At 45.7% G+C, this 115,343-nt stretch carries 109 protein-coding genes and 1 pseudogene (2 of these 110 cut by a window edge); 92 read left to right on the top strand and 18 right to left on the bottom strand.

All coding sequences use genetic code 11. From position 1 onward, the window contains the following. The 11 genes from ABIN22_RS14110 to ABIN22_RS14060 form a co-directional block, all read left to right on the top strand. Positions 1-266, top strand: partial view of an ABC transporter ATP-binding protein gene (locus ABIN22_RS14110; protein ID WP_109730921.1) — the final stretch only. Its footprint begins 688 nt before the window's first position; the window shows 266 of its 954 coding nt (coding positions 689-954); its start codon lies off the left edge, out of view; it ends in the stop codon at positions 264-266. Positions 267-303: 37 nt separating this feature from the next. Further along, positions 304-1,659 carry a hypothetical protein gene (locus ABIN22_RS14105; RefSeq protein WP_346909428.1) on the top strand — a complete coding sequence of 452 codons (1,356 nt, stop codon included), beginning with the start codon at positions 304-306 and terminating at the stop codon, positions 1,657-1,659. Beyond that, positions 1,646-2,527 carry an alpha/beta hydrolase fold domain-containing protein gene (locus ABIN22_RS14100; protein WP_346909426.1) on the top strand — a complete coding sequence of 294 codons (882 nt, stop codon included), beginning with the start codon at positions 1,646-1,648 and terminating at the stop codon, positions 2,525-2,527. Before ABIN22_RS14105 ends, ABIN22_RS14100 begins: the two co-directional genes overlap by 14 nt. Positions 2,528-2,559: 32 nt before the next feature. Further along, entirely contained in the window at positions 2,560-3,774 is a 1,215-nt protein-coding gene (locus tag ABIN22_RS14095) for a lactonase family protein (RefSeq protein ID WP_118620018.1), read from the top strand. Between the two features lie 45 nt (positions 3,775-3,819). Continuing rightward, positions 3,820-4,659 (top strand): DAPG hydrolase family protein, encoded by an 840-nt coding sequence (locus tag ABIN22_RS14090; protein ID WP_346909424.1) that lies wholly within the window; start codon positions 3,820-3,822, stop codon positions 4,657-4,659. 69 nt (positions 4,660-4,728) lie between these two features. Continuing rightward, positions 4,729-6,060 carry an MATE family efflux transporter gene (locus tag ABIN22_RS14085; RefSeq protein WP_109731113.1) on the top strand — a complete coding sequence of 444 codons (1,332 nt, stop codon included), beginning with the start codon at positions 4,729-4,731 and terminating at the stop codon, positions 6,058-6,060. Between the two features lie 12 nt (positions 6,061-6,072). Then, a complete protein-coding gene (locus ABIN22_RS14080) occupies positions 6,073-6,609 on the top strand; it encodes an FUSC family protein (protein ID WP_109730926.1) in 537 nt (178 codons plus the stop codon). Between the two features lie 66 nt (positions 6,610-6,675). Then, positions 6,676-7,170 carry a hypothetical protein gene (locus tag ABIN22_RS14075; protein ID WP_346909422.1) on the top strand — a complete coding sequence of 165 codons (495 nt, stop codon included), beginning with the start codon at positions 6,676-6,678 and terminating at the stop codon, positions 7,168-7,170. Positions 7,171-7,734: 564 nt separating this feature from the next. Further along, positions 7,735-8,610, top strand: a complete 876-nt coding sequence (locus tag ABIN22_RS14070) for a hypothetical protein (RefSeq protein WP_346909420.1) — start codon at positions 7,735-7,737, stop codon at positions 8,608-8,610. Positions 8,611-8,669: 59 nt separating this feature from the next. Next, positions 8,670-9,149: an MGMT family protein gene (locus ABIN22_RS14065; protein ID WP_118620027.1), complete on the top strand. Its 480-nt coding sequence runs from the start codon at positions 8,670-8,672 to the stop codon at positions 9,147-9,149. A 63-nt stretch (positions 9,150-9,212) separates the two neighbouring features. Continuing rightward, complete coding sequence (locus ABIN22_RS14060) at positions 9,213-9,410, top strand: hypothetical protein (protein WP_346909418.1); 198 nt, start codon at positions 9,213-9,215, stop codon at positions 9,408-9,410. Between the two features lie 53 nt (positions 9,411-9,463). Here the strand turns inward: ABIN22_RS14060 and ABIN22_RS14055 are convergent, their stop codons facing one another. Next, entirely contained in the window at positions 9,464-9,679 is a 216-nt protein-coding gene (locus ABIN22_RS14055) for a helix-turn-helix domain-containing protein (protein ID WP_181368645.1), read from the bottom strand. Positions 9,680-9,944: 265 nt separating this feature from the next. Here ABIN22_RS14055 and ABIN22_RS14050 point away from each other — a divergent pair, with 265 nt between their 5' ends. The 12 genes from ABIN22_RS14050 to ABIN22_RS13995 all read left to right on the top strand — a co-directional run bounded on the left by ABIN22_RS14050 (position 9,945) and on the right by ABIN22_RS13995 (position 22,043). Next, positions 9,945-10,445, top strand: a complete 501-nt coding sequence (locus ABIN22_RS14050; protein ID WP_109730937.1) for an O-acetyl-ADP-ribose deacetylase — start codon at positions 9,945-9,947, stop codon at positions 10,443-10,445. A 19-nt stretch (positions 10,446-10,464) separates the two neighbouring features. Beyond that, positions 10,465-11,100, top strand: a complete 636-nt coding sequence (locus tag ABIN22_RS14045; protein ID WP_346909415.1) for a DUF1847 domain-containing protein — start codon at positions 10,465-10,467, stop codon at positions 11,098-11,100. A gap of 49 nt (positions 11,101-11,149) precedes the next feature. Beyond that, positions 11,150-11,587 (top strand): hypothetical protein, encoded by a 438-nt coding sequence (locus tag ABIN22_RS14040; RefSeq protein WP_346909413.1) that lies wholly within the window; start codon positions 11,150-11,152, stop codon positions 11,585-11,587. 102 nt (positions 11,588-11,689) lie between these two features. After that, complete coding sequence (locus ABIN22_RS14035) at positions 11,690-12,316, top strand: HAD family hydrolase (protein ID WP_346909411.1); 627 nt, start codon at positions 11,690-11,692, stop codon at positions 12,314-12,316. Positions 12,317-12,352: 36 nt separating this feature from the next. Next, on the top strand, positions 12,353-14,440 hold the full coding sequence (locus tag ABIN22_RS14030) for a BglG family transcription antiterminator (RefSeq protein ID WP_346909409.1): 2,088 nt from the start codon (positions 12,353-12,355) through the stop codon (positions 14,438-14,440). Between the two features lie 212 nt (positions 14,441-14,652). Next, positions 14,653-15,120, top strand: a complete 468-nt coding sequence (locus tag ABIN22_RS14025; RefSeq protein ID WP_346909407.1) for a PTS sugar transporter subunit IIA — start codon at positions 14,653-14,655, stop codon at positions 15,118-15,120. After that, positions 15,117-15,398: a PTS galactitol transporter subunit IIB gene (gene gatB / locus ABIN22_RS14020; protein ID WP_109730943.1), complete on the top strand. Its 282-nt coding sequence runs from the start codon at positions 15,117-15,119 to the stop codon at positions 15,396-15,398. The genes ABIN22_RS14025 and gatB (ABIN22_RS14020) overlap by 4 nt, the downstream gene beginning before the upstream one ends. Before the next feature lie 33 nt (positions 15,399-15,431). Beyond that, positions 15,432-16,790 (top strand): PTS galactitol transporter subunit IIC, encoded by a 1,359-nt coding sequence (locus ABIN22_RS14015; protein ID WP_346909405.1) that lies wholly within the window; start codon positions 15,432-15,434, stop codon positions 16,788-16,790. A gap of 16 nt (positions 16,791-16,806) precedes the next feature. Beyond that, positions 16,807-17,856, top strand: a complete 1,050-nt coding sequence (locus ABIN22_RS14010) for a galactitol-1-phosphate 5-dehydrogenase (RefSeq protein WP_346909403.1) — start codon at positions 16,807-16,809, stop codon at positions 17,854-17,856. Positions 17,857-17,861: 5 nt separating this feature from the next. After that, positions 17,862-18,809: a 1-phosphofructokinase gene (gene pfkB, locus ABIN22_RS14005; RefSeq protein WP_346909401.1), complete on the top strand. Its 948-nt coding sequence runs from the start codon at positions 17,862-17,864 to the stop codon at positions 18,807-18,809. Between the two features lie 20 nt (positions 18,810-18,829). Continuing rightward, the gene (locus tag ABIN22_RS14000; RefSeq protein WP_109730947.1) at positions 18,830-19,681 is read left to right on the top strand and encodes a class II fructose-bisphosphate aldolase; all 852 of its coding nucleotides are present in this window, start codon (positions 18,830-18,832) and stop codon (positions 19,679-19,681) included. A gap of 121 nt (positions 19,682-19,802) precedes the next feature. Continuing rightward, positions 19,803-22,043, top strand: a complete 2,241-nt coding sequence (locus ABIN22_RS13995; protein WP_346909399.1) for a bifunctional diguanylate cyclase/phosphodiesterase — start codon at positions 19,803-19,805, stop codon at positions 22,041-22,043. A 31-nt stretch (positions 22,044-22,074) separates the two neighbouring features. Here the strand turns inward: ABIN22_RS13995 and ABIN22_RS13990 are convergent, their stop codons facing one another. From ABIN22_RS13990 to ABIN22_RS13980, 3 genes are all read right to left on the bottom strand, one after another. Then, positions 22,075-22,824: an ABC transporter ATP-binding protein gene (locus ABIN22_RS13990; RefSeq protein ID WP_346909397.1), complete on the bottom strand. Its 750-nt coding sequence runs from the start codon at positions 22,822-22,824 to the stop codon at positions 22,075-22,077. Between the two features lie 192 nt (positions 22,825-23,016). After that, positions 23,017-23,205 (bottom strand): ferredoxin, encoded by a 189-nt coding sequence (locus tag ABIN22_RS13985; protein WP_109730950.1) that lies wholly within the window; start codon positions 23,203-23,205, stop codon positions 23,017-23,019. 257 nt (positions 23,206-23,462) lie between these two features. Then, positions 23,463-23,639 carry a hypothetical protein gene (locus ABIN22_RS13980; RefSeq protein ID WP_181368646.1) on the bottom strand — a complete coding sequence of 59 codons (177 nt, stop codon included), beginning with the start codon at positions 23,637-23,639 and terminating at the stop codon, positions 23,463-23,465. Between the two features lie 192 nt (positions 23,640-23,831). Between ABIN22_RS13980 and ABIN22_RS13975 the strand changes: the two genes are divergently transcribed. Further along, a complete protein-coding gene (locus ABIN22_RS13975; RefSeq protein ID WP_109730951.1) occupies positions 23,832-24,623 on the top strand; it encodes a nitroreductase family protein in 792 nt (263 codons plus the stop codon). A gap of 103 nt (positions 24,624-24,726) precedes the next feature. Here ABIN22_RS13975 and ABIN22_RS13970 read toward each other — a convergent pair whose 3' ends face one another. Continuing rightward, positions 24,727-24,903, bottom strand: coding sequence for a hypothetical protein (locus ABIN22_RS13970; protein WP_181368647.1), 177 nt, complete (start codon positions 24,901-24,903; stop codon positions 24,727-24,729). Between the two features lie 172 nt (positions 24,904-25,075). Between ABIN22_RS13970 and ABIN22_RS13965 the strand changes: the two genes are divergently transcribed. Next, entirely contained in the window at positions 25,076-25,900 is an 825-nt protein-coding gene (locus ABIN22_RS13965; RefSeq protein WP_346909393.1) for an AraC family transcriptional regulator, read from the top strand. Positions 25,901-25,926: 26 nt separating this feature from the next. Here ABIN22_RS13965 and ABIN22_RS13960 read toward each other — a convergent pair whose 3' ends face one another. Next, positions 25,927-26,256, bottom strand: a complete 330-nt coding sequence (locus tag ABIN22_RS13960) for a winged helix-turn-helix transcriptional regulator (RefSeq protein WP_118620042.1) — start codon at positions 26,254-26,256, stop codon at positions 25,927-25,929. A gap of 221 nt (positions 26,257-26,477) precedes the next feature. Between ABIN22_RS13960 and ABIN22_RS13955 the strand changes: the two genes are divergently transcribed. The 5 genes and pseudogenes from ABIN22_RS13955 (at position 26,478) to ABIN22_RS13940 (ending at position 30,321) form a co-directional block, all read left to right on the top strand. Then, positions 26,478-27,083 (top strand): 4Fe-4S binding protein, encoded by a 606-nt coding sequence (locus tag ABIN22_RS13955; RefSeq protein ID WP_346909391.1) that lies wholly within the window; start codon positions 26,478-26,480, stop codon positions 27,081-27,083. Between the two features lie 248 nt (positions 27,084-27,331). Further along, positions 27,332-27,946, top strand: a pseudogene (locus tag ABIN22_RS23390) (ABC transporter permease); the annotation flags it as partial. Positions 27,947-27,997: 51 nt separating this feature from the next. Beyond that, the gene (locus tag ABIN22_RS23385) at positions 27,998-28,924 is read left to right on the top strand and encodes a glycine betaine ABC transporter substrate-binding protein (protein ID WP_207666087.1); all 927 of its coding nucleotides are present in this window, start codon (positions 27,998-28,000) and stop codon (positions 28,922-28,924) included. 12 nt (positions 28,925-28,936) lie between these two features. After that, positions 28,937-29,707, top strand: a complete 771-nt coding sequence (locus ABIN22_RS13945; protein ID WP_109730954.1) for an ABC transporter ATP-binding protein — start codon at positions 28,937-28,939, stop codon at positions 29,705-29,707. Further along, on the top strand, positions 29,704-30,321 hold the full coding sequence (locus tag ABIN22_RS13940) for an ABC transporter permease (RefSeq protein ID WP_330582236.1): 618 nt from the start codon (positions 29,704-29,706) through the stop codon (positions 30,319-30,321). The genes ABIN22_RS13945 and ABIN22_RS13940 overlap by 4 nt, the downstream gene beginning before the upstream one ends. A gap of 11 nt (positions 30,322-30,332) precedes the next feature. Here the strand turns inward: ABIN22_RS13940 and ABIN22_RS13935 are convergent, their stop codons facing one another. The 3 genes from ABIN22_RS13935 to ABIN22_RS13925 all read right to left on the bottom strand — a co-directional run bounded on the left by ABIN22_RS13935 (position 30,333) and on the right by ABIN22_RS13925 (position 32,623). Next, complete coding sequence (locus tag ABIN22_RS13935; protein WP_243099282.1) at positions 30,333-31,328, bottom strand: D-isomer specific 2-hydroxyacid dehydrogenase family protein; 996 nt, start codon at positions 31,326-31,328, stop codon at positions 30,333-30,335. A gap of 171 nt (positions 31,329-31,499) precedes the next feature. Further along, positions 31,500-32,066: a chromate transporter gene (locus ABIN22_RS13930; RefSeq protein ID WP_109730955.1), complete on the bottom strand. Its 567-nt coding sequence runs from the start codon at positions 32,064-32,066 to the stop codon at positions 31,500-31,502. Beyond that, on the bottom strand, positions 32,063-32,623 hold the full coding sequence (locus tag ABIN22_RS13925; RefSeq protein WP_346909388.1) for a chromate transporter: 561 nt from the start codon (positions 32,621-32,623) through the stop codon (positions 32,063-32,065). Before ABIN22_RS13925 ends, ABIN22_RS13930 begins: the two co-directional genes overlap by 4 nt. Before the next feature lie 124 nt (positions 32,624-32,747). Between ABIN22_RS13925 and ABIN22_RS13920 the strand changes: the two genes are divergently transcribed. The 25 genes from ABIN22_RS13920 to ABIN22_RS13800 all read left to right on the top strand — a co-directional run bounded on the left by ABIN22_RS13920 (position 32,748) and on the right by ABIN22_RS13800 (position 60,383). Further along, complete coding sequence (locus ABIN22_RS13920) at positions 32,748-33,635, top strand: LysR family transcriptional regulator (protein WP_109730957.1); 888 nt, start codon at positions 32,748-32,750, stop codon at positions 33,633-33,635. A gap of 262 nt (positions 33,636-33,897) precedes the next feature. Next, positions 33,898-35,340 (top strand): MATE family efflux transporter, encoded by a 1,443-nt coding sequence (locus ABIN22_RS13915; RefSeq protein ID WP_346909386.1) that lies wholly within the window; start codon positions 33,898-33,900, stop codon positions 35,338-35,340. A gap of 93 nt (positions 35,341-35,433) precedes the next feature. Then, positions 35,434-35,874 carry a MarR family winged helix-turn-helix transcriptional regulator gene (locus tag ABIN22_RS13910; protein WP_181368648.1) on the top strand — a complete coding sequence of 147 codons (441 nt, stop codon included), beginning with the start codon at positions 35,434-35,436 and terminating at the stop codon, positions 35,872-35,874. Positions 35,875-35,945: 71 nt separating this feature from the next. Next, positions 35,946-37,697 carry an ABC transporter ATP-binding protein gene (locus ABIN22_RS13905; protein WP_109730960.1) on the top strand — a complete coding sequence of 584 codons (1,752 nt, stop codon included), beginning with the start codon at positions 35,946-35,948 and terminating at the stop codon, positions 37,695-37,697. Beyond that, positions 37,690-39,588 (top strand): ABC transporter ATP-binding protein, encoded by a 1,899-nt coding sequence (locus ABIN22_RS13900; protein WP_346909383.1) that lies wholly within the window; start codon positions 37,690-37,692, stop codon positions 39,586-39,588. The genes ABIN22_RS13905 and ABIN22_RS13900 overlap by 8 nt, the downstream gene beginning before the upstream one ends. A gap of 175 nt (positions 39,589-39,763) precedes the next feature. Next, positions 39,764-40,711 carry an alpha/beta hydrolase gene (locus ABIN22_RS13895; protein ID WP_109730962.1) on the top strand — a complete coding sequence of 316 codons (948 nt, stop codon included), beginning with the start codon at positions 39,764-39,766 and terminating at the stop codon, positions 40,709-40,711. Between the two features lie 3 nt (positions 40,712-40,714). Continuing rightward, entirely contained in the window at positions 40,715-42,529 is a 1,815-nt protein-coding gene (locus ABIN22_RS13890; protein WP_346909381.1) for a DUF6320 domain-containing protein, read from the top strand. A gap of 209 nt (positions 42,530-42,738) precedes the next feature. Beyond that, positions 42,739-44,016, top strand: coding sequence for a dihydroorotase (locus ABIN22_RS13885; RefSeq protein WP_346909379.1), 1,278 nt, complete (start codon positions 42,739-42,741; stop codon positions 44,014-44,016). A gap of 75 nt (positions 44,017-44,091) precedes the next feature. Beyond that, complete coding sequence (gene pyrF, locus ABIN22_RS13880) at positions 44,092-45,018, top strand: orotidine-5'-phosphate decarboxylase (RefSeq protein ID WP_109730965.1); 927 nt, start codon at positions 44,092-44,094, stop codon at positions 45,016-45,018. 23 nt (positions 45,019-45,041) lie between these two features. Further along, a complete protein-coding gene (locus ABIN22_RS13875) occupies positions 45,042-45,824 on the top strand; it encodes a dihydroorotate dehydrogenase electron transfer subunit (RefSeq protein WP_346909377.1) in 783 nt (260 codons plus the stop codon). Beyond that, positions 45,824-46,726 (top strand): dihydroorotate dehydrogenase, encoded by a 903-nt coding sequence (locus tag ABIN22_RS13870; protein ID WP_109730967.1) that lies wholly within the window; start codon positions 45,824-45,826, stop codon positions 46,724-46,726. Before ABIN22_RS13875 ends, ABIN22_RS13870 begins: the two co-directional genes overlap by 1 nt. Positions 46,727-46,753: 27 nt before the next feature. Further along, positions 46,754-47,428, top strand: coding sequence for an orotate phosphoribosyltransferase (pyrE, locus tag ABIN22_RS13865; RefSeq protein WP_109730968.1), 675 nt, complete (start codon positions 46,754-46,756; stop codon positions 47,426-47,428). A 44-nt stretch (positions 47,429-47,472) separates the two neighbouring features. After that, positions 47,473-47,622 carry a hypothetical protein gene (locus ABIN22_RS13860; RefSeq protein WP_181368649.1) on the top strand — a complete coding sequence of 50 codons (150 nt, stop codon included), beginning with the start codon at positions 47,473-47,475 and terminating at the stop codon, positions 47,620-47,622. Positions 47,623-47,726: 104 nt separating this feature from the next. Next, positions 47,727-48,170, top strand: a complete 444-nt coding sequence (locus ABIN22_RS13855) for a VanZ family protein (protein ID WP_416388172.1) — start codon at positions 47,727-47,729, stop codon at positions 48,168-48,170. Beyond that, the gene (locus ABIN22_RS13850; RefSeq protein ID WP_118620064.1) at positions 48,145-48,522 is read left to right on the top strand and encodes a DUF6142 family protein; all 378 of its coding nucleotides are present in this window, start codon (positions 48,145-48,147) and stop codon (positions 48,520-48,522) included. The genes ABIN22_RS13855 and ABIN22_RS13850 overlap by 26 nt, the downstream gene beginning before the upstream one ends. Beyond that, entirely contained in the window at positions 48,523-50,598 is a 2,076-nt protein-coding gene (locus ABIN22_RS13845; RefSeq protein ID WP_346909373.1) for an aminopeptidase, read from the top strand. Between the two features lie 32 nt (positions 50,599-50,630). Then, complete coding sequence (purE, locus tag ABIN22_RS13840; protein WP_109730972.1) at positions 50,631-51,143, top strand: 5-(carboxyamino)imidazole ribonucleotide mutase; 513 nt, start codon at positions 50,631-50,633, stop codon at positions 51,141-51,143. 72 nt (positions 51,144-51,215) lie between these two features. After that, positions 51,216-52,241: a phosphoribosylformylglycinamidine cyclo-ligase gene (gene purM / locus ABIN22_RS13835; protein WP_118620066.1), complete on the top strand. Its 1,026-nt coding sequence runs from the start codon at positions 51,216-51,218 to the stop codon at positions 52,239-52,241. Then, on the top strand, positions 52,235-52,861 hold the full coding sequence (purN, locus tag ABIN22_RS13830) for a phosphoribosylglycinamide formyltransferase (protein ID WP_118620067.1): 627 nt from the start codon (positions 52,235-52,237) through the stop codon (positions 52,859-52,861). The genes purM and purN overlap by 7 nt, the downstream gene beginning before the upstream one ends. Before the next feature lie 54 nt (positions 52,862-52,915). Then, on the top strand, positions 52,916-54,187 hold the full coding sequence (gene purD, locus ABIN22_RS13825; RefSeq protein WP_118620068.1) for a phosphoribosylamine--glycine ligase: 1,272 nt from the start codon (positions 52,916-52,918) through the stop codon (positions 54,185-54,187). 315 nt (positions 54,188-54,502) lie between these two features. After that, positions 54,503-56,560 carry a penicillin-binding transpeptidase domain-containing protein gene (locus ABIN22_RS13820; RefSeq protein WP_346909370.1) on the top strand — a complete coding sequence of 686 codons (2,058 nt, stop codon included), beginning with the start codon at positions 54,503-54,505 and terminating at the stop codon, positions 56,558-56,560. A gap of 28 nt (positions 56,561-56,588) precedes the next feature. Next, positions 56,589-57,245 carry a Crp/Fnr family transcriptional regulator gene (locus ABIN22_RS13815; protein ID WP_346909368.1) on the top strand — a complete coding sequence of 219 codons (657 nt, stop codon included), beginning with the start codon at positions 56,589-56,591 and terminating at the stop codon, positions 57,243-57,245. Positions 57,246-57,481: 236 nt separating this feature from the next. Beyond that, positions 57,482-57,790, top strand: coding sequence for a thioredoxin (gene trxA / locus ABIN22_RS13810; RefSeq protein ID WP_109730977.1), 309 nt, complete (start codon positions 57,482-57,484; stop codon positions 57,788-57,790). Positions 57,791-58,602: 812 nt separating this feature from the next. Next, positions 58,603-59,004 carry a hypothetical protein gene (locus ABIN22_RS13805; RefSeq protein WP_346909366.1) on the top strand — a complete coding sequence of 134 codons (402 nt, stop codon included), beginning with the start codon at positions 58,603-58,605 and terminating at the stop codon, positions 59,002-59,004. 38 nt (positions 59,005-59,042) lie between these two features. Then, positions 59,043-60,383: a hypothetical protein gene (locus tag ABIN22_RS13800; RefSeq protein ID WP_346909364.1), complete on the top strand. Its 1,341-nt coding sequence runs from the start codon at positions 59,043-59,045 to the stop codon at positions 60,381-60,383. Positions 60,384-60,723: 340 nt separating this feature from the next. Here ABIN22_RS13800 and abc-f read toward each other — a convergent pair whose 3' ends face one another. Continuing rightward, positions 60,724-62,229, bottom strand: coding sequence for a ribosomal protection-like ABC-F family protein (gene abc-f / locus ABIN22_RS13795; protein ID WP_346909362.1), 1,506 nt, complete (start codon positions 62,227-62,229; stop codon positions 60,724-60,726). Between the two features lie 518 nt (positions 62,230-62,747). Here abc-f and addB point away from each other — a divergent pair. Genes addB through ABIN22_RS13780 form a run of 3 tightly spaced genes read left to right on the top strand, consistent with a single transcriptional unit; the run spans position 62,748 to position 70,166 of the window. Continuing rightward, entirely contained in the window at positions 62,748-66,131 is a 3,384-nt protein-coding gene (gene addB / locus ABIN22_RS13790; RefSeq protein WP_346909360.1) for a helicase-exonuclease AddAB subunit AddB, read from the top strand. Then, the gene (gene addA / locus ABIN22_RS13785; RefSeq protein ID WP_346909358.1) at positions 66,121-69,810 is read left to right on the top strand and encodes a helicase-exonuclease AddAB subunit AddA; all 3,690 of its coding nucleotides are present in this window, start codon (positions 66,121-66,123) and stop codon (positions 69,808-69,810) included. The genes addB and addA overlap by 11 nt, the downstream gene beginning before the upstream one ends. Positions 69,811-69,857: 47 nt before the next feature. Continuing rightward, the gene (locus ABIN22_RS13780; protein WP_118620074.1) at positions 69,858-70,166 is read left to right on the top strand and encodes a DUF1294 domain-containing protein; all 309 of its coding nucleotides are present in this window, start codon (positions 69,858-69,860) and stop codon (positions 70,164-70,166) included. A gap of 88 nt (positions 70,167-70,254) precedes the next feature. Here the strand turns inward: ABIN22_RS13780 and ABIN22_RS13775 are convergent, their stop codons facing one another. Both ABIN22_RS13775 and ABIN22_RS13770 read right to left on the bottom strand, forming a co-directional pair. After that, the gene (locus tag ABIN22_RS13775) at positions 70,255-70,473 is read right to left on the bottom strand and encodes a type II toxin-antitoxin system HicA family toxin (RefSeq protein ID WP_118620075.1); all 219 of its coding nucleotides are present in this window, start codon (positions 70,471-70,473) and stop codon (positions 70,255-70,257) included. After that, positions 70,452-70,877, bottom strand: a complete 426-nt coding sequence (locus ABIN22_RS13770) for a RelB antitoxin-like protein (protein WP_182440660.1) — start codon at positions 70,875-70,877, stop codon at positions 70,452-70,454. The genes ABIN22_RS13775 and ABIN22_RS13770 overlap by 22 nt, the downstream gene beginning before the upstream one ends. Positions 70,878-71,156: 279 nt before the next feature. Between ABIN22_RS13770 and ABIN22_RS13765 the strand changes: the two genes are divergently transcribed. From ABIN22_RS13765 to gatB (ABIN22_RS13690), 16 genes are all read left to right on the top strand, one after another. Further along, the gene (locus tag ABIN22_RS13765; protein WP_109730985.1) at positions 71,157-71,480 is read left to right on the top strand and encodes a PadR family transcriptional regulator; all 324 of its coding nucleotides are present in this window, start codon (positions 71,157-71,159) and stop codon (positions 71,478-71,480) included. Beyond that, the gene (locus ABIN22_RS13760) at positions 71,477-72,256 is read left to right on the top strand and encodes a DUF1700 domain-containing protein (RefSeq protein WP_118620077.1); all 780 of its coding nucleotides are present in this window, start codon (positions 71,477-71,479) and stop codon (positions 72,254-72,256) included. Before ABIN22_RS13765 ends, ABIN22_RS13760 begins: the two co-directional genes overlap by 4 nt. Before the next feature lie 3 nt (positions 72,257-72,259). Continuing rightward, entirely contained in the window at positions 72,260-73,213 is a 954-nt protein-coding gene (locus ABIN22_RS13755; RefSeq protein WP_118620078.1) for a DUF4097 family beta strand repeat-containing protein, read from the top strand. A 69-nt stretch (positions 73,214-73,282) separates the two neighbouring features. Beyond that, positions 73,283-73,471 carry a PspC domain-containing protein gene (locus tag ABIN22_RS13750; protein WP_109730988.1) on the top strand — a complete coding sequence of 63 codons (189 nt, stop codon included), beginning with the start codon at positions 73,283-73,285 and terminating at the stop codon, positions 73,469-73,471. Positions 73,472-73,683: 212 nt separating this feature from the next. Beyond that, complete coding sequence (locus ABIN22_RS13745; protein WP_109730989.1) at positions 73,684-73,869, top strand: alpha/beta-type small acid-soluble spore protein; 186 nt, start codon at positions 73,684-73,686, stop codon at positions 73,867-73,869. Positions 73,870-73,929: 60 nt separating this feature from the next. Continuing rightward, a complete protein-coding gene (locus ABIN22_RS13740) occupies positions 73,930-74,601 on the top strand; it encodes a WecB/TagA/CpsF family glycosyltransferase (protein WP_109730990.1) in 672 nt (223 codons plus the stop codon). 272 nt (positions 74,602-74,873) lie between these two features. Then, a complete protein-coding gene (locus ABIN22_RS13735; protein ID WP_109730991.1) occupies positions 74,874-75,965 on the top strand; it encodes a PucR family transcriptional regulator in 1,092 nt (363 codons plus the stop codon). A gap of 81 nt (positions 75,966-76,046) precedes the next feature. Then, positions 76,047-76,733: a cell division ATP-binding protein FtsE gene (gene ftsE / locus ABIN22_RS13730; protein WP_109730992.1), complete on the top strand. Its 687-nt coding sequence runs from the start codon at positions 76,047-76,049 to the stop codon at positions 76,731-76,733. Next, positions 76,723-77,676 carry a permease-like cell division protein FtsX gene (gene ftsX, locus ABIN22_RS13725; RefSeq protein WP_118620079.1) on the top strand — a complete coding sequence of 318 codons (954 nt, stop codon included), beginning with the start codon at positions 76,723-76,725 and terminating at the stop codon, positions 77,674-77,676. Before ftsE ends, ftsX begins: the two co-directional genes overlap by 11 nt. Before the next feature lie 9 nt (positions 77,677-77,685). Next, complete coding sequence (locus ABIN22_RS13720; protein WP_118620080.1) at positions 77,686-78,822, top strand: murein hydrolase activator EnvC family protein; 1,137 nt, start codon at positions 77,686-77,688, stop codon at positions 78,820-78,822. Positions 78,823-78,899: 77 nt separating this feature from the next. Beyond that, positions 78,900-80,108, top strand: coding sequence for a S41 family peptidase (locus ABIN22_RS13715; RefSeq protein WP_109730995.1), 1,209 nt, complete (start codon positions 78,900-78,902; stop codon positions 80,106-80,108). A gap of 399 nt (positions 80,109-80,507) precedes the next feature. Next, the gene (gene aspS / locus ABIN22_RS13710) at positions 80,508-81,839 is read left to right on the top strand and encodes an aspartate--tRNA(Asn) ligase (protein WP_346909351.1); all 1,332 of its coding nucleotides are present in this window, start codon (positions 80,508-80,510) and stop codon (positions 81,837-81,839) included. A gap of 79 nt (positions 81,840-81,918) precedes the next feature. Further along, the gene (locus tag ABIN22_RS13705) at positions 81,919-83,016 is read left to right on the top strand and encodes a hypothetical protein (RefSeq protein ID WP_346909349.1); all 1,098 of its coding nucleotides are present in this window, start codon (positions 81,919-81,921) and stop codon (positions 83,014-83,016) included. Positions 83,017-83,067: 51 nt separating this feature from the next. Next, a complete protein-coding gene (gene gatC / locus ABIN22_RS13700; RefSeq protein WP_346909347.1) occupies positions 83,068-83,361 on the top strand; it encodes an Asp-tRNA(Asn)/Glu-tRNA(Gln) amidotransferase subunit GatC in 294 nt (97 codons plus the stop codon). Positions 83,362-83,376: 15 nt separating this feature from the next. Next, positions 83,377-84,852 (top strand): Asp-tRNA(Asn)/Glu-tRNA(Gln) amidotransferase subunit GatA, encoded by a 1,476-nt coding sequence (gene gatA, locus ABIN22_RS13695; protein WP_346909345.1) that lies wholly within the window; start codon positions 83,377-83,379, stop codon positions 84,850-84,852. A gap of 1 nt (position 84,853) precedes the next feature. Beyond that, positions 84,854-86,299, top strand: a complete 1,446-nt coding sequence (gatB, locus tag ABIN22_RS13690) for an Asp-tRNA(Asn)/Glu-tRNA(Gln) amidotransferase subunit GatB (RefSeq protein ID WP_346909343.1) — start codon at positions 84,854-84,856, stop codon at positions 86,297-86,299. Between the two features lie 25 nt (positions 86,300-86,324). On the opposite strand, the gene ABIN22_RS13685 is transcribed toward gatB (ABIN22_RS13690), so the two are convergent. After that, positions 86,325-87,518, bottom strand: coding sequence for a helix-turn-helix domain-containing protein (locus ABIN22_RS13685; protein WP_346909341.1), 1,194 nt, complete (start codon positions 87,516-87,518; stop codon positions 86,325-86,327). A 200-nt stretch (positions 87,519-87,718) separates the two neighbouring features. Here ABIN22_RS13685 and ABIN22_RS13680 point away from each other — a divergent pair, with 200 nt between their 5' ends. Both ABIN22_RS13680 and ABIN22_RS13675 read left to right on the top strand, forming a co-directional pair. Further along, positions 87,719-90,007, top strand: coding sequence for a glycoside hydrolase family 3 C-terminal domain-containing protein (locus tag ABIN22_RS13680; RefSeq protein ID WP_346909339.1), 2,289 nt, complete (start codon positions 87,719-87,721; stop codon positions 90,005-90,007). Between the two features lie 287 nt (positions 90,008-90,294). Then, positions 90,295-90,744, top strand: coding sequence for an Hsp20/alpha crystallin family protein (locus ABIN22_RS13675; protein WP_118620088.1), 450 nt, complete (start codon positions 90,295-90,297; stop codon positions 90,742-90,744). A 71-nt stretch (positions 90,745-90,815) separates the two neighbouring features. On the opposite strand, the gene ABIN22_RS13670 is transcribed toward ABIN22_RS13675, so the two are convergent. Beyond that, entirely contained in the window at positions 90,816-91,316 is a 501-nt protein-coding gene (locus ABIN22_RS13670; protein ID WP_346909337.1) for a GNAT family N-acetyltransferase, read from the bottom strand. 284 nt (positions 91,317-91,600) lie between these two features. On the opposite strand from ABIN22_RS13670, the gene htpG reads away from it, so the two are divergent. Beyond that, positions 91,601-93,667, top strand: coding sequence for a molecular chaperone HtpG (gene htpG, locus ABIN22_RS13665; RefSeq protein ID WP_346909335.1), 2,067 nt, complete (start codon positions 91,601-91,603; stop codon positions 93,665-93,667). A gap of 115 nt (positions 93,668-93,782) precedes the next feature. Here htpG and ABIN22_RS13660 read toward each other — a convergent pair whose 3' ends face one another. Next, positions 93,783-94,271: a DUF5721 family protein gene (locus ABIN22_RS13660; RefSeq protein WP_118620091.1), complete on the bottom strand. Its 489-nt coding sequence runs from the start codon at positions 94,269-94,271 to the stop codon at positions 93,783-93,785. A gap of 423 nt (positions 94,272-94,694) precedes the next feature. On the opposite strand from ABIN22_RS13660, the gene ABIN22_RS13655 reads away from it, so the two are divergent. The 8 genes from ABIN22_RS13655 to ABIN22_RS13620 all read left to right on the top strand — a co-directional run bounded on the left by ABIN22_RS13655 (position 94,695) and on the right by ABIN22_RS13620 (position 104,328). Continuing rightward, positions 94,695-95,471: a GDSL-type esterase/lipase family protein gene (locus tag ABIN22_RS13655; protein WP_330405324.1), complete on the top strand. Its 777-nt coding sequence runs from the start codon at positions 94,695-94,697 to the stop codon at positions 95,469-95,471. Continuing rightward, positions 95,468-95,971 carry a DUF4358 domain-containing protein gene (locus ABIN22_RS13650; RefSeq protein ID WP_242996031.1) on the top strand — a complete coding sequence of 168 codons (504 nt, stop codon included), beginning with the start codon at positions 95,468-95,470 and terminating at the stop codon, positions 95,969-95,971. The genes ABIN22_RS13655 and ABIN22_RS13650 overlap by 4 nt, the downstream gene beginning before the upstream one ends. A 23-nt stretch (positions 95,972-95,994) precedes the next feature. After that, complete coding sequence (locus ABIN22_RS13645; RefSeq protein ID WP_346909332.1) at positions 95,995-97,407, top strand: MBOAT family O-acyltransferase; 1,413 nt, start codon at positions 95,995-95,997, stop codon at positions 97,405-97,407. Positions 97,408-97,415: 8 nt separating this feature from the next. Beyond that, entirely contained in the window at positions 97,416-98,585 is a 1,170-nt protein-coding gene (locus ABIN22_RS13640; protein ID WP_109731006.1) for a DHHW family protein, read from the top strand. Further along, positions 98,569-99,339 (top strand): 23S rRNA pseudouridine(2604) synthase RluF, encoded by a 771-nt coding sequence (rluF, locus tag ABIN22_RS13635; RefSeq protein ID WP_109731007.1) that lies wholly within the window; start codon positions 98,569-98,571, stop codon positions 99,337-99,339. Before ABIN22_RS13640 ends, rluF begins: the two co-directional genes overlap by 17 nt. A gap of 20 nt (positions 99,340-99,359) precedes the next feature. Continuing rightward, positions 99,360-101,321 (top strand): NAD-dependent DNA ligase LigA, encoded by a 1,962-nt coding sequence (gene ligA, locus ABIN22_RS13630; RefSeq protein WP_346909329.1) that lies wholly within the window; start codon positions 99,360-99,362, stop codon positions 101,319-101,321. Between the two features lie 97 nt (positions 101,322-101,418). Continuing rightward, complete coding sequence (clpX, locus tag ABIN22_RS13625; protein ID WP_109731009.1) at positions 101,419-102,891, top strand: ATP-dependent Clp protease ATP-binding subunit ClpX; 1,473 nt, start codon at positions 101,419-101,421, stop codon at positions 102,889-102,891. A 165-nt stretch (positions 102,892-103,056) separates the two neighbouring features. Then, on the top strand, positions 103,057-104,328 hold the full coding sequence (locus ABIN22_RS13620; RefSeq protein WP_109731010.1) for a cation:proton antiporter: 1,272 nt from the start codon (positions 103,057-103,059) through the stop codon (positions 104,326-104,328). Between the two features lie 30 nt (positions 104,329-104,358). On the opposite strand, the gene ABIN22_RS13615 is transcribed toward ABIN22_RS13620, so the two are convergent. Then, a complete protein-coding gene (locus ABIN22_RS13615) occupies positions 104,359-106,062 on the bottom strand; it encodes a S8 family peptidase (RefSeq protein WP_109731011.1) in 1,704 nt (567 codons plus the stop codon). A gap of 218 nt (positions 106,063-106,280) precedes the next feature. Between ABIN22_RS13615 and ABIN22_RS13610 the strand changes: the two genes are divergently transcribed. Together ABIN22_RS13610 and ABIN22_RS13605 are read left to right on the top strand one after the other, a co-directional pair. Beyond that, a complete protein-coding gene (locus ABIN22_RS13610) occupies positions 106,281-107,033 on the top strand; it encodes a hypothetical protein (RefSeq protein WP_346909327.1) in 753 nt (250 codons plus the stop codon). A gap of 10 nt (positions 107,034-107,043) precedes the next feature. Continuing rightward, on the top strand, positions 107,044-107,523 hold the full coding sequence (locus ABIN22_RS13605; RefSeq protein WP_109731012.1) for a signal peptidase II: 480 nt from the start codon (positions 107,044-107,046) through the stop codon (positions 107,521-107,523). On the opposite strand, the gene ABIN22_RS13600 is transcribed toward ABIN22_RS13605, so the two are convergent. Further along, complete coding sequence (locus ABIN22_RS13600; protein ID WP_118620095.1) at positions 107,504-108,436, bottom strand: D-2-hydroxyacid dehydrogenase; 933 nt, start codon at positions 108,434-108,436, stop codon at positions 107,504-107,506. The genes ABIN22_RS13605 and ABIN22_RS13600 overlap by 20 nt on opposite strands. 180 nt (positions 108,437-108,616) lie before the next feature. On the opposite strand from ABIN22_RS13600, the gene nudC reads away from it, so the two are divergent. The 5 genes from nudC (at position 108,617) to ABIN22_RS13575 (ending at position 115,180) form a co-directional block, all read left to right on the top strand. Further along, complete coding sequence (gene nudC / locus ABIN22_RS13595) at positions 108,617-109,453, top strand: NAD(+) diphosphatase (RefSeq protein ID WP_346909325.1); 837 nt, start codon at positions 108,617-108,619, stop codon at positions 109,451-109,453. A gap of 12 nt (positions 109,454-109,465) precedes the next feature. Further along, positions 109,466-109,888 (top strand): bacteriohemerythrin, encoded by a 423-nt coding sequence (locus tag ABIN22_RS13590; protein WP_109731015.1) that lies wholly within the window; start codon positions 109,466-109,468, stop codon positions 109,886-109,888. A gap of 184 nt (positions 109,889-110,072) precedes the next feature. Next, entirely contained in the window at positions 110,073-110,927 is an 855-nt protein-coding gene (locus ABIN22_RS13585) for a YitT family protein (RefSeq protein WP_109731016.1), read from the top strand. A gap of 249 nt (positions 110,928-111,176) precedes the next feature. Next, entirely contained in the window at positions 111,177-113,237 is a 2,061-nt protein-coding gene (locus ABIN22_RS13580) for an efflux RND transporter permease subunit (protein ID WP_346909323.1), read from the top strand. Beyond that, on the top strand, positions 113,234-115,180 hold the full coding sequence (locus ABIN22_RS13575; RefSeq protein ID WP_346909321.1) for a hypothetical protein: 1,947 nt from the start codon (positions 113,234-113,236) through the stop codon (positions 115,178-115,180). The genes ABIN22_RS13580 and ABIN22_RS13575 overlap by 4 nt, the downstream gene beginning before the upstream one ends. Positions 115,181-115,287: 107 nt before the next feature. Here the strand turns inward: ABIN22_RS13575 and ABIN22_RS13570 are convergent, their stop codons facing one another. Beyond that, positions 115,288-115,343: the 3' end of an MFS transporter gene (locus ABIN22_RS13570; RefSeq protein WP_346909319.1), read on the bottom strand. The gene runs 1,282 nt beyond the window's last position; 56 of the gene's 1,338 nt are visible here — the last part of the coding sequence; its start codon lies off the right edge, out of view — the gene reads right to left on this strand; the stop codon is at positions 115,288-115,290.

The following is a 115,343-nucleotide window of genomic DNA, read 5'->3' as shown; positions in this document are numbered from 1 at the left end:
GTTCCTCACATGAATTATTTGAAAAACAGTTCCACCCATATACTAAGGCCCTGCTTTCTGCGATTCCTTCCGTGGACATCAGGCATAAGATGAACCGGATTGTACTGAAAGGTGAGATTACCTCTCCGATCGATCCGAAACCCGGATGCCGGTTTGCGGCAAGGTGCAGCTATGCTTGTGAAAAGTGCCATCAGCCGCAGAAGCTAGAAGAAATCAGCCCGAATCATTTTGTATCCTGCTGCAGGGCAAAGGAAATTAACGGGTAATAGGAAAGATAGAGAAACGTTTAAGGAGGGTGGATAGATGGATAATCAGTTTTACTGCGGTGCCGCACGTGAGAAGATAACGCCGCCGGGGAGCCTGCTTAAAAATCTGCGCGGACTGATGGACTCTCAGTTCGGGGGCATTGTGGATGATTTGTATGTGAGGGCGGTTGCACTGGAGAGTAAAGGGAAAAAGATGCTGCTGTTATCCTTTGATCTGGATAAGGTTCCTGATCCTGAGGAAAATCTGGCATTCCTTGAACAACATACCGGGGTGGAGCAGGAGTACATACTGCTTGCCAGTATTCACACACACTCGGCGCCGGTGACAGGTGACCGCCCGTACGAAGGCCCGAACTATATAGCACGGAAACCGGCTGAAGTTCAGGAGGCTACAAAAGAATATGAAAAATTGATTCGGGAAAAAATGCTGTCTGCGGCAAAGAAAGCTTTGGAAGGGCTGGTGCCGGCAGTCTGCGGATATGGTTACGGGAAAAGTTTCGTAAATGTAAACCGCGTTGGATTTTATGAAGTCACAGACCCGTCAGGGAAGACTGGGATTTACCTTGGAACCGGGACAAACTTTGAGCGGGAGGCAGACCACACGCTGTTTGTTATGAGATTTGAGACTCTTCAGGGGAAGCCGATCGCATTTTTTATCAATTATCCGGTCCATAATACGGTTATGATACTGAACGGGTGCGGGGAAGGCGGAAAAGTAGGCATTACCAGTGATCTGGGCGGAAATGTGAGTCAATATATGGAACAGGCATATGAAGGCTGCGTAGCCATATGGTCCAGCGGGGCGGCAGGCGACCTGAACCCGGTCATGTCGAACCAGGTTTACAGGGAAGACCCGGTAAGCGGCGCGCCTGTCGAATCCTATGAAAAGGAAGGCTGCATCGCCAAATCGATGTTACATACACTGTCGGCACATCATTTTGCGGATGTCCGAAAAACTGTGAGGCGGATTGAAAATACAAGGCAGGAGATCGAACTTTCTGCCGGCATAAAGTGGGCAGTTACACCGGGGGAAAAGGAAGACGAAAGCCCGGTTCCATATAAAGTACGCGTCCATAAGCTCCAGATAGGACCGGTAGTCCTGATGGGGTTCAGTGGGGAGATATATTCCGGGCTGGGTAAAGAATTACAGCGAAGGAGCGGGGAACAGAATCTGGTTCTTGTAAACCATGACGCAAGCCTTCTTTATAATGCGGGATATATCTACGGGGATGATATTTTTGCCCTGAAGGAACAGTATGCAGGGGAAATTGTAGGAATGAACCATACATGGCTTCAGCCGGGATACATTGAAGATGCCCTGGCGGAATGTATAGCCGGACTCTTGGAAAGCCGGCGGGAAAAAGGACGGGAGATAAAAGATGAACAATCATGAAATTTCTATAGAAGTGGCAGGGCACATCGAGAAAAAGCTGTTTGATATCCCATACTGCACACAGTCTCCGTCCCAGATATTGGATATCTGGTACCCCAATGAGGAAAGTACGGCACCGTATCCTGTTATCGTCCATTTTCACGGCGGAGGGTTCGTTGTGGGAGGTCACCGTGAAGACAGTCTGGAACCGATGCTCAGGGCGGCAGACAGGGGATATGCGGTAGTCAGCGTCGAGTACAGAAAGTGTAAGGAATCCCGTTTCCCGGCCATGCTGTATGATGCAAAAGCAGCAGTTCGCTTTTTGAAATGCCATGCAGCGAAGTACCATCTGGATCCGGATAAGATGGCACTGTGGGGACCGTCTGCGGGAGGATGGATTGTAGCAATGACAGCGCTAACCCACGGAAATCCGGCGTTTGAAGACCTGGAGATGGGGAATGCCGGATATGACAGCAGCGTTGCGGCAGTGGTTGACTGGTGCGGTCCCTGCGGTGGATTTCTGGAAATGGATGAGGCATTTAAGAAAAGCGGTACCGGAAAACCAAACCACAATCTTCCAGACTCAGGAGAGTCACAGCTTCTCGGGGCACCGCTTAAGGAAATACCGGAGCTGGTGCGGATGGCGGACCCGTGTGTTTATGTGAACAGAAGTATGCCGCCATTTCTTATCATGCATGGTGCCCGTGATGCGGTTGTACCTGTGGAACAGTCTGTCCGGTTTGCAGATACAATCCGGAAAACGGCAGGAGAAAAGAAGGTGGAATTATTTATAGCAGATGAGGCGCCGCACCACGGACGGATATGGTGGCATGATGACTGGGTTTCAGATATGGTTTTGGACTATCTGGACAAAGTACTTAAGCCGTAATGAATAGGATGACGCAAGGAGGATTTGGATTTATGTCCAAAAAAGTATATACAATCGTGGGAAACTGGGGCTTTGCTCCTGCACCGAAGGGGATTTCCACATTTCACTATGATATGGAGGACGGAACGCTCGAAGCAATTGAGACGATCCATCCGGATATTGCAGCCGGACAGCTCTGTCTGGATGCAGAGAGAATGGTTCTCTATGCAGTGAATGAATGTGGGGAACGCAGGGGCGAAATTGGAGGAGGGGGCTATGTGCTTTCTTTTTCCATTAACCCGGAAACCGGAAAACTGACGCTCATGAACGAGCAGGCTTCTCTTTCACCGGAGCCGTCGTATCTGTGCATGAGCCTGAATAAAAAATACCTGATTACATGCCATTGTGCGGACCCCTGGCATGTGACAAAAATCGTGCAGCATGAGGACGGAAGCTACAGCAACGAGGTCCTGTTTGACGATACTGCACTGGTCCTGTTTCCAATTCGGGAAGACGGGACGATCGGACCGCCATGTGATGTATTGATTACGGAAGGCACGGGGGGAAAAGGACCCAATTCACAGCGCAATGTGGACCCGGTGACAAACCATATCCAGATGGTGGAAGTGATCTCCAGACTACACGCTGTCATTGGGGCGCCGGGGAAGAATTTCTTCGTGGCATGTGACAAGGGAATGGATAAACTGATTACATTCAGGGTGGATGAGGAACAGGGGAAACTGGTGAAGCTGGATGAGTATACGGTAGAAGAAGTGGCAAGTTTCCCGCGCTATGGGGCTTTTCATCCGGAACTTCCGGTATTCTATTCCAACAATGAAAATCTGGCACTGCTCAATTGTTTCCGTTACGATGAAGGCGGCAGGCTGGAACTGTATGATAAGATTTCCCTGCTGTTTGAAGAAGTCGGCATGATAGACGGGAAACCGGTCGGAGCGCAGGATATACTCGTGCATCCAAACGGAAAAACCCTGTATGTCACCCTGTGCGGACTGAACGATATCGTTACGGTCTCACTGGATGAAGAGGGCAGGCCCAGACTGGTACAGCACATCAGCAGCGAGGGGGAGCTTCCGAGAGGAATCTGTCTGTCCCCGGATGAGCGGTTTTTACTATCAGGAAATATGGTGTCAGGAGATATTACGGTGTTCAGAGTCCTGAAGGATGGAACGCTTGAATATACAGGCAGGAAATATGAGGCAGTGTCACCGTCGGCAATCCGGATGCTGGCAGCAGGGAGTAAACAGTAGCAATTAAGAAACTAAAAATAGTGTAAAAGAAAGAAGGAATTGAACATGAGTTATTCAAAATTACCGGAATTGTTTCCGGAGGAAAAAGCAATGCCGTTGGCAAAATATTATTATGATTACCCGATGAAGGATTTGCCGGAGGATTTAAAGAAACAGATTTTCGGGCCTCCTATGGATGTGGAAGATGCGGTGAAGCCAGAGTGCTTTCTGGACTGGCTCAAGCCGTGCGGGGAGTATGAAAAGGTGGAAAACGGATACTGCATGCTGCCGGATGGGAGCGGGTATATCTGTACTTATATGAAGATACCGGAATCTGTTGAGATGAAAAAGATATTCTGGTACCTGAACTGGCTTAATATCCATTCTAAGAGCATGGTTTTAGGACATGGGAACCTGAGATATAAAATCTGGAATCCGGCAGACCACTGGGACCACTATTTTGTAAACTGGACAGACAAAACCGATGGCATTCATACGACAGAAAGCCTTGATCTCGGGGAAGGTGACAGGCAGTATGATACGATCAGGCATTCCTTTAACCTGAGGGAATTCGGGCTGACAGATGAGCGGATCGAAGAGATAAAGGCCTCCGGCTGCAATGTAAATGAAACCTCAGACTGGGAGTCCTTCGACGAGCCGGGAGCACATCTGACACTCGGACAGATTCGTCCGTGCCCGGAAGGGGGATTTGAGAGAAGGTCCGTAGAATGGATTGGATGGCGTCCTGCAAAGGGGGGAGAACTGATCCGTGAAACACGCACGAAATGTGATGAAGCATATCTGCGCAAGGTGGCATACCATACTCTGCTTGAATGGCATCATCTTCTGGACTTTATTAATGACTTATATGAGGAGTATCATGACCAGCCGGCTGATGCAGACTGATGTCTCCCCTGAACGGAGCGTGCAAATGTGAAAAAAGGCAGATTAGGCGTTTTGATTTACCCGGACAAGATGTTTTATAAAGAAGTGGCAGTCATTGCAATCCCGGTGGCTTTACAGGGGCTGATCACGATAGGCGTCAATATAGCCGACACTCTGATGATCGGGATGCTGGGGGAGCGGCAGCTGTCTGCATCTGCACTGGCTACACAATATTTGAATATGTTCCACAGCTTTTGCATGGGGCTGAGCATGGGGGCATCCGTGCTCGCCTCCCGGTATTGGGGCATGAAGGAATTTCGGTCCCTTAAGAAAACCATTGCGATAATGTTCAGGTGCTGTCTTTTGATGGTGTTATTTTTTACTGCAACGACACTGCTGATTCCGAACCAGATTATGCATATGTATACAGGGGAGGAAGATGTGATTGCATATGGAGTCCAGTATCTGAAATTCTGTACGTGGAGTTATCTCTTTTACGGCATGTCCTTAACGACGACCATTATTCTGCGCAGCATGAAGAAGGTGAAGATTCCCTTGATTGTCTCTGTCCTGTCGTTTTTAATCAACATAGCGGGAAACTATATCCTGATGTTCGGAAAACTGGGAATCCCTGCAATGGGAATCGGAGGGGCGGCATTGAGTACGCTCTTGGTAAGGATTTTTGAATTTGTAATGATTTGCGGCTATTTATTTGTGGTGGAGGATGTACTGAGATTCCGGGTCAGGGACTTGTTTATGAAGGCGGGGGACCTGTTTCCGGAATATATCAGGATCGGATTCCCGGTGCTGGTCAGTGATGTTGTACTGGCCCTTGGCAATAACGTAGTCATGATGATCATCGGGCGCATGGGCGCGGCATTTGTGGCTGCCAATGCAATCACCGCGGTAGTGGACCGTTTATGCAATATCTTCATACAGGGAGTATCCCAGGGGAGTGCAGTCGTCACCGGCAACACTCTGGGACGCGGCGAAGTGGAAAATGTAGAACGTCAGGGCTGGGCATTTTTAGGGATCGGAATTGTTCTTGGGCTGGCATCGGCAGTAATTCTGCTGATTATAAAGGAGCCGGTGATCCAGATATACCATTTAACAGAGGAGACTGCGGATATTACGAGGCAGTTGTTATGGGCAATGAGCCTTATGGTGATTTTTCTTTCTGCAAACCATATTCTGACGAAAGGTGCGCTGCGTGGAGGCGGTGACACAAAAGCACTGATGGTGGCAGATAATATTTTCTTATGGATTGTGTCCATACCGTTAGGGTTTATAGCGGGACTGGTACTCAATATGCCCCCGTTCTGGGTCTACGTATGTCTGAAGATGGAGAATCCCCTAAAAACGGTCTGGTGTATCTCACGTCTCAGGAGTAAGAAATGGATTAAGAAAATTAATGCAGTATAGAGGAGCAAGGATATGGATGGAAGTATAAAAGCCGCTGACAGGGAAAAATCAAAGATTAGAATTGGAAATCAGGAGATTCGGATAGGTGTGGGGATTATCATATGTCTTTTTATTTCCTGGTTTCTGCCGCAGATACAGCGTCTGGCGGCGTGTACCGCTGTTGTTATGTGTACCCAGGAAATCAATCAGGGAACCCTGAAGTCGGGGCTGACCCGTATGAAGGGAGTAATCTGCGGCGGGGCGGCAGGCATAGCCGTAGTCCTGATAGATAATGTCATACAGATAGAGTTTGTGTTTTTCCTGCTTTGCGGGCTCGGAATTGTGCTGAATCTGTTTATTTGCAGGATGATCCATATGCCTCCTGTAACTGACCGGGTCAGTGCGATTACATTCTGTCTGGTAGTACTGCTGGCGGAAGGGAACGGGCGCATATTCTATGCGGTAAACCGTTTCATCGGAACACTGGCGGGGGCATTGGTAGCACTCATTCTTACTGCTGTCTGGTGTTCGTTTCAAAAAACAGGGCGTAATAAAACAGCAGACAGTTGAAGCGTGGGTAAGAATGAAGTAAAATATATCATAAGGTAAAACATTTCGGAAAAGAGGTGTGGGAAAATGTTCGGAAGCTATAAGGAAACAGAAGACACAACAGAGGTTACCCGTTCCAATGCGGTTGTAAAAAAGGAGAATTCTATTATTAAGACCTATGAACAGCCGGTGCTTCCGGCATTGACCAGAATCATTTTCTGGCTTATGCTGATTTTAATGCTGGCAATGCTTCTGGTAGATATCAATGCATTTGTCCGTTATGATGCCCATCTTGGAGTTGCGCATCTGATTTATAATATATCCGTGACCGGATTCTGGGGATGGATGTTTTTTTCTATTATACTCGTGTCCTTAAGCGAACTGGGGATGAACCAGAACCGGAAAATGTTCTGGAAACGGAAGGGAGAGAGCGAAAAATTACCACAGGATGATAACACAAAGGCAAGGAATGAGCGGGCACTGAAGAGGCTGAACCGGGTGTATATGCGGTATATCAAGGTCAGCCTGACAGGGCTTGGCATCTGGGCCATTGTCTATATAGCGGGTATATTTTTACATTGAAAAAAGACAGATTTCAGCGGGAACTGGGTGCAATAGTACTGGTTATGATGGAAGAATTTGATTTTGTAGAGAAAATGATCTAAAGAAAAATATGTATAAAGAGAAGCTGTTGTAAAACGTGGACTATCTTAAAGAATTTTAGAGATGCGTTTTGTAACAGCTTTTTGTTATCAATCATTATCCACATGTTATCAACACATTTTCAACAAATTTCTTGGCTCAATATCAAGAAAGCATATTGTATTCTGACGGCAGGCATGCTATCCTAAATCTGCTCATGGAAATTCTATCCATGAAAACAGGGAATCAAAAAATTCAAATGGTCTGAAGTGACCATCTGGAAGGGGAAATCCCCCAAATTATCAGTTCATTATTAACAGATAGGTTCCGTTTATATAAAGAAGGGGCTTGATTATACCTGTTATATTACTTATACTCAAAGTATACCCAAAGGACATCCAGTACTTGCCCTGTGGGCGGATTGCAGCATAGCTGCAATATAAGAGATAAGCAATAGGTCCAAGCATCCCCCTTCAGCGGAACTACGCACAAAGGAGGGTGCCTATGACAGGAAAAGAAAACAGAGAATACAAAAATAGTATGTTCGTGGATTTATTCTTCGAAGATGCGCAGGCTGAAGAGAATGAGATTTCTCTTTACAATGCACTGCATGACGAGCCGCTTCCCCCGGGGACAAAGATTGAAAAAATACGTGTGGATAACATCCTTTATCTGAATTTCAAAAATGATGTTTCTTTTGGTGTTGGCGGAAAGGTCATGGTATTCGGGGAGCATCAGTCTACAGTCAATGAGAACATGCCGCTTCGGAGCCTGATGTATATAGGGCGCGCTTATGAGCAGATCGTTCCCGTCAGGGACAGGTATAAGAAAAAGCTAGTGGATCTGCCAAAGCCGGAGTTCTATACCTTCTATAACGGGGAGAAAGATTGGGCCAGTGAAAAAGTTTTAAAACTTTCGGATGCCTATAAGGTACAAGATGGCGACCCAATGCTGGAACTTAAAGTAAAAGTCATCAATATCAATCCGGCCAACCAGCATGGAGTATTGGAGAAGTGCAAAGTTTTGAAAGAATATGGACAGTTTGTGGATATCTTACGGGCTCATCAGACTAAGGGCGACAGCGATGCTTTCAAACATACTATCGAAGAGTGCATAGGCGCAGGTATTCTCGCAGACTATTTAAAGAAGAAGGGCAGTGAGGTGATTAATATGCTGGTAGCCGAATACGATTATGATATGGATATTGAGGTGCAGCGGGAAGAAGCATATATGGAAGGCCGGAATGATAAGTTAATTGAGTTGCTGAAAAAGAAGCTGTCTAAAGGAAAAAGCCCGGAAGAAATTGCGGACGAGCTGGAGGAATCTCTTGAGACGGTTCAAGAACTGATCGCAGCATTAAAGGAATCTGAAAATATTTAAAACCGTCTCATTGCATGTCTTTTATAAATGGTCTATCCTGTAATCAGGAGGTGATACATATGGCAAATGAAGATAAAAAGGATTTTAATGCAATGCTGATGAAGGACAATGGGATGCCTAAGATTCAGATTATCACAGATGAGGCTACGATTAAGAAATATGGCGGAGAAAAGATGTACTTTGCCCCGCCCCGCACGTATGATGAGATTATGAGGAGAGTACCATATGGGAAGATTATTACGGTGGGGGAAATCCGTTCTTACCTTGCTAAGAATCATGAGGCAGACTTTACCGATCCGATAACGGCAGGTATCTTTGTGTCAATTGCAGCGTGGGCGAGTTATCAGCGGACAGAAGATGAGACGCCATACTGGCGGACACTGAAGGCGAATGGGGAATTAAATTCCAAGTATCCGGGAGGTATAGAAGCCCAGAAGGAGAAGCTGGAGGCGGAAGGACATACGGTTATCCAGAGAGGGCGTAAGAATATTAAATATTACGTTCAGGATTACGAGGAGGCGATGTTTGAAATACTATGATAGATTTTGGGGGGGCAGTGACAGGAAAGTGGATTAGATTTTCGATCCGGAAAGGAGAATTATTTGCGTACAAAAACAGGAAAGATCGTATTGAGCATCTCGGCCCTTATATTCAGTGGACTGGCAGCAGTGATTGGTTGTGGATTACTGGGAGGTTCGGGATGGAGTTTTGGAATCAGATTTCTCTGCGGATTGTGTTTTTTATGGCCGCCGATTTTGGTGATTGCTTTGATCAGTACATTGTTCAGGAAAGAAAAGTAGAAAGCAACATATTGCATCATGAAAGGGGATTACAGAGCGGTCTGTGGTCCCCCTCAATTTTTTTCGTCAGAATGTCCGACCAGATAATCAACGGTAACGCCGAACAAATCGGAAAGCATAATCAGCGAGTCTATTCCGCATTCTCTTTTTCCATGCTCGTAGTTGGCGATAGCCTGTCTGCTGGCGCCCAGATAATTAGCAACCTGATCCTGGGTCATTCGGTGTGACATTCTCAAAATTTTTAATCGTGAAGCAAATTTGTTCTCCATAGTCATGACTCCTTGGTATGTTTGAAAGTACTCTCATTCTATCATAATCATTCGACAAATGCTACAATAAAGCGTGAACAGGAACATAATAACGTGAAAATGCAAAATTTTCCATTCTATGAGTATATTATAATTCGCTTTACCGGGCAGCCGCAAAGAGGTTATAATATTTTATAAGGTTGGAGTGCCCATAGACCAGAGGAAACGGGGCACTGTTGTCCGGATCAGGCAGTCCGGCAGTGGTGGATAAAAGGAGGAAAAACTTATGATTCGGTTGTTAAAAGGCGACATTACAAAGGTGAATACAGACGCGATTGTGAATGCGGCAAACAGGACTCTGCTTGGCGGAGGTGGTGTGGACGGCGCTATTCACCGTGCGGCAGGTCAGGAATTATTAGAGGAATGCAGGACTCTGAACGGATGTGAGACCGGAGAGGCTAAGATTACGAAAGCATATCAGCTTCCGTGTAAATATGTGATACATACAGTCGGTCCGGTATGGCACGGCGGTAAGAAGTCAGAAGAGGAATTGCTGGGAAAATGTTACTGGAATTCAATGGTCATTGCGAAGGAAAACGAAATTAAGTCGATTGCATTTCCTGCTATTTCGACAGGAGTATATGGATATCCGAAGAGGCCTGCGGCTAAGATCGCTGTAGATACGGTAAAGAAGTTTATGGAACAGTTTCCTGAGACGGTTGAGGATATATATTTTGTCGTATTTGATGAGGAGAGCTTAAAGATATATGAATCTATTTTAGTGTAAAGTGAGAGAGGAAAGATGTATGGAGAAGGAAATCAAAAGGAGCTGTATTGACTGCGGGGTTATAAATTGCAGTAAGCAAAACAAATCATATCCCGCATTTTGCCTGACAACGGAAAATCTGGATGAAGAAATTTTAGAGGAGTCTTTGAAACTATATGAAGATGAGGAAAATCACAGAGTTATGATTCAGGCAGCCAATGTGGAGGCCGAATATTACGGCATCATGACGAGAGTGGAAGAGACAGCCGAATTTGCTGCAAGAATGGGATTTCATAAGCTTGGTATCGCCACCTGTGTCGGTTTGATCAACGAATCCCGGATTCTGGCATCTATTTTACGCAGGAAGGGGTTCGAGGTATTCGGTGTTGCATGTAAGGCGGGCGCAGTGGATAAAACACGTGTAGGGATAGACGAGTTCTGTAAAAAGGCCGGGGCAAATATGTGTAACCCAATTCATCAGGCAAAGCGTTTGAATGCGGAAAAAACAGAACTGAACATTGTGATGGGTTTATGTGTGGGGCACGACAGTCTGTTTAACAAGTACTCCGAGGCGCTGGTAACGACACTTGTGGTGAAAGACAGGGTGCTGGGGCATAATCCGGCAGCCGCGCTTTATAATGCGAATTCATATTATCATCGTCTGTTGGAAGATTAAAGAAGAATGGATATGGATGAATACATTATCCGATGGTGTGAGGCAGAAAATGGAACGAAAAAAACGAATTGTCATAATTTTATTGGTATTTGCAGTTATTATAATCTGGACAGGCAGGGTCATGAAGATAAATATGCCGGAAAGTGAGCTGGATTTAACAAAGCTTAAAAGTGAGGACATTGAAAAAATCCACGGATATTTTTACTCAGATTCATATAATGGGGAGAATGATTCCAGTGTTGAATTGACGCGGGGACAGATTGAGAAATTTATAGAGATCATGAATCAGGTGAAACTGACAAAAAAGGTATCTGAGAAAAAGGCCCGGTCAAATGGGGCGTCGATTACATATACAGTTACTATGAAGGATGGCACACAATATGTATTGAGACCCGGACAAGATTTCAAGGTAAATGATACATATTATAAATTTCAGAATTACGATATGCTATGGGACAAAATCACTACATTTATGAGTACCTGGTAATTTATATTAGAATATTTCGTTTCCAGATATACTGCAGTAATTTGTGCTTTTTTATCTCTGCTGCCCCGTGGTATATTTAAAACAAAAAGACTGGAGGACCATATGAACAAATATGTAATTTTCGACATTGACGGTACACTCAACCAGACGGCGCTGTACGCTCTGGAGGCATATAAAAAGGCGCTGAAGAAGCGGGGGAGAGAGGTTAAGGACAGTGAGATTATTTCCTGCATAGGACTGAGTCCGGCGGGGATCATAGAGAAACTTTTCCATAGTCTGCCGGATGAGGAACTCAAAGAGTGGAGGAAGGATATCCGTGACTGTGAGTTTGAATTAATGGAGAAAAATGCCGCGGCGTTTCCGGGGGTCAGAGAGAGTCTGGAAAAACTTCAGGAGGCGGGATACGGACTGGCAATCTGTTCCAATGCCTTCCCTGAACATATTGAGCGTGTGTTGGAAATGATTGGGGTAAGGCAGTATTTTCCTGTCATCGGCTCCCTGCTGATGGGCGGCAGCAAGCCGGAGGTCCTGGGGGCACTGCTTAAAAAGCTCGGTTGTGAATCTGCATGTATGGTGGGGGACAGGAAATTTGACATAGAGGCGGCCAGAGAGAACCACATTCCTGTCATCGGCTGTGCGTATGGATATGCTCCGGATGAAATCAGTTCGGCTGACCGGGTTGTCAGGCACGCGGGAGAGATTGCAGGAGCTGTAATGGAGCTGATATAGAAGGCTGTGTACATATAATAAGAGAGGTTTCGTAAAATGAACAAAAGGACTGTGGCGATTATAAATGAATTGAATCAGCCAGACAGACAGGTACAGATGTGTGATCTGGCGGAGCAGTTTCAGGTATCGCAGCGGACGATACGAAATGACCTGAATGCGATTAATGAAATTCTGCAGGAAAATGATCTCATGCCGCTGGAACTCAAGGGCGGCGGCCTGATCCAAAGAGGTAACGATTTCGGACAGATATTGGAGCTGGTTTCTGAAAAAGACTATTATGTATACAGGCTTTCCAAAGAAGAGAGGAAGAAGATTGCGGCGGCCATGCTGATCAGTTCTTCAGAATACATCACATTGTCGACGATTGCGGACAATCTGTTTGTGAGCAGGGCTACTGTGATCAATGATCTCGACGACATTAAGAACTATATCCGGTCAGGAAATCTGGAAGTGCTGTCCCACCCGAATAAAGGGCTGCGCGTAGACGGCAAGGAGAGTGACAAGCGTCTGTTTCTTATGAATCTGGGAGATTCCGCGGATTCGCAGAACGCGGATGATGCGGCATCGAAATATATCAGCGTGCAGGCTGGAAATAAAATTACGATCCAGAAGATTGTCGGGGAGCAGGAGCATCTGCATAAAAGCTTCCTGACCGATGACTCCTTCCAGAAGCTTCTGCTGTATCTGGGAATCATGGTGAACCGGAATCTTCAGGGAGAGTACATGGAAGTCAGAAAGAAAAAGGATAACAGCAAGTACCGGATGGCACAGGACATTCTGAAGTATATTTCGCAGTACTGCCAGATCAACACAACGGAGGATGAGGTACAGTTCCTGAGCGAAATGCTGCTGATGGCTCGTTATATGAAACAGAAGTCAACGGAACGTGAGGCCGTAAAGATTCAGCTGATCACCCGGGCATTCATCGAATCAATATCCGAAGAACTGGAGATTAATCTAAACAGCGATTATGATTTCTTTGAGAATTTGTCGAACCATCTGGAGTCCGTATTTACGGCAGAACCAGCAGTCTATCCGGAGAACCCACTGATTAAAGAAGTGCTGGAGGATAACCAGGATGTACTCGAGGTGGTAAAAAACCAGCTCGGAAGTCTCAGCCAGCATGTAGGAAGAACCCTTACGGAGGATGAAACCGCATACATTACGATTCATGTATGCGCGGCGCTGGAGCGCAAGAAGAATAAAGAGATCGCGTTTCATGTGATCGTAGCCTGCCACGGAGGAATCGGGACTTCACAGCTTCTTATGGAGAAATTGAAGAAACACTTTAATTTCCAGATTGTTGATATTATTTCTTCTCACGAGGCAAAAAATATAACAGCGGATCAGGCAGACTTTATTATTTCAACGGTGCCCCTTCCGGATTGCCGTCTGGAATATGTGATTGTTTCTGCCATGCTCAATGATGAAGACTATATCCGTGTGGGAAATAAGATTGACGCCCTTCGCAACAGCCGTCATCTGCCGTCCCGTGTGGAAAGCAGGGAACTGACGGCCAAAGGGCTGCTGGAGCAGCTGGCCCCGGTTGTCTATCAGACTTCACCGGAGAATGCGCAGACGCTGATGAAAGAAATCCGCAGAGTAGTCAGGACTTATTTCAAACAGTCTGCCGAGGCGGATGCGGAGATATTTTCCCCGGACCTGCATCACCTTTTGATGGAAAGCCACATTCAGCTGGATATAGAATGCTCTGACTGGAAAGACGCTGTGCAGAAGTCGGCGAAGAAGCTTCTGGAAGAAGGCTATATAGAGGAGCGGTACATTGATGCAATGATTACTAATATAGAAGAAAACGGTCCCTATGTAGTCATCTCCAAAGGCTTTGCGGTTCCTCACGAGGGGCTGGAACAGGGCAGTGTCAAGGTGGGGATGAACCTGATCCGTCTGAAGACGCCAGTTCCATTTGACGATGAAGAAAACGATCCGGTGGAATTTGTATGCTGTCTGAGCGCAGTGGATCACAAGACACACCTGAAAGCGTTTTTCAATCTGGTCAATATGCTGCAGAACAGCGAATTTAAAGAAAAGCTCAAAAGCTGTTCGTCCCCTTCAGAAGCGGCACATATTATTGAGGATTATGAATACAGAACGGCCGAGTACTAAAGGTTTAGGAGGAATGGTCAAAATCTTTTCCAGAGTCTGTGAAAGGATTTTGACCGTTCTATTTTTTTGCAAAAAATGTGAAAGACCTTTGACTGTTTTTCTCATGGGCACCATGCTAGGATATATATAAAGAAAGAGACAGCCGGCAAGCAAAATTCTTTCATAAGTAAAAGAGGTTTGAAAAGACAAAACATAAGAATGGAGGAAGATATATGATTTGGGAAGAGTTGAAAGACTCCCTGATTTTCACAGAGCTTCAGGCAGAGACATCAGACGATGTTATGAGGCAGCTGGGAGCGGCTTTCATAAATGAGGGGTATTGTAAAGAAACATATGTGGAAGCATTGATTGCCCGGGAAAAAGAATTTCCAACAGGGCTGGATGTGGACGGGATCGGGGTGGCTATCCCGCATACGGATGTAAGCCATGTGAACGAACCGGGAATTGCAATCGCGGTACTTACAGATCCGGTGACATTTATACAGATGGGGACGGATGACGAGATAACACAAGTGAAGCTGGTATTCATGCTGGCTGTAAAGGACCCGAATGCACATCTGGAAAATCTCCAGCAGATTATAGCAATCATTCAGGATACAGAAGTATTGAAAAAATTATTAGAAGTAACTGAGAAAAAAGAAATCATCGAAATCATAAAAGAGAAGGAGAATTCATTATGAAAAAGAAAGTTATCGTAGCATGCGGAGGAGCAGTGGCAACTTCAACAATCGCAGCAAATAAGGTCGTAGAGTTATGTAAGAAAAACGGGATTGACGTAGAAATCTGCCAGATCCGTATTTCAGAGATAGAATCCAATCTTCCGGGCACGAGCCTGATCGTTACAACATCTAAAGTAAAAAGAGACTATGGTGTGCCGCTGATTACCGGAATGCCTTTCATCTCCGGTGTAGGAGTGGAGAAGACAGAGGCCGCAATACTGGATGTATTGAAAGCCTGAGCCAAAATAGAATAATCTGGAGGATGAAGAATCATGTTGGAAATGATAGGAAATGGGATTAATTACATTATAGATATGGGAGCATCGGTTATGCTTCCGATTGTAATTGCAATTATCAGTGTTTGTTTAGGAATTAAAGTGGGCAAGGCAATCCGTTCCGGGCTTATGATCGGCGTCGGATTCGTGGGACTCAGCCTGATCGTAGATATGATGAATGCCCAGTTAGGGCCTGCGGCACAGGCAATGTCCGAGAGATTCGGGCTGTCCTTAAGCGTCGTTGATATCGGCTGGCCGGGGGCGTCTCCGATTACGTGGTCCTCTAATATCGCAACGGTTGCCATACCGGTTGCTATTCTGGTAAATATTATTATGCTCGTGACAAAGCTTACAAGAACAGTAAATATTGATATCTGGAATATCTGGCACATGACGTTTACAGGGGCTATCGCATATGCGGTGACAGGAAATTTCTGGATTGGTATTCTCGGGGTTGCCGTACACGCAGCAATTGCTTATAAGCTGGGAGATATCTGGGCACCGCTCATGTCTGACTACTTCGAGCTGGACGGCCTGACGGTTCCCCACGGGACATCGGCTTACATGGCGCCGGTTGCCTGTGTGATTGACGCTGTGATTGACAAGATTCCCGGCGTGAAGAAGATTGACCTGACAGCCGATACTCTCCAGGAAAAAGTTGGTGTACTGGGCGAACCGATCGTAATCGGAGGGATACTCGGTACAGTTGTCGGATTTTTGGCAGGCTACGGGCCGCAGGCCGCACTTCCGCTGGGTGTAAAGATGTCAGCTGTCATGGTGCTGATGCCGAAGATCGTAAAATGTATTATGGAAGGCCTGATGCCAATTTCAGAGAGAGCCAAAGAATTGATGAATAAAAGATTTGGTAACTCACAGTATTATATCGGCCTCGATCCTGCAATCCTGCTCGGGGATGCACAGGTAGTCACAGCCGGACTGATCTTTATTCCGCTGACTCTGCTGATCGCGGTAATCGTACCGGGTAATAAGGTGCTTCCGTTTGGTGACCTTGCAACAATCGGTTTCTTCATTGCAATTGCTGTAGCGGTACATAAAGGAAATCTTTTCCGCACATTAATTTCAGGAAGTGCCATTATGTTTATCACCATCTGGATTACAAACCAGACAATACCGTGGCTGACGAAACTGGCCGTGACGACGGGATCCACAGATGGCAGCAGCCTGATGGCGGCGATGGATCAGGGCGGATGTCCGATTACATATATATTTACCCAGATCTTTGCAAGAGAGAATCTGGCAGGAATGGCAGTAATTCTGATCGGTTATATTTTCTGCATGGTCTTCGCAGTGCGCTGTTCCCGAAAAAGGGCAGCCGAATTGAATGAAGAAGCCTGAAAGGAGGTTTAAGCGGATGAAAGCAGGAGTTGTTCACGCAAAGAATGATATTCGTTATGAAGAGATTGAAAAACCTGTCCCGAAAGAGGGGCAGGTGCTGATTAAGGTAAAATATACAGGGATCTGTGGTTCCGATGTGCCGAGGGTGAATGGAAATGCATGCCACTTTTTCCCGAATGTTCTCGGACATGAATTTTCCGGTATTGTGGAGGCTATCGGAGAAGGTGTCACGAAAGTGGCTCCCGGCAGCAGGGTTGCAGGGGTCCCCCTTGTACCGTGCATGAAATGTGAGGACTGCCAGAAGGGAAATTACTCCCTGTGCAGAAATTACAGTTTCATCGGTTCCCGTGAATTTGGAAGTTTTGCGGAATATGTCGTGGTTCCGGAACAGAATGCGGTTCCTTTTGAAGACGCGGTATCCTTTGAACAGGGGGCGTTTTTTGAACCTGCGACGGTTGCACTGCATGGGTTAAAAAGGGTTCCCTATGAAGGCGGAAAGACGGTTGCCATTCTCGGCGGCGGGACTATCGGGATGTTTGTGATGCAGTGGGCGAAGATATTTGGCGCCAAAAAGACTGTTGTATTTGATATCGCTCAGGAACGGCTGGAACTGGGAAACAGGCTTGGTGCATCCGCAGGAGTGAATACGCTCGATGAGGATTTTATGGAAAAAGCGCTTGCCCTCACAGATGGAAAAGGATTTGACTATGTATATGAAACAGCCGGAAACACGGCTACTATGAAAATGGCGTTCGCACTGGCTGCAAATAAAGCTCATGTCTGTTTCGTAGGGACACCGACAAAAGAGCTGAGTTTTTCTGTCGCAGAGTGGGAGAATATGAACCGGAAAGAATTTACGCTGACTGGATCATGGATGTCCTACAGCGCCCCGTTTCCGGGTGAGGAATGGGAGCTTGCAGCACATTACTTCAAAAGCGGAGCGTTAAAATTTGACGATTCCTTTATTTTCAGGAAGATGCCGCTCAGTCAGATTGCAGAAGCGTTTGAACTGTTTAAGACGCCGGGAACCGTGAAAGGCAAGATACTAATTGACAGCGAGAGGTAACAGATATGATTACGACAGTAACATTGAATGCATCCATTGATAAAGCATATTTCATGGACAGCAGGATTGAAAACGGGACCGTAATGCGTGTGGCCTCCTGCCGCAATACCGCGGGAGGAAAAGGCTTAAACGTGGCGCGTATCATAAAGCTCTGCGGGGAAAACGTGCAGGCGGCCGGGCTGGCAGGGGGATTCAACGGCGCGTATCTGGAATCCATGCTGGAACGGGATGGGATTTCTAGACAGTTTGTACATATACAAGGTGAGACAAGAAGCTGCATCAATATTCTGGATGAAGGATATGGTTCTACGGAATATCTGGAACCGGGGTGCCCTGTCACGAAAGAAGAGGAAGAAGCGTTTTTAAAACGCTTTCCTGAAATTATTAAGGATAGCGAAGTTGTAACCATATCGGGTAGTGTGCCACAGGGAGTTTCGAAGGATATTTATGAAAAAATGATCCGTTGTACAAAAGAAGCGGGCCGAAAGGTAATTCTGGATACGAGCGGAGAGCTTCTTAAAAACGGGCTTAAGGCCTGCCCGGATATGGTGAAGCCAAACAAGGATGAGATTGAAGCATTGTTTGGCATTCAGGTAAACGGTTTTGAGGATGTCGTCAGTTATGCCGGGAAAATCTATGGGATGGGAATCCCCTATGTAGTAATTTCACTGGGAAAAGACGGTGCCCTTCTCGTCTGCAGTGAAGGCATCTTTCAGGGAAGGCCGCCGGAAGTAAAGGCAGTCAATACCGTGGGATGCGGGGATTCGATGGTAGGTGCCTTTGCAGTGGCTCTGGAAAGAAACTACGGTCCGCAGGAAGCACTGAAATTTGCAGTGGCAACTGCGACGGCGGCTGCGCTCTCCCCGGGGACCGGAAGCTTTGAGGAATCAGTGCAGCAGGAACTGGCTGGCCGGATACAGATAGAAACGATAGAAAGTAAGGTCAGGATATAAGAAAGAAATGAGGTAGAAAAATGCCATTAGTGACAACAAAGGAATTATTACTGGATGCGCAGGCAAATGGATATGCTGTCGGCGCATTCAATGTAGAGAATATGGAAATGGTGCAGGCGGTGGCAGCGGCGGCAGAGGAACTTAGATCTCCGGTCATCATGCAGACCACGCCTTCCACGGTCAGGTATGCCGGTCTGGATTATTTTTATGCAAATGTCAGGGCAGCGGCAGAGAAGGCAGGCGTCCCCATTGTCATGCATCTGGATCACGGCAGCAGCTATGAACTCGCCATGCAGGCATACCGAACCGGATATACTTCGATCATGATAGACGGGTCACACGGAAATTTTGAGGAAAATATAGAGGTCAGCAGGGCCGTGGCCAATGCCTGTCATCCGTCAGGAATCCCGGTGGAAGCGGAACTGGGAAAAGTCGGCGGAAAAGAAGATGATTTGGAAGCAGGGGAGGGGAATCCGTATACAGACCCAGATGAAGCGGCGCGTTTTGTAGAATTGACAAAAGTAGATTCACTGGCAGTTGCAATCGGGACGGCACACGGAGTTTACAAAGGAATTCCGAAGCTGGATGTGGAGCGGCTTTCCGAGATCAGACAGGCTGTTTCCATTCCATTGGTCCTCCACGGGACATCCGGGGTTCCGGATGAAACGGTGCAGGAGTGTATCAGAAGGGGAATCTGCAAAGTGAATTATGCCACGGATCTGCGGATTGCATTTACAAAGGGCGTACGGTCCGTGTTCGATACTGACCCGGATACGATTGATCCCAAAAAATATAATGCGGCAGGCAGGGAACAGGTTAAGCAGTATGTAATGGAGAAAATAAAAGTCTGCATGAGCCAAAACAGGGCGTAATGCCAGCAGCAGTAGGTTATCACTGGATAACTTTACTGCTGCTTTTTTCTTTCATCTTTTCTTTTTACATAAATAATGGTAAGATAATATTCACAGGCAATGGCATAGTGGGAGGGCAGGTATGGAAGGGAAAAATTCAAAATGGCTCATACCGGGGACTGCGTTTGTTATTATTATTTTAGTGATTATATGGCTGGGGCGTGACTTTGTCTCGGGCACCCAAAAGGATGTGGACGAACAGAACCGGCAGTATCTGACTGAACTGGCAATCCAGAGTGCCCAGGCAATTAAGAATACAGTCAGCATGCAGTTGGAAAATATCGAGTCCATTGCGAATATTATTGGCAATCAGGATGAATTCAGTATGGATTACACGATGAGTGTATTGGATGCAGAGTTCCACAGCAGCAACTTTAAGAGGCTTGCCTATATCCCGCCGGATGGATATGCTGTTTCGACAGACAGTGAAGTATTCAGCGTACAGGACAGGGAGTATTATCATAAAGCTTTGAATGGAGAAAGCAATGTTTCTGATGTGATCGTTGATAAGATCGGGGGAGGGTATATTAATGTCTATGCGGTGCCGCTCTATCATGCAGAGAAATTAACCGGGGTGATTATAGCAACAAACGAGACGGACTTATTCTCAGAGATTCTTAATTTCCGTACTTTTTACGGTGAGGGGTATTCCTATATCATACAGAAAGATGGGACACCAGTAGTATTCAGTGCAGGAAAAGCAAATTTCCGCCAATTTGATAATCTGTTTGCGGAGCTTGACAAAAGCGGGGTGGAAGAAGCTGAGATTGTCCAGATGAAACAGGATATGGAGCAGAACGATGACGGCATTATAGAGTATAGTATGGATGATGTTCCGACAGTAGGGGCCTACAGAAAGATAGGAATTAACGACTGGTATGTTGTAACTGTTGTTCCAAGGGCATCGGTCTATGAGAATACGGATCGTATCGTGGTACGAAACCGCCAGATGGCGATGATTACTACAGTGCTTCTCACGGCGCTGTGCGTGCTGATTGTATTGCAGAATTACAAAAGTGATAAGAAACTCTCTTATCTGGCATATGTGGATTCATTTACCGGGGGCAATAACCTGAACAGATTCAAGATGCTTGCAGCCAGAAGAATCGAAAAGGGAGTTGATTCCCTGTATATGGTCTGGGTGGACATCGATAATTTTAAATTAATTAATGATATGTATGGATATCAGGAAGGAGATGCCATCCTGCTCGATATGAACAGGATGATATCGGAGATCATATCAACGGATGATATATACGGGCGTATGAGTAATGACAATTTCCTGTGTCTGGTATACTGTAAGGATGATGAAGAGGTAAGGAACAGAGATGCATGTTTCCGGGTGCGTTTCCGGGAGCAGCAGAATAACCGTGGAAAACGGTATAATGTTATATTTACGACAGGTGTTTACAAGATTACGCCGGATGAGACTGATATCGGGAAAATCATCGACCGTACGACAATGGCCCACCGCAGGGCAAAGCAGATGAACAGCGAATGTAAGATCTGCTTCTACAATGATACTATGAGAGAAGAAGCTGTGCGTATCAAGGATATAGAGGACGTTATGCACGGAGCCCTCGGTAGAAAGGAATTTCAGGTTTACCTGCAGCCAAAGTGTAATATGAATACCGGAGCCATTGAAGGTGCAGAGGCGCTTGTGCGCTGGATGAGGGACGGCAGGGTGATGTACCCGTCGGATTTTATCCCGGTGTTTGAAAGAAACGGATTCATTGTGAATCTGGATCTGTATACACTGGAAGAGGTATGCCGAATGCAGAGATACTGGCTGGATATGGGATTCAATCCGCCTGCTGTTTCCGTGAACCAGTCAAAACCTCTGGTTTACGGGAAAGATTATGTACAGAAAGTACTTAATATTGTCCGCAGATACGACCTGCCGCCGAATCTGATTGAAATTGAACTGCTGGAAAGCCTGATACATGACAATATCGATGCATTGCAGAAGATAACAGAAGAACTCGGGCAGAACGGGATACTTGTTTGTATTGATGATTTTGGCAGTGGCTATTCATCGCTGAACCTGATCAAGGATATTTGTGCAGATGTGCTGAAGATAGACAGGGCATTTTTAAATAATGCAGAGACCAACCAGCGTGCATGGATCGTTCTAAAGAATGTGGTCGAGCTGGCGAAGGGGCTTGACATGTCAGTTGTAGTCGAAGGTGTGGAGACGGAAAATCAGGCAGCGCTTCTGAAAGAGGTAGGGTGTACCACGGCGCAGGGGTATCTGTATGCTAAACCGATGCCTGTTTCCGAATATGAGAAGCGGATAAAGAATAATAGAGAGCAAAACGAATAGATTGATAAAAAACGAACGGAGGAGCCCATCGTCATAGCTCCTCCATTTTTTTCATGATCATGTCATAAAATATCTGCTGAGTTTCAGTTTTTTCTCCCTGCGGGCGGATTAGTGTCTCCAGAATCAAACCGTCCTTCAGCAGAACGGTCTTGCTGCTGTAGCTTGCAAGCTTAGGATCGTGCGTCACCAGAATAATCGTCTTTCCCATATCCCCGTTAATCTCCTCCAGTGCGTGAATAACGATCTCCCCGGACTGGCTGTCGAGATTACCGGTAGGTTCATCAGCCAGAATGATATCCGGGTTATTAATCAGCGCGCGGCAGATTGCTGCCCGCTGCTTTTCCCCACCGGACAGCTCACCGGGATATTTCCCGGCCAGATGCAGGATATCGAAATGTTCTGCCAATTCTTCCATCCGTGCCTGCATGGTCTTTGCGTCCTTTTTGTCCAGAATCATAGGAAGCTTGATGTTCTGTGCAACGGTCAGACAATCCATCAGCCGGGCATCCTGATGCACATAACCGATCTGGCGGCGCCGGATATCAGCGAGCTGGGAATCCCATAAATCTTCCGAATCCTCACCCCGGAAATAAACCTTTCCATCCGTCGGCCTGTCTACCAGCCCCAGAACCTTCAGAAAAGTACTCTTTCCTCCGCCGGAACGCCCCATAATCGTAATAAACTCCCCTTCACCAGCAGAGAAACTGATTCCCTTTAAAACTTCTATCTTACCGTCATTGTAATCTCTTTCCAGATCCTTAACCTCAATAATAGTCTCCATACCTGCCTCCGGTCCGTTTCCTGAATTTAAACAGAAAACATATACTGAAATAACTATAACACGTTTACAGGTCAAACTTCAAGAAAATCGAAAACAAGAGAGCGCTTTGGGTTCGTGGGAGGATGTGGACGCCGATGGCAACGCAAGTCCAGAATCCGGCGGGGCAGTCTCTGTTGGCTTAAAGTCCATTAATTAGTCCTTAATTGCTATGACGCTTACGGGGCATCCGTCTGCTGCTTCTTTTGCCCCTTCTTCGGTATCTGAATTGACTTCACTGATTACCTCGGCGAGTCCGTCGTCTGCCATACTGAATACTTCCGGGCATGTTCCGGCGCAGAGTCCGCATCCGATACATCCATCTCTGTCAATGATTGCTTTCATGTAATAGTTCTCCCTTCAAAATGATACACGGCACTTCTGTATATAAAACGAAATAGTATACAGTTAAATGGCGTGTTCAGATATAGTATACCCAGTATATGGAAAGTTATAAAAAGGAATGAAAGGAGTATAAGCCTGTATATAGGAAAACGTTAACATTTTCAGGAAACCCGTAAGCAGTAACGCAAAAACAGCAGGTTCCTGATTCGGGGAATCCTGCTGTTTTATCCATTTAAATGTTTCTTATTCATTTTTTATTATCGTCTGGTACGGTCGGGAATGTAGATGTGTCCGTTTAATGCGGAAAGGCCTCCGAGGATGCACTCCTGATTGTCTAAGATATATTTGACAAAACGTTCTTTTAAAGAAGGTTTCTTTTTATAGTTTACGGAAGCATTTTCCCTAGTCATTGCTGCTGTACATGTATTGCTCATGATATAATCTCCTTTCGATCTTTTAGAATTCTTGATTACAGTAATTATATTATCACATGCATTTTTCGGTTATTAGATAAGTTTTTGACTTTTTATTAGGGCGGAATTGACATAGAAGTTACTGCTCTGGATTGAGAATGGCGGAAATAAGGATATGGTGGTATAATATGGAAAAAAAGAGGGGGTGCGGCTATGGTTAATATTGACCAGGAGTTATGTATAGGGTGCAGGGCCTGTGAGGAGGATTGTGTCGGCGATGTAATCATTGTGAAGGACGGGAAGGCAGAAGTTACGAAACGCTGTATTGAGTGCGGACACTGTGTGGCATTGTGTCCTGTCTGTGCGGTGTCAATTCCGGAATATGATATGGATGATGTGGAAGAATATCATCCCGGGACTTTTCATGTAAACCCGGAGAATATGCTCCATGCGGTAAAGTTCAGGAGAAGTATCCGCAGATATAAGCCCGCCAAAATAGAAAAAGATAAGGCGGGGCGTATTCTGGATGCCGGCAGGTATTCTGCCACGGCTAAAAACCAACAAGGGTGTACATTTACGTTTGTCCAGGATGGGATGGATGAATTCCGGAAACTGGTATGGGAAGTGATGCCGTCCATTGTGGAACGGTTAAAAAAAGAGGCGCCTCTGTATGGCAGGGTTTTTGGATTGTTTTATTCACAGTGGAAGGCAAATCCACAAAAGGATAAACTGTTATTCAATGCTCCGGCATTTCTCGTGATAACATCAGACAACCAGCTGGATGGAGGGATTGCTGCGGCGAATATAGAAAATGTAGCAGCAGCCGAGGGGGTCGGGGCCCTATATAACGGGTATATGATGCGAATTATCAGTAAAAGCCCGGAATTGAAGGAATGGCTCGGCATTGGTGATAAACCTGTGGCGTGCTGTATGCTTCTTGGCTATCCGGCAGTTACATATTTAAGGACGGCTCCGAGGAAGAAGGGCGACATTATCTGGAAATAAAACTGGTAAATGAAAAACAGCAGGTTCCCTGATTGAGGAGTACCTGCTGTTTATTCTTTCTTCTGTTTTTTGACTGCTTTTTCCCGATTCATATTCGTTCACACTATCTGTCGGAATATCTTGATGGGATATAAATACCGCCGTTCAATGATACGAGACCGGAACAGATCATTTCACTGTTTTCAGATAAGTATTTTTTAATACGTTCACGTAAAGTAGCCTTCTTCTCGTAGTTTACAGAAGTCCTTGTATTCATTGTTGCTGCACATGTGTTACTCATATTGCATTCTCCTTTCATTATTGACATTTCCTTTTGACAGTTATAATGATATCATGCGTGTTTAAAGGATGTTAGATAAGAATTTGACTTTTTATTATGTCAAAATTGACATTGCTTGAATAGTCTGATATGGTAGGAACATAAAAGTTTACCGGAAGGGAGGAATTAGGAAATGTTATATGAACCGTTATACAGGCTGGAGAAGACAGGGATTGACATTCAGTATCATACAAATAAGGGGAAATATGTTCCGGCCCACTGGCATGCAGCGGTGGAACTGATCTATATACTGAACGGTATTGGCAATGTAATCTTTGACGGGAAGGATCATCCTATGGTGGCCGGAGAGTTTATGCTTGTTGACTCTAACCAGATTCATGAGATGAAGTGTGCCAAGGCATCTATGATGGTGGTTATCCAGTATTCAAAAAACCGGATGAAAAACTATGTGGAGGATATTGATGAAATGCAGATCTCATGTACAAGGGAAAATCTGGAAAAGGAGAAGCTGGAGGCATACCTTGATATATGTAATCTATTAAAACGTCTTCCCCCGCTCTATGTTACACAGCCCCTGGGGTATTATCTCCAGAGTCAGGCAATTGCTATGGAGGTCCTGTTTGAGGTAATCAACCATTTTGCAGAACGCAGGCCGGATTCTGTAGTTACTGAGAAAGATTCTGGTCTGGACCGCCTTGCCGAGATTACAGATTATATAGAAGAACATTATAAAGAACAGATTCTGCTTGAAGACATTTCTTCTCATTTTTACCTGAGCCGCGAGTATTTCAGCAGATTTTTCAAAAAGAATATGGGGGTTACGTTCTCAAGATATGTGAACCAGGTCAGGCTGATGCATATTTATTATGATATCTGTAATACAGGTGATGGGATTATGGAACTGGCAGAAAAACATGGCTTCACGAATTATAAATTGTTTAACCGGATGTTCCATGAGATATACGGATGTTCTCCGAGAGAGGTGCGGCAGAAGTAGGCTTTTGTCTGACTCCTGCCGGTTATTTAAACTGCTATCTTCTTTTTGTATTCTATTCCCCACTCGATCATGGAGTCCAGAATCGGTTTCAGACTCAGCCCTGTCTCTGTCAGGGAATATTCTACCTTTGGGGGTACTTCCGGGTAAACCTTTCTGCTTATGAGGCCGGAAGCCTCCATAGAACGGAGATTGCTTGTAAGGACTTTCTGGCTGATGCCGCCTACAGAACGCTTCAGTTCATTAAACCGTTTTGTCCCGCCCAGAAGATCTCTGATAATCAGCACTTTCCACTTATCTCCGATTAACTGCAGCGTCGTTTCTACGGGACATTCCGGAATCTTGTTCACTTTTTCCATCTTAAATTACCTCCTTTAGGTTTCCCTCGTTATTTCATTTAGTAAATCATACCATGAACAATCGTAATAATACAATAGTATCTGATAGATACTAAGAAACTTTATTGTGCGTACTTTACGTTTGGAACCTGAAAAACTATCATATTAGTGTAACAATAACACAGCTTCATTTTACATAAACGAGAAATAAAATGTATTTCAGGGAAGGGAAGGTACTTTTTATGAATGAGAAAGCCAGAAAATATGTTGATATGTTCCGTCAGGTCAAGATTGCATCCGCAGCTACCGTGGATGAGGAGGGACATCCTCACAGCAGGATTATTAATATCATGATTGCATCAGATGAGGGAATGTACATTGTAACATCCGCAGGGAAACCTTTTTATGAGCAGCTTGTTCAATCAGGGGAGATTGCGTTGAGCGCTATGTGCCCTGACTGCCAGTCTTTGAAATTTGAAGGCAGGGTAAAAAAAGTGGGTAAGGAATGGCTTGAGAAAGTGTTTGTAGATAATCCGGGAATGAATGAGGTTTATCCGGGAGAAACGAGGCTGATTCTGGATGCATTTCTCATTTATGAAGGAAGCGGGGAATGGTTTGACCTGCTAAACCACCCGATCAACAGAGAAACATTTTCCTATGGAACAGAAGAAGTCAGGGCTGGTTTCCAAATAATGGACAACTGCATTGGCTGCGGGAGCTGTATAAATGATTGCCCGCAGGGATGCATTTCTGAAGGAATACCGTTTCATATTGAAGCGGAGCATTGTCTGCATTGCGGAGCATGCAGGGAAGTATGTCCGGCGGATGCGGTCAGAAAGCTACATTAAAGAGAATGTGGAAAAGAACATATATTCGAATATTTTCTTGCTTTCAGGAAGGAGATGTTTTATACTACACTTACAGTCTGTTGTCGATTTATAAGATATTTGGATGAACAGACACATCATAGCGGGATTTCTGCAGATAATATTCAGAAGTGCCGTGAAGTATTTTGACAGATAAGCCTGTCATCTTATTTCATACGAGGAAAGTACATCCTATATGAAGAATTACGAAAGACAGAGGAACTGGTTGAATGAATGAAGTTTTGACAAATATACAGTCATATTTTTCGAACCGTATGGATGAATACCTGACCTGTCTGTGGGAACATATCAGTATCAGCCTGATGGCTCTGGTTGTCGCTATGCTGATAGGAATTCCTCTGGGATACCTTTGCATCAGGTATGGGAAGTCCAGAAGATGGATCGTCGGTGTGTTTCAGGTTCTGCGCATTATTCCAAGTCTGGCCGTCCTGATCCTGCTGATCCCGGTTATGGGAACCGGTGTCAGGCCTGCAATGACAGCACTTGTGCTTCTGGCTGTGCCGTCTATACTGATGAACACGGCGGACGGGTTTGAGAATGTCCCGGAGTTTATGCTGGAGACTGCGGCCGGAATGGGAATGACAAAGAGACAGATATTCTGGAAGGTGAAAGTACCTCTTGCCATGCCGTCCATACTGACCGGGGCAAGAACGGCTATGGTAGAGATCATAGCCAGTGCCACGATTGCGGCCAAGATAGGGGCAGGCGGACTGGGCGGGATTATTTTGACGGGCCTGGGACTTTACAGGACGGACCTGCTGCTGATAGGCGGGATCTCGGTTGCGGTACTTTCTATTCTGACGGGAGTGTTCTTTAACCTGTTGGAAAAGCAGCTTATGAAATATAAATATACAGAAAAAGGAGAAAAAAAGAATATGAAATCAAGAATGAAAAGACTGACGGCAGCGTGTCTGTGCATAGTCATGCTGTTATCACTGACGGCCTGCGGGAACAAAAAGGATGCAAAAACAGGCGGAGATACATCAAATAAGAAAAGCACGGTAATCCGGGTGGGGTCAAAGGATTTTACCGAGGGTATGATCGTATCAGAAGTGTATGCGCTTGCGCTGGAGGACGCGGGATATGAAGTGGAGCGTGTGTTCGATATTGCAGGTTCGGTTATCCATACATCTATTGTAAATGATGAGATCGATATGTACCCGGAATACACGGGAACCGGGCTTCTTTCTGTTCTGGATATGGATTTGATTACGGATCCGCAGGAAGTATATGATACTGTGAAAGATGAGTATGAAAAGCAGTTCCAGCTGACGTGGCTGGATTATTCTAAGGCGAATGACGGGCAGGGGCTCGTAATACGGACGGAAGTGGCAGATAAACTGGGAATCAAGACAATCTCCGACCTACAGAAGCATGCCTCCGAGCTGCGTTTTGCCTCTCAGGGAGAATTTAATGAGAGAGAAGACGGAATTCCAGCGCTGGAAAAGGCTTATGGTAAATTTGACTGGAAGTCCTCTAAAGTATATGACGGCGGTCTGAAATACGAGGTGCTCTCAAAGGATGAAGCAGATGTGACCCCTGCTTACACAACGGAGGGCCAGCTTGCAAATAAAGACAAGTTTACACTGCTTGAGGATGACAAGATGGTATGGCCGCCTTATAATCTTGCCCCTGTTGTGCGGGACAATGTGCTTGAGGCGAACCCCGATATCGCAGATATTTTAAATGGAATCAGTGCGAAGATGGATACAGAATCCGTTACAGCCCTGAATGCAAAAGTTGATGTGGATAAAGAAGAGTATGAAGATGTTGCTCTGGACTATTACGAGTCGATAAAATAGGAGGACGCCCAGATGTCAGTACCGGCAATTGAATTCCGGGATGTTAGTAAAAAATTTAATGGATCAGGGTACTATGCGGTAGACCATGTATCATTTTCTGTAGAGGAAGGGGAATTCATTACTATATTGGGTTCATCCGGCTGCGGTAAGACGACACTGCTGAAGATGGTCAACCGCCTATATGAACCGGAAGCTGGAAAGATCTTCTTATTTGGAGAGGATACCTCTGGCCTTGATGTTGTAAAGCTGAGGAGGCGGATTGGATATGTGATCCAGCAGACCGGCCTGTTCCCCCATATGACGATTGAAGAAAATGTGGCAACAGTCCCGAAGCTTCTAAAGTGGGATAAGGAGAAGACAAAGGAAAGAGTGAGGGAACTCCTGAAAATGGTAGAGTTAGACCCGGAAGAATTCTGCGGCCGTTATCCGTCACAGCTTTCAGGAGGACAGCAGCAGAGAGTGGGACTTGCGAGGGCTCTTGCGGTGGAGCCGAAGATCATGCTTTTGGACGAACCTTTCGGCGCGGTAGATGCCATTACGAGAATCGGCCTGCAGGAGGAACTGCTCCGGCTTCACGGCGGACTGAAGAAGACGTTCCTTCTTGTAACGCATGATATACATGAGGCGTTTAAGCTGGGAACAAAGGTCATGATCATGAATGAAGGGAAGATATGCCAGTTCGATACCCCGCAGAATATTATCCGGAATCCGGCGGACGGGTTCACTGCCGCGCTGATCCGGTCTGCCAGAGAGCAGGAAAAGCTGTGGGAGGGATATGTATGAGCGGCATGATGAAGTACCTGTCAAGGCATTACGATGATCTTCTGGAAGCTCTTCTGGAGCATCTGGAGCTGGTAGTCGTAACCCTTGTCTTTTCTCTGCTGATCGCTGCGGTACTGACTGTTGCGGCGGTGTATTCGAGAAGGGCGGGAGAATATATGATTCAGGCATTTTCTGTACTTTATTCCGTACCGAGTCTGGCGCTGTTTGCCCTGCTGATTCCGGTTACCGGTTTGGGTAAGACAACGGCGGAGATTGTTTTGATTGCATATAATCAATACCTGCTCCTGAGAAATTTTATATCCGGGCTTTACCAGGTTGATCCTGCAGTTATCGAGGCAGCTGAAGGGATGGGGATGAGGCGCCTGCAGGTGCTCTGGAAGGTGCGCCTGCCGTTGTCTAAAAAAGCCTTTTTCACAGGGATACAGCTTGCGGTTGTATCAACGATCGGGATAGCCACTATTGCAGCCATGATCAATGCGGGAGGTCTCGGGACAATCCTGTTTGACGGTCTGCGTACACTGAATATCTATAAGATCATAGCAGGAAGTGTACTGTCGGCGGGACTCGCCCTAGTTATCAACGGGGTGTTCAAGGCGGTGGAGAAGCGGATGTGAAAAGACGGAGATTACAGCTCCTTTTTCCACGTCCCGTCTCTGTGCATGCTGACAATCCCACGGATGCCGCAGTCTACCATCTCTTCAATGGCGGATTCGGTATAGAAAGCCATATGCTGCGTCATGGCTACATTTGGAAACTGCCTTAAGTACGCCATATCCCGGTTGGCTATGATGTCGTTGATTCTGCTCTCGTGATAGATGGAACGCTCATCTTCAAACACATCCAGGCCGAGGGCACCGATTTTCTGGGATTCTATGCCGTGTATCAGTGTTTTCCGGTCCATGAGTTCTCCGCGGGAAGTGTTGATCAGGATTACACCGTCTTTCATATGAGAGAGAGTTTCCCTGTTGACCATATACTTTGTAGACTCCGTAAGGGGAAGATGAAACGTGATGATATCACTTCTGGTATACAATTCTTCAAGTGAGACAAATTCAGCATACTCCTCTAATTCCTGGCGGGGAGTGCGGTTATAGGCGAGAATCCTGCACCCGAAGCCGCTCAGTGAACGAATAACGGTCTGCCCGATCTGCCCGGTCCCGACCACGCCGACTGTCATGCTCTTCAAGGTCCTGCCGCGCAGGCCGTTCAGAGAATAGTCATTTACATTCTGGCGGTATACGGCCGGTTTATACTTGCGCAGGACAAGAAGCATCAGCATAATCGTAAAATCAGCAACACTCTCCGGTGCGTATTCCGCATTTGAGATGTGTATCCCTATCTTTTTAGCGTAATTAACATCTATGTGATTGTATCCAATCGTTCTTGTAGAAAGGTATTTTACCCCCAGTTCCTTTAAACGGTCCAGCACTTCCGGGCTGATCCTGCTCATTCCAAGCGTTGTTACACCGGCATATCCGGCACATTGGTCAACCGTATCCAGATTCAGTATGTCCGGAAGAAGCGTGACTTCGGCAGCCAGATCCCCGGCAGCCTTCTTAAAAATATCTTTTTCGTCATCCCTGACTTCAAAAGCCAGTATCCTGATCGTATTTTGTTCCATAAAGAGGGTCCTCCTGCAATGTGATAAATATTTGATTTCCCTATTTTAGAAAAATAAAGAGGGCTTGTCAAACACACGGGGGAACGCGTCAAAGTGGTAAATCATAACCAGCGAACGAGCTTTCGTATCGTGAGCGGATAACAGGATGCGGCCTGCTCGTTGTTTTCTGCATCACAGGTAAAGGACCAGTCCTGCCATTCCGCTGATGAGCATGACAAGCACGGGATTCAGTTTCCACTTGCGCAGAACGAGGAGCATGATGGAGAAGACCGCCAGTGCAGTCCAGTTCATCAGGGATATGACATTTTTGATTTCCAGTGCCTGTGTTCCCCAAAATGCAATCGAGATAATGGTCACGGCTGCCGAGATAATGAGGCCTAAAGATGCCGATTTTAGCCCCTTTAGTACTTCAAATACATAGGAAGATTCTTTGTGCTTTTGAAAAAAGCGATGCAGAAACAGACAGATAATCACGCCACAAAGCACACAGCCAAGCGTTGCTGCGACTGCCCCGACGATGCCTCCGATCTGGATTCCGACGAATGTGGCTGTGTTTACTGCCAGTGGCCCGGGTGTCATCTGGGAAATTGTGATGATATCCGTGAACATTTTAGGGCTGATGCTCCCGGAGCGTTTAACGACTTGCTCCTGGATCAGGGGAATGATTGCGTAACCGCCGCCGATACTGAGAAGTCCAATTTTTAGAAACATCCAGAACAGACGAAAAGCTGTATTCATTTTGTACCTCTCTTTCTACGGAAAACCTGCACAATGCAGAAAAAGCAGCAGACAATCAATATGAGGGCCACATTGATATGCAGGAAGAAATTTGCGAGAAAGGCGGCCGGGATCATCATGGTAAGGAAAAGGGAGCGCTCTTTTACGATCATGGCACACATATCGGCAACTAAATCAACCATGAGGGCGGCCACACCGGCCTCCATTCCTTTTAAAACGGCAGCAACGACCGTGTTGGAGATAAAAGCGGTGTAGAAGGCTGACACTATGCTGAGAATGAGCAGTGGCGGAAGAACCGCCGCTATGCAGCTGATCAGGACACCTGTCATCCCCGCAACGTGATAGCCTGCAAGGGCGGATAAATTGATAGCGATTGCGCCGGGGGCAGACTGGGCGACTGTAGCCATATCCATCAGTTCTTCTTCCGTAAAATATCGTTTTTTCCACACAAAAAAACGGCGCACCATAGGTACAACCACATAGCCGCCGCCAAATGTGAAGGTGCTGATAAATAGATTGACCGCTAACAGCCATAAATGAGTATTTCTGTTCTTCATGAATAAAGTATCCTTTCTATGCATTGATTTGCGTATTGCCATAAGTATAGCGCTTGTAGTGGAATCTGTAAAATGATATAATTTTACCGTTACCATCAATTTTACTCATGTTGTTGAGGCGTATATGAATATTAGATATTTAGAAATTATGGAAGCAATTGCAGAGACCGGTTCTTTTACAGGCGCCGCTAAAAAGCTGTTTATTACACAATCAGCGGTATCTCATGCCGTGGCAGAATTAGAGGCGAAAGCTGGAACGGCCCTTTTCGAGCGCCGGCCAAAGGGAGTGGCAGTCACGCCATGCGGCAGGTCTCTTCTGGAAGAATCACGGGGGATACTGATTGCCAGCAGAAATCTGGACAGGCGGATCTCTCATTTAGAGGAGAACACGCCAATCCATGTCGTTTCCAGCATTACGATTGCCTCATTTGTGCTGCCTCAAATACTGAATCAATTTCGTGCAGTATACCCTGAACAGCAGATTTTTGTCAGAGTTGCAAGTGCGAAGGCGGTCCTTGATATTTTACAGCGTGGGGATGCGGATGTTGCTTTTTGGGAAGGCGCTGCGCCGAAAGGTGATTTTGAAACAATTACACTGGGGTCTTACCTGCTGCGGGCAGCCTGCTCACCGGGGTTTTCTGTTTCCAGCCAGTCCGCTACCCTGCGGCAGCTATGCGGATATCCTTTGCTTCTGAGGGAACAGGGAAGCGCAGTCCGTGATACATTTGACCATATGCTTGTGGCGGCAAATCTGAAAGCAGAGCCGGTCTGGGAAAGCGTTAATTCACTTACACTGGCCAAAGCAGCAGAAGCTGGAATGGGAATTACGGTCCTGCCGGAAAAACTATTACTTGATTCCGTGGAGGCTGGGCGGCTGCGTTTCCTCCAAATAGAAGGTATTGAAATGGAAAATCAAATGCTGGTATTGCTTCATAGGAACAAATATGTTACAAAGCCACTCCAGCTTCTGTTAGAGAACATCAAAATTGGCAGCATAGCATCTGTACTGTAAATGTTCACATAAAATTTTAAATTTATAAAATTGACTTTTGGGATTCTAATTGATAAAATATGTATGTCGAGTGGCAAAAAGCGTAAATCCAGATTCGGGATTTACGCTTTTTTTGGTTGTGGCAGCTTTCCGAAAAAGACTCCGGGCGGCAACTGTTCATGGTTCTGAACAGTTGCTCCAAATTTATATTATCAGGAGGTTGTAATGGAAAAACGAGAAATTAAGAACAGGTTAAAAGCATTCCGAAAGAGAGGTGTGAGTAATGGAACAGAAATCTAACGCTTATCTGGAAACGGAAAAAATCGGAGTGTTAATGAGGAAATATGCGGTCCCTTGCGTGATCTCTCTCTTAGTAGCCGCCTTATACAACATTGTGGATCAAATCTTTATTGCTAATGCGGATTATCTTGGATCATACGGCAATGCGGCCAATACTGTTGTTTTCCCGCTGACTGTTGTTGCGCTGGCAGTTTCGGTTATGATCGGTGACGGGTGCTGTGCATTTGTAAGTATCAGTCTCGGTGCAGGCAGAAAAGACAATGCACATCGGAGTATCGGCAATGCAGTGCTGCTTTGTATAATCAGCAGTATGATACTGGCTGCCGTTTACTTTATTTTTCAGGACCAGATACTCATTCTATTTGGCGGACAGGTAAATGCGGAGACCTTTGCCTATTCGAAAGAATATTTTACCTATATTACGATCGGCGTGCCGTTCTACATGTTCGGGCAGGCATTGAATCCGGTTATCCGGTCCGACGGAAGCCCGAAGTTTGCCATGTTATCTACTCTGGCCGGGGCGGCAGTGAATATGATACTGGATCCTGTTTTCATCTTCGGATTTAAGTGGGGGATGATGGGGGCCGCGGCCGCTACCGTGGCGGGACAGGTACTGACAGCTGTTCTGGCAGTCTGGTATCTCTGCCACATGAAGGCTGTTAAGCTGGGCAGGGACAGCTTTAAAATCAGAGGGAGCCTGTTGAAACGGTTCCTGCCTCTGGGAGTATGCAGTTTTTTATCACAGATTTCGCTCGTGCTTTGTATGGCCGCAGTACAGAATATGATTCTTAAGTACGGTGCCGGAGATAAGATATTCGGCCAGACGCAGTATGCACAGATTCCGATGGCTGTAGTAGGGATTGTCATGAAATTCTTCCAGATTATTATTTCTGTATCTGTCGGCATGGCGGCAGGCTGTATCCCGGTTGTCGGATATAATGTGGGGGCGGGCCGCAGGGACCGGGCGGGAAATATCCTGACTTACCTGCTGGCTGCCGAAGCCGCAGTGGGGGCTATTGCCTTGCTGATTGTGGAAACATTTCCGCGCCAGCTGATTGCTGTTTTTGGTGCGGCAAATGAGAGTGTTTATTATACGGATTTTGCAGTGAAGAGTTTCCGGATATATCTCTGTATGATCGTATTTGCATGTGTGAATAAAGCAACTTTTATTTACCTTCAGTCACTGGGGAAGGCAATGCTTTCTACTATACTGTCCATGATAAGGGAGGTTATCTTTGGCATCGGTTTTGCGCTTATCCTGCCGGCTTTCTTTGGCCTGGACGGGGTATTGTATTCCATGCCGGTTTCGGATATCCTGACATTTTTAATATCTGCGGTGGTAATAAGGAACACCTACAAGGCGCTGGCGCCTGAAAACGAAGCGGTTATAGGGACGGGAAACGAAGTTATAAAAAGTCAGGTATAAAACGTTGACATTTAGGAATTCTCATGTTAAAATGTTAGATGTCAAACAGTTGAATGTATGACAGTTCGACTTCAAACTAACAGAGGGATGGAAATGAAAGAAAAAAAGTATATGGGAAGAGAGCTCCGGGTGCTGGATAATCTGATCAAGCGTTTTATTGATAATCAGATGAACAAGGTAAAGATTAACCGCATTACAGGCTCAAATGGATGGATTATCGGATATCTCAGGGATCATGAAGGAGAACCGGTATACCAGAAGGATCTGGAGTGTGAGTTCAATATCACGAGGTCTACTGCATCGAAGGTAGTAAATCTGATGGTTGAAAAGGGCCTGATCACACGTGAAAGCGTGCCGGGGGATGCAAGACTGAAGAGACTGCTCCTGACACCAAAGGCGATTGCACTTGGCGAAGAGATGGAACGGAACCGTGATCTTGTGGAGGCCCGGATCGTCAAAGGGTTCTCCGATGAAGAACTGGAACAGTTTTATTCCTATATTGATAGAATTATAAAGAATGTAAGCGAAGGATGAGCCGGCAGATGCCGGCTTCCTTTTTCCTGAAGAAGTTTGATGTCGTACAATTTAGATAAGGAGGTTGTGAAATGATTAAAACATTGGCAAAAAGTATCAGAGAATATAAAAAAGATTCCATTCTGACTCCCATACTGGTATCACTGGAAGTAGTAATGGAAGTAATCATTCCGCTGCTGATGGCGAACCTGATTGATTATGGTATCGATGAAGGTAATATGGGGTATATATGGAAAATGGGGATTACCCTTCTAATAGCAGCGTTTCTCTCCCTGTTTTTCGGAGCAGCGGCAGGAAAGACCGCGGCATATGCGTCTGCGGGGCTCGCAAAGAACCTGCGGAAGGATATGTACTATAATGTACAGAATTTCTCTTTTTCAAACATCGACAAGTTTTCTACGTCAAGTCTCGTTACCAGACTCACAACGGATGTTACAAATGTACAGAATGCATACCAGATGATGATACGTATGGCTATGAGGGCGCCGGTTATGCTGATATTCTCATTGGTCTGTGCCTTCCGCGTCAGCGCGAAGCTGTCTATGGTGTTTCTCATCTGTGTGCCGGTTCTTGGAATCGGCCTGTATGTGATCATGACAAGGGTACACCCGATTTTTAGGAGGGTGTTTAAGACCTATGATAAATTAAACAATGTCGTACAGGAAAATGTACGCGGGATCCGCGTCGTAAAATCATTTGTCAGGGAGGATTACGAGGATCAGAAGTTCGGGAATATTTCCGAGATGATCTACAAAGATTTTTCAAAGGCGGAGAAGACGATCGCATTTAACATGCCTCTCATGCAGTTCTGTATGTATGCCTGTATGCTTGTGTTTTCGTGGTTCGGGGCAAGGGCTATCATTGCAAGCGGCGGAAACCCGGCAGTTGGTCTGAGTACGGGCGGTCTTATGAGTCTGATCACGTATGCGATGCAGGTACTAATGGCCCTGATGATGCTGTCCATGGTATTCGTTATGATTACGATGTCAAAGGCATCTGTAGAGCGTATCTATGAAATTCTGACTGAGGAAAGCAGCCTGAAAAACGGGGAAAACCCGGTCATGGATGTGAAGGATGGTTCCATTGAGTTTGAAAATGTTTCGTTCAGCTATTCCAATAAGGCACATAAAAAATGTCTCGATAATATCAATCTGAGCATCCACTCCGGTGAGACAATCGGTATTATCGGGGGAACGGGTACGTCAAAATCGAGTCTGGTGCAGCTGATCCCAAGACTCTATGATGTTACCGAAGGCTCCCTGAAGGTGGGCGGTGTGGATGTCCGCGATTATGATATCGAAGCGCTCCGTAATCAGGTTGCTATGGTGCTTCAGAAGAACGAACTGTTCTCCGGAACGATCAAGGAGAATCTGCGCTGGGGAAATGAGCACGCATCGGACGAAGAACTGATCCATGCCTGCCAGCTGGCCCAGGCGGATGATTTTGTACGCCGGTTCCCGAATGGGTATGATACTTATATTGAGCAGGGTGGTTCCAATGTATCGGGCGGACAGAAGCAGCGCCTCTGTATCGCCCGTGCACTCCTGAAAAAACCGAAGATACTGATACTCGACGATTCTACGAGTGCAGTGGACACGAAGACGGATGCAATGATCAGAAGGGCATTCCGTGAGGAGATTCCGGATACAACCAAGATTATTATTGCACAGAGGATTTCCTCCGTGGAAGATGCGGACCAGATCATCGTCCTGGATGATGGAAAGATCGATGGTCTGGGAACGCATGAAGAACTGTTGAATAGCAATGCAATTTATAAAGAAGTTTTTGAATCCCAGCAGAAGGGAGGAAATGAAGATGAATGAGAAAAAGAAAGTTCAGAAACTGGATATGAGTACATTGAAGCGTATTCTGGATTATCTGAAGGAGTATAAGGGACGTTTTCTTTTCGTACTGATCTGTATTCTGGTAAGTGCGGGGGCAAGTGTCATGGCGTCCTTATTTTTACAGGTATTGATTGACGATTACATCACTCCGCTGCTTGTACAGGCGGTGCCGGATTTCAGCGGGTTGTTCAGGGCGATTATCCTGCTTGCCGGAGTCTACCTGATCGGGGTTCTTGCAACGCTGTTCTATAACCGAATCATGGCGGTTATTTCACAGGGGACTCTGAAGAAGATCAGGGATGAGATGTTTTCGCATATGCAGACTCTGCCGGTCAAATATTTTGATACACATTCCCACGGGGATATTATGAGTCACTATACGAATGACACAGACACACTTCGGCAGATGATCTCCCAGAGCGTTCCGCAGCTGTTTTCTTCAATCGTTACTATTGTGGCAGTATTCTTTGCCATGCTGTCCATTAGTGTCTGGCTGACCCTGTTCGTGCTCGTATTCATCGTGCTGATCCTGCAGGTTGTGAAAAAAGTAGCCGGCAACAGCGGAAAGTATTTTGTCAGGCAGCAGGCATCGATTGGTGATGTGAATGGTTATATAGAAGAAATGATTAACGGGCAGAAAGTGGTAAAAGTATTCTGTCATGAGGAAAAGGCAAAGGAAATATTCGATAAGAAGAATGAAAAGCTTTTTGGAGAGGCTGCACAGGCAAACACCTATGCAAACGTGCTGATGCCGATTATGAATAACTTTGGCTATGTCCTGTATGTGCTCGTTGCGATTGCAGGCGGTGCAATGGGGATCAGCAGAGTTACCAATATAAGCCTGACAGGGGTGGACGTGATCTCCCTCGGTATGATAGCATCCTTCCTGCAGTTATCAAGGAGCTTTATCCAGCCGCTCGGGCAGGTCTCCCAGCAGCTGAGTGCGATCATCATGGCTCTGGCAGGTGCGAAGCGTATCTTTGAACTGATTGATGAGGAGAGTGAAGTTGACGATGGTTATGTGACGCTTGTCAATGCCAGATATGTCGACGGGGAGCTTACAGAGACGCCAGAGCGTACCGGGCTGTGGGCATGGAAACACCCGCATGAGGATGGTACCCTGACTTATACGGAGTTAACGGGTGAAGTGCGCATGTTTGATGTAGATTTCGGCTATAATGAAGATAAAGTCGTGCTCCATAACATCACACTTTATGCCGAGCCGGGCCAGAAGGTGGCCTTCGTAGGGGCAACTGGGGCCGGTAAGACAACAATTACGAATCTGATCAACCGGTTCTACGATATCGCTGATGGAAAGATCCGGTACGACGGTATTAATATCAATAAGATAAAGAAGCCGGATTTGCGCCGGTCTCTCGGAATCGTACTCCAGGATGTCAACCTGTTTACGGGCACAGTCATGGAAAACCTGCGTTACGGGAAACTGGACGCCACGGATGAGGAATGTATCGCAGCGGCGAAACGCGCCAACGCGGATGGATTCATCCGGATGCTGCCGGACGGTTATGACACAGTTCTGTCGGGTGACGGAAGCGGATTGTCACAGGGGCAGCGCCAGTTGATTTCGATTGCCAGGGCTGCAGTTGCCGATCCGCCGGTTATGATACTGGACGAGGCGACGTCTTCGATTGACACAAGAACTGAGGCGATCGTGCAGCGGGGTATGGATGCCCTGATGAAGGGAAGAACGGTATTTGTAATTGCACACAGGCTTTCTACCGTACAGAATTCTGATGTGATCATGGTTCTGGAACAGGGCGAGATCATAGAGCGTGGAAGCCATGAGGAATTGATTGCGAAACACGGGAAATACTATCAGCTCTACACAGGGGCTTTTGAACTGTCTTAGATAAGGAGTATGAATATCTGGTTTGAAGAGGAAACGGAAGTGTTTTTTGAATACTTCCGTTTCCTCTTTTTACTTTAAATATGAATTTTCATATACGATCAGAGAATTCTGGTTTGTGTATTGCAGTATTTGATGTTAAAATGGTAAAGAAACAGGCGGAATGATAGGAGAATTTATGGCAATTAATAATACTACCAGAATGATTTTAAAGGCACTTTCTTTTGACGGGATCGAGGTCGAGGCGTCAAGGCATCTGGCGGATCTGAAACGGCTGGACCCTATGAAGATTTTTTATAAGACGATTGATTATAAGATATATAACGGTGAGCATGAGGTGCCGACGAGGATTTTTTTCCCGAATGAGAAGGCATTTCATAATATGGGGCCGAACCAGCACAGGGTCATGCTCTTTATACATGGGGGCGGATGGGTGACCGAGAGCGTGGATAATTACGAGCGGATCTGTGCCCGCATGGCAAATGCAACGGAGCATGTGGTCGTAGCCGTGGATTACAGGCTGGCACCGGAGAACAAGTTCCCGGACGGTCTGGAAGACTGTTATGCAGTAGCGAAGGCTATTTTCAGGAACCGTTTTATTCTGAATGTGGAACCGGATGATATTACCCTGATTGGAGACAGTGCAGGAGGGAACCTTGTGGCGGCACTGTCGCTTATGGCAAGGGATAAAGGAGAATTCCTTCCGAAGAGGCAGATTCTGATTTACCCGGCGGTCAGCAATGATTACTCTGAGGATTCTCCTTTCGAATCTGTGCGGGAAAATGGAACAGATTATCTTCTGACGGCGGGAAAGATGAGAGACTACCTTAATCTCTATGCAAGGAGTGAGGAAGATAAACAGAATCCGTATTTTGCACCGATTCTGGCCAAAGATCTTTCGAATCAGCCGGATACATTGATTCTGACTGCAGAATATGACCCACTTCGGGATGAAGGAGAGGCATACGGGGAACGCTTGAAAGAAGCGGGTAACCGGGTGGAGATCTGCAGGATTCAAGATGCCCTGCACGGTTATTTTGCATTGGGAATTAAGAACTTTTATGTGCAGGAGAGTTTTGACCATATTAATGAATTCCTGAAAAATGAGTTTGTCCGGGAGGTGTAAGGTGTGCAGCAGACTAGAGCATATTGGAGAAAACTGGATAATGCGGCGAAATTATTTTCGGCGACCAGCAGCAAGAAGGACACCAGAGTGTTCCGCTTCTATTGCGTTTTAAAAGAGGAAGTAGACCAGGAGAGACTGCAGGAAGCACTGGACAAGACCCTTGTGACTTATCCTGTATTTTTGTCGGTCATGCGCAAGGGGCTGTTCTGGCATTATCTAGAGAAGAGCGGGCTTAGGCCGGTTGTGCGTGAGGAATACAGGGAGCCGTGCAGTAATCTTTATGTCCGGGATAAGAAGGACTTGCTGTTTGAGGTGACCTATTATGGAAGGCGGATTAATTTCGAGGTGTTCCACGCCCTGACAGACGGGACGGGGGCGACGGAATTTCTGCGTGAACTTGTGAAGAATTACCTGTATCTTACGCACCGGGGAGACGGCCTTGCAGACCAGCCCCTTCTGGACGGAGATGTGACGATACAGGATCAGGAGAATGACAGTTTTTCAAAGTATTATTCGGAAGTTAAGAAGAAAAAGGAGAAGAAGCCAAGGGCCTACCAGCTGAAGAAGCCGCGCAAGGAGACTGGCAGGCTTCAGGTAAATGAAGCCGTTCTCTCGGTTAAGGATGTGCTTGCGCGCTCCAGGGAGCTGGGGGTGTCGATGACGGTCTTCCTGACAACGGTCTTTTTGATGGCGATTCACAAGGAGATGACGAAGCAGCAGGAGAAGCATCCGGTCGTACTGATGGTGCCTGTGAATCTGAGGAAGTTCTTCGCGTCTGATTCTATGCTGAATTTCTTCAACTGGATTGAGCCGGGATATCATTTCGGAGAAGGAGGCGGCAGTTTTGAAGAAGTACTGCAGCACGTGAAGGAATATTTTGAGAAAGAACTGACAACGGAGCGTGTGGCAAAGCATATGAACGAATTGATTACGCTGGAGATGCACCCGATTCTCCGTCTTGCACCACTGGAATTGAAAAATCTCGGAATCCGGGCAGGGGCAAGGCTTGCCGAACGTGATGTAACTGCCATATTTTCGAATATGAGTGCCGTGAAAATGCCAAAGGATTACGAAGTTTACATTGAGAGGTTCGGAGTCTATACGAGTACGCCGAAGATTGAACTGTGTATGTGTTCGTTTGGAGATAAGCTTTCCTTAGGTTTTACATCCAGATTCGACACCTTGAATATCCAGCGGAATTTTTACCGTATTCTGAAGGAGCAGGGGATTGAGGCAGAGAAGGTTGAACCGGAATTTCCGGAGCCGGATGTGCCGAGTGAACTTGAGATGAAAGTATTCCGGTTCTTTTCATTCTTCTGCCTGGTGGCTGCGGTTGTGTTTGTGGCACTGGACTTTAATTACCATCCATCGGTGCGCTGGACCCTGTTTACGGCGGCGGGAATCGGAAGTATGTGGCTGGCTCTTGCGATCGGATTTGTTAAGCGGTATAACCTTATGAAGAATGCTATGTGGCAATTGATTATTGTGACGGTGGGCTGTATCTTATGGGATGCCTTTACCGGCTGGCATGGGTGGTCTGTGGATTTTGTCCTTCCGATTGTGTGCATGGTCATCCTGTTTTCTATGTTTATTATTACAAAGGTGCAGAAAAACACGGCCCGTGAGTATATGATCTATTTTGTTATGGCGGGCGGCTACGGGGTGATTCTCCCCCTGATCCTGCTATTGACAAATGTGGTGAAGTTTAAGATTATATGTACAATCTGTGTCGGGGTATGTTTTCTGTTCCTTGCGGCTCTGGTGATTTTTAAGGGAAAAGAATTCAGGGAAGAGATGCATAAGAAGTTTCATGTGTGATGTGCCGGAAGGCAGTCATAAAAGCATAAGGAGCGGGCTTTAAAGGGCGGTTGGGACCAGATCGCCGGAAGGGGACTGCGTCTTATGCTTTTTTGACGGAAATATGCGGTTTTGGGACTTTGATTTTGGATTGTATTACTTGCGCTGTTTGTGGTATTATAAATCTATATATACAAATGTGTTATAGAAATGAGGAAGGACAAGACAATATGAAATTATTGATTCGAAACGGACACGTTTTAGATCCATTTACAGGGCTGGACGGCATCAGTGATGTGCTCGTGGAAGACAGCAGGATCGTGAAGGTTGCTGAGGGTATTCAGGAGACGGCAGACCAGACGATCGATGCATCCGGCTCTTATGTTATGCCCGGATTTATTGACCTGCATGTGCATTTACGAGACCCGGGCCTGACACATAAAGAAACACTGGAAACAGGCGGCAGGGCCGCGGCGCGCGGCGGGGTTACAACCATGTGCGCGATGCCGAATACGAAGCCCGTCACTGATATGAAAGAGATGGTAGCTGACCTGCACAGAAGGGCGGCAGAAGAATCTCCTGTCCATGTGATACAACTTGGAGCTGTCACGAAGGGGGAGATGGGAGAAGAACTTTCCGATATTAAGGGAATGGCGGAAGCCGGATGCCATGCCATCAGTGAAGATGGAAAGTCCGTCATGGATGCCTCCCTGTACAGAAAGGCCATGAGGATAGCGAAAGAGAATGGAATCTCTGTATTCGCCCACTGTGAGGACATTAATATGGTAGAAGGCGGCGTCATGAACGCCGGGGCAAAGGCAGAAGAACTGGGCGTGAAGGGGATCAGCAACGCGGTTGAGGATGTCATCGTTGCGAGAGACATCCTGCTGGCAAAAGAGACAGGCGTCCGCCTGCACCTGTGCCACTGCTCCACGGCAGACAGCGTGAAGATGATAGCCGCAGCAAAGAAAGAAGGACTTCCCGTAACCGGAGAAGTCTGCCCGCACCATTTTATCTTATCCACAGATGATATAAAGGAGAACAACGGCCAGTATAAGATGAACCCGCCGCTTCGTTCACCGGAAGATGTGGAAGCATTGCGGGAAGGCTTAAAGAACGGTATCATGGATGTGATCTCCACAGACCATGCGCCGCATGCAGAGGAAGAAAAGAACCTCCCGATGGAAAAAGCATTTTTCGGAATCGTCGGTCTTGAGACAAGCGCATGCCTGACCTATACAGAACTGGTAGAAAAGGGAGTACTCACACCCATGCAGATGGCAGAGAAGATGAGCTACAATCCCGCGCAGATACTCGGACTCCTGGACAAAGGGTCAATATCCGCAGGAAAGACGGCCGATATCGTAGTCTTCGATCCGGCCGCAGAATACAGAATCGATAAGAATACATTCCTGTCAAAAGGAAAGAACACACCGTTTGACGGATACCCGGTAAAGGGAGAAGTACTGTACACCATCGTAGATGGAGCAATTGTATATGCAAAATAAAAAATGGAATGCAAAGGGGTCTGACCCTTTTGCGGTCCGTTTTCAGAACATTCAGATAATTTAGGAGGATTTTTCATGATTAACAAGCTGGTTGAGAAGATTAAGAAGACGGGTGCCCCGATTGTGGTTGGTTTGGATCCTATGCTTTCGTATATTCCGGAGCATGTACAGAAGAAGGCGTTTGCTGAATACGGGGAGACGCTGGAAGGGGCTGCGGAGGCGATCTGGCAGTTTAATAAGGAGATTGTGGACAAGACGTATGACCTGATTCCTGCTGTGAAACCGCAGATTGCGATGTATGAGCAGTTTGGCGTGCCGGGGATCATGGCTTTTAAGAAGACGGTTGATTATTGTAAGGAAAAAGATCTTGTGGTTATCGGTGATATTAAGAGGGGCGATATCGGCTCGACTTCAGCGGCTTATGCAGTTGGTCACCTAGGAAGGGTAAAAGTGGGAAGCAAGGAATATGTCCCGTTTGATGAAGACTTTGCAACGGTGAACCCTTATCTGGGGTCAGACGGGCTGAATCCGTTTATTGATGTGTGCAAGTCTGAGAAGAAAGGGCTGTTTATTCTTGTGAAGACATCCAATCCTTCCAGCGGAGAGTTTCAGGACCAGTTAATCGACGGCAGGCCTCTCTATGAGCTGGTCGGCGAGAAGGTGGCAGAGTGGGGCGAGCAGTGCATGGGAGACGAGTACAGCTATATCGGTGCTGTTGTCGGCGCAACTTACCCGGAGATGGGGAAAGTACTCCGCAGGGTGATGCCGAAGTCTTATATTCTGGTGCCGGGTTATGGCGCGCAGGGCGGACAGGGCAAGGACCTTGTTCATTTCTTCAATGAGGATGGACTCGGGGCAATTGTTAATTCTTCCAGAGGTATTATTGCAGCCTATAAGCAGGAAGCCTATGCGAAGTTTGGACCGGCGAATTTCGGGGATGCATCCAGAGCTGCCGTAGAAGCGATGGTATCTGATATCAGCCAGGCACTGGCGGGAAGATAAAGACAGGTAAAAGGAGAACAACAATGTCTAATAAACGTAAAGAATCTGCCATGATCGTTTCTCAGGAATATATTGGGGCAGACATCTACAGTATGTGGATTCAGACAGAAGAGATTGCGTCTCTGGCAGTGCCGGGACAGTTCATCTCTATGTATACAAAAGACGGGAGCAAGTTGCTCCCACGCCCAATCAGCCTCTGTGAAATCGACAGGGACAGAAAGCTGATCCGCGTCGTATACCGGGTGACCGGGGAAGGGACGGGGACAGAACAATTCTCTGAACTTATCAAGGGAGACTGGATTGATATTCTGGGCCCTCTGGGAAATGGTTTCCCTCTGGATAAAGCGGAAGGGAAAAAGGCAATGCTTATCGGAGGCGGAATCGGGGTGCCGCCGATGCTCGAACTGGCAAAACAGCTGGATACAGAGAAAGTACTTGTTATGGGTTACCGTGATGAACAGTTCTTAGCAGATGAGTTCAGTATCTGCGGTAATTTCTATGTTGCAACAGAGGACGGCAGCGCGGGAACAAAAGGAAATGTTATGGATGCAATTGTTGCAAATGACCTGTCAGCGGATATTATTTATGCATGCGGACCGGCTCCCATGCTTCGTGCAATTAAACAGTATGCCGAAGAAAAAAACATTGTATGCTATGTATCTATGGAGGAACGGATGGCCTGCGGGATTGGTGCCTGTCTGGCCTGTGTGTGCAAATCTAAAGAGATTGACAGCCACAGCCATGTCCATAATAAGCGCGTCTGCAAAGACGGCCCGGTATTTTTGTCAACGGAGGTGGAAATCTAATGAATACAACAGTGAATCTTGCCGGTGTTGAGTTAAAGAACCCGGTTATGACGGCCTCAGGGACATTTGGTTCGGGGGAAGAATACAGTGAATTCGTAGATTTAAACCGTCTCGGTGCTGTCGTGACAAAGGGCGTGGCGAATGTGCCGTGGCCCGGGAACCCGACACCGAGGATCGCGGAGACTTACGGCGGCATGATGAATGCAATCGGCCTGCAGAACCCGGGAATCGATGTATTCTGTGAGAGGGACATCCCTTTCCTGAAAAAGTTTGATACGAAGATCATCGTTAACGTCTGCGGAAAGTCCACAGAAGAATATTGCGAAGTCGTCGAGCGTCTGGCAGATGAACCCGTGGATATGCTGGAGATCAATATTTCCTGTCCGAACGTAAAGGAAGGCGGGATCGCATTCGGCCAGAACCCGAAGGCAGTGGAAGATATTACAAGAGAAGTGAAAAAATATGCGAAACAGCCAGTCATTATGAAGCTGAGTCCGAATGTGACAGACATTACCGAGACTGCCAAAGCGGCCGAGGCCGGCGGGGCGGATGTGCTTTCCCTGATCAACACACTGACAGGGATGAAGATAGACATTCACAGACAAACCTTTGCAATCGCCAATAAGACTGGTGGATTGTCAGGCCCGGCAGTAAAACCTGTTGCCGTAAGAATGGTATATCAGGTGGCAAATGCCGTGAAGGTTCCGATCATCGGTATGGGCGGAATTTCCACATATGAGGATGCGGTGGAATTCATCCTTGCCGGTGCCAGCGCGGTTTCGGTCGGTACGGCAAACTTCTTTAATCCGGCGGCAACAATGGAAATCGTAGAAGGCATTGAAAAGTACATGGAACGATATCATTTTGAAAACATACAGGATATGACAGGGATTGTAAAATAGAAGTTATATAATAGAAGGAGAACCATCATGGAACAGTATAAACAGGAATTTATTGAATTTATGATTGACTGTGAAGTATTAAAATTTGGAGATTTTGTGACAAAGAGCGGAAGAAAAACCCCGTTTTTTGTAAACACAGGTTTTTACCGTACAGGGGCACAGTTACGCAGGCTGGGCGAGTACTATGCAAAGGCAATCAACGAGAAGTTTGGATTTGATTTCGACGTATTGTTCGGACCTGCATACAAGGGAATCCCACTGACCGTTGCAGCTACAATTGCAATCAGCGAAATTTATGGCAAAGATATTAAATACTGCTCTAACAGAAAAGAAGTCAAAGACCACGGCGATAAGGGAATCCTTCTGGGAAGCCCGATTCAGGATGGAGATAAGGTCGTAATTATCGAGGATGTTACAACTGCCGGGACATCCATTCAGGAGACGCTTCCGATCATTCAGGCACAGGGAAATGTATCCCCGATCGGACTGGTCGTATCTGTGGACAGGATGGAACGCGGGCAGGGGGACAAGAGCGCCCTGGCCGAAATTCAGGAGAAGTACGGACTTGAGACTACCGCGATCGTAACAATGGCGGAAGTGGTTGAACATCTGTACAACAGGCCGTACAAAGGCAAGGTGATTATCGATGATGCATTAAAGGCAGCGATCGATGCATATTATGAGGAATACGGCGTAAAATAGTGTAACTTCGGGACAGACAGCATAAATATTAGGAGGTAATCAAGATGGAAAAGGCTTATAAGACAATGTCAACTGCAGGAGCAGGGAGCATTGTACTGGGAATTATTATGATTGTGACAGGCGTTGCGGCAGGCATCATTACGATTATCAATGGGGCACGTCTGCTGAAGAACAAGAATGAAATTACATTCTAAGTTCAGAATGTATCGTGAATAAGGTTACTGTCCACATTTTTCAGGTGTGCACAGTATAAAGGGGTAGAAATTTGAGCCAGAAACAAGTTAAGAAGCTTCGTACAATGGGGAAGGTGATGTTTGTACTTTACATTTTCTTCCTCCTGTACTTTCTGATTTTTTCAGACTGGTACGGCCGTACCGGTGTCTATGTGGAATACCGGTATAATTTGATACTTTTTAAAGAGATAAAGCGATTCATTGAATACCGGGAAGAACTGGGAGCCTTCGCGGTATTCACTAATTTATTCGGGAATATACTGATATTTGTGCCATACGGATTTTTTATCTCAATGGCCAGCAGGGCCAGAGGTTTTTTCATGACACTATTTTACAGCTTCGGTCTAAGCCTTTGTGTGGAGATTTTCCAGCTGATCACAAAAGTAGGCAGTTTTGATGTGGATGATATCCTGCTGAATACAATCGGAGGCTTGCTGGGGTATATTTTTTTCATAATTTGCAATATGATAAGGAGACGGCATAATGGGCGCAGGAAAAAAAGACGCTAGGGACAGGCAGAAGGAACAGGAGAAAGGGCGTAAAAAAAGAGGATCGAGGAAATACGGACAGGCGAAAATGAAACATTCCCGTATGGGAATCTACTCCTGTGTGTATGCAGGCGCATCCTTTGCACTGATTCTGAGCTGTATCCTCGTTGCGTTCATCATGCGTGGAAAGACATGGGCATTTCTGGGAGGGTTCGGCCTTCTGTCGGCCGTGCTGGCAGTTCTGGGAATACGGGCATCCATTAAGGGAATGCGTGAAAGAGAAAAAAATTATATTACCTGTAAGGCGGGACTGGCGGGGAATATCGTCATCCTGCTGGGGCTGTTAACGATATTTATAGGAGGGCTAAAGTAAATGGTGTGGAAGGAATGGCAGGCAGAGAGAAATTTACAGTGTCAGGAGAGGCATGAGCTTTCGATAGAAAGGATGAAGCAGATTGCGGCGGAGGAGACTGCCGGGGTACAGTTCCGCCCGTATTTTCAGGCTGTGAGTGCATTTTTGCTGGAACTGGAAGCTGTGCGCAGGAAGATTGAGAGCGGGCAGTGGGAGGAAGCCAGTATTGAAACGATGCAGAACTTTAACCAGGCGCTCTATGCGGATATTCTGGAGGGGCGGTATGAAACAAGTTATGCAGACCCGGCATATGCGGTGCGGCTGCTTGGCGAAGAGTATGGACAGCTTCTGAGTATGCTGTATACAGAAATGCGCGGGGGAATTCCATATGTCTTTGAGAACCGGATGGATTACCTGACGATTTTGAACGAGCTGTTTATCGAAGTATACAACTGCTTCGAAACAGAAGAACTTCCGGAATATAAGACATTGAAGGAGATTATCTACTGGTATGCCAGTGATTACTGCGATGTATTTCTGGCGGACCGTATTGAAGAGCAGATCTGGCCGGATTATTCCTTTGCGGCAGACATTATCATGAATGCGGATCTGGATGATGAAAGATACCTGTACCGCTTCGGTGAATATATTACGGAAAATGAGCTTGGAACGGCCAGACATCTGCAAAGCCTCAGCGGGGATATACTTCAGAAGATGGCGGATGTCTACACGGAAGGCTATCGGGTTGGCTTTATCAATACCGGAAAAGACCTGTCCAAAAAGTCAGTTGTTAATATCCGTTACAGCCTTGGCTTTGAAAAAGTAGTCAGGCTGGCAATCCGTAATTTTGAAAAAATGGGATTGAAACCGGTGATTTACCGCGCTTCTTCCAGTGTGATTACGAAAAAAGAACAATTTAAGGTTGGCTACTACGGTGCAATCGCAAATAAACAATATGAATATGACCACCGCTCGGATCAGGCACTGTTTATGGATAAACGGTATATTGAGCGAAAGCTGGATGTCATCCGGAATGTTTATGAGAAAAACAAAGAGCAGGCAGCGCAGTTTGCGGGCCCTGCCGTAATGGAGATATTCGGGGAGAAGCCGTTTTCACCGGAAGCGAAACCGGAGGCCGTTGGTTACAGCGAGTCACAGCGTTCACTGTCTCTTCTCTATGACAGCAAGTCAGGGCAGCTGACGAACCAGTATATCAAGGGCGAAGAGCGCAGTTTCACAATCATCGCTTATCCGGTTCCGGAGATCGGGGACGAATATGCAGCCATCTTCGATGAGGTGATCCGTATCAACACTCTGGATGCCTCACTTTATGAGAAGGTCCAGCAGACACTGATTGATGCGCTGGATCAGGGAGAATACGTCCATATTCTCGGGAAAGGCGGAAACGAGACGGATCTGAAAGTCAGGCTGTTCCATCTGAATGACCCTGAAAAAGAGACGATATTCGAGAACTGCGTGGCGGATGTCAATATACCGGCAGGGGAAGTATTTACCTCGCCCGTTCTGGAAGGAACGGAAGGGACACTGCATGTAAGCCGCGTGTACCTTAATGAACTGCAGTACCGGAATCTGAAAATCGTCTTCAAAGACGGGATGATCGAAGATTATACATGTACGAATTTCGAGAAAGAAGAAGATAACAAAAAGTATATCTATGAAAATGTACTGCATAACCATAAGACACTCCCGCTTGGTGAGTTTGCAGTCGGAACAAATACGACTGCCTATGTGGCGGCTAAAAAGTTTGGTATAGAAGATAAGATGCCGATCCTGATCGCTGAGAAGATGGGACCACATTTTGCGGTGGGGGATACATGCTACAGCTGGAGCGAGGACGTGAAAGTCTATAATCCCAATGGAAAAGAAATTGTGGCAAAAGATAATTCAGTGTCCGTTCTGCGCAGGGAAGACCCGGCAAAAGCATACTTCCAGTGCCATACAGATATAACCATACCTTATGAAGAGTTAGAAGAAATAAGTGTAGTGACAAAAGAAGGAAAAAATATTATACTATTGAAAGACGGAAGGTTTGTACTGGAAGGAACAGAGGACCTGAATAAGCCTTTTAATGTATAAAAGAAATACCAAATGAGAAAGGTGGATAAAATATGCCAAGAGTAGGAATTGTAATGGGAAGCGACTCTGACCTGAAGGTCATGAGTAAAGCCGCAGGCATGCTGGAGAAGCTGGGGATTGATTATGAGATGACGATCATTTCCGCACACCGCGAGCCGGATGTATTCTTTGAGTGGGCCAAGGCAGCAGAAGGAAAAGGAATCAAAGTAATCATCGCAGGTGCCGGCATGGCAGCACATCTGCCGGGAATGTGCGCAGCACTGTTTCCGATGCCGGTTGTAGGTGTTCCGATGTCAGGAAAGAATCTGGCAGGAGAAGATGCACTGTTTTCAATCGTTCAGATGCCGCCGGGAATCCCTGTGGCAACAGTTGCTATTGACGGCGGAATGAATGCCGCAATTCTGGCAGCAAAGATTCTCGCAACATCAGACGCAGAGCTTCTGGAAAAACTGAAAGCATACTCTGTAGAGATGAAGGAGACGGTTCAGGGCAAAGCCGAAAAGCTGAATGAAATCGGCTACGAAGCTTATCTGGCGCAGAAATAAGAATAGATAAAATACCAAAAACCGTCGGACAGGCGGTTTTTGGCGTGTGAAAAAACAGATTGGAGAATAGGTATGGATTATAAGAACGCGGGCGTTGATATTGAAGCAGGTTACAAATCAGTAGAGCTTATGAAGAAGCATGTGCAGGAGACTATGAGGCCGGAAGTACTCACGAATCTGGGAGGATTTTCTGGGGCATTTTCTATGGAAAAGTTTAAGGATATGGAGAAACCGACCCTTGTTTCCGGTACGGATGGTGTAGGAACAAAGCTGAAACTGGCATTTATCCTGGATAAGCATGACACGATCGGGATCGACTGTGTTGCAATGTGTGTCAATGATATTGCGTGTGCAGGCGGGGAACCGCTGTTCTTCCTTGATTATATTGCATGCGGCAAGAATGAACCGGAGAAGATTGCGACAATCGTAAGCGGTGTGGCTGACGGGTGTAAACAGTCCAATGCTGCCCTGATCGGCGGAGAGACAGCAGAGATGCCCGGATTCTACCCTGTGGATGAATATGACCTTGCAGGATTTGCAGTAGGTGTAGTGGATGAAAAAGACCTGATTACAGGAAAAGACTTAAAGGCAGGGGACGTCCTGATCGGTATGGCTTCTTCCGGTGTACACAGCAATGGTTTTTCACTTGTAAGAAAAGTATTCAATATGAAGAGAGAAGCGCTTGATACATATTATGACAGTCTGGGATGCACGCTGGGCGAGGCACTTCTGGCTCCGACCAAGATTTATGTAAAGGCGCTTAGCAGCGTAAAAGCGGCAGGCGTTACGATTAAGGCATGCAGCCATATCACAGGCGGCGGATTCTATGAGAATGTGCCCCGTATGCTGAAAGATGATACACATGCTGTTATTAAGAAAGACAGTTACCCGATCCCGCCGATCTTTAAGATGTTATCCGTGGACGGGGATATCGAAGAACAGATGATGTACAACACCTTCAATATGGGACTCGGTATGATTCTTGCAGTGGATGCGGCTGACGTAGAGAAGACAATGGATGCCATCAAGGCAGCAGGGGAAGCTCCGTATGTAGTCGGACAGATCGAAGCAGGTGAAAAAGGAGTCAGCTTATGCTAAAGATAGTAGTTCTCGTTTCCGGGGGCGGCACGAATCTGCAGGCGGTCATCGACGGTGTTAAGGATGGTACAATCTCCAACACAGAGATCGCGGGGGTAATCAGCAACAATAAGAATGCTTATGCTCTGGAACGTGCGAAGGAAAACGGAATTCCGGAATTGTGTGTATCGCCGAAGGATTATGCCTCCAGAGAGCTTTTCAATGAGAAGTTTCTCGAGGCTGTAGATAGTTTTGAACCGGATCTGATCGTTTTGGCAGGTTTCCTTGTCGTGATTCCTGCTGCTATGATTGAAAAATACAGAAACCGTATGATCAATATTCACCCGTCCCTGATTCCGTCATTCTGCGGAAAGGGATATTACGGGCTGAAGGTTCACGAGGCGGCGCTTTCACGCGGTGTGAAGGTTGTCGGGGCGACGGTGCATTTTGTGGATGAGGGGACGGACACCGGACCGATTATCCTGCAGAAGGCAGTGGAAGTGGAAGCCGGGGATACCCCTGAGATCCTGCAGCGCCGGGTGATGGAACAGGCTGAGTGGAAGATCCTGCCGAGGGCAATCGACCTGATTGCAAACGGGAAAGTAACTGTCAGGGACAACAGGACGATTATCGCAGAGTAACTTATGATAACAGATGACAAGAAAAAGAAGATACAAAGTATAGAGGAGGCTGCCATGAAGGTATTGATTGTAGGAAGCGGTGGAAGAGAACATGCAATTGCAGAAAGTGCTGCAAAAAGCGACAAGGTTGAGAAGATGTATTGTGCACCGGGCAACGCAGGAATTGCAGAATATGCAGAGTGTGTGGATATCGGCGCGATGGAATTTGACAGACTGGTTGCTTTTGCAAAAGAGAAGGCGGTTGACCTCGTGATCGTCGGCATGGATGATCCGCTGGTCGGAGGGCTGGTCGATGAGATGGAGGCGGCAGGCATCCGGACATTCGGACCGCGTAAGAATGCGGCAATCCTGGAAGGGTCCAAGGCATTTTCAAAGGACCTGATGAAAAAATACAATATACCAACAGCAGCTTATGAAAACTTTACTGACCCGGACAAAGCACTTGCTTATCTGGAGAATGCAAAGTTCCCGATTGTCTTAAAGGCCGACGGGCTTGCACTCGGCAAAGGTGTGCTGATCTGCAATACGCTGGAAGAAGCAAAAGAAGGCGTGAAGACAATCATGCTGGATAAGAAGTTCGGTTCAGCGGGGAATGAAATGGTAATCGAAGAATTCATGACAGGCCGTGAAGTTTCCGTGCTTTCTTTCGTAGATGGCAAGACAATTAAGACCATGACCTCTGCGCAGGACCATAAACGTGCAGGAGACGGGGATACCGGGCTGAATACGGGAGGAATGGGAACATTTTCCCCTAGTCCGTTTTACACGAAGGAAGTGGAAGACTTCTGTAATAAATATGTATATCAGGCAACAGTCGATGCTATGGCAGCAGAGGGCAGGGAATTTAAGGGGATTATTTTCTTCGGCCTGATGCTGACAGAGGACGGGACAAAAGTGTTGGAATATAATGCACGTTTTGGGGATCCTGAGGCACAGGTTGTTCTTCCACGTATGAAAAACGACCTGATCGATGTGATTGAGGCGTGCATCGACGGGACACTGGATCAGATCGACCTGCAGTTTGAAGATAATGCCGCTGTATGCGTCGTTCTGGCTTCTGACGGTTACCCGGTTAAGTATGAAAAGGGGCTGCCGATCACGGGGCTGGATGAATTCAAGAAGCATGAAGGATATTACTGCTTCCATGCAGGAACGAAATTCGATGGAGACCAGATCGTGACAAACGGCGGACGCGTCCTCGGTGTGACCGCGAAAGGAAAAGACCTGAAAGAAGCACGCGCCAATGCATATGCTGCAACGGAGTGGGTACATTTTGATAATAAATACATGAGGCACGATATCGGAAAAGCGATCGACGAAGCGTAAGGGATTGCTAACGAAAAGCGCAGCGGCCGAAGGGGCAGCGGCGGAGTTTACTACATCATTTTGAGGATGGTGCGGTCCGCCCGGAAAGTTGTTTAAGTAACAGCGTTTCACTCTTCATCCGCTGCGATTTTTTCTTCTTTTCATAAATAATTTTGAGTATTCTGGCGCTTCTGATTGACAGACAAAGATTACAATTGTAATATTAGAAATATAGTTTGCATGGAGATGTGTTTCAAAGAAAGGCAGGGGAGCGTTTTGGCGAGCAGGAAAGATTATCTTAAAAAGAAGAACCATAAGGGGAGCAGCAGAGGAAATATGAATAGCAGGGGCCACAGGAAAAAGTGGATATTGCCGGTGGTTATCATCGTGATACTTGTGGTGGCGGCTGTGGCAGGTTTCTTTGTCTGGAAGATGTTCCAGATGAAGGCCACACCTGAGGAGACTGTGGCGGAATATTTTTCGTACCTGAATCAGGGAAAGTACGAAAAGATGTATGAGATGCTGAGTGAAGATTCGAAAAAGGAGATTTCCAAGGAAGACTTTGTGACGCGCAACCAGAATATTTATGATGGAATTGAAGCATCTGATATTCAGGTTAAAGTGAAAGGGGATGCTGAGTTAAAGGATGGGAAGAAACAGGCATATGTTTCCTATTCCACGGTCATGGAGACTTCGGCGGATGAGATTTCTTTTGACAATAAAATGAAGCTGGTCAAAGAGGATAAATATTATCGGATTGACTGGGATTCTACTTTGATCTTTCCGTCCCTTAAGAATGAGTACAAGGTACAGATTAATACAGAACCGGCGGTCCGGGGTTCCATTCTGGACAGGAACGGACAGATGCTTGCAGGGCAGGGAATTGTGTCAGAGGTCGGGATTGTGCCGGGCAAGCTGGGAGATAATAAGGATGAGTCCGTGAAAAAGATTGCAGACATTCTCGGAATAACTGCAGATGATATCAACCAGAAGCTGGGAGCTTCTTATGTGAAGGATGATTCATTCGTTCCTGTGAAGGAGATTCGGAAGGAAGACTCTGCCACGGAAGAGGCGCTTTTGAAGATTGCAGGCATCATGATTAATGATAAAGAAGAACGTGTGTATCCACTCGGGGATGCGGCTGGGCACCTGACGGGCTATGTTCAGGCCGTGACAGCAGAAGACCTGGAAGAGCTGAAAGGGAAAGGGTATCATGAGAACAGCGTGATTGGAAAAGCAGGTCTGGAGAGGGCGCTTGAGGATGACTTGAGGGCCGTTGACGGATGCACAATCGATATTGTGGATGCCGATGGTGTGAAAATAGAAACGCTGGCCCTGAAGCCTGCCGAGAACGGGAAGGATGTCAAGGTTACGATTGATTCACAGATGCAGAAGAATGCACACCAGCAGTTTGCTTCAGACCCGGGAACGGCGGTGGCCATGAATCCAAAAAACGGGGAGGTGCTCGCGCTGGTCAGCACGCCGGGATATGACCCGAATGAATTTATCATGGGCATGTCCGATAAGCGCTGGAAGGAACTTAACGATGACAAGAATAAACCTCTCACCAACCGATGGTATAATACATGGGTTCCGGGCTCAACTTTTAAGGCCGTGACTGCGGCGATCGGCGTGGACAGCGGGAAGCTTAAACCGGATGAAAATCTGGGGTATGTAGGCTTAAGCTGGCAGAAAGATGCGAGTTGGGGAGACTATTTTGTGACGACGCTGACAGATTACGGGCAGGAAGTAAATCTGGAAAATGCACTTGTTTACTCGGATAATATTTATTTTGCAAGGGCAGCTCTTATGATTGGTGAAGATACCCTGAAAGAGAAGTTCAAGGCAATGGGATTTGATGAGGATATCCCGTTTGAGATGGGGATTGTCAGTTCAAAGTATGACGATGATGACAAGATAGATTCCGAAATCCAGCTGGCTGACACAGGATACGGACAGGGGCAGCTTCTGGTAAATCCGATCCATATGGTGTCTATGTACACGATGTTTGTCAATGGCGGCAGTATGATTGAACCGACGATTTTATATGAAGATAATGCACAGCCCAAGATATGGAAGAAAAATGTTGTTTCAGCAGAGACGGCGGAACTTGTAAAAAATGACCTGATCCAGGTGATTGAGAATCCGTCAGGAACCGGTGCCAGCGCCAAGATAGACGGCGTGACGATGCTCGGAAAAACCGGGACTGCTGAGATCAAGGAAAGTCAGGATGATACCGACGGTGTGGAGCGTGGATGGTTTGTGTGTGAAACAACAGAGGATATCGCGAAACCGGTAGTCGTTGCAGGAATGGTAGAGGACGTCAAGGATAAGGGCGGAAGCGGCTATGTAACCGCTAAAGTGAGGGAGATTGTGGCAGCATATGAGCAGTAATAAAAGGATTGGTATAGGTGAGGTATAAATGAGAGAATTACTGGAACAGACTCTTCCTTTCTGGGAAGAACTTACAAAGAGTGAGCAGGACGCACTCGTTGAAAAGGTGACGGAAAGTTCTGTGAAAAAAGGGACCATGCTCCATTATGGCGGCAAGGAATGTGCCGGGGTGCAGATTATCAAAGAGGGGCAGGCGAGGGTCTTTGTTACATCTCCCGGTGGCGGTGAGATTACGCTGTTCCGCCTGCTCGATGGAGATGTCAGCATCTTAAGCGCGGCGTGCATGATGAAAGGTCTGGACATTGAACTGGATATGGAGCTGGAAGAGGATTCCGTAATCTGTACGATTCCCAAGTGCCTGTACAAGGAAATCAGCGACCAGAATGCAAAGGTTAAGGATTATACGCTGGAGATGATATCTGAAAAGTTTTCGGACATCATGTGGCTGTTTAACCAATATGTGTTTTCAAATGTCGCGTCGAGACTTGCGGATGCGATTCTGGAACACCGGGCGCTTGCCGGTTCAGATACACTGGCAATCACACATGATGCCCTTGCACGCGATCTCGGTACGGCAAGGGAGGTTGTAACAAGACTTCTGAAACAATTTCAGACGGACGGTCTCGTAAAACTGACCCGCGGGCATATTGAAGTATTGGATGCAGCAAAACTGGGCAAAGTATAAAAAGGGCTGCGGTGAGCATCCTTCGGGAGCCCGCAGTAACTAAAAGATCGTTTTGTGATTTTGTCACAGAAGAAACACGGGAATGTGATATACTATTTACACTTAGCGAGGTCTTATCGAGCTTAGTGAAAATGCATACCTGAACACTTGGTGAGGTTCTTTCGAACCTAGTGTTCATGGTATACTGTAACCATAGTCAACAAATCTTAATTCATATATCTAAGGAGGAAATAAAAATGTCAGTAGTGAAACTTACAACAGAAAATTTTGAACAGGAAGTTTTAAAGTCAGATAAGCCGGTGCTGGTTGATTTTTACGCAGACTGGTGCGGTCCATGCAAGATGATGGGACCGGTAGTCGAAGAGATTGCATCCGAAAAGTCAGATGTAAAGGTTGGCAAACTGAACATAGATGAAGAGATGGAGATCGCCCAGAAATATGGCGTTATGAGTATTCCGACCTTTATCGTGTTTAAAGACGGTAATGTATCTAAAAAGGATATGGGAGCAAAACCAAAGAGTGCGGTTCTCTCTTTATTTGAGTAAAAGTAGTAATTGTTTAGTCGGACTGTGCATATACTGCACAGTCCGTATGTGCCTGCTTATCGGTAGTGTAAATAAATTTATGTCTTTGGTAAAAAGTGGATCCTTCCCTGTAATTTCTCTGTCATCTTCCGCAGTCGAACAATTCCTCTTGTTGGCTCATCGCGTCCTTTTTCTTTTGCGTGTTTAACTTCTTTCATAATACCATTTTCCGACGTTTCATGCACGGAGGTATAAAAAACAACTGAAAATCATTGATTTTATCAGCATTGCAGCTAGTTTTATTAGCATTTTTACGTAACGAAATGTAGTTATCGCTGTTTGCTCAGTAGCAGACATTTTCAGTCGTTACATGGACGGGGGGGATGGGCTTTGTAGTTAGGAAGCATCTGTACCCATTCCTGTTCCGTTTTAGAAACAGAATTTGTTTGGTGAAATACGTCTAGTGAGGTTGCTTTTTGATCTATGGAATACATAAAATGGCTCCCTTAGCGACTTATGATAGTCTCGTTTTTGTTCGTATCCTCAGAATATACGTGAAGAAAGAGGGCTGCATATAAGGTGATAAAGTATAGATAAAAATATTATTTTGTCAAGGAAAGTTAAGAAAAGAATGTTAAAAAATAGACAGATATAGAGGACTGAATTTGTGAAAAATTAACATTGAATACATTTTTTTATGAGAGTATTATGTGGTTAATACATATGTGACAATATATGGTAACGTAATATTGTTAATTATAATGAAAAATTTGAAAATTAAAAATTGTAGAAAATCATTTTTCGAAAGAAATTGGTGAAATAAAACTGAATATTTGTCAGAACAAATTGGTATGAATTATAATCAAAATGAATATGGGAAAGCGCAATATCAATATTGGTGGTCAACATCACCAATATTGTTAGGATATTACGTAGATAGTGAGTTGAATACATACCGCTGCATAACGACAGTTGCTAATAGAAAATATAGTCTTGGAAAATTGGATGATACAACATATTCCTCATATTTGGAGAGAGATAATTTCTCCCAAAATGTCTTTTCGGATCCAAAATGCATTCATTTTGAAATCAGGGGATTCTGTGGAGGAGGATGTATTTTAGAAAAAGAATATCGTAAAAATGAGGCTTGTATTTATGAAAAAAACTCGTTTGATGATTTTATCAATCGGATTTTTAAACCTAAGTTTAAAAAATTATATGAAGGAATTATGTAGAAATGAGGAACTTTTTAAATAAACATAGTGGTACATTTTTGTTTTTTGTAGTATTAGAGCAGATAATAGTTGCTTTTTCAACTTTTTGTATGATTAAACTAGGAACAGGAATTATGGATGAACATGGTTTAATATGGTTTTGGGAGTTTGTAATATCTCTTGTTATTGTTTTTGTTCCAAGAATATTTAAGCAAAAATGTATGATAAAGGCAAAATATGCATCCTTTAAACGCTATGTTTCTTTATATGAAAAAAATTTGTATAATTACCCTTTTTTAAAGACAAATCATGAATTTTGTAAAAAGAGACAATCCTTTTTTCATAATCAAACATGGCAAGTCATTGAAGAAACATATGCTTTTGTGGGAGATTTCTCTGCTACAGTTCTAAATGTTTTATTTAATATCTTAGTAATAGGATTATCTTTAAATATCAGATTTTTTGTGGCATATATTTGTTCCGCATGTGTTATTGCGGTTGGTCTGTTTTCGACAAAAAAAATTATTGGAAAAAAAAGTAGTGTTGCACAAGTTACTCAGAGCAGTGTGCAGGGGGCAATGTTTGATGGATGGGATACTCTTTTAATCGGCAATCGTTATAACTGGTCTCAATGGATGCAGTCATTTAAAGCAAAAATGAAAGAAGCTGAACAAGCAGAAGTGAATTATAATATACTTAATAATTTTATATCCTTTCTCATTATGGCTGGAAGCATTATACCGATAATTTTTGTAACTGTAAAAATGATTTTGAATAATTTGAATAGTGTAGGGATGTTAACGGCCATACTTGTAACATTGCCAAGACAGGTTAGTAATATACAATATTTAAGCATTGTGATTGAATATCTTACAGAACTTGTTGGGATTAAGGAAAAGATAAATAATATCAATGATGCTTTGAAAAAAGTAGAGCATCCCGAAAAATATTATGGAACAATAGAATGGAATAATATTTCTTTTTCTATTTGTGGACGAGAGTATATATTTTGTAATTTGGAAGAATGCATGAACTTTTTAGTGGAATGTGTAAATAATGGTGAATCTGGAAGGGTGGTTATAAAAGGGAAAAATGGAAGTGGGAAAACTACATTACTAATGCTAATAAAAGAATATTTCGGTAATGATGCATATCTTTTTCCAAATCATACGCGACTTTACTTTGAAAAGAGCGATGTGAAAGAGTATTCTACTGGTCAGAGATTTAAAGCGAACATAGAAGAACTTATTAAGAATAATATTCAAAGTCAAGTGAAACTATTTCTTTTTGATGAATGGAACGCTAATCTGGATATACATAATCAAGCAGCAGTTTCAGAATACATAGATCAGTTAGCAGCTACATTAATGGTTGTTGAAGTGAGGAATAGAGAATTGTGATTTTAAAATGTAGCAGAAAAATTATTATACATTGCAGATTGGTGGATTATTGATATTCTTCATACTAACAATCCAACAGGGAGGCCAGACAAATGTCGACCCAGATTAAAAAGTGCGATTATCATGCCGATCGACATACGGCACGTCGGTACATGAATGAAATAGATATTTATCCAAGCTACCGAAAAAAATAACTATGACGATATTTCAAGAATTTCCTGTAATAAGGAAAGATCCATATCATAGCACCTCCCTATATAGTATAAAATACACTATTTTGGGAGATGCTGTGGGTGGCTTAAGATTATTTCACAATTTTAAAAATGATATATTCAGAATATCACATATTAGGCGTTTCATCTTTTTTAGAAGCATCAATAATTTGAGTTGCGATTTTTTGCTGGAAGGATTCATCGTGTTCCACGAACAGCATGGCAGGCTGGTATTCCGTCAAGAGCGCCTCTATCTGCATACGGGAAAAGATATCGATAAAATTCAATGGTTCATCCCATATAAACAGATGTGCAGGTTCGCACAGGCTCTTGGCCAGAAGGACTTTCTTTTTCTGGCCTTCGCTAAATTCCTCCATATTTTTTTCAAATTGAATCCTGTCAAAGTCAAGTTTTCTTAGGAGCGCTTTGAAAATAGTTTCATTCAGCCGAAATTCTTTTGCAAAATCAGTAAGTCCTCCTCTTAGCCAGGAGGTATCCTGAGAGATATAAGAGATCTTGATGCCGCTGCCGAGGCGGAAGGTGCCTGTATAGGGGATGGGATCTCCGAGTATCAGCCTGATCAGGCTTGTCTTGCCGCAGCCGTTTTTCCCACGCAGGCAGATCCGGTCCCCTTTTCTTATCGTAAGATTGATATTCAGGCAGACCGGCGTTTCACCATAGCAGATGCCAATATCTTCCATTGTAAGCAGTACATCGGTGTGGTACGAAAGCAGATTTAATTTCAAATCGTCTGTAGTTTCTATGTTTTTCAGCAGCCCTTGTTTTTCAGTGATTGCATTCTGCTGCCGCTTTTGTGTGGACTTTGAGCGCTTCATCATTTTTGCGGCCTGATGACCAATATGTCCCCTGTCCGGCCGCAGCCCGGCTACCCGCGTCCCAGTTTTGGTCTTTTCTATCTGATCGGACCATCGTTCTGTCCGGCGTGAGGCTTCCTCAAGATGGCGGATATCCTGTTTTAGCTGTGCATTTCTTTCTCTTTCCATTTGATCCGCCGCTTCTTTATTCGCATACCACGAGGAAAAATTCCCTTTCTGGATTTCAATATTCGTCTTATTGATAGAAAGAACATGGTCAATGCATTTGTCTAAAAAGGTCCGGTCGTGCGATACGAGTATAAAGCCTTTTTTGGTGTTCAGATATCCGGCCACTTTTTCTCTGGCTCTGATATCCAGATGGTTTGTCGGCTCGTCGATGAGCAGGAAAGCATTCTCCTTTAAAAAAAGTGCAGCGAGGAGCACCTTGGTCCTCTCGCCGTTGCTTAACGTCGAGAAGGGCCGGTAAAGAACTCCTGGATCAGCATCCATAAGATTCAGCTCTTTTATAATCTGCCAGCTCTCAGACGTGGGATTGATCGTCTCCACAATCTGCAGAGTCATATCGTCAGGATTTTTTACAGGATAAGGGAAATATTCAAAATCAACACTGGCGGAAATCCGTCCGCTGTAATCGTATTTTCCCAGAAGCAGATTCAGAAAAGTAGTCTTCCCGCGCCCGTTCCGGCCAATAAAGCCAAGTTTCCAGTCTGTGTCGACCTGGAAAGATACATGTTCGAAAATAGGATCATAACTGCTCTCATAAGCAAAGGTTAAATCAGATACTTGAATTCTGGACATAAACATACCTCCTTGTCGGTTCTTTGATGTGTTGCAGCAGGGACCGTCATGCCCTGCATGCATTATAAAAGCCGCAGAAAAGTCAATTCCTGCGGCTCCTGATAACACATAAAAAGAATCTGACCATGCCCGCTTCAAAAAAAGCGGTTCCCGGGCGTAATCAGTCTGGTATGCTATGAGAAGAAAAATGAATAGACTTTCCTGCGATTGCACAACAAAAAAACGGACAATGTCCTCTCGTCTGTCTGTTTTGTTATGCGTGTGTCATTAGCAAGAAAAAGTCTTCATTCTTTCATCTCCTGTCTTTATAATCTGAAAATATCGTATCAGAAAAAATCTGGGAAGTCAATACAAAATCATATACCAATGGCGGTCCAACAGGGGACGGAAGTTAAAAACAATTCATACATTTTAGAATATTCAGAAAACGGAGCGCAAAGGGGTCTGACCCCTTTGCGTGTTTGCGTTTATCTTCATACCTATGTTAGAATAATGTAGTTAGTGAAAAGGAGGATACTATGTCATTACAGTTTATTTTCGGGAATTCCGGTGCAGGGAAGTCCTATTATTTATATCAGACGGTTATTGAAGAATCTATGAAGAATCCAGACCTGAATTATCTTGTTCTTGTTCCGGAGCAGTTTACGATGCAGACGCAGAAGGATCTGTGTACGATGCATCCCCGGCATGGGATTATGAATATTGATATACTGAGCTTTGGAAGGCTGGCGCACCGTATCTTTGAGGAAACGGGAGGGGATACGAAGCGGGTGCTGGATGATGAGGGGAAGAATCTGATCCTGCGCAAGATTGCGGGGGATTATGAGGAGGACCTGAAGGTTTTGAAGGGGAATCTGAAGAAACAGGGGTATATCAGTGAGGTGAAGTCTGTTATTTCGGAGTTTACCCAGTATGGCATTGGGTTTGATGAGCTGGATGAGTTTATGGAGGAAATTGAGCCGGAGAGTTATCTTTACTATAAACTCCAGGATATCCGGAAGGTGTATGAAGGTTTTGAAGAGTATCTGGCGGATCAATATATTACAAAGGAGGAACTGCTGGATGTTTTGAGTGATGCGGTTCCGCAGTCTGCTCTTTTGAAGGATAGTGTGGTTGTGCTGGACGGGTTCACGGGATTTACCCCTGTGCAGAATAAGCTGCTCGGAGAACTGATGCGTGTCTGCAGGAAGGTTATGGTTACGGCGGTGCTGGATGGGCGGGAAGACCCATATGTGTACCAGCATCCTTACCAGCTTTTTGCGCTGAGCAAGCAGATGGTTACGAGTCTGGTGAAGATTGCCGGAGACTGCCATGTGGAGATTGAAGACGCGGTCTGTCTGTACAAGCGGCCCCTTTACCGCTTTAAAGACAACGAGGTGCTTGGATTTCTGGAGTCGGAAATCTTCCGGTATTCGAAGCGGCAGTATGAAAGGGAACAGGACGTGCTTACTGTGCATGCAGCCAGAAACCCGAAGAAAGAGGCGGAATATACGGCCTCCCGGATCCGGTATCTGGTCAGGGAGAAAGGAATGCGTTACCGGGATATCGCGGTAATCGCCAGTGACCTGAATGCCTATGCCGTTTGTCTGGAAAAGGCCTGTGACAGTTATGGGATACCTGTGTTTATGGACCACAAGAAAAGCATTCTCCTGAATGCTTTTGTAGAATATTTAAGAAGCCTGCTGGCTATGGCTGAACAGGGATTTTCTTATGAGAGTGTCTTCCGGTTTCTCCGGACACAGATGGCGGGATTTACCCACGAGGAAGTGGACCGGATGGAGAACTATGTGCTCGCTCTGGGCCTGAAAGGGTATAAGAAATGGCAGGGCGCATGGGTACGCCGGACGGCCGGGGTTGAGGAGGAAGAGCTTGCCACACTGAACCATCTGAGGGTCCGCTTTGTGGAAAATATAGATGCTTTGGTCTACGTACTAAAGCAGCGGCGAAAGACCGTGAAGGACATCACCGCCGCGATTTACACGTTTCTCGTAAAACAACAGTGCCAGATCCGGTTAAAGGAAATGGAAGACCGCTTTCAGGAGCAGGGGGAGCTTGCACTTGCCAAGGAGTATGCCCAGGTATACAGGATCGTCATCGAACTGTTCGATAAGTTTGTAGAACTTCTGGGGGATGAGCAGATTTCCTTAAAAGAGTACTGTGAACTTCTGGATGCAGGGCTGGAAGAAGCAAAAGTCGGAGTCATCCCGCCCAGTCTTGACCAGGTGGTGATCGGCGATGTGGAGAGAACACGTTTAAAGGATGTAAAAGCCTTATTTTTCGTGGGGGCCAATGACACACTCCTGCCGGGAAATCTGGGGCAGGGCGGGCTTTTGTCGGAGCGTGACAGGGAGCATTTTACGGAGAAAAAAATCGCACTCTCACCGGGATCAAAAGAAAAGACCTATATTCAAAAATTCTATTTATACATGAACCTGACCAAACCGACAGAATATCTGTCGCTCTCTTTCAGTAAAGTTTCGGCGGAAGGAAAAAGCCTCCGCCCAGCCTATCTGATTCAGGATATCAGGCGTCTGTACCCTGAACTGAAGATTGTGGATGAGGAGAAGATGGGACTTACGGATCAGGAGCTTACCCAAAAGACCGCAATGGAGTACCTGATCGATGGTCTTCGCAGCCGTGCTTTCGGACTGAGCGGGGAATGGAAGGAACTCTATTCATGGTATATTGCCAGCGAAACACAGAACCGTCTGAAAGACAGCGGCAAAGGTGCGGCAGAGATGATGCTGGAAGCCGCGTTTTTCAGGAAAGAGCCGGACAGACTGACGAAAAAAGCGGCGGAACTTCTGTACGGTGATGCATCCAGATTCAGTGTCACCAGGCTGGAGCGTTTTGCATCCTGCGCTTATGCACATTTTCTCACATACGGGCTGCGGCTTTCGGAGAGAGAACAGTACCAGTTTGAGGCAATGGATCTCGGAAACATCGCACATCAGTCGATGGAACGTTTTGCCAGGAAGGCAGATGCAGGCAGGGTCGCATGGCCGGATATGGATGAAAAGATGCGCACGCAGCTGATTGAAGAGAGTGTGGAGGAAAGTATTGTGGACTACGGAAATACGGTCCTTTTCAGCAGCGCGAGAAACGAGTATATGGTAACGAGGATTAAAAAACTGATCCACCGTTCCGTATGGGCACTGACAGAACAGCTTAAAAAAGGTGATTTTGTGCCGAGCGGTTATGAGATGAAATTTGGAAGCGGCAAGATCGACAGGATTGATACATGCGAGGACGAGAATAAAGTCTATGTGAAAGTCACGGACTACAAGACCGGCTCCAAAAGTTTTGACATCACATCCTTTTACCACGGCCTGCAGATGCAGCTCCCGGTGTACCTCAATGCGGCGATGGACATCGAGAAAAAGCGCCATCCCGGGCAGGAAATCCTGCCGGCCGGAGTTTTTTATTACCGCATGAAGGACCCCATAGTGGAGAAAGAGAAGAATGAGGTACTGTTGGAGGAAAAATTACTGAAGGAGCTGAAGCTGGACGGACTTGTCAATGCAGACGATGCCGTAATTGAACATTTGGAGAAGGGATTGAGCGGGACCTCGAATCTGATCCCAGTCGGAAAAAATAAAGACGGAAGCCTGAACCGTTATTCTAAGGTGCTTGCTCCGGCAGAGTTTTCCACGTTGTTAGAGTATACGAAACAGAAAGAGCAGGAACTAAGAACACGGATCATGAACGGAGAGGCAGGGGCACGGCCGTTTGAAATGGGAAACAGTACCGGGTGTGACTACTGCGCTTACCGCGACATCTGCGGATTTGAGCCCGGACTGGACGGATACGAGTATCAGCGGCTCGAAAAGCTGAGTAAGGAAGAGGTTGTGGAACAGATGAAACAGAAAACAGGAAAGGAGGGTCAGGAAAATGGGCGTTAAGTGGACAAGCGAACAGCAGCAGGTCATTGATTTAAGAGAACGGAATATACTTGTTTCGGCAGCAGCAGGTTCCGGAAAGACGGCCGTTCTGGTAGAAAGAATCATCCAGATGCTTACAGATGCAGAGTATCCGGTGGATGTGGACAGGCTCCTCATTGTGACCTTTACGGAGGCTGCGGCTGCTGAAATGAAGGAGAGAATCCGTGAGGCGATCGAAAAATCTCTGGAGGAACATCCTGAAAATGTACATCTCCAGCGTCAGGCAACTCTCATACACAGTGCCCAGATCACAACTATACACAGCTTCTGCCTGTCGGTAATCCGTGACCATTTCCATGTGCTGGACATTGACCCGGGATTCCGCATCGCGGAAGAAGGGGAGCTGAAGCTTCTCAAGCAGGATGTGCTGGATGAACTGCTGGAGGAGCGCTACGCAGAAGGTGAGATTCCCTTTCTGGAATTTGTCGAAAAGTTTGGGACGGGCAGGAATGACAGGAAGATTGAGGAAATTATCCTCAAACTATATGAATATTCCAGAAGTTATCCACAGCCAGACGCGTGGCTGGAAGGCTGTGCACAGGATTACAGGACCCACGGGGAAGACCTGGAAGAATCTGCGTGTATGAGGCGCGTAAAGGAACTTGTCCGCCAGAAGGCGGGGGACATGCTTTCTATATTAGAAGAAGGGCTTGTGGTGTGTGATATGCCGGATGGCCCGTATATGTACGGGGACATGCTCGAAGCTGACCGGAGTGTGATTGGCCGGATAGCAGAGGCCGGTTCCTTTGAGGAAATGTATCAGGCAGTGGGGCAGACCACCTGGAAACGGCTCTCTGTGAAGAAAGATGAGTCTGTTGATGTGGATAAAAGAGAAAAAGTCAAGGCCATGCGTGAAAAAGTCAAAAAAATGTGCAAAGACATGGCGGCTATGTACTTTTATGAAGAACCACAGGAAATCATGCAGGATATGCAGGAGGCGGCAGATTCAATGGCCGTTTTGTCAGGACTGGTACAGCAGTTCGGGGATCATTTTTCGGAGAAAAAACAGAGCAAAAATATGATCGACTTCAGTGATATGGAGCAGTTTGCACTGAGAATACTGACCATTACAAAGGACGGGGAGCTTGTCCCGTCCCCGGTAGCCCGTGAATATCAGGAACAGTTCACAGAGGTCATGATCGACGAGTATCAGGACAGCAACCTGATTCAGGAGGCAATCCTGACAAGTGTCTCTACCGTGAGCAGAGGGAAAAATAATGTGTTCATGGTCGGTGATGTGAAGCAGAGTATTTATCGGTTTCGTCTGTCAAGGCCGGAGCTGTTTATGGAGAAATACGACACCTACAGTCAAAAAGACAGCGACCGGCAGCGGATTGATCTGCACAAGAACTTCAGAAGCCGGGAGGAAGTCTTAAGCAGTGTCAACTTTATTTTTGAACATATCATGCGGAAAGAATTGGGCGGAATACTCTATGATGAGCAGGCGGCACTTTATCCGGGTGCTGCTTACGAACCCCAGACAGATGAACGGGGGAACACAATCAATCAGGCCGAACTTCTGCTGGTGGATACGTCTGCGGACCAGATACCGGATGAGGTACGTGAGAATGCAGACGACAGCATGGATATTATAGAAGGGACCGGAAAACAGATGGAGGCCCGGGCCGTGGCAAAGCGCATCAAGGAGCTGATGCAGTCCGGCCGTGTTCTCGATAAGGCAACGGGAAATTACCGCACTCCCATGTATAAAGACATCGTGATTTTGACCAGAAGCATCAAAGGCTGGGCGGATGTGTTTGCCGAAGTACTCGGGGAGGAGGGAATACCGGCCTATGCGGGGAGCAGGGAGGGGTATTTTGAAACTTATGAGGTCAGCATTCTGCTGGATTATCTCCAGATTCTGGATAACTTCCGTCAGGAACTTCCGCTGACGGCGGTGCTGACATCACCATTTGCAGGACTGGATGCACAACAGCTCGCAGATATCCGGAACACATTCCCGGAGGCCCCGTTTTATGATGCAGTCAACAGATATGCCTGTGAAGCATTGGAAAATGCAGGAGACGAAAGTGCTCACACAGAGGACGGACCAGAAATAAACTCTGAGATCAGAAAAAAACTTCAGCAGTTTTTAAAGGTGTACCGGCAGTTCCGAGATACCGTGCCATACACGGCAATCCATGAGCTTCTCTGGCATATTATTGAAGATACCGGCTATGGCATCTATATCGCGTCCATGCCAGGCGGTGCCCAGCGTATGGCAAATGTAGAGATGCTGGTAGAGAAAGCGTCGGCCTTCGAAGGTACCAGTTATAAGGGTCTTTTTAATTTTGTGCGCTATATTGAGCAGCTTCAGAAATACGACGTGGATTACGGGGAGGCGAATATAGCAGACGAGCAGTCCGACACGGTGCGAATCATGACGATCCACAAGAGTAAAGGACTGGAATTCCCGATCGTGTTCGTTGCGGGGATGGGAAAACAGTTTAACACACAGGATGTAAAAGGCAGTATTGTGATCCACCCTGAGTGGGGAGTGGGAATTGATTCCATCGATCTGGAAAAACGGACAAAGATTCCGACAATTCTGAAAAAAGTGATTCAGGAAGAGATCACAAGGGAGAATCTCGGTGAAGAACTCCGGGTGCTCTATGTTGCCCTGACAAGGGCAAAGGAAAAACTAATCATGACGGCGCAGCTTCCCCATGCCCGGGAAGTTCTGGAAAAATTAAGCGCAGACCCGCGGCAGGGAAAGCAGACGGAGGCCCTTCCGTACTACATGCTGGCCAGTGCCCGGTCTTATCTGGACTGGGTCCTTCCGCTGGTTCCATTGGTTACGGAGGAAATTCCTCTGGAAGTCCGTATAGAAGACTGCTGGAATCTGTCTGTGAATGAAACCGCGGACAGAAAAGCCGAAGAAATAGCAAAAGACGTGCTTCAGCACTGGGATACTGGGAAAGTTTATCATGAACAGCTGGGAAATCAATTGAAGGAACAATTGGGGTATATTTACCCGTATGAGCCGGAAGGAAAACTGAAGCTTAAGTTTACCGTATCTGAGTTAAAGAAACGTGCCTACCTCGAAGAAGAGCCGGCAGAGGAGTTATACAAAGAGGCTGAGGTCGTACCTCTTCTCCCTGGGTTTCTGAAAGAGGAAGCCGAACTCAGCGGTGCATCCCGGGGAAGCGCTTACCACAGGCTGCTCGAGCTTCTGGATTTCAGACAACAATATAATGAAGAAACACTGGGTCAGGAGATCGAAAGGCTGGCAAAAGAAGGCAGACTTTCCGAAGACATGGCGCAGTGTATACGCATAGCAGACATACTGGGCTTCCTGAACTGTGAAAGCGGGCAGAGAATGCATCAGGCCGCTGCCAGAAATCAGCTAAGAAAAGAGCAGCCGTTCGTGCTGGGTGTAAAAGCCGAAGAAATCTATCCCGAAGAACAAAGTGGCGAGACCATCCTTGTTCAGGGAATCATAGACGTATATTTTGAAGAAGATGGTGCCCTGACCGTGCTCGACTACAAGACCGACAAGGTGCGTACTGCGTTGGAGCTCAAAGAAAAATACCATGCCCAGCTCGACTACTACGCTCAGGCATTGGAGCAGCTTCTCGGAAAGAAAGTGAAAGAAAAAATTATCTATTCATTCACCCTGAAAAAAGAAATTCAGGTTTAAAACAGGCGGCTGAATCATTATTCTGCACACCCGCAGGGGGCACAGCAATGATTCAGCCGCCAAAAAAACTACAAGAGAGGAGAACGATAGTGCAGCATAAATACATCATCATATACCTGATACTAATAAACCTCATTACCTTTTTCACCTACGGTGCCGACAAACAAAAAGCCAGAAAAAACAAATGGCGCATTCCTGAAAATACCCTCATCCTACTTGCCCTCTCCGGCGGCTCCATAGGGGCATACCTCGCAATGCAGACCTTCCGTCACAAAACCCAAAAACCTAAATTCAAGATAGGAATTCCCATAATCATACTGCTTCATGCAGCCCTTCTGGTGCGATTAATCTGGTAAAGCAATACATAGGATTAAAAACAGGGGTAGTCAATATGGCTGCTCCTATTATTCTTGAAATATTAAAAAGTCGTAGTTACTTCTGATTCTAAATTTTACTATTAAAATATTCCTGAGTCACTTTTAACTGTTTCTTCATAATTTCTTTCCACATATGTGAGTGTATTTCTCCTGAACCCTTAGACACTTTTGTCATGCGTATATTTCCATCTTCATCAATTTTTCTGTAGAAGTAATGGTCAGTATCTTTATATAATTCCCACCCATCCCTATCACAGAATCTCTTTAGTTCTTTCCATCTTGGCACTGTATTATATCTCCTATCTTTTTAGGATCATCCATAATTAATGCTTTAAATATATACGGAATATGCTTTTCCCTATTCGGGGTATGAGAATATAACTGATAATTACTATAATACTCCAATGAATATTCTATTATTGCATTTCCGAGGTTAACTCTCGCTTCTGATTCATCCTTTCCATTTTCAATCAAATCGATTTCATTTAGGGATAATGTAATAGAGCCATCATTTTCTATAAATTTTTCCGCTGTAAAAGAATAAATATCTAAGATTACAGACATTGTATTCAAATCAGAAAACCACATTTTGTCGCGAGTACGTTTTATAAATTTAGGTTTCTCCCTAATAACACTGTCACAAACCGCACTCCATTCTTTTCTAACTGTTGATGCTTGTGTCATTAACATATCGATCATCTCCTTTACTATCTCCATTATATCATAATTGTACACTTTGTCAATAATGTACAAAACGTACACTTATATAATCGTATTGATTTTCATACTGTTTTATTCATAAAAATCTTCCAAAGATTCCTAAAGATATTCTAAAGGTTTATAATAATGATTGACAGATGATATTATACATAATATAATATAGAAAAATAAATAATATTAATGAGTTCGTAATATTAAGCACATGATAATATTAAAAGATTCATAATACTATGATAAGGGAGTGATTATATGGTATTTAACACCGGTGCAGCACTGTTGGATGCAATTGTCCTTGCGGTTGTCTCCAGAGAAAGTGAAGGTACTTACGGTTATAAAATTACCCAGGACGTACGCAGGGCGATTGATGTATCGGAATCAACGCTGTATCCCGTACTGAGGCGTCTTCAGAAGGACGAATGCCTGGAAGTTTATGACAGACAGTTTGACGGCCGCAACAGGAGATACTATAAAGTAACAGAAAAGGGAATGGCACAGCTGAATTTGTACAGAGTTGAATGGAAGACTTATTCGAACAAGATTAACGAGATATTTGAGGGAGGTGTAACGGCATGAGTCGAAAAGAATTTATGGATAGGCTTGAGGCATTGCTGGCAGTAATTCCGGCGGAGGAGAGAAGTGAGGCTCTTCAGTTTTATACAGATTACTTTGAAGATGCCGGGGAAGAGAATGAGGCACAGGTGATAAAAGAACTGGGAAGCCCGGAGCAGGTAGCTGCGATGATCAAAGCTGATTTAAAGGGTGATAACAGTGACAGCGGTGAATTTACGGAACATGGATACTCAGATTCCAGATTTGACCAGAAAAACAACCCGGTACCGAGGCCGAACCGTTATAAGAGGGCAGAGGGCGGCTATACCTACCACAGTACAGACGGCGGCCAGTCATATGGAAAGCAGGGTTACGGCAGTGATTCATATAAGAACGGGGAAGAATACAAAGAAGGGCCCAGAACAAGCAAGACGTTAAAAATTGTCCTGATTATCCTGATCGCTCTGGCGGTTATCCCTGTAGGATGGCCGATCCTGCTCGGTATCGTGGGAATCTGCATCGGACTTGTATGTGCCTCGTTTGGACTGTTCGCCGGATTAGTTATAGGTGCCCTGGTATTGATGGGAGCGGGACTTTTCATCTTTATTCTGGGCCTGACCAAGATAATTGCGGCACTTCCGGTTGCACTTTTGACAAGCGGATCAGGATTAATCATCTTTATTCTGGGCCTGATTGCCGTTGTAGCGTCGGTCAGACTCTGCATTATAGTATACCCGGCGATTTTCAGATGCATTGTGAATATCTGCAGATGGCCGTTCCACAGAAAGGCGGTGTCATAACCAATGAAAAAAGGATGGAAGATTTTCTGGATTGTATGTATATCTGTTTTAGGCGCAGGCATCGTATTATGTATTGCAGGCACTATTATGGGGGCTACGCTGTCGGAAGTCCGCAGTGCCTACGGAACAGAGGAATACTACAGACATGGGGTTTTATGGTACCATAATAATTGGGGCGATCGGGAAGATTACGACGATTATGAGGATGATTATGACGATTACGACTATTATGACCATTATGATCAGGAAGAACATGAGGACCATTACGATGGAGAAACGCATGTGTCAGCGTCTGGACAGGATGTGCATAACTTTCAGGGAATCAGAGAAATTGATCTGGAGCTCAGTTACATGCAGGTAGTTGTCAAGGAAGGCAGTGGTGATTCAGTCATAGTAGACACAAGTGATGTAAATGAAAAGCTGAAAGACCGCCTGATTCTGGAACAGGAAGACGGTGAATTGAAAATAGAAGATCAAACAACTCATAACCTATGGAAAAAAATCAGCATAAAAGATGCAGGGACAATGGTCATTCAGGTTCCGAAGGACAGGGCCCTGGAAGATGTATCGCTGGAAGTAGGCGCGGGCCAGCTTTCAATAGAAAGTATAAATGCCGGGTGCCTGGATCTCAATGTGTCGGCAGGCAGGGCAGTTGTGAAGCAGTTTGAAGTAAAGGATCTCAATGTTGACTGTGGTGCCGGTGAGGCAAAATTATCTGGGACCGTAACACGCAATTCAGAAATTGAGTGCGGGGTAGGCCGTATAGAACTCGCCCTGACAGACGGTCAAAACGATTATGATTATGAATTAGACTGTGGTATAGGCCAGTTGAAAGTGGGAAATGACAGCTACACCGGTCTGAGCAATAAGCGCCATATAGACAATGGCACCGGCAAAAAAATGGAGATAGACTGCGGTATAGGAGAAATAGAAGTATCCTTCGGAGCATCATTATAAAGTCCCCTGTCCTTTGCAGTTACGGGAGAACCAATCACATTTAGTATCAATAATAGAGGAGGAATCATTATGTCACAGAAAAAATTATACCGTTCAAGAAGCAACCGCATGATTTGTGGAGTATGTGGAGGAGTAGGGGAGTACTTTAATATTGACGCAACTCTGGTACGTCTGTTGTTAGTCCTGCTGGGCTGTACAGGGTCAGGGATTGTGGCGTATTTTATAGCCGCTATCATCATTCCGGATGAGCCGGTTTAATACAAAGCATCTTGAAAACAGGCGCTGTGTCAGATGGACTACGGTAAACGGCACAGTATAATATCAGGATATGAAACATAAAAATCCGCCGCGGGAAGCAAACGGTTCCGCGGCGGATTTTATGCATTCTATCATTTTTTCTGCCCCTTCTTTGAATGTCTTCCGGCATACAGGCAATACTCCTACCAAACAAGAAAGGTAGGTAAAAAAATATGTCAGCAAAAAAAGAAAAACCAATAGACTTGAAAAATCTGGAACCGGATGAAAAAGTAAAGTACGAAATAGCCGAAGAATTAGGGCTTCTTGATAAAGTGATGGCGGAAGGATGGCGTTCATTATCCTCAAAAGAAACAGGCAGGATCGGAGGCCTCATTACGAAAAGAAAACGAAAGAGTTGAAAAAACTATGATTTTTTGATACAATTGTACGACTGGGGAGAAGAAGCATAGGTGATGTGAATGGAAAAGAGGATTAATATCTTTGATGTGGAGATTGACGGCTTCACAGCAAAGGCTGCCATGAAGGCGGCCGTTGAGTACATGCAGAGTGAGTCCATCAATACGATAGAAATTGTTACATTGGATATGCTCATGCAGGGACAGGACAGCCCTGAATGGAAAGAAGAGACGAAAGAGATAGACCTCGTGCTCCCGGGTGAAAAAGAAATCCTGGAAGCCGCTGAGATACTGGATAAAAGTTTATTGAAAGATGTTACAAATAAAATGTTTTTAAAGATGTTCCTCCGTTATCTCCAGAGGAACAGGAAGCGGATATTTCTGGTTGCAGGTTCAGAACAGGAGCTTGAGAAACTCAGAGAGGCCCTTGAGAAGTATAATAAAGGAATCATAGTCGTTGGAACCGGCATCCTGGATGCTGAAGGAAAATCAAAGGAAGAAGTGATCAATGAAGTGAACGGCGCGGAGACGGACTGTATATTTTCCGTGCTGCCGTCACCGCTTCAGGAAGAGTTCATTGTAAATAACAGTGCTTTGCTCAATGCCAGAGTGTGGCTGGGGTGTGGTCAGACACTTGTCCGCAATTACGGCGAGAGACAGACGGGCAGGGTACGCCGGTTTTTTATCAAAAAGATATTCCGCTACAGGGTGGAAAAAGAAAAGAAAGAGAATTAAAAGTTACTGTTAAAAAGCAGCCCGGACTCTCCGGCGGCCCCGGAAAATTATGGAAGCATTTTTGAACGAAGAATAATTTTGTGAACTATGTATAGTTTCGAAAATATGAATTTTTTGTAAAATATATGAGGAAATGCATAAAAAAGGTGGATTTCCTCTTTATTTTTTTGACGTTATGCATTAATATATAATTTATATATGTGCGTTCTCAATCTTACGGGAACTAAAACTTTGTGAAAAATGCACATGAGAATGAGCGGAGGAGATAAAGTATGATTTCAAATCAAATACTTCAAAACACGATTGAAGGCCTTAAAGGGATTTCCAGAATTGATTTCTGTGTTCTGGATACGGAAGGGAAGGCGCTTGCCACTACATTTGATGATTCGAAGGAATATGAGAGTGCTGTCTTATCTTTTGTAGAATCTCCTGCTGACAGCCAGGTGATTCAGGGATGCCAGTTTTTTAAGATTTTTGACGAGCAGCAGTTAGAGTATGTACTGCTTGCCGGCGGTGAGAGCGAAGAAGTATACATGGTCGGCAAGATTGCAGCATTTCAGGTTCAGAGCCTGTTAGTTGCTTATAAGGAGAGGTTTGACAAAGATAACTTTATTAAAAATCTTCTTCTGGATAACCTTCTGTTGGTGGACATTTATAACAGGGCCAAAAAATTACATATTGACACAGAAGTAAAACGTGTTATCTTTATTATTGAGACATCTCATGAAAAAGACAGCGTGGCACTCGACAATGTAAGGAACCTTCTCGGAGGAAAGTCCAAGGACTTTATTACAGCTGTTGACGAGAAGAATATTATTGTCGTAAAGGAACTTTCTGACAAAGACGGCGGCAGGGAACTTGAGAAGATGGCAAAAGATATGCTTGATACACTGAGGGATGAGAGTGATGAAGAACATATCCATATTGCATATGGAACCATCGTCAGCGATATCAAGGAAGTTTCCAAGTCTTACAAAGAGGCAAAGCTTGCACTGGATGTAGGCAAGATCTTCTTCGATGAGAAAGACATAGTGGCATACAGCACGCTCGGTATCGGCAGACTGATCTACCAGCTTCCGATTCCGCTTTGCAAGATGTTTATCAAGGAGATATTCGAGGGGAAATCTCCGGACGATTTTGATGAGGAGACATTGACGACTATCAATAAGTTCTTTGAGAATAGCCTGAATGTATCAGAAACGTCAAGACAGCTGTATATTCACAGAAATACTCTGGTATACCGGCTTGATAAGCTGCAGAAGAGCACAGGCCTTGACCTTCGTGTCTTTGAGGATGCGATCACGTTCAAGATTGCCCTTATGGTAGTGAAGTACATGAAGTATATGGAATCATTGGAATACTAGAATCTATCAGATAAGAGGGGCGGGACGCATGGGGACTGCTTGGGATGATATACACGGAGTATGAATAATTAGGAGGAACATATGATTGAATTAAGAAATGTAACGAAGGAGTACTCTAAAGGCAATGCTGCGCTAAACGGCGTGTCTGTAAAAATTGAGCGTGGCGAATTCGTTTTCATTGTGGGAGACAGCGGTTCAGGTAAATCAACTCTGATTCGCCTGATCATGAAAGAACTGGATCCGACGGAAGGGACGATTATCGTTAACGGGCAGAACCTGAACCGGATGAGACATCGTCACATTGCAAAGTACAGAAGGGGGCTGGGAGTCGTTTTCCAGGACTTCCGTCTGTTGAAAGACCGTAATATTTATGAGAACATTGCATTTGCACTGCGTGTTACAGAGACACCTACGCGTGTGATCAAAAGGAAGGTGCCGGCGGCACTTTCACTTGTGGGACTGGCACAGAAGTATAAGTCATTCCCGAAGGAGCTGTCAGGGGGAGAGCAGCAGCGTGTAGCAATTGCAAGGGCAATTGTAAATGAACCTGCTATTTTGTTGGCCGACGAGCCGACTGGTAACCTGGATCCAACAAATTCATGGGAGATCATGAGTCTGTTGAAAGAGGCGAATGAGAGAGGGACAACTGTTTTGGTTGTTACTCACAACCAGGAAATCGTAAACGAGATGAACGAGCGCGTCATAACGATGAAACAGGGCGTTATCGTCAGTGATGAACAAAAAGGTGGGTATTTCGATGAGGATTAGTACTTTAGGATACGTAGGAAAACAAGGTGTTAAGAATATCGGCAGGAATAAGATGTTCTCGCTTGCATCTGTCGCAACGATGTCAGCCTGTATCTTCCTGTTTGGTCTGTTCTTCTCCATCCTGCTGAACTTCCAGCATATTATTAAGTCAGCAGAGGAAGGGGTGGCCATCACCGTATTTTTTGATGATGAGGCAACACAGGACCAGATCGACAACATCGGGGAGCAGTTAAGGAGCAGAGACGATGTTGCAGATGTGAAGTTTGTTTCAGCAGATGATGCATGGGACAAATTTAAGAATGATTATTTTGGTGATAATGCAGAACTGGCGGACGGTTTTAAGAATGATAACCCGCTGGCCGGATCTGATAACTATGAAGTATATATGAAGACAGGTGATAATGATGAAGAGAGCCTTTCGGTCAGGAGCAAGTCTCTTGCGGCGACACAGCAGGATCTTGTGAAGTTTGCAAAGAGTCTCGACGGGGTCAGAAAGGTCAACAAGTCTGATGTTGTGGCAAATACATTGTCCAGCGTGAATGTGCTCGTCGGCTATGTTTCCATTGCAATTATCATCATCCTGTTTGGTGTTTCCATCTTCCTGATCAGTAATACGGTTACGATGGGTATTACGGTCCGCAAGGAAGAGATTGCAATTATGAAATATATTGGTGCGAAGGACTTTGTTGTCCGCTCACCGTTCGTAATTGAAGGTCTGATCATGGGTCTGATTGGTGCGATTATACCGCTGGCATTACTGTACGGATTGTATGGCAAGGCGGTAGAGTATGTACTGACGAAGTTCCAGATACTGAATAACATTATCAATTTCCTGCCGGTAACGTATGTATATCGTTTCCTGCTTCCAATTGGTTTGTTATTAGGTGTTGGTATTGGTTTTATCGGAAGTTATTTCACAGTACGCAAGCACTTAAAAGTATAGGGGGAGCCTATGAACAGACGAAAGAGGAGTATAATAAGCGCGGTACTGGTGATTGTCCTTTGTTTTGGCATGGCTTTGAATGTGAATGCCGAGACAGTCGATGAGGCAAAGAAGAAGGCACAGGAACTGGAAGACAAGAAGAATGCGGCGGAAAAAGAAAAAGAAGCACTTGCCGCACAGCTGAATGCAGTCATCAGTGACATGGATAAGATGAGGGAAAAACTGGAAAAGAAGCAGGCTGAGATCGAGCAGGCAGAAGAAGAGCTTGTGCAGGCTAAGGTTGATGAGAACAACCAATATGAAAGCATGAAGAAGCGTATCAAGTTTATGTATGAGAACGGTAATTCCCAGTTGATTGAAATCTTGATAGAAAGTGATAATATTGGTGATTTTTTAAATAAGGCGGAGTATGTTTCTCAGATATCTGCATATGATAGAGAGATGCTCGTTGAGTTCCAGGATGTTGTAAAAGATGTAGAGGCTAAAGAAGAATCACTTCAGAGTGAATATACAGAGCTGAAGGGACTGCAGGATGACCTGATCGCGAAGCAGAATGAAGTTCAGACACTTTTGGAGGATAAGAAGGTTCAGATCTCCAGTCTGGATAAGCAGATCGGGGAGAACGCGGCGAAGCTTGATGAATTGATCAAGCAGGCCGAGGAGGAGCGCCAGAAGCAGATTCAGCAGCAGGAGGCGGCAAGGGCCGCGGCGAATAACAGCGGCGGGGGCGGAAGCTACGCACCACCTAGCAGTACGCCGGTAATCAGCGGAAGCGGACAGTTTACGAATCCCTGCCCCGGCTCATCGATATCCAGTACATTTGGATACAGAGATTTTGACGGAGCTTTCCATAAGGGGCTGGATTTGGCAGCCGGAGAAGGAACCCCTACATATGCAGCGGCGGACGGCTATGTTGTCATTGCAGGCTGGAGCGACAGCGCCGGGAACTGGGTTGTTATCAATCATGGAAACGGACTGGTAACAAAGTATATGCACCACTCAGCTCTTGCTGTTTCAGCAGGACAGACAGTATCCAAAGGACAGCAGATCGGATACGTAGGAAATACTGGAAATTCATTCGGGGCACATCTGCATTTTCAGGTGGAACTGAATGATGTGGCAGTTGATCCGCAGGGGTATCTGTAAGAGATTACGGGTATCCGCAGAGGAAGGAAAGCCAATGGGCTTTCGTATATGAAAATCTCGAAGATTGGACATAGAATATGGAGAATCGTAATAAAAGTTTTATAAAGGGGGCGCTGTATGGCGCCCTCATTATGCTATTAATCGTTACAATGGGCGGCTGTGCATGGAGGTTTGTGAGTGACAGGACCCAGTCCCCGGGTTCGGCAGCCGTAAAAGCGGAGTCAGACAGTGCAACAGATGAGAAATTAAAACAGCTGGGAGAGCTGATTGATAAAAACTATCTGTATTCCGATGATATTGATACAAAGGCTCTTCAGGACGGCATTTACAGCGGTTATGTAAGCGGCCTTGGCGACCCCTATACCGTGTATTACAACGAGGAACAGACAAAAGACCTGATGGAATCGACAACGGGTGAGTATTCAGGAGTGGGAGCCGTCCTGACAAAGGATCTTACTACTGGTCTGGTCACAATTGTAAATGTATACAAAGATTCGCCGGCGGAGAAGGCCGGACTGGAAGACGGTGACATTCTGTATCAGGTAGATGACCACGAGATTGCGGATGAGGACCTGACAGAAATTGTGTCGTGGATCAAGGGGGACGAAGGAACCGGTGTGACACTGCACGTTTACCGCGGGGATAAGCTGGAAAAGGTAGAATGCAAAGCGATACGCGGCGTAGTGGAGGCGCAGACTGTAGAGTATGAAATGAAGGACGGCGGTACCGGATATATCCGTGTGACCGAGTTTGATACGGTTACTTACGAGCAGTTTAAGAATGCTCTGGCTGATCTGGAGAATCAGGGCATGACCGGACTTGTGATTGACCTTCGTTCTAATCCCGGAGGGAATCTGGATACTGCCGTGGATATGTTGAAACTGATACTGCCAAAGGGAATGATTGTATCCACGAAAGATAAGTACGGTAATACAACCGAGTATTCAAACGAAGAAGACCACGAATTTAAGAAACCGCTTGCTGTTCTGGTAAACCAGTATAGTGCGAGTGCAGCCGAAATATTCGCCGGAGCCGTGCAGGATTACGGAACAGGGCAGATAGTAGGCGTCACCACTTATGGAAAAGGAATTGTGCAGCAGCTCTTTGACCTCGGGGACGGAACCTGCCTGAAGGTAACGATTTCAGAATACTTCACACCAAACGGCAGAAACATTCATAAAAAAGGGATTACACCCGATGTAGAAGTAAAATTTACGGCCGATGAAAACAATAAAGAAGCAGATAACCAGCTTGATAAGGCTCTGGAAGTTATTAAGGGGGAATAAATTTCCTCTTGCAATTTGGAAAGTTGTGTGCTATTATTGGTAAAAGTTTTAACAGATTAAAGTGTTAAACGAAAAAGGCTGTGAACAAGACTCTGATTTTCAGAAGCTGACAGGAAGCAGGCGTCACCGACTGAGAGCGCCGGACAGTGGAGAAGATTAAGGGAACACTTGGGAGCTGACCCGCTGAATGATTCAAAGTAGGCCGGTACGTTTTGCATACGTTACATGCACAAAAGTGGGATAGGTGTTATTTATTGCCTGTTCAATGCGGGTGGTACCGCGGATTATATGATAAGAATCCGTCCCGGGATGCAGATGCATCCCGGGACTTTTTGTGTTTACAGAAATACCATTTCAATCCGGGATGTATCAAAATATGAGACAGAAAGGAGAAAGAAAATGGAAATTGTAACTGGAAGAATGAAAAAAGACACACTGGAACTTCATGAACTGCTTAGAGAGGGAATTACTGGCAATCGTGTCAAAGTAAACGGTACAGTCCATACAATCCGGGACATGAAAACGGTAGCATTCATCATTTTGAGAAAACGTGAGGGACTGGTACAATGCATTTTTGAGGAGGGATTTTCAAAATTTGACTTGAAGGATCTGCGGGAAGCTGATACAGTCGAAGTAACAGGAATACCTGCACAGTCAGAAAAGGCTCCCGGGGGCATTGAGATCAGGATTGAAGATATAAGAGTATTGAGCAGTCCGGCAGAGACGATGCTGCTGCCAATCGCAAAATGGAAGATGAAGACTTCCCTTGAGGCAAAGCTGAATTACCGGCCGATTGCACTTCGCAATGTCAGGGAGCGGGCGAAGTTTAAGATACAGGAGGGCATTGTCAGGGGATTTCGGGACTTTTTGTATGAGGAAGGATTTACAGAGATCCACACACCGAAGATCGGGGCAAAGAGCGCAGAAGGAGGGGCGAACCTGTTTAAGCTCGATTACTTCCACAGACCGGCGATCCTCCAGCAGAGTCCGCAGTTCTATAAGCAGATGATGGTGGGCGTGTTTGACAGAGTGTTTGAGACGGCACCGGTATTCCGGGCCGAGAAGCATAACACGAAACGGCATCTGAACGAGTACACGAGCCTGGATTTCGAGATGGGATTTATCGATGGTTTTGAAGATATCATGGCGATGGAGACTGGATTTCTTCAATACACGATGAAGCTTCTCGAGAAGGACTATGCGGCAGAGCTTGCGCTTCTGGATGTCGAACTCCCGAAAGTGGATGAGATCCCGGCAGTCAGATTTGATGAGATTAAGAAGAAGGCAGCGGAAAAATACGGCCGGAAGATCAGGACTCCATACGATCTTGAGCCGGAGGAAGAACAATTAATAAGCCGATATGCAAAAGAGGAATGGGATGCAGATTTCGTATTTGTGACTCACTATCCATCCAGAAAACGTCCGTTCTACGCAATGGATGACCCGGAAGATGAGACCTGTACTTTAAGCTTTGATCTTTTATTCAGGGGAATGGAGATTACAACAGGCGGACAGCGTATCCATGATTACAAATCCCTAATGGCTAAGATGGAAGCCAGGGGGATGGAAGATGAAGGGATGGAGCAGTACCTGAGTGCATTCAAACATGGCATGCCGCCGCACGGAGGCCTTGGTATAGGGCTGGAGCGGCTGACCATGAAACTGGTTGGAGAAGAGAACGTACGAGAGGCAACATTGTTCCCAAGAGACTTAGGCAGGCTGGAACCATAAACAGTTTTCAGATACCGGGCTGAACGGCAGGGGGCAGACACCTTTGCAAAAGAGGCCGGATACGGAATGAGAGGGGCCTATGTTTGAAAAGAGATGTTATTTATGCGGAGGGAAACTTGCAGATGGAAAATGTATAGACTGCGGACTCGATAATACAAGAAATGAGAAGATGACATACCGCCTGAACCAGAGCAGCAGCTCAAGGATGGCGAAGGAGCGTTCCCACATTGAATCTACATGGGGGAAGCATGACAGGAGCGGGGAGGGCCAGAAAAGTGCAGACAATACAAATGCCCCGCGTGCTGCAAAGCATAAGAGCAGTACGGACAGAATCAATCCTCCTGTAAGTCTGGGGAAAAAGGCAGGGACGCAGCAGAATGGAAATGTGCTAAAAGCGGCTGGCATGATTCTTGTATTAGTAGTCATGGTATCAGGAATTGTTTTCAATATGAAAAAGCAATATGATGAGAGCCTTCCTGCTGATTATGGGAATGTAACTTTAGTAGAGGATGAAGATCCGTATCAGTTTGCCGAAAGGGAGTTGTTAGCTGAGGGAGAAGACTATCGTGTTACGCTGGATCCCGGGGAATACCGGGTCGGTGTACATCTCCCGGAAGGGAATTACCAGGTAATTCTGGATGATGGGAGCGGGACAGTATCTGTAGACGATTATGAGAATTCTATCTACCTGTGGCAGGGGATCGGACCGGACGAGGAATACGATGAGCTTAAGGAATGGATTGATGTGAGGCTGTATCAGGGCGCGATGGTGGAAATAAGTGGTAACCTGCGTGTAGAATTTATGACAGAAAATGGCCGGACCGACTGCATGGAAGAGCAGACAAAGAATCCGCTGACAGAACAGGTAGTACTGAAAAAGGGCACAGAGTTAACGGCAGGGAAAGACTTCCCGGCCGGAGTTTATGACATAGGGTCCGGCGGCGAGTGGACCAACATCAGGTACGAGGTTCCTTTATATACAGATTATGAGGATGAGGAGATGAATTTCTTAAGCCGCAGCAGATTTGTATCGGCCGACGAGATTGATTCCGTATACCGCAACACCGTTCTCCCCGGGGGGACGAAGATATGCTCATTGGATGCAGATGCACGCCTTATACCGAGTGAAGTGATAGAGACAGAAGATTATGATGCTTACTATGATGAGTACAGATAGTCAGAACATGTAAAGGGGTATGACCCTTAGAGTAAATGAAAGGTGGTTTTTATGTCCAACAAGATTTCAGACGAGACAATAGAATATGTGGGTATCCTCTCCAAGCTGGAGCTGTCCGGTGAGGAAAAGGCGGACGCAAAGGCAGACATGGAGAAGATGCTGGATTATATCGATATATTAAACGAACTGGACACGGACGGGATCGAACCGATGTCCCACGTATTCCCTGTAAATAATGTTTTCCGTGAGGATGTTGTTACCAATGGTGACAACAGGGAGAAAATATTGGAAAACGCACCTCTTAGAAAGGATGACAGCTTTGAAGTACCGAAAACGATTGGTTAGGAGGAGACAGGAAAGATGGGGATATTAAGTCTTACAGCTTTAGAACTTGCAAAAAAGATTCAGGATAGGGAGATTTCAGCAGTAGAGGCGGCAAAAGCCGCCATTGCACAGGCAAAGGCCGTGGAGCCGAAGATTCACAGCTATGTGACACTGGATGAGGATGGCGCCGTACAACGTGCAGAAGAGATTCAGAAGAAGATAGAAGAGGGTGTATTAACAGGACCGCTGGCAGGTGTGCCGGCAGCGGTAAAGGATAATCTGTGCATCGAGGGACAGCTTACCACGTGCAGTTCCAGAATCTTATCCAACTTCAGGCCTGTATTTACGGCACAGGCAGTCGTAAATATTCAGAAGTCAGGGGCGGTCATTTTAGGAAAGACAAATATGGATGAGTTCGCTATGGGCAGTACGACAGAAACGTCTTACTTTGGCCCTACAAGAAATCCACACAATCCAGAACATGTTCCGGGCGGTTCTTCCGGCGGCTCCTGTGCGGCCGTGGCAGCCCAGGAGTGCTGGTACGCGCTTGGTTCCGATACAGGCGGTTCCATACGCCAGCCGAGTGCTTTCTGCGGGGTGGTGGGCCTGAAACCGACATACGGGACGGTTTCCCGTTATGGGCTGATCGCTTATGGCTCTTCTCTGGACCAGGTCGGACCGGTTGCGAAAGATGTTGCAGACTGTGCGGCCATACTGGAGACGCTTGCTTCCCATGACGAGAAGGACAGTACTTCAGTGAAACGTGAGGACATACGTTTTACCGATGCCTTAAAGGCAGATGTAAAGGGGCTCCGTATCGGAATCCCGAAAGATTATATCGGGGAAGGGCTGGATCAGGAAGTCAGGCAGGCGCTTCTGGATGCGGCAAAACTTCTCGGGAAAAAAGGGGCGGTTGTCGAGGAGTTTGATTTAAGCCTTGTGAAATATGCGATCCCGGCTTACTATGTGATCGCATCTGCGGAGGCAAGCTCCAACCTTGAACGGTTTGACGGTGTGAAATATGGATATCGGGCGGGGGACTATGAAGGGCTCCATAATATGTACAAGAAGACCCGTTCAGAAGGCTTCGGACCGGAAGTGAAGCGGCGGATTATGCTGGGGTCTTATGTATTAAGCTCCGGTTACTATGATGCCTACTATCTGAAGGCGCTGCGGACAAAGGCGCTGATCAGGCAGGCTTTTGACCGGGCATTTGAAAAATACGATGTGATCCTTGGCCCGGCGGCTCCTTCTACGGCGCCAAAGCTCGGTGAATCACTGAAAGATCCTTTGAAAATGTATCTGGGGGATATCTATACGGTAGCGGTCAATCTGGCCGGACTTCCCGCGATGTCCGTTCCGGCCGGAAAAGACAGCAGGGGGCTTCCCATCGGGATGCAGCTAATAGGAAACAGTTTTCAGGAAAAAACGCTGATTCGCGCAGCCTACACTTTTGAATGTGAGACAGAGAAACAGTTTGTTACTCCGGCAGCAGGAAAGGGGCGTGAATAATATGGGAAAACAGTATGAGACCGTCATCGGATTAGAGGTCCATGTGGAACTGGCGGCAAAGACAAAAATATTCTGCGGGTGCAGCACTGCGTTCGGGGGCGCGCCCAATACCCATACATGCCCAGTGTGTACTGGACAGCCGGGGTCGCTTCCGGTTTTGAATAAACAGGTAGTAGAATACGCGATGGCAATTGGCCTGGCGACAAACTGTGAGATCACCAGGGTAAGCAAATTTGACAGGAAGAATTATTTCTATCCTGATAATCCGCAGAACTACCAGATTTCACAGCTTTATCTGCCGATTGCCAGAAACGGATATGTGGAAATAGAGAGCGGTGGTGTCACCAAAAAAGTGAGAATCCATGAGATGCACATGGAAGAGGATGCCGGAAAATTAATTCATGATGAGTGGGATGATACAACACTGGTGGACTATAACCGGAGCGGCATCCCTTTGGTGGAAATCGTCTCAGAACCGGATATGCGTTCGGCAGACGAGGTGATCAGCTATTTAGAGAAGCTGCGCACGATCATCCAGTATCTGGGGGCATCTGACTGTAAGCTTCAGGAAGGCTCTATGCGGGCGGATGTCAATCTTTCCGTGCGGGAGGCAGGAAGCACGCTGTTTGGTACAAGAACCGAGATGAAGAACCTGAACTCTTTCAAAGCGATTGCCAGAGCCATTGACGGTGAGCGCAAGCGGCAGATCGAACTGCTGGAGGCAGGAAAACCGGTAATTCAGGAGACAAGGCGCTGGGATGATAATAAAGAGCATTCTTATGCGATGCGTTCGAAAGAAGATGCACAGGATTACCGCTATTTTCCGGAGCCGGACCTTGTCCCGATTGTGATCAGCGAGGAATGGATCAAAGAAATAAAAGCGAAGCAGCCGGAACTGCGCTCTGAAAAATTGGAGCGGTATAAAAGAGAATACGATATCCCCCAATATGATGCGGAAATCATCACAGATTCCAGAATCATTGCGGATATCTTTGAATCGGCGGCAGCTTTATGTGGAAAACCGAAAAAAGTCTCCAACTGGCTGATGGTGGAAACACTGCGTCTCTTGAAGGAACATAATATGGAGCCGGAGGACATCCGTTTTTCACCGGATAATCTGGCAAAGCTTGTAGATCTTACAGAGGCGGGCACGATCAACAGCTCTGTGGCGAAGGAAGTATTTGAAAAAATATTCGCTGACAATACAGACCCGGAGCGGTATGTGGAAGAAAATGGCCTGAAAACGGTAAACGATGAGGGGGCCCTGAAATCAGTCATAGAAAAAATCATCGCAGATAACCCACAATCCGTGGCCGATTACAAGGGTGGAAAAGAGAAAGCAATCGGCTTCCTTGTAGGTCAGGCGATGAAGGCAATGAAAGGGAAGGTAAATCCCCAGATGGTCAGCCAGATGCTCAAACAGGCAGTCACAGAAAGTGATTCATAATTTGCAATCATTTCAAACAGAGACACTATATGGTCTGATTCCGATACTGCTTCGGTGTCAGGCCATATGTTTTCTTAAACACATTCTGGAAGTAGGCCTGACTGGAGAAACAGAGGTAATTACTGATTTCGCTCAGAGTCTTGTCGGAGTAGGAGAGTAAACTTTTCGCTTCCTCCAGTTTACAGCGCATAATGAAGCTGCTGATATCGAAGCCGAGTTCTTTCTTGAATTTCTGTGTGATGTAGGACCTGCTTTTTCCGGAAAATGCCGCAACATCATCGACTCGTATCAGTTCATTTGTATGCTGCGAGATGAATTGTACACAGTCAAAAATATCCCTCGACAGGCCCTGGGGAATCTTACTTTGGGCAACTCTCTCCGTAAAATCATAAATGACTGTGCGCTGGAGCCCAAGTACGGCCTCCACAGTCTGCATCTTTTCCCCCTCCTGGATATATATGTCACTGAGCTGGTAAGCCTGTTCGATATCCATGCCTCCTGCAATTGCTGCCCTGGTGGTAAGGGTTGTGCATGCAATCAGCAGATTTTTGGCATTTCTTAACGGGGTATCACCAATCAGGCCGGTAACCAGATTGTGCTTTGCCTCTTCTGTCATCTTCATTAAACGCCAGGTCTCACCCTCACGGACGCATTCCAGATACTGCTGTTCAAAGGAATATGTATTATGGTAGATATGCCCCTCTTTCGCCTCATACACATTAGCCGAATGCATGGCTGAGATATCCTTTGATGAAGGTATATCTGTCAGCCGGAAATGCTGTTCCGGGTCTGTTACCCGGTTGTTCAGGCAAAAGTCAAGATATGCCAGTATCTGCATAAACTGGTTGAAAGAAATCAGAGGAGTATTCGTCAGGAAGTTTGTGATAAAATCTTTGTACTGCATGGAAATTGTACACTCTTTCATAAACATCCGAACCGTGCTTTCAGTGACGGGCACACTGAAGACAGGGCCGATCACGATGAATTCGTCATGGCTTTCACGGGCCACATATCCAAAATAACTGAAGGACTGCATAATCACGTAGTCCGGGTTCTTTTCAAAATGAAGGAGTGACGGAAGCGATGAGTGCGTATCGCGCAGGCCCTCGAAAACTGTGGGATAAGAATAGAGTACATTTCCAGGGGCCCTGCACACACTAACAGGTATAAAAGTAGACGCATAAAACAGGCGGCAAAACTCTTTTAGATTCTCAATCATTTATGGATAAACTCCTTTCGGCATCTGATTAGCGTATGAATGCTGTGATGGCGATATTTTCCCTGATGAGATGATTTTATAATAAAATGATTATAATTACAATACTTCCGGGCGGCTATATGTTATTTTATATAAAGCAGCATTAGTTATGATGATAATTTTATAATCAGAAGATCATGTAAAAGAAGGGAGTCAGCAATATGGAACAACAGAAATTAAAAGAATTGATTGCACAGATGACGTTAGAGGAAAAGGCTGGGTTATGCTCCGGTGCGGATTTCTGGCATACGAAAGGAGTAGAACGCCTTGGTATTCCGTCAGCAATGGTAAGCGACGGACCTCACGGCTTGAGAAAACAGGATGATAAAGCGGACCATCTGGGAGTCAATGATAGTATTAAGGCGGTATGTTTCCCGGCAGGCTGTGCCACGGCATCCAGTTTCAACAGGGAATTGGTGGAGCAGATGGGAGAGACTCTTGGAGAAGAGTGCCAGGCAGAGGGAGTCAGTACATTACTCGGGCCGGCAATGAATATCAAGCGTTCTCCACTGTGCGGACGTAATTTTGAGTATTATTCAGAAGATCCGTTTTTATCCTCCGAGATAGCGGGGGCGTTTGTACATGGCGTGCAGAGTAAAAATGTAGGTACGAGCCCCAAGCATTTTATGGCAAATAACCAGGAGTACCACAGAATGACCAGTTCTTCCGAGATGGATGAGCGGACGATGAGAGAGATTTATCTGGCATCCTTCGAGGGGATGGTCCGCAAAGAAAAACCGTGGACCATCATGAATTCCTATAATCGTCTGAACGGGACCTACCTCTGTGAAAATAAAGAAATGCTTACAGACATTCTGAGGGAAGAGTGGGGATTTGACGGATACGTCATGACAGACTGGGGTGCTATGAATGACCGCGTAACCGCGTTAAAGGCAGGCTGTGACCTTGAGATGCCTGCTTCACACGGAATCACGGACGCACAGATCGTAGCGGCGGTACAGGACGGGACACTAGAAGGGGAAGTACTGGACCGGGCCTGTGAGAGAATCCTGAACATTGTATACAGATTTGAAGACAACAGGGATAAGGAAGCTGTTTTCCATCTGGAAGAGGACCATGAGAAAGCACGTACAGTTGAAGAAGAGTGCATCGTGCTTCTAAAGAATGAGGATTCGATCCTGCCTCTGAGTGGCAATATGAAAGCTGCATTTATCGGGAAGTATGCTGAGACACCGAGATATCAGGGCGGCGGAAGTTCCCATATTAACAGCTTTAAAGTAGAATCAGCTCTCGAGGCTGCCCGCGGACTGGAAGAGTCTGCCGGTATAGAAGTTTCCTATGCAAAGGGATTTGACGATATCAAGGATGAGACAGATGAGGCACTTTTAAAAGAAGCCGTGGAAAACGCGAAGAATGCAGATGCTGCCGTAATCTTTGCAGGACTTCCGGATAACTTTGAGTCCGAAGGATATGACAGAAAGCATATGAGGATGCCGGACTGCCAGAATCGTCTGATTGAAGCAGTTACAGAAGTTCAGCCTAATGTCATTGTTGTTCTGCACAATGGCACCCCTGTGGAAATGCCGTGGCTCAGTAAAGTGAAAGCGGTTGTAGAAGCTTATCTGGGCGGACAGGCAGTCGGAGGCGCGGTTGTCAACATCCTGTACGGCAGGACAAATCCGAGCGGCAGGCTGGCAGAGACCTTCCCGGTACGCCTGAATGATACACCGTGCTATCTGACATATGGCGGAGAGCATGATAAGTCTGCATATACGGAAGGTGTCTTTGTTGGATACCGTTATTATACATCAAAGGATATGCCGGTATTATTTCCATTCGGTTATGGGCTTTCCTATACAACATTTGAGTACAGCAATCTGGTACTTGACAAGAAAGAAATTAAGGAAAGTGAAAAGCTCTGTGTCTCTGTCGATGTGACCAATACCGGCAAGTGCGCCGGAAAAGAAGTGGTCCAGCTCTATGTATCGGCAAAAGACAGCAAGGTGATCCGCCCTGTAAGAGAACTGCGTGCATTTGATAAGATTGCACTTAACCCGGGAGAGACGAAGACAGTCCGTTTCGAACTTGATGCACGTGCTTACACATACTGGAATATGGATATCCATAACTGGCATGTGGAAAGCGGAAATTATGAAATACAGATTGGAAAGTCAGCCAGTGAGATCGTCCTGAAAGAGAATGTGAAGGTGGAATCCGGGACTGTGATACCAAAGGCGTATAACATGAACTCCACAATGGGTGAGATCCTTGCAGACCCGAAAGGTAAAGCAATTCTGGAACAGGCAATGGGGGCTTTGTCCGGCGGAATGGTGCCGGATACAATGGCTGAAGATGACGGCGGCGGAGCCATCGGCAAAGAAATGATGGAAGCCATGATGGACGGCATGCCGCTCAGACAGCTCTTGAGCTTTGTGCCGGGGATTCAGAAAGAAACATTGGAGCAGCTCATTGTGGCGCTGAATAGTTAGTTTACATATAGCCAGAACCAGCAAATTAACGGTTCTGGCTATTTATATTTTGTTAGAATTAGCACTCAGGGGTTGACAGTGCTAAAAATGCGTGTTATATTACAAGTAGAACAAAAAAGAGATAAATGTAATCTCCTTCTTGTTCTTTCTAAATAGATAACACCTCGGATTTCTCCGACAGTGCTATGTAACAAGATCAACTAATGTCATACCCAGAGATCTTTGTTTGAGACCCTGGGAAGATATGCGGCAGCATGAAAGGTTTAATAGGAAAGGAGATATGACTTATGATGATGCCTAGTATTTTTGGAGAAAATTTATTTGATGACCTGATGGATTTCCCGTTTGAGAAGGACTTCTTTGGCGGCAAGAACCCGCTGTATGGAAAGCATGCAAGGAACATGATGAAGACCGATATCCGTGAGACGGACAATGGATACGAAGTAGACATTGACCTTCCGGGATTCAAGAAAGAGGAGATTAATGCGAAACTGGAGAATGGATATCTTACCATATCCGCAGCAAAAGGACTTGACAAAGATGAGAAGGATGAGAATGGTAAATATATCCGCCGTGAACGCTACGCGGGCAGCATGAGCAGAAGCTTCTACGTTGGAGAAGAAGTAACGCAGGAGGATGTACATGCGAAGTATGAAGACGGTATTCTGCGTCTGCAGGTCCCGAAAAAGGATGCACCTGCTGTAGAGAAGAACGACTATATAGCAATTGAAGGATGATCGTAAAAGGAAATGGCGCACCGGCCCATGACAGGCCGGTGCGCCATTTTTGTAAACAAATTCTTTCCATATCAGATTACATATTCCATAATATAGTCATCCATGATATAGCCATTACCTATATTAGCCTGCTGTGTGTTGATTGTCTCGAAGCCTAAATGACGGTATACAGCCAGGCTTCCATCATTATGTTTGTTGCAGGTGAGCCATATGGAGGTTAGTCCTCTTTCCCTGCACAGTGCCTTTAAGAAGTCAAATGCCTTTGATGCCAGCCGGCGTCCGCGGCATTCTTTTTTTACATAGAGTTTGCTCAGGAACAGTTTCCCGTTCTCTGGGTGTATGCCGCAGTAACCACAGAATTCCCCGCCGTCAAAAAGCTGGTAATATTCATATCCGTCTCCCAGCTGGGATTTCAGGGCCGGTACAGACTGGAATTTGTCTACCATGTATTCTACCTGTCCGGTTCCGATGATCGGTGTAAAATGTTCATGCCAGATGATGTCTGCCAGTGCCGCTACTTCTTCAACCTGATTGTCGGTGTCTACTTTGATTGTCTGAAATGTGTCGGTCATAGTTGATACTCCTTTTATGTATAATAATTAAATAATAAGATGAAACATACTGTGTATGGATCAAATACATGCTAAAATAGCTGTAAATAAGTATAACACTTTTTACGGTGAAAGGTAAATGTCTGGGAAGTTTATAAATATTTTATATTTTTAATAATTTTATTAGCACTCACTTCAAAAGAGTGCTAATTTCTTATTGACTTTTAAAAACCAGTGTATTAGAATATCTACTAGATGACAAAGGGTCACATAAACTTGTACTATAATGAAAAGGAGTGTTATATATGGGAACAAAAAAAGGTAACTTATCCATTGACAGTGAGAATATATTTCCGATTATAAAGAAATGGGTATATTCTGACCATGATATTTTTATGCGTGAGCTTGTATCAAACGGCTGTGATGCCATCACAAAGCTGAAAAAGCTTGATATGATGGGAGAATATGAACTGCCGGATGATTACAAGGCTAAGATTCAGGTAATTGTCAATCCGGAAGAGAAGACTTTAAAGTTTATTGATAACGGTCTTGGAATGACGGCCGACGAGGTAGAAGAGTACATTACACAGATCGCGTTCTCAGGTGCAACACAGTTCTTAGAGAAATATAAAGACAAGACGACAGAAGATGATATGATCGGACACTTCGGTCTGGGATTCTATTCCTCATTCATGGTTGCTGACGAGGTTCACATCGATACTTTATCTTACCAGAAGGATGCCGCTCCGGTACACTGGGTAAGTGAAGGCGGTACCGAATATGAGATGCAGGAAGGGAATAAGACAGAAGTCGGAACTGAGATCACACTGTTCCTGAATGAGGACAGCCTCCAGTTTGCCAATGAATACAGGGCAAGAGAAGTGCTTGAGAAATACTGTTCCTTCATGCCAGTGGAGATTTTCCTGTCAAAGGCGAATGCAGAGCCTGAATATGAGACAATCGACGAAGAAGACATTCTCGATACAGATGAAGTTGTAGAACATATCACGGAGGAACCAAAAGAAGGAGAAGAGGGCGAGCCGAAGAAGAAAGCAAAGATCGTGAAACGTCCTGTTTCTTTAAGCGATATCCACCCATTGTGGGCGAAGAGTCCAAGTGAATGTACGAAAGAAGAATATATTGATTTCTACCGCAAGGTATTTATGGATTATAAAGAACCACTGTTCTGGATCCACCTGAATATGGACTATCCGTTTAACCTGAAAGGAATCCTCTATTTCCCGAAGATCAACACAGAATATGATTCCATCGAGGGAACAATCAAGCTGTACAATAACCAGGTCTTTATTGCGGACAATATCAAAGAAGTGATTCCGGAATTCCTGATGGTCTTAAAGGGCGTGATCGACTGTCCGGACCTGCCGCTGAATGTATCAAGAAGTGCGCTGCAGAATGACGGATTCGTAAATAAGGTTGCAGATTACATCTCCAAGAAGGTTGCAGACAAGCTGAACGGTATGTTCAAGACCGACAAAGAAAATTATGAAAAATACTGGGACGATATCAGTCCGTTTATCAAGTTCGGATGCCTGAAAGACGAGAAATTTGGTGAAAAGATCAAAGATTCCATCATCTTTAAGAATCTGGACCACAAGTACCTGACTCTGGAAGAGTGCATTAAGGCTAATGGCGGTCTGGAAGAGACTCCGGAAGAGGGAGAAGACACTGCAGCGGAGCCAGAGGCAGAAAATAAAGATTCCGATGCGGCAGAGAATGCTGACGAGAATGAAGCAGAAGAAAAGAAGACAAATATTTACTATGTAACAAATGAACAGCAGCAGAGCCAGTATATCAAGATGTTCAAGGAACAGGGACAGGATGCGATCCTGCTGACGCATAATATCGATTCCGCATTTATCACTTATCTGGAGCAGCGCAATCAGAATGTAAGCTTCCAGAGAATTGATGCAGAGGTGCATGATTCACTGAAAGATGAAGTGACAGAGGAAGAGAAGGAAGTATTCCAGAAAACAACAGACAGTCTGGTAGAAATTTTCCGTAAGGAATTGAACAATGATAAACTGGACGTAAAAGTTGAAAAGCTCAAAGATGATAATGTTGCGTCTATGGCAGTGCTGCCGGAACAGTCCAGACGTATGGAAGAGATGATGAAGATGTACGGCATGGGCGGAATGGATGCAGGTATGTTCGGAAGCCAGGCAACACTGATCCTGAATGCGAACCATCCGCTGGTACAGTTTGTTGTGGAGCATAAACGCAGTAAGAGTGTACCGGTAATCTGCAAACAGCTCTATGATCTGGCGATGCTGGCACATAAGCCGCTGAGTCCGGAAGAGATGACCGCATTCGTACAGCGCAGTAATGAGATTATGCTGCTGCTTACGAAGTAAAAGACTATTTATATAAAAGAAAAGCCCTGACGGGCCCGTCTGTAGACTGAAATTACGGATGGGGCCCGTCAGGGCTTTTCTTCATTTTATATAGTTCATCGTAATCATAACTGCATCAGGATAAACTTTCGAAAGGAATCTGTTTCTGTGCAAGGTATCTTTGCACCATATTGTCCCATGCGTGCTCCAGAGACTTGTCCATCGAGAAGCTTTTCAGGGAAGTTCCGGTAATACACTGGAGCATGGTTCCGTCATAGCGTATATTCATGTAAAGCCCCTGTACCTGGCCAGGTTGGAAATCTAAATTATTTTGCTCGATGAGCCTGGCTATATTTTTAGGGGACAGGCTGAATATGAATTTGAAACTTAGTGGAGTCTTTTTGCCTTTGATAAGGGAAAAACAATAGTCCCGCAGAGATTTCCAGCTGGAGTATTCAGGCAGGTCCTCTTCTTCGGGGAAGAAGGGCTTCTGGATGAAGCCGTCTATTGTAAAGGTGTTGAAGGTTACGATTTCCCCTTCTATAAATAGGAAACTGTCGAATGTTTCGGATAACAGTAAGTGGGACATAAAATCTTTTACGCTGGTAAGGTGCAGGGATATCATATATGTTAACCTCCGTAGTGTGTTCTTGAATTAAGCTCGATAAAACCTCGCTAAGTGTAAATAGTATACCGTGAACACTAGATTCGAAAGTACCTCATCAAGTGTTCAGGTATGCATTTCCACTAAGCTCGAAAATACCTCGCTAAGTGTAAATAGTATACCATGAACACTAGATTCGAAATGACCTTATCAAGTGTTCAGGCATGCATTTCCACTAAGCTCGAAAATACCTCGCTAAGTGTAAATAGTATACCATAAATACGAAACTCGTGAAATACCTCGTTAAGTTTTTATGATTTTCTTAAAATTCGGTTCCCACGGGACAGAAACGTTGACTTTTGCAAGCAAAAAAAGTATGATAAAATGTATATTTACTATGTTATAAATAATGAAGGTATTTTGCAGGAGAGGTCTTAAATACGGATGATGAAGAAAAAGAAACATAAAGTGGCTAAATACTGCTGTATAGCTGTAGGCGTTCTGATCCTTGGAATTTTGATTGCGGAAGGAATCAGCAGCCTGTCCCGCGGGAAGGTTGATACTTCGGAGGGACTCAAGATTATAAAGCAGGCTAAGAAAGCAGATGTGACTGCGATAGAGAATAAGATTGAGAAGCTGGAGGAGAAGGATAAGGCGGACAACAAGGAGAAAGACAAGGAAGATGAGGATACAGACAGAAACTATAAAGCGATATTCGCAAACGCCGTGATTATGGGAGACTCTATCTCAGAGGCATTTACAGAGTATGATATTCTGAACGCCTCAAGTGTGATTGCGAAGATCGGTGTGGAATTGGATGAGTTGGATGACCAGGTGGCTAAGGTGGAGAAGCTGAATCCGCAGGTGATTTTCCTGTCATACGGTATGAATGATATTATCGCGACAAACGGGAATACAGATGAGTTCGTGAAGCAGTATGACGCCCTGTTGAAGGAGCTGCAAAAGAAGCTCCCGGACACGAAGCTGTTTGTGAATTCGATTTTCCCGGTTCAGGATCAGGAGATAGAGAGGCAGCCGGTTTATGAAAAGCTGGCCGATTATAATGAAGTATTGCGTGAACTCTGTGACAAGAGACAAATCGCCTATATCGACAATACAGATCTGGCTTCAGATAGTGATTATGAAGAGGATGGTGTGCATTTTAAGGCAGAATTCTATCCTTACTGGCTGAACCGGATGGCGGAGGTGGCCGCATTATGATGCAGGAGAAAAATATACAGAGGCGTGGACCCGGAAAGAATATGATACTGAAATACTTCGTATTGGTGATGATCATTGCTTATATCGTCGTCCTTATGATTTATACGAGTGGCAGCACCAAGTCGTTCGATAAGATTGAACAGGCTGTTGAGTCGTCCCTTGATACGGAAAATCTCACGAAAGTGGATGTTCAGGGCCTTAAGCGTTACTACGGGCTTAACAGCGCGGACTATGACGGCGTTATGCTTTACAGTTCACAGAAAAGTATGTCGACAGAGGAAGTCCTTCTGATTAAGGTAAAGAATGACGGGCAGATGCAGCACGTAAGAGATGCGGTCCAGAAGAGAATTGAGAACAGGAAGAATGATTTTGAGGGGTATGCGCCTGAGCAGGTAAAGCTGCTTGAGCAGGCGCAGCTGTCTGTGCGGGGAAAATACCTTTTCCTGGCCATTGCTCCTAAGGCAGAAGCCTACAAGGATGCCTTTGCAAAGAGTCTTTAAATACGGGGAGAGGAAGCTAAAAGATGTTATTTAGCAGTGTTACTTTTTTATTTGTGTTTCTGCCGGTTACAATGGCATTGTATTATATCGTCCCTCAAAAGTTCAGAAACGTAATCATGCTGATTGCCAGCCTGATTTTCTACGCATGGGGCGAGCCGATCTATATTGTTTTGATGGTTCTGTCTATACTGCTGAATTATATCTGTGGTCTGGACATTGAAGATAAGCGGGATGATCCCCGGAAGATGCGCAGAAGCCTGATATTTGCGGTAGTGGTGAATCTGCTTTTGCTGGGATTTTTCAAATATTACGGATTCCTGCTGGACAGTCTGAATGCGGTGCTGCCTGTTGATATTCCTTACAGGGACCTGCCGCTGCCGATAGGGATTTCGTTCTATACATTTCAGGCAATGTCATACATCATAGATGTTTACAGGGGAGAGGCGAAAAGCCAGAAAAATATTCTGTATTTTGCTCTGTATATCAGTATGTTTCCACAGCTGATAGCAGGTCCGATTGTACGTTACGTCGATATCGAAGCGCAGCTTAAGAACAGGGTGCTTTCCATGAGGAAGTTTGGCCTTGGTGCTGAATATTTTATTATCGGTCTGGCGAAGAAAGTGATTCTGGCCAACTCTATCGGCCAGATTTATGAGCAGATCGCTAGTCTGCAGATGGGAAGCTTTTCCGTTTTAACTGCATGGGTCGGCTGTATCTCCTATGCATTCCAGATCTATTTTGACTTCAGTGGATACTCGGATATGGCTATCGGGCTCGGGAAAATGTTTGGTTTCGAATTTCGGAAAAACTTTGATTATCCGTACATTTCTACCAGTATCACCGAATTCTGGAGAAGGTGGCATATATCCTTAAGCACATGGTTTCGGGAATATGTGTACATACCACTGGGAGGCAACAGATGCACACAGTCCAGACAGATCATGAATCTGCTTGTTGTATGGATGCTGACAGGGTTATGGCACGGGGCGGCATGGAACTTCCTTTTCTGGGGACTTTACTACGGTATACTGCTTGTGCTGGAGAAGTTTGTGTGGGGCGGGAAGCTGGAGCGGCTCCCTTCAGCTGCAAAGCATATTTATTCGATGGTATTCGTTCTCATCGGGTGGGTGTTCTTCTTTAGTCCGAGCCTTGGGTATGCATTCAATTATATCGGAGTGATGTTCGGCGCCGGGGCGAGTGCGTTTGCCGACAAACAGGCACTGTTCTACGTGTTTACACACTGGCTGCTTTACCTGATTGCAATTCTCGGGTCTTCTGCCCTTGGATTAAACCTCTTAAAGCAGATTATTGGTGGGTTTAACAGCGCCCGGATCAGAAAAGTGGCTGCAGGAGTAGTCTACATTAGTATATTTCTGATTTCGGTGGCATATCTCGTGACAGAGACATTCAATCCATTTTTATACTTTAGATTCTAGGTGGGAATATGAACAATAATAAGAGAAAAAAGAAAAGATGGCCGGAAAGCTTTGTTGGTAAGGCATTTATAATCTGCCTGCTTGTATTGATTGCGGCAAATCTTTTGTATCCTTCGAAAAAGAAATCTACAGAAGAGAATAGAATGCTGACAGAAAGGCCGAAAATGACGGTAAGTGGTCTGGTTTCAGGCAGTTATATGAAACAGTACGAGAGCTATCAGGCGGACCAGTTTATAGGACGTAATTTCCTTAGGAAATTGAAAGTCACTCTGAACCGGATCGGTGGCAGCAAGGAAGAGAACGGCGTATTCATCGGGAAAAAGGGGCAGCTTTTGGAAGATATAGCTGTGCCTGAACAAGACTCTTTAAAAAGTAATGTTGATGCAATTAAGAACTTTGCTGAATCTTACGATGATATTCCGGTCAGCATGATTCTTGTACCGGATGCGGCAAGTGTGTTAAGCAGCAGACTGCCTTCGCTTGCGTCCGTTGCAGACCAGAATGCATGCATCAGCCAGGTAAAAAAGGAACTGGGCAGTTCTGTACAGTGGATCGATGCCGTACAGGCAATGAATAAGCATAAGGAAGAAAAGATATACTATAAGACAGATCATCACTGGACCACGCTTGGTGCTTTTTATACTTTTCAGGAAGCAGCACCGACGCTGGGAATCAGTACAGATGTATCCAGTTCCTTTGTTTCCTACCCGGTAGCCACAGATTTTAACGGGACACTGGCGGCAAAGAGCGGGTGCAGGATGGGTGAAAAAGAAGAGATTGACATCTATGTGCCGAAGGATGCGGATAATGATGTCATCGTGAATTATGTTGATGAGCAGGTGAAGGAGACGACGCTTTATGAGGCAGATATGCTGAAAACAAGGGATAAATACGCAGTTTTCCTTGGCGGCAATACGTCTCTTATCGACATTAAAACACTGGCGCCGGGACAGAAACGGCTTCTGGTGGTAAAGGATTCCTACGCCAACAGTTTTGTTCCGTTTCTGACTCCTTACTTCAGGGAAATCGTCATGCTGGATCCAAGATACTATACAGGGAATATACAGGATGTTATGGATACATATAACATTACGGATGTTTTATTCCTTTACAACGGCAATACTTTTTTCCAGGACAATAATATAAGCGGAGTACTGAGCAGTGAGCAATCGGATTAAACAGGAGTTTACAGAGAAAAAGGAGCCGGTAAGGCTGAATAAATATTTAAGTGAGGCAGGCGTCTGCTCCAGACGGGAGGCAGACAGGCTGATAGAAAGCGGACAGGTGAGCGTTGACGGGAAACGGGCGGATATGGGGATGAAGGTGTCCCCGGGGCAGACCGTGAAGGTCGGGCGAAAGACCGTGTCCCGCAGTGAAGAGATGGTCGTGCTTGCGGTAAATAAACCGAAGGGGATTGTCTGCACAGAAGAGCGCAGGGAACGCAGCAGCATCATCCGTTTTTTGAATTATCCGGTCAGGATAACATATGTGGGCCGTCTGGACAAGGACTCCAGAGGCCTGCTTCTTATGACTAATAACGGCGATATCATTAATAAAATGATGCGTGCGGGCAACCGGCATGAGAAAGAGTACAAAGTGACCGTGGACAAAGAACTGACACCGGCATTTATCGAAAAGATGTCCAATGGAGTTCCGATTCTGGATACTGTGACGAGGCCGTGTACCGTAAAGAAGATCGGAAAGTATACATTTACGATTATTCTTACGCAGGGGCTGAACAGACAGATCAGAAGGATGTGCGAGGCACTCGGATACCAGGTGAAAGATCTTGTGAGAACGCGAATCATGAACATAGAATTGGGAAGGCTAAGAGAAGGGGAATACCGGAAGCTGACCGACCGGGAACTGAATGAACTCTATGAGCAGATCAAGGACTCATCCAGTGAAACGGTGATAGATGGAAGAGATTAAGAACAGGCAGGAGAGTATATATGGCAGACAAGAATAAAAGAATGCAGGAGCTGGTGGAGCTTCTGAATCATGCGCGCCGTGCATATGAGCAGGAAGACACGGAAATCATGAGCAACTTTGAATATGATAAATTATATGATGAATTACTGGGACTGGAACAGGAATTGGGAACGACTCTTGCATCCAGTCCTACCATTAATGTAGGCTACGAGGTGCTGAGTGAACTCCCGAAGGAACGCCATGAAAGGCCTATGCTGTCACTGGATAAGACAAAAGAAGTAGAACAGCTTAAAGATTTCCTAAGGGATCAAAAGGCCGTTATTTCATGGAAACTGGACGGACTGACAATCGTGCTGACTTATCAGGACGGGACGCTTTCGAAAGCTGTTACAAGAGGAAATGGCGAGGTGGGAGAGGTCATTACGAATAATGCACGGGTGTTCAAAAACCTGCCCCTTCATATTCCGTTTAAAGGGGAACTGATCCTGCGCGGAGAGGCTGTCATTGGATATAAGGATTTCGAAAAGATCAATGCAGAGATTGAGGATGTAGACGCAAAGTATAAAAATCCACGTAACCTGTGCAGCGGTTCCGTCCGTCAGTTGAATAATGAAATCACCGCAAAGAGAAATGTGTGTTTCTTTGCATTTACGCTTGTGAGTGCAGAAGGGGCAGACTTTAAAAACTCCCGCTATGAACAGCTTGAATGGCTGGGACGGCAGGGGTTCGAAGTAGTTGAGCACCACATGGTAACAGCAGATACAATAGAAAAAGAAGTTGAGTGGTTTGCAGGGGAAATAGCCGGTAATGACTTCCCTTCCGACGGCCTCGTACTGATTTATGATGACATCGCATACGGGCAGTCATTGGGAACGACGGCCAAGTTCCCGCGTGATTCCTATGCGTTTAAATGGGCCGATGAAATAAAAGAGACCACGCTTGAGGAGATCGAGTGGAGCCCGTCGCGTACAGGACTCATCAATCCCGTCGCGATCTTTGACCCGGTCGAGCTGGAGGGGACAACTGTCAGCCGTGCGAGTGTCCATAATATCAGTATTATGGAGGAACTGGAGCTGGGAGTCGGCGACAAGATTCAGGTATACAAGGCAAACATGATCATCCCCCAGATCGCAGAAAACCTGACGCGCAGCGGAGTAAAAGACATACCATGTGCCTGTCCGGTCTGCGGAGGCGCGACAAAGATTTCGATGGAGAATGACACAAAGACTTTATACTGTACAAACCCTGAGTGCCAGGCAAAACAGATCAAATCTTTCGCCCTGTTCGTCAGCCGTGATGCATTGAATATAGAGGGGCTTTCCGAGGCAACCCTTGAAAAGTTTATCGTAAGGGGATACATCAAAGACTTTGCAGACATCTTCCATCTGGACCGTTATGAGGAAGAAATCAAAACAATGGAAGGATTTGGTGAAAAATCCTATGTAAATTTGATTAACAGTGTGGAAAACTCAAGAACAACGACCCTCCCGAAACTGGTATATAGTCTAGGTATTGCAAACATAGGGCTTGCAAACGCAAAAGTCATATGCCGGGCCCTTGATTATAATGTGGACAGACTGTACAGTGCAACCATAGAAGAGCTAAACGAAATCTCCGGGGTGGGGGGAGTTATTGCGAAAACATTCGTCGATTACTTTGCGGATGAAAAACACCGTAAAATCTTTGAAAAGCTCTTGAAAGAGGTTAACATCCCGAAAGAAGAAGTAGAGAAAGAAGAACAGATATTCCAGAACATGAACTTTGTAATCACGGGAAGCGTGGAGCACTTTGCCAACCGCAGCGAAGTAAAGGAACTCATCGAATCAAAGGGCGGCAAAGTAACCGGATCGGTCACATCAAAGACAAACTACCTGATCAACAACGATGTGCAGTCCACCTCGTCTAAAAATAAAAAAGCAAGAGACCTTGGGATCCCGATCATATCGGAGGAAGATTTCCTGAAACTGCTGGAGGGGAATTAATCTCCCTGTCAGCGGCTTTAGAAAAACTTCATTTGTATATAACGATATTCTGAGTTATAATGTAAGACATAATTTGTTATTGAAAGAAGGGAGAATTATGTCAGATAAAGATTTTATAATTATAGATGAACTGGAAAATGAGAAAAAGGATGAATATGATGTCGATGTGGCAGACGAGAAGAAGGGACATTCTGTAGTAACGCAGGAGAAAGCGGACAAGGATGACGACGGATATGAGAAATACTGTCTGATCTGTCACCGTCCGGAGAGTGTTGCCGGCAAGATGATCGATCTTCCGAATAATATTACAGTCTGCTCTGACTGTATGCAGAAGAGTTTTGATGCAATGACGAATGGTTCCATCGATTATACGAAGCTGTTTAATACACCGGGGATTCAATTTATGAATATGTCTGATCTCGAGAACATGACCCCGAAGAGTCAGAAGATCAAGAAGAAAAAAGAAAAACCAAAAGAGTTCCGTAAGCTTGATATTAACAATATCCCGGCCCCGCATAAGATCAAGGCACAGCTGGATGAATATGTGGTAGGACAGGAGTATGCCAAGAAGGCGATGTCTGTAGCGGTTTATAATCATTACAAGCGTGTGGCTACAGATACGATGGATGATATAGAGATAGAGAAGTCCAATATGCTGATGATCGGGCCGACAGGAAGCGGTAAGACATATCTGGTTAAGACTCTTGCAAAGCTTCTGGATGTGCCGCTTGCCATTACGGACGCGACTTCCCTTACGGAAGCGGGATACATAGGCGATGACATAGAAAGTGTTGTTTCCAAGCTGCTTGCTGCCGCAGACAATGATGTGGAAAAGGCGGAACAGGGGATTATCTTTATCGATGAGATCGATAAGATTGCGAAGAAGAAGAACTCCAGCCAGCGTGATGTCAGCGGTGAGTCTGTGCAGCAGGGGCTTCTGAAGCTTCTGGAGGGAAGCGAAGTGGAAGTGCCGGTGGGTGCAAACAGCAAGAATGCGATGGTGCCTCTTACGACGGTTAATACGAAGAATATCCTGTTCATCTGCGGGGGTGCATTCCCGGATCTGGAAGAGATTATTAAAGAGAGACTGTCCCACAAGACATCGATGGGATTCAATGCAGAGTTAAAGGATAAATATGAGCATGACAAGGAGATTCTTTCCAAAGTAACGGTAGAAGATCTGAGAACCTTCGGCATGATACCTGAATTCATTGGAAGACTGCCGATTATCTTTACCCTGAAAGGGCTTGATAAAGACATGCTTGTGAAGATCCTGAAGGAACCAAGAAATGCAATACTTAAGCAGTATAAGAAACTTCTTGCGCTCGATGAGGTGAATCTGGAATTTGACGACGGATCACTCGAAGCAATTGCGGAGAAAGCAATGAAGAAAGATACCGGTGCCAGAGCACTGCGTGCGATCATAGAAGAATTCATGCTGGACATCATGTATGAGATACCAAAGGATGATAATATAGGTCAGGTTACCATTACGAGGGCATATATAGAGGGAACCGGAGGGCCGATTATACAGCTTCGCGGACAACAGGCGATCCCAAGATTGAGTTAAGCAAATATGGCAAAGAGACAGGCGGAATTATCTGCTTGTCTTTTTTTCTTTTATTATGTAGAAAACACATAAAAATAGTCGTAAAATGCTTGAAAATCTTATACAAAAGGTGTATTCTTGTATCTGTTCGAGTTGATGAGAGTAAGAAATGTGAGGAAAATAATTATGAGCAGCTACAGTTATTTGTTAGATTTGGCAATTATTTTGTTATTCACGAAAGTGTTGGGCCTTTTGACGAAGAGGGTCCAGATGCCGCAGGTCGTCGGGGCGCTTCTGGCGGGTCTGATTCTAGGACCGGCAGGGTTTGGAATCTTGAGTGAGACGTCATTTATCCATGAAATTGCGGAGATCGGAGTCATTGTACTGATGTTCTGTGCCGGTATGGAAACCGATATTAAAGAACTGAAAGCAAGCGGAAAGGCTTCCTTTGTCATTGCCCTCTGTGGTGTCATCGTACCTCTTGTGGGTGGTTTTGCGGCGGCGTATTTCTTCAATAAACCGGGAATGATCGTTTCAGATGCAGATGCAAGCGTATTCCTGCAGAATATATTTATCGGGGTCATTCTGACAGCGACATCTGTAAGTATTACGGTTGAGACCCTAAAGGAGCTTGGCAAGCTGAAGACACGTTCTGGCAATGCAATTCTGGGGGCTGCAATTATAGATGATATTCTCGGTATTATCGCACTGACGGTTGTGACAAGTCTGGCGGATTCTTCTGTAAAGCTGGGGACGGTCATGCTGAAGATTGTCGGTTTTTTTGTGTTTGCCGGGGTGGTCGGATTTATTTTCTACCGTTTATATAAAAACTGGGTGGATACGGCTAAAAAAGAGCTGCACCGCCATACGATCATTGCATTTGTATTCTGCCTGCTAATGTCTTATATTGCAGAGGAAGTCTTTGGCGTGGCAGATATTACAGGCGCATTTATTGCAGGACTGATTATTTCCAATGTAAGGCGGTCCGATTATTTACAGAGTAAGTTTGATACGATCTCATATCTGCTCGTATCACCGGTATTTTTTGCCAGCATTGGTCTGAAAGTTGTGCTGCCTGAAATGTCCGGATCGATCGTCGGATTTGCGGTTGTCCTGACAATCGTGGCAATCCTGACGAAGGTTGTCGGGTGCGGCTTAGGTGCTAAAATGTGTAAATACCAGAACTATCAGGCGAAACGTATTGGTGTGGGAATGATCTCCAGAGGTGAGGTCGCATTGATCGTTGCAAGCAAGGGAGCGAGTCTGGGGCTGCTGGGAACGGCATTTCTCGGTCCGATTATTATTGTGGTAGTAATCACGACAATCATTACACCGGTATTTTTGAAAGTCGTGTTCAGGCCGGGAACAGCACCCGTACAGGAGCAGCTGATTCCTGAGAGCGAGATGGTTACAAGTTATTATGAAAATGCAAATGAAATACGTGGAGAAGGACGCTGATAAGGCGTCCTTCGTTATTTTCAGGACGTTTTATATACTGCGTATTTCTTCGAAAATATTATAAACATTGAGCTGCCCGTACCCCCATTCCCGGTTGGGGTATGTCATGAATCCTGGCCGCATGGCTCCCAGTATAAACAGGCTTTTGATCTGATAGGAGTCGATTCCCGGGGTGCCGATCTGGTAGATGATCCATTCCATGAGAAGGGCGGCGGCGCCTGCAGTGATGGCGGTTGAAATACTGGAGCCTGAGCGCACGGCAAAGCGCCCGCCGGGAAGCGCTCCCTTTACATTGATGCCGGGGGCGGTAATATCCGGATTTATCCGTTCATTCCGCGTGTAGCCCCTGCCCGAACTGAGGGCAATACTGTTATTACTTCCATCATAATAAGATACAACAATCGTACTTATGGTATTTGCAGGATTCGTCAGGGTATAGTATGGGTCAGGCTGCAGGAAATAAACTTCACCACTCAAAAATTCTTTCACCGGCAGCCAGATGTGGAAAAGTCCGTTGATTACGCGTACAGGTTCTACGATCAGTTTCCAGATACCGGCGGTAGGCGTACTGAACCGGAAATAGATCAGTTCAGAGGTGCTTCTCTCAACGATGATCCGATAATCAACAGTGACCCGGGTCCTGTCAAGTATAAAATCAAGGACAGAGGAAGCCGAAGTCTGGAGCGGGACTGTCGGTGTGGCTTCCCCGGTAGGTGAGATAAGCGATATGGAGAGGATATTAGGGATTTCCGTCCATAGTTCCATTGTAAAACCGGTTACATTTTCTCCCACCCTTATTTCGACTGTATCCGTAGGGGAGCCGTCCCGGAGGGTATGTGAGTAGTGATGGCGCTGGTCTGCCTCATTACCGACGCCGATAACCGGGATCCGGTTCGTTGAAGTACCATAATATTCAAAAATAGTAGAGAGCGGCAGAACACCGATATGTCCGCCCATATTAGTACCCACTGCAGTACACATGACCAGAGGCATGTTATTGCGTGCTGCAAGGTCACTCAGATATTTGAGGGCGAGTAGGATATCGGTTTCCTGAAAACAGGGGGCAGTGTCGGGTATGTAATAGAAATCGCGCAGGTATTGCTTGGCAGGCTTCAGTTTGACAACTGCCAATGTTGATTCGGGGGCGGCACCGATAAATTGTTCTGCGGGTTCTCCGCTTCCGGCCGCCAGGCTGGCGACAAAGGTTCCGTGGCCATTTATATCTTCCGATGGGACAATGGATTTTGGAGCATCTGATCTCAATGCCTGGTCGATCATTTCTCTTGTATACTCTGAACCGTAGACAAAGTCTTCTGGGGGGATACCGGTTTGGATTGTCTGATCCCAGATTCCGGCAATGCGGGTGCTGCCGTCTAAATTGCGGAAAAGGGGGCTTGTATAATCGATGCCAGTATCGACAAAGCCGATCATGACATTATTTCCTTTCAATTGGAGCGTTGGATAATTTTGTATTGGCAGAATACCTGCCTGGTTCATTGCGTCCATGCTTAAAAGAGTATAACATTTTGGGATTGATGTATAAAAAAAGCGGTCGAGATTGAGCGGGTCAGCAAGGAATTTCGGAAGATATATACAGCGGTAATCGAAGTCTGCCTCCTGTTCGCACAGCTGATCAGGAGGAATTTCTCCAATATTAAGAGGGCGGGTTTTAGAAATAATAAAATCACGATAGTCTTCGGATAAGATACGTTCTTTGCATATAGTAGGATCCATAATTGTTTTCCTATCATTTTTTATAAACAATATATGTATGGTACATCTGGAATTATAACCCGCTGGCAAGTTATTATATTAATATTAAATAAAAGAAAATCGGTTGAAGTTGTGCATTTATGGGGTATAATGTATATAAATAAGGAATCGCTGCATTGTGTTTCCGGACTATAATCCGGAAAGATAACGGATTCAAATACGAAGGGAGACTGACAGACATGAAATCATTTTTTGAAGACTTGGGGAGAAAGATTGGTGAGACTGCGGAGACAGTGACAAATAAAGCGGGTGAGGCAGTTGAGGTACAGCGCCTGAAGAATCAGATCAGGACACTGGAACGCGGCAATGAGAGAGATTATATGGATCTGGGAAAGATGGTATATGACCATTATAAAGAAGGGGAAGTCGTAGATGCGGAGGCAATCGGTATCTGCGAAGCGATCCAGAACAGGGAGGAGAGTATTGGAAAGTATGAGCAGCAGATTTCCGATGTGAAAGGCGATGTGACCTGTGACGGATGCGGAAAGTCTGTGGCAAGGGACATGGCTTACTGTCCGTACTGTGGAGCAAAAGCTCCTGAGAAAGCAGCGCAGGAGACAGCAGATTATGCCGATGCAGTGAAGGAAAAAGCTGAAGATGTGGCGGAGGCTGTCAAAGATAAGGCAGAGGATGCAGCAGAGACTGTCAAAGAAAAGACAGCCAATGCAGCAGAGACTGTGAAGGAAAAGACGGCAGATGCAGCAGAGACTGTGAAGGAAAAGACAGCAGATGCGGCTGAAACGATAAAAGAAAAGACGGCAGATGCGGCTGAAACAATAAAAGAAAAAGCGTCTGATGCAGCGGATATGATGCGGGACAAAACGGCAGACGCGGCCGATCTGGTGAAAGATAAGACAGCGGACTTTGCAGAATCTGCTAAGAAGATGGCGGAAGAGGCCGAGGAAAAAGTAAAACAGATGATGGAAGATTAGGGGGGATTTTATGGCTATCCTGGTTATTATGAGTCTGACCCTCTGTTTGACTCTGATTGATATCGCTGCGAAATCATATGTGGAAGGTTACATGAAACGTGGTGAGGAACGTACTTTTGGAGGCGGGAAAGTGATCCTGCGCAAGGAGTATAACAAGGGAATGTGCCTGAACCTGCTGGAGAATGAACCTGAGTTTGTAAAGGTGTCATCCACGGTAGTAGCAATGCTCCTTACGATTTACCAGCTGATCACTCTGATGCGGAAAAAGCATTTCCTGAAAAAGGCGGGACTCTCACTGATGACAGCGGGGGCATGGAGTAATATATTTGACAGGTGGATCCGCGGATATGTGATTGATTACGTGGGTTTTCGTACCAAATGGAAAAAAATCACAGAAATTACGTATAATCTCGGTGATTTTTTCATCCTCGGGGGCAGTATTTTAATGGTTTTGTCCTCGCTGTTCCATGTTAAGAAAAGAAAGAACTGATCTGGCCCGCAATGATATCCATAAGCCGGGTGCGTGATTCCACACTCGCCCAGCCGATGTGGGGTGTGATAAAGAGTTTTTTGCTGTCCTGGATCTGAAGGAGCGGGCTGTGTTTTGACATCGGTTCCTCTGAGAGCACATCCAGACCGGCAGCAGCGATCTGATTTTTATTTAATGCAGCGGCAAGCGCGTCTTCTAATACAATCTGGCCACGGCCAAGATTCAGGAAGATGGCATGCGGCTGCATTTTTTGAAATGCTGACTGATTCATAAGACCGTTAGTATGTTCATTCAGAGGGGCATGGACAGATACAATATCAGAGGAGGACAGCAGTGTGTCAAGATCTGTCTGCTGATAACCTTCCTGCGGTGCGGCGCCTGACGGTGAGTAATAGATGATTTTTGCGCCGAAGAGGCTGGCAATGTCAGCTACCCTGCGCCCGATATTGCCGAGCCCTATGATGCCCCAGGTCATGCCATGCAGTTCATGGAAGTGTTCCCCGAAATGAGAGAAGTCGGTATCACCCGCATACCGCCCGCTTTTTACATAGTCGTCATAATAGCGGAGCTTTTCCATCAGATAGAAGAGCATGGCAAAGGTATGCTGTGCGACTGACTCCGTAGAATAGCCGGCTACATTGCGCCAGGCAATGCCTCTTTTTTCCAGATAGTCCTTGTCCAGATTATTAGTGCCCGTGGCAGTGACGCAGACCAGCTTCAGGTTCCGGGCCGTGTGGATGGTTTCCTCATTAATCTGTATTTTGTTGACCACGAGTACATCGGCATCGGTGACTCTCTCAGGAACTTCTGCAGCGGAGGTAAAGGGGTATTTAACAACTTGACCGAGCCCGTCATAGCGGGAAAGGTCAATATCTTCCCCAATTGTTTTTGCATCCAGAAATACGATTTTCATATAAGACTCCCTTCATATACTAAAATAATTGTAATAGAATACATTATTAATATCTCTATTATTTATTAGTCCAGAGTAAATGTCAACATGATGTATCCGGTGGAATCTCTATTTTTATATTTAAGTCCATATGAAAGTGTGGTATGATGGAAGAGGAATTTATGAAAGCAGGGAGAAAACATGATTCAGGACATAGCACCACACGAGTATAGGAACGAGTACAGGCCTCTGCCTCCCGAGAAAGACAGTATCGCGCTGTATTATGAAGACCATACCGTACTAATGAAGAAGACCGCAGAAGGGATCGAATACCCGACGTTTGCAGATCTGGAGCATTTAAATGAAGAGATTTATGAGGATTATACATATTTATTTTCCATAGACAATGAGCGCTATTATCTGGTCGAAGAGATAAACCGGGAGCGCCTGTCGCCTTTTACGATGGAAAATACAGAGCTCTTCAGGGCAGGTGAACCACAGTACCGTGCGTTCGCGGGCATCACCGGATACCAGCTTTATACCTGGTACAAGAACCACAGATATTGTGGGCACTGTGGTACGATGATGAAGAAAGATACAAAGGAGCGGATGCTCTATTGTGAAGAGTGCCATAATATGGAGTATCCGAAGATCTGTCCGGCTACGATTATCGGAGTGACGGATGGTAACAGGATACTGATGTCAAAGTATGCAGGCAGAACTTATAAGAAGTACGCACTGCTTGCCGGATTTGTCGAGATCGGTGAGACGGTGGAAGAGACGGTTAAGCGGGAAGTCATGGAGGAGGTCGGCCTGAAGGTAAAGAACATACGTTACTATAAGAGCCAGCCGTGGTCCTTCAGCGATACGTTACTTATGGGGTTCTATTGCGATCTGGACGGGGAAGACTGCATTACGCTGGACGAGGAAGAGCTTGCACTCGCCGAGTGGTTTGAGCGGGAAGATATCCCTGTGGAACCATCCCGGGACAGCCTGACAAACGAGATGATTATGAAATTTAAAAATGGAGAGGTATAGGAGGAACGTAATATGAGAGCAGAATTTGATGAATCTTTGGTAACAGGAAATGAAATGATCGACGCACAGCACAAGGAGCTGATTGACAAGATCAATAAGCTGCTGGACAGTTGTGAGACCGGCGAGGGAAAAGTAGCAGCGATCAAGACGCTGGATTTTCTGGCTGACTACACAGAATTCCATTTCGGTGAGGAAGAAAAACTTCAGGCTGAGATTGAGTATCCGGGGATTGAGAAACATAAAGAAGAGCATGAAAAGCTCAGAATAGTCGTAAAAGAACTCTACGAGATGCTCGAGGAAGAAGAAGGACCATCAGCAGCATTTGTTGAGCAGGTGAATAAGAACGTGATTGAATGGCTGTACAGACATATCAAAGGGTTTGATACATCTGTTGCAGAGTACAAGTTTATGCGCGAAGACGGCGAAAGACTGTAGATAGAAGGTGCGTAAGCGGTAACTCTTGTATTGGAAAAGAAATTCCTTTTGCGGGTGTTGACAAAAGAACGGAATTAGATTAGACTAAAGGATAGAAGAGCACATGCGAATTATAATTTATAATTTGTAGGTGTTCTTTTTTGTGCTTAATTGGGGAAAACTATGATTCAGAGAGGTGAGACAGATGAAAAAAACGAACATAAAAAAACTTGCGTATGATATTATGATTGACGTGGCCGGAGGCATTCTGATCGGTATCGGTATTTACAATTTTGCGGCAAACGCGTCATTTCCACTGGCAGGAATTTCAGGTATTGCCCTGATTTTCTATCATTTATTCGGACTTCCGATTGGCTGGGTGACCATGCTTCTAAATGTGCCGATCGCGATTGGGTGTTACAAGACTCTTGGGAAGGAGTTCTTCATCCGGTCGGTAAGGTCGGTTATTATTACATCCCTGATCATTGACTATGTAGTGCCGCTTCTGCCTGTATATTCTGGTGACAGGATGCTGGCTGCTATCTGTACCGGTATTTTTTCAGGGCTCGGATATGCACTGATCTTCATGAACAACTCTTCCACAGGGGGGATGGATTTCATTACGGTTGCAATCAAGGTGAAGCGTCCGCACCTTACATTAGGGAGAATCGTATTCATAACAGATGCGATTATTGTAGCTATCGGCGGGGCAATCTTTAAAGATGTGGATGGGACGATTTATGGATTTATTATTACCTATCTGCTGACTCTTGTTATTGATAAGATTATGTACGGTATTGATTCCGGAAAGATGACTCTGATCGTAACGGAAAAAGGGCAGGAAGTGGCTGACAAGATAGACAAGTATTCCGGCAGGGGGTCTACCCTTCTGAAAGGACGCGGCAGTTATTCAGGAATTGAAAAAGAGGTGGTTATGTGTGCCTGCAACAATAAGCAGATGTATACCATCCGCAAGATGGTACGGGAGGTTGATCCTTCAGCATTCACGGTCATCATGGAATCTAACGAGGTTGTGGGGGAAGGGTTCAAGGAAGAATAGAAACTTTTCCGTTACTTCTATTAGTGTTACTCCTAAATTTTTAAGAATACATCGTCCGGTAACCAGTCGGACGATGTATTTCGTTATGAGTATTACTATCAAATCTTTTACAATCCCAAATGAAATATAATGTATATCAATTGACGGAATAAAACTAAAAGAGTAAAATTATATTAATATAAATAACTGAAAAATCAGAATATTTTGATTTCATAATTCATTGTATACGTCTGACCGGGAGGTGGTTGAATGGAACGGATAGCCCGCAAGGTGACGATACATAGGAAGCTGGTCGTGGGGATTTTCCTTGTGCTCACCTGCATATGCGCTGTTTTGATGACAAAGGTAAAGGTCAATTATACTTTAGCAGATTATCTGCCGGAAGATGCAGAATCTACGGTGGCCCTCAAGGTTATGGATAAGGAGTTCCATGCAGCAGTGCCGAACGAGCGGGTCATGATCTATGATGTCACTTTACCGGAGGCGCTGGAGTATAAAGAACAGCTCGAAGCAATTGACGGCGTGGATGCCGTGATGTGGCTGGATGATGTGGTAAACCTGAAGGAACCCCTTGAAACACAGGACAGAGATACGGTGCAGTCCTACTATAGGGACGGGAATGCGCTGTTTACAGTGACGGTACATAAGGGGAAAGAGATGGATGCCACCAATGCAGTCTATGAGCTGATTGGCGAAGAAAATGCTGTCGACGGAGACGCAGCCTCCAATGCATTCTCACAGAAAATCTCGGTGAAGGAATCGATGAACGCGATGATGATTCTGGTTCCCCTGATTATTGTGATTCTGCTGCTGACCTCATCTTCCTGGATTGAGCCGGTTCTCTTTCTTGCGACCATCGGGATCTCAGTCCTGATTAATATGGGAAGTAATTTCTTCCTCGGGGAAATCTCTTATATTACCCAGGCAATAAGCCCGATTCTCCAGATGGCGGTATCTCTGGACTACGCGATTTTCCTGCTTCATAACTTTGAAGAGCAACGTAAACTCACGGATGATGTGGAGAGTGCGATGGTAAAGGCGATGCATCTGGCATTTCCTTCGGTAGCGGCGAGTGCGGCAACTACTTTGTTCGGCTTTATGGCGCTGATGTTTATGCGCTTCAGGATCGGTTCAGATCTGGGATTGAACCTTGTAAAAGGCATAATCTTCAGTTATCTGTCGGTTATGGTGTTCCTGCCGGCGCTTACATTATTATGCTGTGGTCTGATTGACCGGACGAAACACAGGAAGCTTATTCCGGAACTGAAACGGGCAGGGGGTGTGCTGCTTAAGCTGCGGATACCGGCATTTATCGTTGTGCTTCTGCTGATTGTTCCATGCTACCTGGCGCAGGCCAGATCGAATTTCATCTATGGCATGGGGGAAGCCAATGCAGCCATGAAGCTGGGACAGGACAGCCGGAAAATCAACGAAGTATTCGGACAGTCGACGTCTGTCGTGCTGTTGGTGCCGAAGGGCGATATGGCTAAGGAACTTCTGCTGAGCAGGGAGTTGGAAAAGATGGACCATGTGAACAGTGTCGTTTCCTATGCGGTAAGTGTAGGCAGTACGATTCCGCCAGGGTATCTGGACAGCCGGATTTTAGATAACTTCTATTCGGAGCACTATGCACGGATTGTGGTCGATACGGATACAAAGGAGGAAGGGAAAGAAGCATTTGATCTGGTAAGCAAAATCAGGAAGACGGCAGGGAGCTATTACAGTGAGTACTATTCATGCGGTCAGAGCACGAATCTGTATGACATGAAGCAGGTCGTATCCAGTGATACGAAACTGGTAAATGGCATTGCAATTGCGGCGATTGCCCTCGTACTTTTCCTGACCTTTAAGTCACTGCTCATTCCGGTTATCCTTTTGTTCATTATAGAAGCAGCCATCTGGATTAACCTGTCGGTGCCATATTTTGCAGGGAATTCTCTTGTATACATCGGCTTCCTTGTCATCAATACGGTACAGCTGGGCGCAACCATAGACTATGCGATTTTTATTACCAGCAATTACATGAACCGCAGAAAGGAAATGGGGAAGAAAGAGGCAATAACGGGTGTGCTGAACCGGAACCTCATTGCAATCATGACTTCTGCGCTGATCCTCGCCTCCGCGGGGTTCTGCCTGAAACTGACCTCTTCCAACCCCATCGTAGCCGAGCTGGGACTGCTGCTGGGCCGGGGGACATTCCTTTCACTGGCGATGGTTGCCGTCATACTTCCTATGCTGCTGCTTCTGCTGGACAAGGCAATCGGGGCAGTAACGTACCACTGTACATTTTACCGGGAGGTGAAGAAATGAGAAAACATAGAACGGGGACAGGCAGATTCCTGTCCGCGATATCAATCCTGTTGTCTGCAGCACTCTGCATGACGGGCATGCAGGTGTATGCCGGGGAGCCCGCGCAGATTACGAAGGAAGAGGTAGTATATTCTTCAATGAAGCCGGACGGGCAGGTGAAGGAAATATACGTTGTAAATGCATTTGATATGCCTCAGGACGGCACAATTACGGACTATGGGGACTATGCCCTTCTGGAAAACCTGACGGATATGGGTGAACTTCATTATACAGGTGATAAAGTGAGTGTGGATGCCAGAAAGGGAAGATTTTATTATCAGGGGAATATGACTGGAAAAAATCTTCCGTGGGTAATAGAGATTACTTATACTCTGGACGGAAAAGCGGTCCCTGCGGAAAAACTTGGCGGCGCATCAGGGAAAATCGGAATCGAGATTGACACAAGGCAGAACCCGGAGGCGGATAAGATATTTTATGAAAAATATATGCTGCAGGTAACAATAACACTGGATACTTCTATCTGCCGTAATATAAAGGCAGAGGATGCGGTGCTGGCAAATGCCGGGTCAGATAAGCAGATCACGTTTACTGTCATGCCTGAGACTGCTGGAAAGATGCGGATCAGTACAGATGCGGATACATTTTCCATGAGTGGTATTTCTATAGCGGCCGTCCCATTTTCGGCGGGGGCGGACATGATTGATATCGGTGAAATCGACAGGCTTACAGACGGACTGAACCAGCTAAGCCAGGGGGTAACAGAACTGGACAGCGGGGCAAAACAGTTAAAAAACGGTGCGTCGGCCCTGCATGGAGGCACCGCGGAACTCAAAAGTGGTGTGAACGAGTTTAATCAGGGGATTGGCCGGCTGAAAGAAGGTGCCGAGAGTATCAGCAGCGGTGCAGGGCTTTTACAGTCAGGGTCGGGTGAGTTTAAGGAAGGTCTGAACCAGATGGCGTCCCTCTCCGATGAACTGCTTAACGGTTCCGGGGAAATCAATCAGGCACTACAGATGTTGAAAGCAGGGGTACAGGATCTTGGAAACCTTGATCTTACACCGCTGAAGGAGCTGCCCGGAGGACTGGACAGTCTGGCCGGTGCGCTGGAACAGGTGCAGACAGGATATGCCGGCCTGTTTCAGGTAATGGACCAGGTTATCGAACAGTACCCAATGCAGGATGTCACGGCAGAAGAATTATATGCGGCTTCGGAAGAACTGAAAGGAACATCTCCTGAGACACAGGCGGTGTTTGGGAAACTGGTAAACAACTATACAGCAGCTATGGCTGTAATCGGAACTTATCAGGGAATCAAACAAAATCTGGAACAGCTTCAGGGCGGGATGACAGAGATGGTGCAGAATCTGCGGGGAATGTCCACGCAGCTAGGAGCTTTGGATGGTATGGACCCGGAAGGCCTGAAAACGCTGTCTGATGGGATGACACAGCTTGCCGGCCAGTACGCCGGATTCCATGAGGGACTGTCCCAATATATGGACGGAGTAAAAAGCCTTGCAGGGGGATATGCAGAAATTCACAGCGGTATCGGCAGTCTGGCGGAAGGAACTGCAGGACTGTCAGGCGGTATCAGCCAGACAGCAGATGGTGCATCCGGCCTGCTTGGCGGTGTAAATAGTCTGGATGACGGGGCAAAGGAACTGTCGGACGGGGCGGCCCAGCTGTCAGGAGGGCTGGACACTCTGAATGAGTCCACGGCAAAGCTGCCGGAAGAAATCAGGAAAGGCATTGATGAAATGCTGGATAAATATACGAACAATGATTTTAAGCCGGTATCTTTTACATCTGTTAAAAACAGAAATGTCGGGGCGGTACAGTTCGTACTCTCTACAGAAGGGATCAGCAGGCCGGAGACTGAGAAGCCGGAGACAGAAGATACAAAAAAAGAAAGTGCATGGGAGAAGTTTATAAATCTTTTTCGGTAGGAGTGAAAAACATGAGTAGTCATAGATAGAATTTGTTATAAAAGTATATCTAATCAGTTAAAGTCCGGACTCCCGCCCGGACTTTTTTGTTTCATAGGATGTACATCCTATAAAGCATTTTCAACTGCGGACATTTCTTTATCTAAATGATAGAAATGCATTA

This window comes from Faecalicatena orotica (assembly GCF_905197545.1).
GTDB lineage: Bacteria > Bacillota > Clostridia > Lachnospirales > Lachnospiraceae > Faecalicatena_A > Faecalicatena_A orotica.
Note: the sequence above shows the minus strand (reverse complement) of the source record. Positions and strands in the feature narration are given on the sequence as shown.

What these genes read in the sequence shown, in the direction of transcription:
- ABIN22_RS13670 (WP_346909337.1), bottom strand. Translation starts at nt 91,316, where the DNA reads ATGACCGACACATTTCAGACAATCAAAGTAGACACCGACAATCAGGTT.
- pyrE (WP_109730968.1), top strand. Translation starts at nt 46,754, where the DNA reads ATGGAACAGTATAAACAGGAATTTATTGAATTTATGATTGACTGTGAA.
- ABIN22_RS13850 (WP_118620064.1), top strand. Translation starts at nt 48,145, where the DNA reads ATGGGCGCAGGAAAAAAAGACGCTAGGGACAGGCAGAAGGAACAGGAG.
- ABIN22_RS13655 (WP_330405324.1), top strand. Translation starts at nt 94,695, where the DNA reads ATGATGAAGAAAAAGAAACATAAAGTGGCTAAATACTGCTGTATAGCT.
- ABIN22_RS13870 (WP_109730967.1), top strand. Translation starts at nt 45,824, where the DNA reads ATGAATACAACAGTGAATCTTGCCGGTGTTGAGTTAAAGAACCCGGTT.
- ABIN22_RS13750 (WP_109730988.1), top strand. Translation starts at nt 73,283, where the DNA reads ATGTCACAGAAAAAATTATACCGTTCAAGAAGCAACCGCATGATTTGT.
- ABIN22_RS13780 (WP_118620074.1), top strand. Translation starts at nt 69,858, where the DNA reads ATGATTCAGCCGCCAAAAAAACTACAAGAGAGGAGAACGATAGTGCAG.
- addB (WP_346909360.1), top strand. Translation starts at nt 62,748, where the DNA reads ATGTCATTACAGTTTATTTTCGGGAATTCCGGTGCAGGGAAGTCCTAT.
- ABIN22_RS13995 (WP_346909399.1), top strand. Translation starts at nt 19,803, where the DNA reads ATGGAAGGGAAAAATTCAAAATGGCTCATACCGGGGACTGCGTTTGTT.
- ABIN22_RS14105 (WP_346909428.1), top strand. Translation starts at nt 304, where the DNA reads ATGGATAATCAGTTTTACTGCGGTGCCGCACGTGAGAAGATAACGCCG.
- purM (WP_118620066.1), top strand. Translation starts at nt 51,216, where the DNA reads ATGGATTATAAGAACGCGGGCGTTGATATTGAAGCAGGTTACAAATCA.
- ABIN22_RS14045 (WP_346909415.1), top strand. Translation starts at nt 10,465, where the DNA reads ATGGAGAAGGAAATCAAAAGGAGCTGTATTGACTGCGGGGTTATAAAT.
- ABIN22_RS13885 (WP_346909379.1), top strand. Translation starts at nt 42,739, where the DNA reads ATGAAATTATTGATTCGAAACGGACACGTTTTAGATCCATTTACAGGG.
- ABIN22_RS13935 (WP_243099282.1), bottom strand. Translation starts at nt 31,328, where the DNA reads ATGGAACAAAATACGATCAGGATACTGGCTTTTGAAGTCAGGGATGAC.
- htpG (WP_346909335.1), top strand. Translation starts at nt 91,601, where the DNA reads ATGGGAACAAAAAAAGGTAACTTATCCATTGACAGTGAGAATATATTT.
- ABIN22_RS13745 (WP_109730989.1), top strand. Translation starts at nt 73,684, where the DNA reads ATGTCAGCAAAAAAAGAAAAACCAATAGACTTGAAAAATCTGGAACCG.
- ABIN22_RS14080 (WP_109730926.1), top strand. Translation starts at nt 6,073, where the DNA reads ATGGATGGAAGTATAAAAGCCGCTGACAGGGAAAAATCAAAGATTAGA.
- ABIN22_RS13895 (WP_109730962.1), top strand. Translation starts at nt 39,764, where the DNA reads ATGGCAATTAATAATACTACCAGAATGATTTTAAAGGCACTTTCTTTT.
- ABIN22_RS13925 (WP_346909388.1), bottom strand. Translation starts at nt 32,623, where the DNA reads ATGAAGAACAGAAATACTCATTTATGGCTGTTAGCGGTCAATCTATTT.
- purN (WP_118620067.1), top strand. Translation starts at nt 52,235, where the DNA reads ATGCTAAAGATAGTAGTTCTCGTTTCCGGGGGCGGCACGAATCTGCAG.
- ABIN22_RS13990 (WP_346909397.1), bottom strand. Translation starts at nt 22,824, where the DNA reads ATGGAGACTATTATTGAGGTTAAGGATCTGGAAAGAGATTACAATGAC.
- ABIN22_RS13675 (WP_118620088.1), top strand. Translation starts at nt 90,295, where the DNA reads ATGATGATGCCTAGTATTTTTGGAGAAAATTTATTTGATGACCTGATG.
- pyrF (WP_109730965.1), top strand. Translation starts at nt 44,092, where the DNA reads ATGATTAACAAGCTGGTTGAGAAGATTAAGAAGACGGGTGCCCCGATT.
- ABIN22_RS13760 (WP_118620077.1), top strand. Translation starts at nt 71,477, where the DNA reads ATGAGTCGAAAAGAATTTATGGATAGGCTTGAGGCATTGCTGGCAGTA.
- ABIN22_RS13615 (WP_109731011.1), bottom strand. Translation starts at nt 106,062, where the DNA reads ATGGATCCTACTATATGCAAAGAACGTATCTTATCCGAAGACTATCGT.
- ABIN22_RS13940 (WP_330582236.1), top strand. Translation starts at nt 29,704, where the DNA reads ATGAGCGGCATGATGAAGTACCTGTCAAGGCATTACGATGATCTTCTG.
- ftsE (WP_109730992.1), top strand. Translation starts at nt 76,047, where the DNA reads ATGATTGAATTAAGAAATGTAACGAAGGAGTACTCTAAAGGCAATGCT.
- ABIN22_RS13680 (WP_346909339.1), top strand. Translation starts at nt 87,719, where the DNA reads ATGGAACAACAGAAATTAAAAGAATTGATTGCACAGATGACGTTAGAG.
- ABIN22_RS14065 (WP_118620027.1), top strand. Translation starts at nt 8,670, where the DNA reads ATGGCAAATGAAGATAAAAAGGATTTTAATGCAATGCTGATGAAGGAC.
- ABIN22_RS13650 (WP_242996031.1), top strand. Translation starts at nt 95,468, where the DNA reads ATGATGCAGGAGAAAAATATACAGAGGCGTGGACCCGGAAAGAATATG.
- ABIN22_RS13910 (WP_181368648.1), top strand. Translation starts at nt 35,434, where the DNA reads ATGAAAGAAAAAAAGTATATGGGAAGAGAGCTCCGGGTGCTGGATAAT.
- ABIN22_RS13980 (WP_181368646.1), bottom strand. Translation starts at nt 23,639, where the DNA reads ATGAGCAATACATGTACAGCAGCAATGACTAGGGAAAATGCTTCCGTA.
- ABIN22_RS13770 (WP_182440660.1), bottom strand. Translation starts at nt 70,877, where the DNA reads ATGTTAATGACACAAGCATCAACAGTTAGAAAAGAATGGAGTGCGGTT.
- ABIN22_RS13645 (WP_346909332.1), top strand. Translation starts at nt 95,995, where the DNA reads ATGTTATTTAGCAGTGTTACTTTTTTATTTGTGTTTCTGCCGGTTACA.
- ABIN22_RS13685 (WP_346909341.1), bottom strand. Translation starts at nt 87,518, where the DNA reads ATGATTGAGAATCTAAAAGAGTTTTGCCGCCTGTTTTATGCGTCTACT.
- gatB (WP_346909343.1), top strand. Translation starts at nt 84,854, where the DNA reads ATGGGAAAACAGTATGAGACCGTCATCGGATTAGAGGTCCATGTGGAA.
- nudC (WP_346909325.1), top strand. Translation starts at nt 108,617, where the DNA reads ATGATTCAGGACATAGCACCACACGAGTATAGGAACGAGTACAGGCCT.
- ABIN22_RS13845 (WP_346909373.1), top strand. Translation starts at nt 48,523, where the DNA reads ATGGTGTGGAAGGAATGGCAGGCAGAGAGAAATTTACAGTGTCAGGAG.
- gatC (WP_346909347.1), top strand. Translation starts at nt 83,068, where the DNA reads ATGTCCAACAAGATTTCAGACGAGACAATAGAATATGTGGGTATCCTC.
- ABIN22_RS14095 (WP_118620018.1), top strand. Translation starts at nt 2,560, where the DNA reads ATGTCCAAAAAAGTATATACAATCGTGGGAAACTGGGGCTTTGCTCCT.
- abc-f (WP_346909362.1), bottom strand. Translation starts at nt 62,229, where the DNA reads ATGTCCAGAATTCAAGTATCTGATTTAACCTTTGCTTATGAGAGCAGT.
- ABIN22_RS13905 (WP_109730960.1), top strand. Translation starts at nt 35,946, where the DNA reads ATGATTAAAACATTGGCAAAAAGTATCAGAGAATATAAAAAAGATTCC.
- ABIN22_RS14075 (WP_346909422.1), top strand. Translation starts at nt 6,676, where the DNA reads ATGTTCGGAAGCTATAAGGAAACAGAAGACACAACAGAGGTTACCCGT.
- ABIN22_RS13975 (WP_109730951.1), top strand. Translation starts at nt 23,832, where the DNA reads ATGGTTAATATTGACCAGGAGTTATGTATAGGGTGCAGGGCCTGTGAG.
- ABIN22_RS14070 (WP_346909420.1), top strand. Translation starts at nt 7,735, where the DNA reads ATGACAGGAAAAGAAAACAGAGAATACAAAAATAGTATGTTCGTGGAT.
- ABIN22_RS13575 (WP_346909321.1), top strand. Translation starts at nt 113,234, where the DNA reads ATGAGAAAACATAGAACGGGGACAGGCAGATTCCTGTCCGCGATATCA.
- aspS (WP_346909351.1), top strand. Translation starts at nt 80,508, where the DNA reads ATGGAAATTGTAACTGGAAGAATGAAAAAAGACACACTGGAACTTCAT.
- ABIN22_RS14085 (WP_109731113.1), top strand. Translation starts at nt 4,729, where the DNA reads ATGTTTTATAAAGAAGTGGCAGTCATTGCAATCCCGGTGGCTTTACAG.
- ABIN22_RS14035 (WP_346909411.1), top strand. Translation starts at nt 11,690, where the DNA reads ATGAACAAATATGTAATTTTCGACATTGACGGTACACTCAACCAGACG.
- ABIN22_RS13720 (WP_118620080.1), top strand. Translation starts at nt 77,686, where the DNA reads ATGAACAGACGAAAGAGGAGTATAATAAGCGCGGTACTGGTGATTGTC.
- ABIN22_RS13600 (WP_118620095.1), bottom strand. Translation starts at nt 108,436, where the DNA reads ATGAAAATCGTATTTCTGGATGCAAAAACAATTGGGGAAGATATTGAC.
- ABIN22_RS14055 (WP_181368645.1), bottom strand. Translation starts at nt 9,679, where the DNA reads ATGGAGAACAAATTTGCTTCACGATTAAAAATTTTGAGAATGTCACAC.
- ABIN22_RS14100 (WP_346909426.1), top strand. Translation starts at nt 1,646, where the DNA reads ATGAACAATCATGAAATTTCTATAGAAGTGGCAGGGCACATCGAGAAA.
- ABIN22_RS13620 (WP_109731010.1), top strand. Translation starts at nt 103,057, where the DNA reads ATGAGCAGCTACAGTTATTTGTTAGATTTGGCAATTATTTTGTTATTC.
- ABIN22_RS13860 (WP_181368649.1), top strand. Translation starts at nt 47,473, where the DNA reads ATGGAAAAGGCTTATAAGACAATGTCAACTGCAGGAGCAGGGAGCATT.
- ABIN22_RS13970 (WP_181368647.1), bottom strand. Translation starts at nt 24,903, where the DNA reads ATGAGTAACACATGTGCAGCAACAATGAATACAAGGACTTCTGTAAAC.
- ABIN22_RS13900 (WP_346909383.1), top strand. Translation starts at nt 37,690, where the DNA reads ATGAATGAGAAAAAGAAAGTTCAGAAACTGGATATGAGTACATTGAAG.
- ABIN22_RS14025 (WP_346909407.1), top strand. Translation starts at nt 14,653, where the DNA reads ATGATTTGGGAAGAGTTGAAAGACTCCCTGATTTTCACAGAGCTTCAG.
- trxA (WP_109730977.1), top strand. Translation starts at nt 57,482, where the DNA reads ATGTCAGTAGTGAAACTTACAACAGAAAATTTTGAACAGGAAGTTTTA.
- ABIN22_RS13660 (WP_118620091.1), bottom strand. Translation starts at nt 94,271, where the DNA reads ATGATATCCCTGCACCTTACCAGCGTAAAAGATTTTATGTCCCACTTA.
- ABIN22_RS13960 (WP_118620042.1), bottom strand. Translation starts at nt 26,256, where the DNA reads ATGGAAAAAGTGAACAAGATTCCGGAATGTCCCGTAGAAACGACGCTG.
- gatB (WP_109730943.1), top strand. Translation starts at nt 15,117, where the DNA reads ATGAAAAAGAAAGTTATCGTAGCATGCGGAGGAGCAGTGGCAACTTCA.
- ABIN22_RS13875 (WP_346909377.1), top strand. Translation starts at nt 45,042, where the DNA reads ATGTCTAATAAACGTAAAGAATCTGCCATGATCGTTTCTCAGGAATAT.
- purD (WP_118620068.1), top strand. Translation starts at nt 52,916, where the DNA reads ATGAAGGTATTGATTGTAGGAAGCGGTGGAAGAGAACATGCAATTGCA.
- ABIN22_RS13610 (WP_346909327.1), top strand. Translation starts at nt 106,281, where the DNA reads ATGAAATCATTTTTTGAAGACTTGGGGAGAAAGATTGGTGAGACTGCG.
- ABIN22_RS13855 (WP_416388172.1), top strand. Translation starts at nt 47,727, where the DNA reads ATGGGGAAGGTGATGTTTGTACTTTACATTTTCTTCCTCCTGTACTTT.
- ABIN22_RS13705 (WP_346909349.1), top strand. Translation starts at nt 81,919, where the DNA reads ATGTTTGAAAAGAGATGTTATTTATGCGGAGGGAAACTTGCAGATGGA.
- ABIN22_RS13585 (WP_109731016.1), top strand. Translation starts at nt 110,073, where the DNA reads ATGAAAAAAACGAACATAAAAAAACTTGCGTATGATATTATGATTGAC.
- ABIN22_RS14090 (WP_346909424.1), top strand. Translation starts at nt 3,820, where the DNA reads ATGAGTTATTCAAAATTACCGGAATTGTTTCCGGAGGAAAAAGCAATG.
- ABIN22_RS14015 (WP_346909405.1), top strand. Translation starts at nt 15,432, where the DNA reads ATGTTGGAAATGATAGGAAATGGGATTAATTACATTATAGATATGGGA.
- clpX (WP_109731009.1), top strand. Translation starts at nt 101,419, where the DNA reads ATGTCAGATAAAGATTTTATAATTATAGATGAACTGGAAAATGAGAAA.
- ABIN22_RS13765 (WP_109730985.1), top strand. Translation starts at nt 71,157, where the DNA reads ATGGTATTTAACACCGGTGCAGCACTGTTGGATGCAATTGTCCTTGCG.
- ABIN22_RS13985 (WP_109730950.1), bottom strand. Translation starts at nt 23,205, where the DNA reads ATGAAAGCAATCATTGACAGAGATGGATGTATCGGATGCGGACTCTGC.
- ABIN22_RS13815 (WP_346909368.1), top strand. Translation starts at nt 56,589, where the DNA reads ATGAGAGAATTACTGGAACAGACTCTTCCTTTCTGGGAAGAACTTACA.
- ABIN22_RS13590 (WP_109731015.1), top strand. Translation starts at nt 109,466, where the DNA reads ATGAGAGCAGAATTTGATGAATCTTTGGTAACAGGAAATGAAATGATC.
- ABIN22_RS14000 (WP_109730947.1), top strand. Translation starts at nt 18,830, where the DNA reads ATGCCATTAGTGACAACAAAGGAATTATTACTGGATGCGCAGGCAAAT.
- ABIN22_RS13945 (WP_109730954.1), top strand. Translation starts at nt 28,937, where the DNA reads ATGTCAGTACCGGCAATTGAATTCCGGGATGTTAGTAAAAAATTTAAT.
- ABIN22_RS14040 (WP_346909413.1), top strand. Translation starts at nt 11,150, where the DNA reads ATGGAACGAAAAAAACGAATTGTCATAATTTTATTGGTATTTGCAGTT.
- ABIN22_RS13755 (WP_118620078.1), top strand. Translation starts at nt 72,260, where the DNA reads ATGAAAAAAGGATGGAAGATTTTCTGGATTGTATGTATATCTGTTTTA.
- ABIN22_RS23385 (WP_207666087.1), top strand. Translation starts at nt 27,998, where the DNA reads ATGAAATCAAGAATGAAAAGACTGACGGCAGCGTGTCTGTGCATAGTC.
- pfkB (WP_346909401.1), top strand. Translation starts at nt 17,862, where the DNA reads ATGATTACGACAGTAACATTGAATGCATCCATTGATAAAGCATATTTC.
- ABIN22_RS13820 (WP_346909370.1), top strand. Translation starts at nt 54,503, where the DNA reads ATGAATAGCAGGGGCCACAGGAAAAAGTGGATATTGCCGGTGGTTATC.
- ABIN22_RS13930 (WP_109730955.1), bottom strand. Translation starts at nt 32,066, where the DNA reads ATGAATACAGCTTTTCGTCTGTTCTGGATGTTTCTAAAAATTGGACTT.
- ABIN22_RS13715 (WP_109730995.1), top strand. Translation starts at nt 78,900, where the DNA reads ATGGAGAATCGTAATAAAAGTTTTATAAAGGGGGCGCTGTATGGCGCC.
- purE (WP_109730972.1), top strand. Translation starts at nt 50,631, where the DNA reads ATGCCAAGAGTAGGAATTGTAATGGGAAGCGACTCTGACCTGAAGGTC.
- ftsX (WP_118620079.1), top strand. Translation starts at nt 76,723, where the DNA reads ATGAGGATTAGTACTTTAGGATACGTAGGAAAACAAGGTGTTAAGAAT.
- ABIN22_RS14010 (WP_346909403.1), top strand. Translation starts at nt 16,807, where the DNA reads ATGAAAGCAGGAGTTGTTCACGCAAAGAATGATATTCGTTATGAAGAG.
- ABIN22_RS13605 (WP_109731012.1), top strand. Translation starts at nt 107,044, where the DNA reads ATGGCTATCCTGGTTATTATGAGTCTGACCCTCTGTTTGACTCTGATT.
- ligA (WP_346909329.1), top strand. Translation starts at nt 99,360, where the DNA reads ATGGCAGACAAGAATAAAAGAATGCAGGAGCTGGTGGAGCTTCTGAAT.
- ABIN22_RS13740 (WP_109730990.1), top strand. Translation starts at nt 73,930, where the DNA reads ATGGAAAAGAGGATTAATATCTTTGATGTGGAGATTGACGGCTTCACA.
- gatA (WP_346909345.1), top strand. Translation starts at nt 83,377, where the DNA reads ATGGGGATATTAAGTCTTACAGCTTTAGAACTTGCAAAAAAGATTCAG.
- ABIN22_RS14050 (WP_109730937.1), top strand. Translation starts at nt 9,945, where the DNA reads ATGATTCGGTTGTTAAAAGGCGACATTACAAAGGTGAATACAGACGCG.
- ABIN22_RS13580 (WP_346909323.1), top strand. Translation starts at nt 111,177, where the DNA reads ATGGAACGGATAGCCCGCAAGGTGACGATACATAGGAAGCTGGTCGTG.
- ABIN22_RS13955 (WP_346909391.1), top strand. Translation starts at nt 26,478, where the DNA reads ATGAATGAGAAAGCCAGAAAATATGTTGATATGTTCCGTCAGGTCAAG.
- ABIN22_RS14030 (WP_346909409.1), top strand. Translation starts at nt 12,353, where the DNA reads ATGAACAAAAGGACTGTGGCGATTATAAATGAATTGAATCAGCCAGAC.
- ABIN22_RS13965 (WP_346909393.1), top strand. Translation starts at nt 25,076, where the DNA reads ATGTTATATGAACCGTTATACAGGCTGGAGAAGACAGGGATTGACATT.
- ABIN22_RS13640 (WP_109731006.1), top strand. Translation starts at nt 97,416, where the DNA reads ATGAACAATAATAAGAGAAAAAAGAAAAGATGGCCGGAAAGCTTTGTT.
- ABIN22_RS13735 (WP_109730991.1), top strand. Translation starts at nt 74,874, where the DNA reads ATGATTTCAAATCAAATACTTCAAAACACGATTGAAGGCCTTAAAGGG.
- ABIN22_RS13915 (WP_346909386.1), top strand. Translation starts at nt 33,898, where the DNA reads ATGGAACAGAAATCTAACGCTTATCTGGAAACGGAAAAAATCGGAGTG.
- ABIN22_RS13920 (WP_109730957.1), top strand. Translation starts at nt 32,748, where the DNA reads ATGAATATTAGATATTTAGAAATTATGGAAGCAATTGCAGAGACCGGT.
- addA (WP_346909358.1), top strand. Translation starts at nt 66,121, where the DNA reads ATGGGCGTTAAGTGGACAAGCGAACAGCAGCAGGTCATTGATTTAAGA.